We start from the raw sequence: 115343 nt of genomic DNA, 5'->3' as shown, positions 1-115343 counted from the left end.
TCTTCAGGCTATGGGCTATGACGAAGTCATTACTCTGGAACGCATGCAAATGCTGAAGGCTAAAGTACTGGAGCATAAGAGTACCAACCGAATTCGCTTCCCGGGTTTGAAGCCGGATCGACAGAGTATATTCCCTGCAGGGCTGGCCATTCTTATGGCCTGTTTTGATGCTTTTGGTATCAAACAGATGCGTTATTCAGACGGTGCTCTTAGAGAAGGTGTTCTGTACGATTTATTAGGTCGTGATCGTCATGAGGACGTTCGTGGCAGAACAATTTCCGCATTGATGCAGAGAAATCATGTCGATAAGAAAAATGCGGATGGTATTACCCGACATGCTCTGGCCTGCTTTGATCAGGTTCATGAGTCCTGGGGATTGAATTCTGCTGACCGTGAACTGCTCAACTGGGCAGCACAGGTGTGTGAGATAGGACTGGATATTTCCCATACTCACTACAACAAGCATGGCGCCTATCTGATACAGCATTCGGACCTTCTGGGTTTCAGTAAAGAACAGCAACGACAGCTGTCACTTCTGGTTCAGGGGCATCGTCGTGGTTTTCCAAAAGTGTTGCTGGAAGTGGACAGCCATTGGAAGTTACTGCGATTGGTGATTCTGTTAAGAGCGGCCATTGTCTTGAACCACATCAATGATCAGAGTACGGCTTACCAGCTGGAAGTTTCTGATGGTGAGTTTTGTGTGTCCTTTCCGGAAGGCTGGTTATCTGAACATGCGCTGACGGCTGCAGACTTTGAGCGAGAACGTATGTATCTCAATAAAGCCGGTTTTAAGTTGTTGGTTAGCTAACGATTAGGCGTTTTCCCTGGTAGAACGGTCAAACTCGTTATACTCCTGCCTGTCCCGAGTCAGCATGATGACTGCACCATCGATCAAACTGGTGCAGGCATCATGGACATGGGCACTGTCATTCAACAGTGAGCTGGCCATATACGCATCCACCTGTCCCGAGCGAATCAACTCGTTCAACGTTTCATTGGTTTGTCGGTTCCACTCACTGAGCTCCTGTTTCAACTGATCCGTGTGCTCGCGAATATGACTGTAATTTCGTTTTACGCCCAGTACGTCAATCAATTTCAGTACTGATGCCAGACAAAGACGCAGCTGGTTGTACTGTTCCCGAATTTTGTCATTTTCAGACACCGTGTACTGACCCATGTTTTTATAAAGGTGTTTGATGTGTTTGATGGCTTGAACAAAGTCGCGACAGGCTACTTTCAAGGCAAACATTTCCTGTGCCTGTTGCTTTGGCAGCCGCCCTTCGAGTGATCCACAGTAGTGAATAATGTCGGCGTAAATGCCTTTGATGTGCCGAATGTAGAGTTCTTTGATAGACCATGGCTGGTCTTCACTGCGACAGGTGTTGACCAATTCTTCGATGTTGTCTGTCTTTCTGAGTTTCTCACCGGGTAAATAAATGCCGTAACAGATCAGTTCCAGAGTGTTTCTGTAGAGATGGGCACACTCTTTTGTTATGGCTCTAAGCGCTGTATCCGGATAACTGAGAGTGACCGGATTCAGGTGAACCGCTCGCTCTACAGGCAGTGATTTATCACCGGATAAGTTAAAGGGCTGATGAGTCACAGATTTGGTAAACAGACCATCCAACCATTTCACCAGCAATTTTAAGAAAGGCAGCAGGGCAAGAATACCAATAACATTGAAGAGACTGTGGAATATGGCCAGCTTAATGGTGTAATCGCTCTGGGCAACATTGAAAAATCCTGCAATCTGTTCAACCAGAGTTATCAATGGGTCCAGCAATAAAATGGCAATCGTGGCTGTGACTATGTTGAAGGCAAGGTGTGCCGCTGCCAGTCGCTTGCCCTCAGCGTTTGCACTAAGGGCGCCAAGAATAGCGGTAACAGTTGTTCCTATGTTTGAGCCGATGGCCAGAGCCAGAGCGTTTTCATAGCTCAATTGTCCGATGGCCAAAGCAGAAAATGTCAGAACAAGAACAGCGTTTGTGGACTGCATAATCACTGTTGCCAGCATGCCGGCAGCGGTATAGATAAGAAGCCCGAGAAAACCTTCAACAGCGTATTCAGTGAGATTGATGGAGCTCTGGAAAGCATCAAAGCCATCTTTCATATAGTGGATGCCCAGCAGCAGAAAGCCGACACCGAGCAAAATAAATCCCAGACCATTCAGGTTTTTTTGACTCTGGGTCTTAAGGATTAAACCTATCACCAGCATGGGCATGGCGTAGGCTGAAAGTTTTATCTTCAGGCCGTACAAAGCAACCAGCCAGGCACCTGCAGTACTGCCCAGGTTGGCGCCAAAAATAATGCCGACACCAGCAGTAAGACCAATCAAACCTGCACTCAGAAATGAAATAACAATGACAGAAACCAGAGAGCTGGATTGCAAAAAAGCGGTTGTTATCAAACCAAAAGAGAGGCTTTTCCAGACTCTGTCAGTGGTCTTTTTCAACAGTGACTCGAGCAGGCCGCCGGTAAAAACCTTAAAGCCTTGCTCCAGATAAACCATACCGAAAAGAAATATGGCAACACCGGCAGCAATGAACCGAAATTCGGGACTGACCCAGAAGCCATACCCTAATAAAAGAATGATTGAGGGCAGAAAAAGACGGCCCAGCATGCCTGATTGGAAGCCCATGGCAACACCCTGTTAAGGCAACAATAACGGAGTTATCGGCGCTGCATAGGGTTCTTCAGTCACTCCTTAGAGGAGTTTGGAATTAATTAAATTGAAGTGAAACTGTCATTAAAGAGTCAGCAACCCCACCCGATAATATGGATTCCTGTCAGCAGGCACATGTTTATTTTTCTACTTTTATTGGTGATTTACAGGAGAGCGCGGCGATGGCCGGTAATTTAATCGTCAAGGATCGAGCGACCAGAGAGAGAGGGCGACTATTTCAGTGTCTGAAAAATGGCAGGGTAAAAGTTCTGATGGAAAGTGGCGAAGTCAGGGAGTATTTGGCTCGTGATCTGGTGGGAACTCTGGAATCCGCACAGACGGCTGTTTCGTATAATCGCAGAGCGACGAAATAACGAAGCTACATTACAGTCAGTTCATCTAAAGCATTCAGCTCTGAATTAATAACCAGATATAAGAAAATATCATTTCTCAAATGGCACCTTTACTATTTAACTGAACCCTCGAATCCAGTAATTAGTGTTAGACGATAATGTCTTTCTGGTCTTTGATTTTTTGAGCTTCCATGACTCGTGAAAATTTACTAGTGTTTTATCAAAGGCTTTTTGCTCTCTTAGAAGCTGTTCATGATCATCACACAAAGGCGAGAGCGCTAAGATTGTGAGCAGTTTCTTAACAGAAATGCATCTCTAACACTTTCTGGAGAATGACCGAACTGTATATTTCAGAGGTTTTAATATGAATGTATTTGAAGAACTTATACACAGACTTGGAAGTAAGACCAGAATCCGCTCGTTGCTTAAGGATGTCGGCATCGATGAGATGGAGCGTATCGTTAAGAGAATGAATGAAGTCTGCGAAGAAAAACAACAGGAAAAGCAGGCCGCAGAAGAAAAAAGAAAAGAGAAACAGCAAAACATAGACGAAATAAAGAAAGTTATTGAGTCCAAGGGACTGTCACTGGCTGACCTTGGATTGCAGGACAAAGGCATCGAAGGGAAGCGGAAGAGAAATGTCTCCAAGCACAACTTTGAATACCAGACAGCCTCTGGTGATACCGTGCGTTGGTATGGTTCTACAACAGGTCGTTTGCCAAAAGATTTTCAGGATTACTTGAATAAGACCGGCAAAAAGCGGATTGATTGTATCGCTGATGACTGATTGAAAACGGCTCGATAGAAGTAAGAGTCAGATTTTCTGATGCTCAAGCAGGCTTTTCATCCAGAAAGAAAGGTCAATGATGTCGTCCAGAATAAGGCATAACAGGGCGACATCGACAGGCTCAATATCCCTCTGAAACTGACACACATCATCTCTGAGATCCTGACATATCATTCTTAAGCGCTCGACACTTTGTGTAAGACCTTTGTTTTGTGTCTGCAGGGAGTGACTTTGATGCTTTTTAAACACACCTGAGTTTAACTCATCCTGTTTGATGATTGTTTCTCGAAACTGGCAGATGGTTTTGCCAAACCGGCTGGTGAGCAGGTTAATCGGCACGATCATTTCAACGGGCAGCTTCAACGGTCTTACAGCCAGTCTTTCAGACAGCCTGAAAATCTGAAGGGCTAAATGACTCTGGTTTTGCAACACATCAAGAATGGAAGTTTTAGGCAGCGAAGTGAGTGAAGGCTTATTCAACCGACTAATAACGGCCTGTTCGAGCTTTTTGAGTTGTCTTGGGCGTTCTTTGATCCATGAGGGCGAAGGGTGGGATGCAGGCGTTTCAGCACTCAGACAGAGCACCTGTCTGTTCACTGCAAGAAGAGCGTCCAGCGCACAGGCACGGTGCTGTTGTAAAAGTTTGTAGGGTGAGCCTGAGAACAGGCTGGTGAACGCTTCAAGATCCATAAAGATCTGTATCGGCGGTGCTGCTCAGTCCAGAAGAGCCAGACAGCAATACCCGCTCACTGCATTAGCAGGAGTGAGTATTGAAGAGGCAGAAAATGCTTTAAGGAAGGTTGCGAACCAGCAGAGACATTTCGTCTGGCTCAATACCTTCAGGAACAGGAATCTTCACAACGTGACCTGAACCGGGAGCAGCTGATACAGACTCGCCGTGCTTGTTCTCAATATTATCCAGCGTGAAAGCGATGTTGCCCTTGGGCGTCATCAGTTCCATTACATCACCGGTTTCAAAACGGTTCTTCACATCAATGGTAATTTGCTTACCATCATTGTCGAGAATATCGCCAACAAACTGCTGTTTAGTGCCTCGGGAATTCCCGTTTTCGTAATTCTGGTACTCATCATGAACATGGCGACGGTAAAAGCCTTCGGTGTATCCACGATTAGCCAGATTTTCCAGAGTATCCATGGCGCTCATATCGAATGGACGACCAGCTGCTGCATCATCAATGGTTTTGCGGTAAACCTGTGCGGTACGGGCAACATAGTAGAAAGACTTGGTCCGACCCTCGATCTTCAGGGAATGAATACCCATGTTGGTCAGGCGGTGCACATGTTGCACTGCACGCAGGTCTTTGGAGTTCATGATGTAAGTGCCATGCTCATCTTCAAAGGCAGGCATGTACTGGTCAGGGCGACCCTCTTCCTGAAGCAGAACGATCTGGTCGGAAGGTTTGCCTTCGCCCAGAGTTGGCTTCACGGATTCCGGTGTGATGATCTGCGGCTGTGCATTCACAGGGACTACATCACCACTGTCAGTTTCCTTGGCTTCATGAGCCTGATAGTTCCAACGGCAGGCGTTAGTGCAAGAACCCTGATTCGGGTCACGCTTGTTGATATAACCGGACAGCAGGCATCGACCTGAGTAAGCGATGCACAGTGAACCATGAACGAATACTTCCAGCTCCACTTCCGGAGCCAGCTCATGGATTTCCTGAATCTCTTCCAAAGACAGTTCTCGGGACAGGATGATGCGTTCCACACCTTGCTTGGCCCAGAACTTGGCGGTAGCAAAGTTGACTACGTTAGCCTGAACGGACAGGTGTACCGGCATATCGGGGAATTTTTCACGAACCAGCATGATCAGGCCCGGATCGGACATGATCAAAGCGTCTGGCTTCATGGCAATCACGGATTCCATGTCACGGAGGTAGGTTTTTACCTTGGTGTTATGAGGTGCGATGTTGCTGGCGAGATAGAACTTCTTACCCAGCGCATGGGCTTCATTAATGCCCTTCTGCAGGTTCTCGTCTTTAAAGTCGTTGTTACGCACTCTCAGGCTGTAACGAGGCTGGCCGGCATACACCGCGTCTGCACCGTACGCAAAGGCGTAGCGCATGTTTTTTATGGTTCCGGCAGGAGAGAGTAGTTCCGGTTTCATGGTGTCAGCTGATGCTCTGTTGTAATGCAAGGCGCGCATTATAACAGCGACTGGGAAAGGGAGAATAAGCAGATGTCGATCATATTGAATTTGGTCTGCACGATAGCTCTGTCAGCGTTGCAATTATACAGAAATCAGAGTGTACGGCATTCTTGAAGTGTTAATTCAGTCTTATGGTTGGGCCAGAGTGTGCTTTCCTGAAGCACTGTCGAATCCGAATTATTCTGATGGTAGGTGAAGTAATGCCAGAGACAGGTATTTTTGGCAGTATTCGAGATGCGCTTTTTGGACACACTCAGTCCAATGCTGTGGGTGTACAGCTCGCTGAAATGGCTGATGCACGACAAGGCGCTCTTTATTTTCTGGGTAATACCGAGTTCGTGCCTTACCCAAAACCATTCTCTGTAACGTCCTCTGTTTTGACTGGGATGTTTGGCAGTACCGTGTTTCTGGAAGATATATCAACTCTGTCTTCTAAATTGACAGCCAAAGCAGGCGAACTCGGCAGTGGTTTTGCTCAGGGGCTTGCAAGTGCTGGAGGTGCTCTGGGAGAGTTTGCGCACAAGATTGATGAGCAGATTTCAACCTTGTTTATGAATGTGCTTAACAAGCTGGCCTCTGTCTTTGGGCGCTACAGTGAAACCATTCGGGAAAAACTGCGTTCGCTTTCTCCTTCCATTCTGGGAGCTATAGCAGGAAAAATTATTGGCCTGATACCTGGCTGGAGCTATGTGAAATCTGCCTCCGCTATTTATCAGGGAGCCCGGCAGGCGGTATCCAGTGTTTATACGTTCTTCTCGCAAGTCTGGAGTGGTTATGATGTAGAGCTGTTAGGTGGTCATCCTTCCATTATTGCTAATGCTATGGCTCGTCATTCACTGGCCAGTGCGGCCTGTGGAGCAAAAAATGCAGCTATAGAAACGACTACAACGGCTCTGACCATTACCGGCGATCTGGCTGGCATGGCAGGAACTATTGTCAGTGTACTTAAAACGGTTCTGACTGCTGTTATTAATTTTATTGAAGGTGCTGTTCAGAAGTATCTGGTGAAGAAAACTCTGAAAGAGGCAGAAGAAGACTGGAAGATTCGAGAGTCCTCCCGTTCAATGATTTACAATCATGAAGCTTTTTCCAGATGGTTTCAGAAGGCCGTAATCCCCTGCCCTGTGCTGGCAGCAATCACTCTTAACTCAGGTTTTGTGGCGCACCCCTATCGGTTTCTTAAACTGTTAGATGCAGATAACACCCTTAAGTCCGAGGCTGACTTTGCTAAAGGAACACAGCATATCAACAAGCTGAAAAAGATCAGCAAAGACTACATCACTTCTTACGTGAAAGAGTATGAGATGAGATTTAGCGGCAAGGATGCTTTGGTCAGTGCCCGGCTGAATGATGTGATATTAGGAAAAGCCTATCCGACACCACCACCGGTATTTGCCACTAAGCCTGTTCAGTTAACAAAAACAGGAAATGAAGGCACTGCGGATGACTGGGAAAATCTGGAAGACTGACAAATTGTCTGGAAGGGAAGAAAGGAAAAGCTGGCCCGATAGAACATCGGGCCTGAGTAGAACACAAGATCTTACTTGATCTTGTATTCCTTGTACTCAACGTGCTTGCGTACAACTGGATCGTATTTCTTGAATACCATCTTGTCTGGAGTGTTACGCTTGTTCTTGGTAGTGGTGTAGAAGTGACCAGTACCAGCGCTGGAAACCAGCTTGATCTTTTCGCGAATACCTTTAGCCATTTTCGTATGCTCCCGCTATTTAGACTTTTTGACCGTTAGCACGCAGATCAACCAGAATGGCGTCGATGCCTTTCTTGTCGATGATACGCATGCCTTTAGCGGATACACGCAGACGAACGAAACGCTTTTCGCTCTCTACCCAGAAACGCTTGTGGTGCAGGTTTGGCACGAAACGACGCTTGGTCTTGTTGTGCGCGTGGGAAACGTTGTTCCCGGAAACCGGGCGCTTGCCGGTAACCTGACAAACTTTGGACATAGTGGTGGCCTCTCAAACCAAAAATCCAGCCATGAGGCCGGAGGATTCCGTTGTTCGTTATCGGGCAGGGCTGCCCCATTGGTTACAGAGCAAAAACTCTCAGCAGCTACCCATATACAAAGACCGCGCTTTATACCAAAGTCAAGGCGAAGGCGCAAGTTTCCCCCCACGGGCAAAACTCCGTAGTTAAGCGCAAAGCCTTATGCATCAAAGCCTTCAGTAAATAGTGCGGATCTTCCGAAATCGCGGATCAGGAGCAGGACTCCTGAATAAAACGCTCTAAATTAAACCAAGTTCTGCCAAAGATACAACCTCGCCTTTACCGATAACCATATGGTCGAGAAGACGTATGTCGAGCAATTTTAACGCATCACGGATTTCATGAGTGATGCGAACGTCAGCTTCACTGGGCTCGGGATCACCTGAAGGGTGGTTGTGACTGATGATCACCGCCGCTGCATTGAGCTCCAGAGCTCGCTTCACTACTTCCCTCGGATAGATGACAGCACTGTCGAGTGTTCCTTGAAACAGGGTCTCCAGTGCCAGCACTCTATGACGAGCGTCCAGAAACAGGCAGGCAAACTCTTCTCTCTGTAATCCTCGGAAGTGCAGTTGCAGGTACTGTCGTGTTGCCGTTGGACTGTTAATGACATTCTTTTCTGCCATGCGTTGAGAAAGCACCCGCTGACAGATTTCCAGAATAGCGCTAAGTTCAGCAACCTTGGCTTGCCCTAACCCTTTTATCCTGGAGAGTTGCTGCTGACTGGCGGAGAGCAAACCGTCCAGAGAATCAAAGTGGTGAAGTAGCTGTCTGGATAGGGTCAGTACGTGTGTACCTCGATACCCTGTCCTTAGCAGAATAGCTAACAGCTCTGCATCGGACAGTACTTGCGCCCCCTGCCCCAGCAACTTTTCTCTTGGGCGTTCATTTTTTGGAATCTCATGTAGGGAGTTTGGCGTATCTAAATGAGAACTGGCAGTCTGGTATTGAGCGTCGTTGCTCATGCTTTATTCGCCCGGCTGTTATCCTGATGGCATTTCAGACACAATAAATGCCATAAAATTCCCAATGATGTTCAGGACAATCCATGCAACGTTTGAACAATAAGCGCGTCCTGCTCGGCGTATCCGGTGGCATAGCTGCCTATAAAAGCGCAGAGCTGATCCGTTTGCTCAGCAAGCAGGGTGCGGACGTTCGTGTCGTTATGACCAAAGGCGCCTGTGAATTTATTACTCCACTGACATTACAGGCACTATCCGGTAATCCGGTTCACCTTGACCTGCTGGATGCAAAAGCCGAAGCAGGCATGGGGCATATTGAGCTGGCCCGCTGGGCGGATGTCATTCTTGTCGCACCGGCAACGGCCAATATTATTGCCCAGATGGCCAATGGTCAGGCAGGAGACCTGCTGACTACTCTCTGTCTGGCAACCAGCGCGCCAACCTGTATCGCGCCTGCGATGAATCAGGGCATGTATCTGGATGAAGCGACCCAGACAAACATTGAACTGCTGAGAGAAAAAGACGTTCGTGTTTTTGGTCCTGCCGACGGTACGCAGGCCTGCGGTGATGTTGGCCCGGGCAGAATGCTGGAGCCGGAACAACTGGCTGAACACGTTGCTGATGTTTTCAGCCGTGAACTGCTTACCGGTCGTAAGGTTCTTATTACGGGTGGACCGACTCAGGAAGCCATTGACCCGGTTCGTTATATCTCTAACCACAGTTCCGGCAAGATGGCCTTTGCTCTCGCTACAGCAGCTGTAGAAGCGGGTGCCAGCGTGACGCTGGTGAGTGGGCCGGTAAACCTGCCAACACCTGACAGAATTAATCGTGTGGACATACTGAGCGCCCGTGAGATGCATCAGGCAGTACACGACAACATGAAAGGTACGGATATCTTTATTGGTTGTGCGGCAGTGTGCGACTATCGTCCGGCTGAGATCATGAAAGACAAGATCAAGAAGAATCCGGATGATCCTTCAGAGACTCTGGAAATTAAACTGGTAAAGAACCCTGATATTGTCTCTTCTGTTGCAGACTTAAAGGAACGACCTTTTGTCGTAGGTTTTGCCGCTGAAACTCAGAATGTACTGGGTTACGCCGCAGACAAACTTCGTCGTAAAAAACTCGATTTGATTGTTGCCAACGATGTCTCTGATGACGAAATTGGTTTCAGCAGCGACAATAACGAAATCACTGTGCTGGGTGACGATTTTGAAGAGCCTATGTCGCGGGCATCCAAAACGGTTCTGGCTCGGAAGATTGTCAAAGTTGTGGCTCAACGTTTCGAGTCCGAGAACGGAACAGGGAAAGAATAAGGAAACTCTATGAAAGCCATTAAAACCAAAATCCTCGATAGTCGCCTGGGCGGTGAATTTCCTTTGCCAGCGTACGCTACTGAAGGTTCAGCAGGTATTGACCTGAGAGCTATGCTGGATGAGCCGTTAACCCTCGAACCTAGCCAGACACAACTGCTGCCAACAGGTATGGCCATTCATATTGCGGATCCGTCTCTGGCAGCCATGATTCTTCCCCGTTCAGGTCTTGGCCACAAGCACGGTATTGTTCTGGGTAATCTGGTAGGACTGATCGACTCCGATTATCAGGGGCAGTTAATGGTCTCCTGCTGGAATCGTGGTAATACTACTTTCACCGTTGAGCCTGGCGAGCGTATTGCGCAGCTGGTTCTGGTTCCCGTGATTCAAGGTAAGCTGGAAATCGTTGAGAGCTTTGAAGAGACTGACCGCGGTGCCGGTGGTTTCGGCCACTCTGGAACTAAATAACAGTCGTTTTCAGGCTGTTTGATACCAGTGAATGTCTTTTGTAATCCGTTTGAAGGACATTCACTCGCTTTACCTGATCTGCTAACCTGCACTTTCGCACAGCCACCACCAACAATAAGAGCGCAATTTTCAGCCAAAAAGATATGAACTGCTTTTTATCGAAATGAAAATTCGATGAGAGAGTAGCTTTGGCAAGAATGCGTAATATTGCTGTGCATGACAGACGTCGGAGGAGTAATGGAGAACACTGTTCAGCTGCCACTGCAGGATCGAGCTCAGGTCTTAACCGAGGCTTTGCCTTATCTGCAGCGATACGCCGGTAAAACCATCGTCATCAAGTACGGTGGCAATGCTATGGAGAGCGAAGAGCTTAAGAAAACCTTCGCTGTTGGCGTAGTTATGCTGAAAGCTGTGGGTATTAACCCTGTCGTTGTTCATGGCGGCGGCCCCCAGATAGGCTCCATGCTCGAACGCCTGAATCTGAAAACCGAATTTGTTCAGGGGATGCGTGTAACCGATTCCAGTACCATGGACGTGGTTCAGATGGTGCTCGGTGGCCTGGTGAACAAGGAAATCGTTACCCTGATTAATGGTCACGGTGGTCGTGCTGTGGGTATTACCGGTAAAGATGGCCGTTTTATCAAGGCGAAGAAGCTTAAGGTTTCCCGCAAGACGCCTGAAATGTCAGCGCCTGAAATCATTGATATTGGCCATGTCGGTGAAGTCGAGAAAATAGACACCAGCATTATTGAAATGTTGCAGAACTCTGACTTTATTCCTGTTATTGCCCCTATCGGGGTGGACGACACTGGCGCTTCATATAACATTAATGCCGATCTGGTTGCCGGTTGTCTGGCAGAAGCTCTGGATGCAGAGAAGTTGCTACTGTTGACGAATACGGTGGGTCTGCTCGACAAGGAAGGTGAGCTGCTGACGGGCCTTGATGCCGGGCAGGTAGAAACCCTGATTGCCGATGGCACCATCTATGGCGGTATGCTGCCAAAGATACAATGTGCGCTCAGCGCAGTGAATAACGGGGTTAATAGAGCCCATATCATCGATGGCCGGGTTCCCCACGCCCTGCTACTGGAACTTTTGACTGATCAGGGGGTTGGAACCCTTATTACCAGTGATCAGTCGTAAATGGTATTGAGAAGTAATGGATAAACCCAGGAAAATTTCCCGCAAGGATCAGATTCTGCAGGCACTGGCCCATATGCTGGAGAATGCGCCTGGAGAAAGGATAACAACGTCTTCTTTGGCGAAGGAAGTTGGGGTATCAGAAGCTGCTCTGTACAGGCACTTCCCCAGCAAAGCCAAGATGTTTGAGGGCTTGATTGAGTTTATCGAAGAAGCGCTATTTTCCCGAATCGGTATGATTCTGGAAAGTGAATCAACGGCTCTGGCTCGTTGTGAAAAGATTTTGACGCTGCTGGTGGGCTTTTGTGAGAAGAACCCGGGTTTGACTCGTATTCTTACTGGTGATGCTCTGGCGGGTGAACCGAACCGCCTGAGGCAGCGGGTGGCCAAACTCTTTGAGCGTCTGGAAACCCAGATCAAACAGATTCTGAGAGAAGCGGAGCTGAATGAAGGTTTGCGTACACGCTCTACACTGAACACAACAGCAAACCTTCTGCTGTCGACAGCAGAAGGTCGAATTTGCCAGTACGTGCGCAGTGAATTCAAGAGAAAGCCAACGGAAAACTGGCAGCTTCAGTGGGAGTGTCTGTCGGAAGTCGTATTCAGATAACCATTGCCACAATAGCCACAAGTAAAAAAGGCCGGAGTTTCTAGAAAACTTCCGGCCTTTTTGTTTAACGCTGAAACAGATACTGCTTAAGGACGTGTAAGTGTCATCAGATTGCCATTAAAGACGACCTGCAATTTTCTTTTGTCTGCTTCCAGTACTGTAGCCAGTTTTTCCTCTGAAACCCGATATTCGTCGGTTGAGCCTCGTGAGGTAGTGACTTTACGCTGGTTTATCAGGAAAACAATCTGACTGCCTTTTAGTTTCCAGGTGCCGAAGCTTTCAGTGCGTTCAGAAGTTCCAAGAACCTGACTTCTGATCAGAGCTCTGCCATTTTCTTCCAGGTCCCAGTCGAGCCAGAAATTGTCTCTATTGCGCCATTCGCCTTGCAAGAGGGTATCGGACAAGTCAGATATGTGCTTTGTATCAGTTGTGATTTTCTTATGTTTCAGGAGCACAGCAAGACGTTTGATGTCTTTCTCTACAGAGTAACGAGTATGCTCTATATCTTTATCGAGTTTGTTTTTTTCCCGCAGTATTTTAGCGATACCTTGTTCGGATGCAGAAATTTCACCCGCTAATTGGTCATTAACTTCCCGGCCAGCGGCTTTGATTCGATCAGCGTGCTCATTTTTCTTATCAAGGCTCTTTTGAGCTCTGAGCGCGGCACCATCAAGCAGCTCTATCTGAACCTTGATCTCATCAATTCGACGCTCCATTTCATTGCGAGCTTCATCTGTGGATGAATATTGCTGAAGGAGTTCGAAATCACGTGTCCGTCGAGCTTCAATCTGCTTAAGTTTGGCCTCTTCTTTTCTTAAAGAGGCTTTCCCTTCATCGGAAAGTTTGGGAGAAAAAACCTCTAATATGCGTCCGTGCCTGTCTATTATTTCATAGCCACTATCTACACTGCCTGGAGGCAAGTTCGTCGCAATTACCGTTACACCTTCGCTATTGGTATAACGGTAGAGGTTCTGTGTTTTTTTAGCCCCAGAGGCTTTCTGTGCCTGAACAGGCACAGAAAGCGCTAAAGAAAAGAGTGTGAAAATAATAGCAAGCTTCATGAGATCCCGTATTCTTCCCTGTATTTCCTGATATCTGGAGCATACTCTTTTATAGCTTCATTTTCTTCTGCGTATTTCAACAGGTCATTCAGGCTGACAATACTGATCACAGGTATGCCGAACTCTTTTTCAACTTCCTGAATAGCAGACAGTTCTCCCTTACCTCGCTCCTGACGGTCCAGAGCGATCATAACGGCAGCTGGTTTGGCTTCTGTGCCATCCATGATCTGCATGACTTCGCGAATTGCGGTTCCAGCAGTAATCACATCGTCGACAATGACCGCTTTTCCTGCCAGAGGTGCGCCAACGATATTACCACCTTCGCCATGGTCTTTAGCTTCCTTGCGGTTAAAGCACCAGGGGGTGTTCAGCTGGTGATGTTGGGAAAGAGCCATGGCAGTGGCAGTAGCGAGAGGAATACCTTTGTAGGCGGGTCCAAATAGAATGTCGAAATCTACGCCTGAGTTAACCAGAGCCTGAGCATAAAAGCGTCCCAGCTTGTCCATGGCTTCGCCGGTGTTGAAAAGGCCGGCGTTAAAGAAGTAAGGAGATTTGCGCCCGGATTTCAGGGTGAATTCGCCAAAACGGATAACATTCTGGCTGAGGGCAAAATCAAGAAACTCTTTCTGGTAGTTGAGCATTGAACGGGTGCCTGTTCTTGTGGTTTTGCAGCTATTCTAACGTGAAAAAAATTATTTGCTTTTCAAAGACGAAAAAAATGCACAAACTCCTTGCTCATCATGGAACCCGTCTACAGTTAAGGGCGGATCGAGAAAGCTTCCTGGTTGTGCGCACTGTCCGATTAAGATAATGATCTGCACTTCCTGAGTATGGGTAGCCTGAAGGCTTGAGTAAAAAAAGAACGGGACACTGTATGTTGTGACAGCATTTACACGGATAAACATCGTGGCGGTGACCCTGTATCATTTCTTGTTACAATTCCCCCTTTACTGAGCTCTGCCGTTATTTGCCATAAAAATGCCAATGTCAGGCAGGCGTTCTTTTATGGTGTGCCATAAGCCAGCAGACTGGTTTGTGGTTGTTTGTTTCAGTCGAATTTGACTGAGTATGGCTGTATTTTTCAGCTTTAATATTCGGCAGTGGCCGGTTATACCTGATGAAAGCGACTTCTGACCTATATTCACAGGAGAACGTCTGGCAGGTATTTTGCTTAATGCCCAGCTGATCAGGTTGTGGCAAGGTGTAGTCAATAATGAGAGTTATCAGTTTTAATTGCGAAGGCATCAAAAACGCACAAGAAAAAGGTCTGTTTGACTGGCTGGCCGAGCAGGATGCAGACGTTATTTGCCTTCAGGATATCCGCGAAGATGAAATGGCCATGGAGCGTGACCGCTTCCAGTTAGACGGCTATTTCTGCTATTCCTATGGCGGCTATAACAGAGAAGAAAAAGGCGGTGTGGCGATTTATACACGTCAGGCGCCTAAAGCAATCATCAGTGGTCTTGGCTTCCCTGAAGCGGATGAAACGGGTCGTTATCTACAGGCTGATTTTGACAAGATCAGCATTGCCAGCATGTATGTTCCGGAAGGACATGATGAAGAGAGTCAGGATTTCAAATACCGTTTCCTGGACAACTACTCATACCATCTGAACAAGCAGCGTCGTAAGCGTCGTGAGTTCATCATGGCAGGTACCTGGAACATTGCTCACCGCAAGGTCGATGTAAACAGCTGGCGTGAGTCTGAAGAACTGTCCGGCTTTAAACCTGCTGAACGTGCATGGATGGAAGGTCTGCTGGGTGATATGGGCTTTGTCGATGCATACCGTGAAGTGGATCGTGAGTCCGGCAAGTACAGCTGGTGGGCAGATGAGCATCTGCGTCACGACAATCTGGGCATGAGAATCGACTATCAGGTGATTACAGCCGGTATGCGTAGTCGTGTTCTGAATGGCGGTATCTACAGTAACCAGCCGTTCTCCAACCATGCTCCGGTTATTATCGACTATGACTGGGAACTGGGTATCTGATGCTTTTCAGTTAAAGCTTTCCAGATCAAAAGAAAAAGGCTGCAATATTTGCAGCCTTTTTTGTATGCAGCTTTTTTATGAGAGAGTTCTTACTCGTCTACGCTGCCCAGCGCTTTCTTCTGCAGCTCTACCAGTTCATCAATACCTGACTTGGCCAGTGCCAGCATGGCCGTCATTTCATTGTGGCTGAACGGAGCTGCTTCAGCGGTGCCCTGAACTTCGATAAAGCCGCCTTCTTCGTTCATTACCACATTCATGTCGGTATCGGCCTTGGAATCTTCCGGGTAGTCCAGATCAAGCACTGGAATGCCCTGATAAATACCCACGGAAACAGAAGCGATCATCTGGTTCAGAGGGTCGGTCTTGATCATCTTCTTGCGCTGCATGTAGCGAATAGCATCTACCAGAGCAACACAGGCACCGGTGATGGACGCAGTACGAGTGCCGCCATCAGCCTGAATAACGTCACAGTCGATGGTGATAGAATGTTCACCAAGCTGCTTAAGATCAACAGCCGCACGCAGGGAGCGGCCGATCAGACGCTGGATTTCCAGAGTACGTCCGCCCTGCTTACCACGGGATGCTTCACGGCCCATACGATCTGTCGTGGAACGAGGCAGCATGCCGTATTCTGCTGTCACCCAGCCCTGTCCCTTACCTTTCAGGAACCTTGGTACTGAACGCTCAACAGAAGCCGTGCAGATAACCTTGGTGTTGCCAAACTCGACCAGTACAGAGCCTTCGGCGTGCATGGTGTATTCACGAGTGATTTTAACTTCGCGTAACTGATCTGCAGTTCTTCCGCTTGGACGGCGCATTGGCTTACCTTTTTGACGGCAATAAAAAGCGGAATTATAACCAAGGCAGACTTACGAATGCAGCGTTAATCGACGGATAGCAATTTTATTTGCAGCCAAACTGCCGGATAATTACAGAATTCACTCCTGATGGCTTGCTGATGTTGCTGTAAAACAGCTATTGAAGCAGATCATGAGGACGGCCGCTTTCTGCTCAAGGCTGTTTTCACGAGCATACAAAAGAGATCATTATGACTGCCAGCATGACTGCATTTGCCAGAGTTCAGGTCCAGGAAGACTGGGGCAATCTGGTGTGGGAGATCCGTTCAGTCAACCATCGGTATCTGGAGCCACACTTCAGGCTGCCGGAACAGATGCGGGAAATAGAGCCTGCCTTGCGTGATTCCCTGAAAAAGTTTCTGCAACGTGGCAAGGTCGAGTGCTCTTTGAAGCTGCAGTTGGCAGAAGGCCAGCAGGGTTTTGGAGTTAATGAAGAAACCCTTGAAGAGTTGCAGTCAGCTGTCAATAAAGTGGAAAGCTGGTTTATCAACGCTTCCCGGGTCAACCCTCTGGAAGTACTGCGCTGGCCTGGTGTGATGGTCAATGAAGAAACCAGTCTTGTGCCTATCCACGAAGCCGCTAAAAAGGGCTTTGAAAAAGCGCTGGAACAACTGGCTGAAATGCGTCGTGGTGAAGGTCTGGAGTTGGATAAGTTTATTCAGCAGCGTCTGGACGGCATCAGTGAAGAAGCGGAAAAGGTGCGTGAGGTTCTGCCAGAGCTGCTGGCCCACCAACGTCAGAAGTTGCTCGATCGACTGGAGGAAGCAAAAGCCGAGTTGGATCCGGACCGTCTGGAGCAGGAAATGGTAATGCTGGCTCAGAAGATGGATGTGGATGAAGAGCTGGACCGTTTGGTAACTCATGTTGCTGAAGTCAAAAGAACGCTCGCCAAGAAAGGTGCAGTGGGTCGTAGACTGGACTTCCTGATGCAGGAACTGAATCGTGAAGCCAATACCTTGTCTTCCAAATCGAACAATGCGGGGCTGACTCAAACGGCCGTGAACCTGAAAGTTCTTATTGAGCAGATGCGCGAGCAAATCCAGAATATCGAATAAGAAACACTTCTTTTATTTCGACGGATTAACCTTATCTAAAGGTTAATCCGTCGAAGTCGACCAGCTGCCGGTTCCGGCAGATCAACCGTCTCTTCAATTCCATCCGATAGCCGCTTTAAAACTCAGCGGATAACTCTATGTACCTGGGTATACGAATTTTGGGGTTATTTGCCTGCGTAAGCGGGTCAATAACCGATTCAACATTCGACTATATCCAGACACTAATACGGATGGATTTATGTGGTCGTTCTCTTCAAGGAGTGAGGAGTTAGTAGGTCGGCTTAAAAGCGGTACTGCCTGCCTTGCAGCTTCGGTGTTTATTGGTTCTGCGTCATTCTCAGCTCAGGTCTTTTCCAAGCAAGCGTCAGATGTGGTGATTCAGCCAGGCGGCCTATCTAAGGAAACAGTACCTGAGGGAGAGGTAGAAGGACCCAAAGAACCAGAATCTCCGCAAGCGGAGGCTCCTTCAACAGGTGTGTCAACAGGTACAGCCAGTTCTATCATCGCAGGTAACAGCAAATGGTATGTGTTGCTCGGTGTCGCTGGCGCAGCTGCTGCCGGGGGCGGTGGCGGAGGAAGTAACGGCTCTTCTGATAATGGAACTAATAATTTGTTGGGCAATCCAAACCCAACACCTCTTTCCCCACAAGATCCACAGTACTTCAACACGACTGAATACCGCACTCGCTACGATTTGAACATGATCAACGCCAAAGAGGCTTACGCGAATATTTCAAGCTTGCCTGTTGGTGCACGGCAGGCAGGTGATGGAGTCACTATTGCGATACTGGATACCGGTGTCGACACCGACCATATCAACCTCAACGAAAGTATTGATCTGCCTAATTGCGGCACACAAACCTGTGACAACAACTATGGCGAGGAAGACTCCGGCAGCCACGGAACCCATGTAGCCGGTATAGCTGCTGCAGACAGAGACAGCACAGGGATGCACGGTGTCGCCTATAACGCAGATATTCTTTCCGGTTGTGCCAATATCAGTGGTGGCTGTGGAACGGCTTCGACAGCGTCTCTACTGAAGTGGTCAGCGGATCAGAATGCCAGAGTCGCCAATATGAGTTACGCCTACACCTACTCGTACGGCAGTAATCAGAAGCGAGTAGTCGTAAGGTCAGACTGGAGTCAGAGTGCTGTCCGTAATGTCAGCTTTGGTGAGCCTGGCAGCAGTAGGTATCAGGGTGTGCAAAGCGCACTCGAAAGAGGACTAGTTGGTGTCGTAGCGGCAGGTAACCACAATGTGGGTGGCTCATATCCAACAAAAACAGCCAACGTTGGTGTTTTGGCAGCCGCTCCTCTGGATTATTCCGGAACATCTATTGCCGAAGATTTGAACCTGCAATGGATTGCTGTTGTTAATGTAACTTCTAACAAACAACTCAGTAGCAGATCCCATGGTTGTGGCGAAGCAGCTCTATTCTGTTTGGCAGCGCCAGGAACGGGCATCTACTCAACAATACCCAATGACGGACATGGCTATAAATCCGGCACATCAATGGCTGCTCCACAGGTCAGTGGTGCCGTTGCGTTAGTAGCTGCCGCATTTCCTACCCTGCAATTGCCATCAAGCCATTCCTCTTCATACCTCTGTGACAGCAGTGATGCCAGAGCCAATAATGCCCAGTGTCACAGCAAGGCGGTGGTGAACAGAATTTTTGTGACCGCAGAGGATTTGGGTGAATCGGGAACAGACTCTGTTTATGGTCAGGGTCTTCTCGATCTGGAAGCCGCAACTGAGGTAATTGGGATTGCACAGCTTCGGTCGTCCAATGGACAGCAGGTGAACCTTGGTAACTCTGCGCTGACAGCATCCAAAGCTATGGGAGATTCTCTGAATGACCAGTTAGCTGACGTGCAGTTTATTGCCACTGACTCCTACGATAAGGCGGGTTTCGTTTATTCAGGTACTGCCTTGCTGGATGCTCAATCAGTAAGGAGTAACAAAACAGAAGACTATCTTGTAGCTTCAAGGCAACAGAAACTGACGAAAGTTGAGCTGACAGACCAACTAACCTATTCGTTCAGTCAGTCTGCTTCAGTGGATGATACAAGCTCTCCTGCTACAGTATTCAGCTATTCCTTTAGCGATGAGCAATCAGTTACCTTCAGTCGTGGATTGAATGCTGCGAACCAGTTTGGCTTGCTGGCTGATGACAGCCTATCTATTCAGTCTTTGACGTCTACAGAGGCTTTTGCCAACCCTTTCCAGAGCTTCAACAGTGCTGCGACGGGTGTCAGTCACGCAATGAAATTGAACGATGACTGGCAATTAAAGACAGGTGCGTTTCAATCTGTCAGAGAAAAAAGTAACGGTCGTTCGGGCAGCATGAGTGTTGAGTTCACCGGTTCGTTGAGCAAGAACCTTGAGCTGTCAGTAATGGCTGGTTATTTGAAAGAGAGCAAATCTTTGCTCGAAGCCAGAGGCGCTGGCTTATGGAACTTTGAACGTGGCAGTAGCACTCAATTTTATGGCATCAACCTGAGCTATCAGCTGCAGGGCAGCACCTACCTTCTGGCAGGTTATAACCAGGGAAACACTGAAGCTAGAGGTCTTTCTGATAGTTCATTCACTCATCAGCAAGGTGGTCTGATCAGTGATTCACTCAGTTTTGGTATGAAAACCAGTTTGGACATTGATACTAGTTTTGCGGCGTTCGTTACTCAGCCGATGGCCATCAGACAGGGAAGCTTGAGCCTGAACTTGCCAACAGGTTATCAGGGTAATCAACTCAGTTATGAAACAGTAGATCTCGACCTTTCTCCAGCGAGCAGGCAGACAGATTTTGAGCTGGTGATCAGAAGAGAGTTCAGGCAACACAATGCTTTCGGTAAGCTCAACCTTCTCAGAATCCATAACTCAGGCAATATTCGTGGTGCAAACGATACCGCGGCTATCCTGAATTTTGGTATTCGATTCTGATGCAGTGATGTTCTTCAGACCGGGTAAATTAATCGGGTCTGAAGACTTAGCTACTTGCCTCGATTGGTATCAGGTTATTATGTGTGTAAAGTAGCGCCCATTTTTCCACTGACGAATCCACACTCTTATGGCTAACAAAGGCAAGCTCTACATCATCGCAGCTCCCTCCGGTGCTGGTAAAACCAGTCTGGTAAAGGCAATGGTGGCTTCAACTCCTCACGTTAAAGTTTCTGTTTCTCACACCACACGCCCTATCCGTCCGGGTGAGGAAGATGGTGTGAACTACCACTTTGTCAGCAAGGATGAGTTCACTTCTGTGATGGGTCAGGGACATTTTCTGGAGCACGCTGAAGTTTTCGGTAACTTCTACGGCACTTCAGAAGTCTGGGTTCGTGAACAGATGGAACAGGGTGTTGACGTTATTCTTGAAATTGACTGGCAGGGTGCTGAGCAGGTGCGTCGTCTGATGCCGGAAGCGGTCAGTATCTTTATTCTACCACCTTCCAAGGAAGCTTTGCGTGAGCGCCTGATTGGTCGTCAGACTGATGATATGGAAGTGATTGAACGTCGTATGAGTGAAGCAGTGAGTGAAATGTCTCACTATGCCGAGTTTGACTATATCGTGATCAACGATGAATTCGATCTGGCTTTGAGAGACCTGCAAACCATCATTCGCAGCCGTCGTCTTTCTATTGGCTGGGTACAGCATTACAGAAATGACATGATTCAGGGGCTATTGAACTGATTTTTTGAGATTGCTTTCCTGAAACAAGCGTCAGCACAGAGCTATAAGTATCCAGATATACGAAACCATAAAATTTTTGCCCGCCTGAGGCGGGCAAAAAGTAATTTAAAATTTGACTGAGTATATCAACATGCTTGGTACTGTGATGACATCTGATCATAATCAAATGTGAATACCATCTTATTTAATTTGTTCTATTTTAAGGGCAATTACTTAAGAGATAATCACAATGAAACGTCTTATCCCACTACTGTTGTTGTCTTACATTTTTTCAATTTCTGCCTTTGCAAATCAACTGGGTATCGATTCGATATTCAATCATGTCAGTTGTGATGACATTACTTTCAGCAAAGGTGAAGAAATTGAATCTGATGCTCTGTGCGATGATGACCGAGCCAGTATTATTAGACAAGGAGAATGTGATCTGTTTCATAAGGCTTACTGGGATGTGGAGCGTGCTTGTGCGGATCTTCAAAGTGGGCTTTTACTGAGAGTTGTAGAAAACATATTGCCTGACTTGAGCCGATATATGCCTGTACTGATGAATGAGGTTGGGGCTCTTTCAAATCACTATTACACGCTGAAGCACACATGGCAGGATAGAAGAGTTACAGTAAATACTGCCGATTTTTTTAAAGCGGTGCGTGTTGATGATAATGAAGTGGTACAGCTTGCCAAAAAGCTAGTCGAGGCTTTGGAACTTTATAGTGCTGTTGAGTCCGTAGGAAGTCTGAGGTTTCAGGATCTGTTGAAACTCTTTCATGGGAGAGTAACCAGAGAAAGAAATTCTGAAAAAAGCTGCTCTGAATACTCTGACCGAGAATCAAAGGATCGTTGTGATGCATATCTGGCAAGTGTAGATCGTTTAGTATTGGAAGTTGAGCTACGCAAAGACTTTAAAGATGCTCTGGATCATTTGATATCTTTCCTGAAAGAACAATCTGTTGAAAAGCCTATACCTTATCCGAAAGGGGCAGCTTTATAAGTCCCAGTCATACGAACGCGAGGACAAATCGCAACTTAATGTTCGACTTAGTATGTCTACACACTAAAGCAGTCTTGAATCCAGAGCGCATTTTTTCATGTGCTCTGGACTTAACTCGATCCTTCGGAAATTGTTGCTTAGATAGCCACAGTCGCTTTCTTCAGCCACTCAAGATCATCACCTTTAAGTTCTCCAGACAGCTCTTTCAGAACCTTGGCGTGATAGTCATTCAGCCACTGAACTTCTTCAGCATTCAGCATACCCATAACCAGCGGGCGGGTATCGACAGGTGCCAGAGTCAGGTCGCGAAGACGGTAGAATTCACCAAAGTCTGAAGTAATGTCCTCTTCAACCAGCATGATATTTTCGATACGGATGCCATGCTTGCCATTACGGTACATGCCCGGCTCGTTGGTGATCAGCATACCTGGTTTCAAAGGCTCGTCGGTCCAGCGTGGGCTGACACTCTGTGGGCCTTCGTGAACATTCAGGAAGTAACCAACACCATGGCCTGTGCCGTGGTTGTAATTTTGCGCTTCCTGCCATGCAGGCTGGCGAGCCAGCATATCCAGCTGAAGACCACGGGTACCTTTGAGAAAGCGTGCGCGAGCCATGTTGATATGGCATTTCAGAACCAGTGTGTAGTCCTTCATTTCCTCGTCGGTCATCTCGCCGCAGGCAAACGTACGAGTGATGTCAGTGGTACCATCAGGGTACTGGGCACCGGAATCAACCAGCAGTAGACCTTTCTGTTTAACCGTAAAAGCAGATTCTTCACTGGCACGATAATGAATAATCGCACCGTGAGCAGCGTAGCCAGCAATGGTTGGAAAGCTTGGGCCTTTAAACTCTGGAGACTCGGCTCTGAACGCTTCAAGTTTCAGGTCAAGGTTTACTTCATCCACCTTGCCGATTCCAATGTTCTCTTCCAGCCAACGCATAAAGCGAACAATAGCGGCACCATCACGACGATGACAGTCTGCCATGCGGCTGATCTCAACACTGTTTTTAACCGCTTTCAGGTGTTTGGTTGGGCAGGCTTTTTCAATAGTATTAACGCTGGCAGGAATCGCTTCAATCAGCCAATTGTTGGTAGTTTGTGGATCAATCAGCAGTGACGTCTGGTCCAGAGTTTTCAGATGATCTGCAATAGCATCGTACGGCATCAGTTCAATGTTGGATGAATTTAATGCAGCCAGTGCGGGTGCTTCAATACGACTACTGTCTACAAACAGTTGAACCTTGTTGGCTGAAACCAGGCCGTAAGCCAGAAATACCGGATTACACTCAATGTCTGCACCGCGCAGGTTGAACAACCAGGCAATGGAGTCCAGGGCAGTGACCAGTGTGTGTGCTGCACCTGTTTCGGTCATCTTCTCACGAACTTCTGCCAGCTTCTCTTCACGGGTTTTACCGGCCATTTCGTCGGTGTGAAGGAATACCGGCGCAGCAGGCATGGCTGGTCTGTCAGTCCAGGCTGCATTCAACAGGTCCTGATCCGTTTTCAGCTGCAGCTTCTTGGCAGAAAGCTTGTTGGATAGGTCGCGGGTTTTTGCCAGCGTCATCACCTTACCGTCAAAACCTACTGTCTGGCCTTCTTCCAGAGACTCAACCAGCCATTTGCTGATAGAGGGAACGCCGGATTCACCGTCTTTCATCAGTTCAATGCCGGTGCCAGCCAGTTCCTGCTCTGCCTGAAGGAAGTAACGGCCATCGGTCCAGAGTGCAGCCTGTTCCTGAAGGATAACAACGGTGCCCGCAGAGCCGCTGAAGCCTGATAACCAGCCGCGGCCAGACCAGTGTTCAGCTGTGTACTCGCTTTCATGAGGGTCTGAGCCTGGAATAATCCAGGCATGAATGTCCTGACTTTTCATGGCGGACTGAAGAGCTGTGAGCTTTTCTGTGGTGGTCATCATAGAGAAGGAATTCCAGGGTACTTCGTGATTTATTCTTCAACTATAACCTTGATGCGGATCAATTCAAAAGATGGGGGTATAAGCCCGTTAATGAAACTGTCACTTTTCTGAAAACGAATTGATATGTCCCTGCAATAAACTGCCCGAGATATAAAAAATTACAACGGTTTAGGGTCTATCCATGCATATCAAAAAGCTTACTCTGGCAGTCTCTCTTATTACTGCAACTGTGATGACAGGTTGTGGAAGTAGCAGTAGCTCATCGACTCCTGTTCAATCTCAGCCTCAGAACCAGATAAAAACCGGGCAGTTTATTGATTCTGCCGTGGCGGGCTTGAGCTATAAAACAGAGACTCAGTCTGGTACTACAGATACAGAGGGCCGTTTTTCTTATCTGGATGAGGAAACGGTTGTCTTTTCTATTGGAGAACTTGATCTGCCTGAAGTAAAAGCAGGCCAGACGGTTACGCCATTGAATATTATGCAAACAACCAGCCTTCACGATGGCAGAGTTCAAAATCTGGCCAGACTGTTGCAAACTCTTGATGAAGACGAAAACCCTGACAATGGCATTACTATCCAATCTGATTTGTTAAGTGGTGGTAGTACGTTTGAGAACTGGGGGGATGAAACCGCTGTTTCTGATCTGATCGGTAAAGAACTGGTATCCAGAGGAAAGGCTTTCGAACATTTATCTGCTTCCATGCAGGCTTTGGAGAATCATGCCTCGATGACACTGGTTGGGCGTTATTCTGCGGGGCAGGCATTTGAAGAAGATGTATCAAGAGCTGAAATCGTAGACTTCCACAAGACTAGTAAAAGTATTCTGGTTATTAATGCTGAAGATAATACTGTGGATATTTTGAATGCTTCCGGCCTTACAGAAGAAGTTTTGATAAACCCGAAATCCAGCAGCAACCTTTTACGACGTTCACAGCTTAATGTGGGTGCTGATGTTCAGACTATCACTGCTGGAGGGGTTAATAGTGTTGCTGTCAGCGGTGGCCTGATGGCAGTAGCCGTTGAGAATAATGTGAAAACAGATCCGGGAGTCATCGCCTTCTATACCCTGAGCGAAACGGGTGAAGCCAGTTTCCTGAAAGAAGTAGCAGCCGGTGCGTTGCCCGATAACGTAGTGTTCAGCCCTGATGGAAAGTACGCTATTGCAGCTAATGAAGGTGAACCTACCAAGGATTACACCATTGATCCGGAAGGCAGTGTAACTATTATTCCTGTAGTAGAAGGAGTTCCTGCAAACTCTGGTATTCAGGTGAGTTTTGCAGAGTTTAACAAAGGCGAAGGTCGTAACAATGAACTTTCTTCAGATGTTCGTATTTCACACCCTGAAGCTTCTGTAGCTCAGGACCTTGAGCCTGAATATGTAACGGTTTCTGAAGACAGCAAAACGGCTTTTGTTTCCATGCAGGAAAATAATGCTATTGCCAGTATTGATCTGGATACACAGTATGTAAAAGCCATCTGGGGACTGGGAGCCAAGGATCACGGGCTGGACGGAAATGGTTTTGATGCCAGTAATAAAGACGACGTAACCAATATTGTTCCTCACGCGAATGTCTTTGGACTTTATATGCCCGACACTATTGCTGCTGTGAGTATTAATGGCACGGATTATATTTTGACGGCGAATGAGGGCGATTCAAGAGAATATGAGGGTGGAGATGCCAAGTATGTCGATGAAGAAAGAGTAGAGAAGCTCACCCTTGATGCCAATGTTTTTTCTAACCCAGATGAGTTGCAACAGGACGAAGCTCTTGGACGTTTAAAAGTCTTAACAACTCAAGGTGATACGGATAATAACGGTGAATTTGAGCAACTCTATTCATTCGGAGCCCGTTCTTTCTCTATCTTTAATGGACAAAGTGGTGAACTGGTTTTTGATTCTGGTGACGACTTTGAACAGATTACTGCTCTGACTCTAGGTGAAAACTTCAACAGTAATAATGATGAAAACAGTTCAGGTGACAGCCGTTCTGATGATAAAGGTCCGGAGCCGGAAGCATTGGCGGTGGGTCAGGTAAACGACAAAACTTATGCGTTTATCGGCCTGGAGCGTACAGGAGGCATCATGATGTACGACATCACTGACCCGACTGAACCAGATTTTGTTGAGTACACCATCAATCGTGACTTCAGTGTTGATCTGGAAAACGATCTGCAAAGTGCTGGTGATCTGGCACCTGAAGGTATGAAGTTTGTTGCTGCTGCTGATAGCCCTAGCGGAAATGCTTTGCTGATTGTGGGTAATGAAGTATCAGGGTCTACTACGGTTTATCAGATTAAGTGATCAGGCTTTCATTAATTTATATCAGGGGTGAGTTCTTCACCCCTTTTCAATAAGCCTATTACACGACCTCTGCAAATTCATCGAAGCTCTTCTTCGTGATATTCGGCACAGTCACACCCTCTGCAGGTTTACCGGCCACAATAATCATATAAGGTTTCTCATGTACCGGGCGATCAAGAATTTCATTCAGAAATTTCATCGGGCTTGGTGTATGTGTGAGCGTTGCCAGACCACAGTTATGCAGAGCGGTAATCAGCATACCCGTTGAAATGCCCACTGATTCAGGCACATAGTAATGCTTCTTCTTTTCGCCTTCTGGCGTCATGGTGTGCTTGCTGGCAAACACCACAATCAGCCATGGCGCTGTTTCCAGAAAAGGTTTATTTGCATCGGTTCCAAGAGGAGCCAGAGCGTCGAGCCACTCTTCTGATGCACGGCGCTGATAGAACTCTCTTTCCTCAGCTTCCGCACCTTCACGAATCTGTTTTTTTACGGCTGGATTCTGCACTGCCACATAATGCCATGGCTGCATATTGGCACCGCTGGGCGCACTGCCTGCAGCCAGAATGCAGTTTTTGATGACATCTTCATGGATCGCTTCGTCACTGAAATCACGGACTGTTCTTCGACGTTTGATGTGTTCCAGAAAAGTTTTGGAGTGGTTCTGCATTTCATCGCTGGAAAGGTTCTCAAAACCTTCCAGCGGAATATGGTCGTATGCGGTCATTACTGCTTTCTTTAGCCTTGTTGTGTCTGTTCATATTACGAACTTTGGCTGATTCAGCAAGGCTTTCTCAATACCCTTCTGTGTAGAGCAGGTGCATGATTTTATGCACCTCTTCTATCTCTCCCAGAATGATATAGGCACGGAAAGTGTTCTGTCCGGCATAGAGAGGGCCTGCATATCTTAGAGACCAGTGACCGTGTACTCCTTTTTTATGCAAGTGACCGTAAAACTCGCCTTCTTTCCCCTGCTGAGATCTACGACTGTAGACAGCTATTGCATGTTCTTCTCTGCCAGTTGCAATGGCTATGCCGCCTCCAGCCTGGAAGAGATACTTATAATCGTCTGACTCTCCCTCGTATTGAAAATCAGAGTTGAAGATTTCTCTAACTGATTTCGTGGGGTCAGAATATAAGGCGTCTACCGTATAAAAGTGAGATGGCCATTTGCTTTTAGTCGGGATAGAGCCACCCGGTACTTCCAGTATTACTAATTTTGTTCCAGACCAGTCCGTAGGCATGGTTACCTGAGCATCATAAACAATGATCTGACTAGCATAGAGTGAGAGAGCTTCATTTTGCTTGAATTCTTCTGCATCAATCTGAAGGTTTTTACCAATTTTCAAATCGGGGTAAATGACACCAGTGACACCACGAGCAAGCCTTGGTCTGCGCGATGTTCTATCGATAGGAATAGCAGAACTCGATTGTCTGTTGTTATTACTGATAAGACTGATCAGAGGCGCTCCATTCCATGCTACTTTTTCACTTTCGTCTTTATTGAAAGTACTGCCACCTTCTGTTGGTTTTGCATGATCACCAAGGATTGAAGACTGGATATTATGGCTGTAGCCATCGTCCTTGATGAAATTGTAATTGTTCCAAACAAGTTCGGCGATGCTACCGCCTGCGGCTTTATCCGAACACAGCTTGATACTGCTGCCACTGATGCACTCAAGGGTCTTTTCCTGATAGCCATAGCGGGGGTAAGCGTATAAACCTGTCAAAGGTACTTTTTCTTCAAATCCTGCCGCAGGTGCTTTTGGTACTGCGATGGCCGAAAGCTGATTGAGGTCCCTGAGCTGATACATTTCTTCAGTACCTCCGGGAGCAGATACCTGAGGCCATGCCACTCCCAGAATACTTTCCTTTTTGCTTCCGGGCAGGTGGCCTTGAGAGGATTCAGTATGCTGAACGCCATCGCTGTCATAAAAGCGATATAGACGAATACCATTAACAGGTGACCGTAACCGGTAGGGGATGTAGTAAAGCTGCTCGACAGGTGGATACTGTCTGGCTTCTTCGTAATGATTACTGGCGAAGTAATCGTTGCCATTATGAAGAGCACGCCAGATAGTTTTGAAAGTTACTCCCATGGAGTGAATGGATTGGGAAGCCTGAGAATAAACTCCCGGAAGCAGTGTTATAAAAGCTAGTGCGGGCAAAAGCTTTGGGGTAGAGGATTTTGAGCGACGGATATTGTCCACTTCTGCACTCCTTTGCATACGCTGACTGTTAAATAGTCAGTATAGGAGCGCAGTGACAAAACCATTGGGAGATCAGTTTATTTGATACCAGCTCTCATAAACGATTGCACAAACTGCTTCTGGAAAATCAGGAAAGCGGCCAGCAAAGGCGAAATGGCTATTATAGTACCGGCACAGATAATTGGCCACTCAACCCCCGACTCTGGCGCTCCAAAAATGGCCATACCCACTGTCAGAGGTCGGCTTGCCTCGGTATTGGTGACAACCAGCGGCCAGAGGAAGTTGTTCCAGTGATAGCTGATGGAAACCAGTGCATAGGCAAGGTAGACAGGCTTGGCCTGAGGCACATAAACCTTCCAGAGCACCTGCAGAAGATTACAGCCTTCTATTCTGGCAGCATCATCCAGAGCCTGTGGTACGGTGGCAAAGGTTTGCCGAAGCAGAAAAATACCAAAGGCGCTGGCCATGTAGGGAAGCCCGACACCTGTCCAACTATCGATAAGCTCCAGTCCGGCCAGTGTTTGGTAATTCTCCACGATCAGTACTTCCGGCATCACCATTAACTGCATCATCACCAGAGCCATCACCACCCCTTTACCTCTGAATGGCATTCGGGCAAGAGCAAACCCGGCAAGAGTACACAGCACCAGTTGGCTGGCCAGAATGATTCCGGTAATCGCAAAGGTATTCAGCATATAGCGGGCGAAGGGAGCCTGATCCCACGCGGTAATAAAATGCTCGAAGGTCAGTGGCGCCAGAAGATCAAAGCTGGTCGTGTATTCACTGGAATGGAAAGCCGCCCAGAAAGCAAAAAGCAGCGGCATGATCCAGAGAAAACCCAGAATCCAGGCTGCAACCTTTTCAGCCATTGATATCTGCCTGAAGTCGTCTGTGCGAAGCAGTGAGCGAGCCATCATCGATAATGTACCTTCTTATCAAGAACACCAAACTGTACCCAGGCCAGCAGTGCCAGAATGATCAGTAGAATTGTGGTGAGTGTTGCTGCGTAGGCCGTATCAAAGAAGCTGAAGGCATTTTCGTAAATGTAATAGAGCAACAGATTGCTGGCGTTATTCGGGCCACCTTTAGTGAGAATAAACAGGTGGTCAACCAGCTTGAAGGCATTGATCAGAGCGTTGATTAAAATAAACAGGGTGGTTGGCATCAACAGAGGCCAGGTAATTCGGCGAAAGGTCTGCCAGCGACTGCTATTTTCTACGGCAGCGGCTTCATAAAGTGACTGGTCCAGACTTTGAAGTGCAGCCAGATAGAAAATCATAAAGAAACCGGCTTCTTTCCAGATCGTCATAACCATCAGGCTTGGCAGGGCAAGGTCGGGATCACCCAGCCAGTTTTGTCCTTCGAACCCCAGCTTTTCGAGCAGGTTATTGATCAGCCCTATTTCCGGTGTGTAAAAGAACAGCCAGATATTAGCCACTGCAATCATCGGAAGAACGGTTGGCGTAAAGTAAGCCAGTCGGACAATGGCACGTCCACTCATTTGGCTGTTAACCCATATAGCCATGACCAGCGCCAGAACAATACTGGTGGGCACAGTCACAACGGCGTACCAGAAGTTATTCCAGAGTACCTGCCAGAAAATGTCATCTTCCAGTGCAAACTCAAAGTTATCCAAACCAACGAAACTGCCGGTTTTTCCTGCTATCGGAGATTCAAAAAAACTGTGCAGAAGCGTTGAGATTGCAGGTATATGGGTAAATGCAGCCAGCATAGCCATCGCTGGCAGAAGTAAAAGCCAGGCGTGCAGGTGTCGATTTGGGCTCATTATTCAGATATCCAGAACATCGCATGACCTGAGATTCAGGCCATGCAGATAAGAAGTCAGCGATAGCGTCTGAGGATTCGATCAGCTTGTTGCTGGGCTTTTGAGAGCGCCTGGTCAGCTTCTTTTTCGCCAGTCAGGACTGATTGAATGGCATCGTCCAGCAGCTTGCGAACCCTGCCTGCCTGATGAGTAGAAAGCTCGGCGGTGGCGTGCTGTAACTGATCTCGTGCTACAGCTGCAGCGGGGAAGCTTTTAACATAGCGATTCAGCTCGTCGGTCTGATAAGCCTCTTCGCTGACTGCCATATAACCTGTCGCTTTGCTCCATGCAGCCGCCTGCTGCGGTGCTGTCATATAGCGAACAAGCTTTAGAGCAGCCGCTTTTTCTTCTGCAGAGGATTTCTTGAAAATGTAGAAATTACCGCCACCGGTGGGGGAACCGAACTCTTTCTGAGCCGGGAGCATGGCAACTCCGAAATCAAATTTTGCATTCTTTTTAACGGTGGTCAGGTTACCCGTGGAGTGCCACATCATGGCTGTCTTACCTTCAAGGAAGTTTTGACGCAGTGTGCCCCACTCAATGGTGCCTTGTGGCATGATCTGGTGCTTGCTGCCAAGGTCTTTCCAGAAGCCCAATGCTTCGACGACTGCAGGCTTGTTGAAGTAGGTTTCAGTGCCGTCCTGATTCATCAGTACTTCACCGTTTTGTTTGGTCAGTGCGCCAAACATCCAGTAAGGGTAACCAGTTGATGGAATCATTGTTCCCCACTGCTGAACCTTGCCATCACCGTTACGCAGAGTCAGTTTTTTGCCTGCCGCAACCAGTTCATCCCAGCTTTTTGGCGGCTTTTCCGGGTTCAAACCTGCGGCACGAAATGCGTCCTTGTTGTAATACATGACAATGGTTGAACGCTGGAAAGGAATACCCCAGGTTTTGCCTTTTGCTTTACCATTCTGCATCAGAGTTGGGTAGAAACTGTTCAACCATTGACGTTCTTCAGCGGTTTTTGTCAGTTCATCAAAAGGAACAATAGCGTCCTGGTCCATCAGCTCATGAACGTCAATGGAGAACATCACGGAGAGCTGAGCAGGTTTGCCACTGTTCAGAGCCGCCAGTGCTTTCACTCTTGCATCGTTATAGTTGCCGGCATAAATGGCATTGACATCGATATCCGGGTTTTGCTTTTCAAATCCCTCAATCATGTTGTCCACAACCTTGGTCAGGGAGCCACCCACAGCGACCGGGTAGTACATGGTCAGTTCGGTTTTTGCCTGTACTGAGGCAGAGAGACCAAAAGCGGCAATAGATAGAGCTATAGCCTGCCCGACCTTAGGTAGTTTATGCAGCATATTCAGATTCCTTTGCTTTATGGTTGTTATTCACAGCAGAGTTATTTTGGCGTTCAATGCGTTGCTGGCGGGTTTTACAGAAATAGTGTTCGTGTTGTTGCTGCCAGCTTATACCCAGAACCGTTCCCGCAGAGATAGGCTGGTGGCCGGAGAGTCTGATCTGAAGCTTGGCATCATTGAAGCTGGCATTGACCAGAGTGTCAGCTCCGAGATAATCACAACTGACGACAATGGCGGATTGTAGGCTATTCGATAATTCTGCGGGTGCCAGAGAAACATGCTCTGGCCTGATGCCCAGAATATGCTCATCCTGACCGATCAGATTCATGGGCGGACTGCCAACAAACCCTGCCACAAAAGTACTGGCTGGAGCGTTATACAGTTCTTCCGGGCGACCCGTCTGTTCAATGCGGCCTGCATTCATCAGAATAATTCTGTCAGCCATGCTCATGGCTTCGGTCTGGTCGTGAGTGACGTACAGAACCGTCATTCCAAGTTTTTGCTGTAGGGCTCGCAGCTCGGTTCTCATCTGGCCACGAAGCTTTGCATCAAGGTTTGAGAGCGGCTCATCCATCAGGCAGAGTGGTGCCTCAGAAACAATAGAGCGTGCAAGTGCCACCCGTTGGCACTGGCCTCCGGAGAGTTGTGACGGTTTTTTATCCAGATGCGGGCCAAGGTCAACCAGTTCGACTGCAAAACTCAGTCGGCGCTTTCTCTCTTCAGGAGAAACCTTTCTGACCTGCAGGCCAAACAGAATATTGTCTTTAACGGAAAGGTGAGGAAACAGGGCGTAGGACTGAAACACCATGGTCAGCCCACGTTGGCCGGGCGATGTTTGGGTAATATCACTGCCATTCAGGAATACACGACCATCACTGGGTGTTTCCAGTCCGGCAATCATTCGCAGTGTGGTTGATTTACCGCACCCTGAGGGGCCGAGGAGCGCGACAAATTCTCCGGAATTAACAGAGAAATTAATACCGTCAACAGCTGTGCTGTCTGCCCAGCTTTTTGTCAGGTGCGTAACATCCAGTTGCCCCATCGATAACTACCTTGTCATCAAATGATCCTATCTTGCGGCCATTTGATGACAACTGGATGTTGTTTTTATTTCAGTTCTGTTTCATAGGTTGTTTCTTGGTCGCTATATAAATAATTCTAAAGCTTCAAGGCATCCAGCGCTGTTCCAGCTCACCGAAGAAACCTTGAGCCTTACGGAAAGTAATCCAGTGATTGATGTAGTTAATCCACACCTGATCATCTTGTGGTAACAGGATCGCCAAAGGCTTGGCTTTACGAGGTGGAACGGACAGTACAGCCAGTTGCGGGTATTTCTTGATCAGTTTTGACGCTTCAAGGTTTGAAGTCAGAGCTACACTGGCTCGTCTCGAAAGCAGCTCCTGGAAGTCACGGGCTGGCGCTTCTACCGCTTTCAGTTTTGCCTTTGGTAAGTAATCTTTGGCTTCCTGTTCAAAAACAGTGCCCAGAGTGACAGCCACTTTCACATCAGCCTTGTTAATGTCTTCCCAGCTTTTGAACTTGCTCAAATCACTCTTTCGAACTAGTGGCACTGTGCCAACGGCAAAATAAGATTGAGAGTAACCCGCCACTTTGGCTCGCCCCATATTAATGGAGGCGCTGGTGGACATGTCGTATTTATTGGCCACTACACCATTAACCAGTGTCTTCCAATCTGCAGGAACCAATTCAAGCTCAACGCCCATATCCTTAGCCAGTGCTTTAGCCAGATCGATATCGAAGCCCTGATATTCGTTCGTTGCAGGGTTACGAAGGGTCATTGGGTCCCAGTCACCGGTTGTTCCAACTCTTAATACGCCCGATTCCAGAATGCTCTGAAGCCTGGATGTTTCTGCGTACGACGAGGAAATAGTAAGAAGGCTTAATAGTGAGCCAATAACAATGCGAGACAGGTTTTTTATCATTTTCATTTTTTTAAGTGGGCTGGCTGATTTAAAAGGACTAAGGCAACCATACCAGAATTTCTGCTTACAGCCACAAGGGGGTATGATGTCAGGACACCAAGAAAAACGTTGTTCTCATGCCTTCTTCTCTATTACGTATAGTTTTGCTTCTTGGAGCATCTTTGCTTCTTACTGGCTGCTCTTCTGATTATCAGTGGGGCTGGTATGTTGTTTCACCTTTTACAGAGTCAGGCCTGATAAACCTTAAGTTTCTGGCCATGGGGGCCGTTTATACGCTTGGGATAAGCCTGCTGGCTTTCTCAATAGCCATGGTTGCTGGTCTGCTAATCGCCCTGCCCGGCTTGTCCAGTTACAAGCCACTGCAATATCTGAACCGAACCTACGTGGAAGTGTTCCGATCTATTCCGGTGTTGGTCATGATTCTCTGGATTTATTACGGATTGCCGCTTGTTGCAGGAATAGAGCTTTCAGCGTTTGCTGCTGCCGTTATCGCTTTAGCCATTTGTGAAAGTGCTTTTCACGCGGAAATATTCCGTGGCGGCGTTAACGCGATTGATAGAGGCCAATTTGAGGCGGCAGAAGCACTTGGTTTGAAGTATCTGCAGAAGATGCGCTTTGTAATCTTGCCTCAGGCGATTCGACGAATGATTCCGCCACTGGCCAATCAGTTTGTTTATATGCTGAAAATGTCGTCTCTGGCTTCGGTGGTTGGTGTTCAGGAGCTGACCAGACGAGCGAATGAATTACAGATCAGCGAATACCGAGCCATGGAAATCTATTCCGTGCTGGTAGTGGAATATCTTGTCATTGTTCTGATATTTTCCTGGTTGGCCAGAAAGCTTGAGAAACCAGTGAAATAAATATGTTCCTGAACCTTAGAGAACAAAGCCCAGCACTAGTGGAATAAACAACAGACTACCTATGTTTCCAAGTAATACGATGGAAGCAACCTGGTGAGGCTCCTGGTTATAACGCTCTGCGATCATGTAGTTCAGTACTGCGGGTGGCAGAGCACCAAACACAACCAGATAGGCAAACTGAGTCGCATCCAGCTGAAGAAACTGCTGACAAATCAGTGCAATCACAACGCCACTGATAGGACAAAGCACAGCACTACTCACTCCAATCTTCCAGTTGCTGAAATCAACACTGGTCATTCGTACACCTAAAGCAAACAGCATTAATGGGATGGCGATCTGTCCCAGCATTTCGATAAACGTATGAATAGCCTTATAGATAGGCAGGTCAAAACCGCTCCAGATCAATCCAAGAATCGTTGCCAGAATCATAGGCATTCTTAGTAGATTAAGAAGACGAGTCTTGTGATCAAGAATATAAATGCCAACGGTGAAGTGAAGAACATTTTCTACAAGGAAGAGAATGACCGCCGCCTGCAGTGCGTGTTCACCAAACGCCAGCACAATAAGTGGAATGCCCAGATTGCCGCTGTTGCTGAACATCATGGGTGGAATAAACGTTTTCGGATGCACCTTGAGCAGTTTGCAGAAAGGCAGCAGCAAAACACCTGAGCCAAGCACAACAATGGCTGCCCCAATGGCCAGAGACTGATATTTCACAAGATCAAATGATTCTGCAGAAAGCGCAGCGAAGATCAGAGCCGGGACAAAAACATCAATATTGACCTGGTTGGCTACAGTCATATCAGGGTTATGACGACGGGCATAAAAGAACCCTGTGGAGACAATGGCCACCAGTGGAAAAACGGTCAGAAAAATCCTTTCAAGCAACAGGCTGAGTGCTTCCATTCGCTAATACTCTAAGGCTGGTCACGGCTAGGATAACTGAGACAAGAGAAAAGAAGATACTACGGATTTTAGATGTTTGATTTACCAGCTGCTTTCTATATCTTGAAAGAAGCTGTCTTGAAAAAAACAACAGAACACAAGGAACGTGTAAATGAAGCAAGCGATAGCGTGTGCTGTTCTGCTTGTGCCTATGGCTGTTCAGGCTGAGCAAATAGGGTCTTTCTATCTGGGAGTAACGGGTGGAGCGGGCAAATTTAATGGCAAGCCAGACTACGACGCTTTAACTCTTGATCTGGGTGACAGCGGAAAAGTCGCGGGCGGTTACCTTGGTTACAGTGCCACTAATGGACGGCTTAAGTTTTCATTTGAGTTGGACTACCTCAAATACAGCGGTGAGCTTGAAGGAAAAATAAACGCTCTGGATATTGGTGTAGGCAATAAATTTGATCATTCCTATTCTGGCAGCATTCTTATGGGAATGATGGCTGCACCGGATATAGAACTCTATGCTCGGGCAGGCTATGGAAAGCTTAAAGTAAAAACCACTTCAGGCACATTAGCTTCCCCTGTAGAAAGAGATGAGAAACTGGATAGCACTCACGCAGGATTAGGCATTCGTTTTACCAATCATACCCAGATGGGGTTCAGGGTTGAGTACAGACATATGATGATTGAAGATTACAAAATGTCTGATGGGAAGAACTTTGAGTCTAATGGGGATGTTTTACTGGCGGGGTTTGATTATTCGTTTTGAAGTATCTTCACTGCCGTAGGCTGGAAATACCAAGTGTAAAAGGAAACAGAAATGAAAAAACTGGAACTGTCTCTTGAACAGGGAACCTTTGAAAAGCTTCAGAAGTTGTGCCGTGGCAGTGAGCTATCTGTATCTGATCTCTGTAATTTTGCGATTGAAGAATTTCTTCGAGAGGCTGTCATAACAGAAGATGACAGGGATAAGATGATGATTGCCCTGCATACACGAATTCAGTCTGGCGAGTTGCCTATACCTGAGGGGGAGTCATACAACCCGCCTGCAAAATACGCAAACCTTGTGAAGCCGGAGTGATCTGGCTATCAAAAGTAAGGCTATGTTGATTGGATTATTTAACGACACTGCTCGTAATTAGAGCTTCAGACTTGAAACCCAGTCAGCAAATAGCCAAGACCATTACAGGGACCAAATTGGAAAAACAAGCAGATACAAAAAAGCCCCAACAATGTTGAGGCTTCTAAGTGCCTGAATTAACAGGGCTTTTGTATGGTGCCGGCACCAAGAGTCGAACTCGGGACCCACTGATTACAAGTCAGTTGCTCTACCAACTGAGCTATACCGGCGAGGAACGAGATGCATATTATGTATGCTCGGGGTTTTTGTCAACAGGTCTCGTTCAAATTCTGTTGATCCCGCATACAAAAAACAGACCATCTGGTCTGCTTTTTGCTTCATCCTTGATATAGGGCGCTTCCTGCTTCTCGGAACTCCATGTTCCGAACTGCTTCCTGCATCTATTTGGCCTTCATGACCACCCGGGCATCCTGCCTGGTTCCTTATCCCTGTCAGCTTTTAGTTCTTCCTGAACTTCAGACTTCCTGTCCCCCGCTGACGAAATCTATTATCCACTTTCCGCTTTCAGGAAAAACAGGAAGTTATCCTTTTGCCTTGTGAGACATTTGCCATAGTAATGACCGCAATCGCTTAGGAGGTCATTCTCTTTCCGTTATTTCATGGTGGCCGACATATATAGAATCACCACTTGGTTGGATCAAAAAATGCCTAGAATCTCGACCCCCTCTCCGCTGCCAGAAAATTTGTCCTATGCAAAAAAGGCCGCGAAAGCACTAGTGCGCTTTGGCCGTTGGTGTGTAAGTCCACTAAGGTGGGTTGGTAAGAGGGTCGGGCTGATCAAAACTATCAAGCCAGTCATAAGGGCGATGGATATCCCGTTGGGGGCAGGAAGTTTTGGGTCTGTCAGCGAAGTAGAGTTTGAGGGGACACGCCTGGCTCGCAAAAAACCTATAAGCTCATATGAGACTGAGGAGTTGATAAAAGAGCAGAAGATACTGAGTACGCTTAATCACCCGCATATTATTAAATCCCGCTTTGGTGTAGAAGAAAGTGAGGTCGTAGTCGTAAGAAGTGAAGACTTAAATGACTCATTGGAGAAAACCGGTTCATCGGATGAAGCGGAATACGTCAACATTCTGGATGTTAATGAAGAACCAACAGGTTTGGTGATGGAGAAAGGCAGCTCCAGTTTAACCAGCTCAATAGAGAAAAAGTGGCGAGGAGGGATGAATGCTTCCGAGAGGCATAAGCATGCATATAATCTTCTGAGTGCGATCGCATACCTTCATAAACAGAAGCTGAGTCATCTGGATCTGAAACCGGATAATATTCTGCTTGTGGAGGGAGAGGTCAAGATAAGTGATTTTGGTTCCGCCATCAAAGTTCCTACAGAGCACTCCTATAGTCTTACCTACAAGAGCCCTGAAGGTATGACTCGAAGGTATATGGCACCTGAAATGCTGGGGTTGTCTTATCAGATGAGTGATACAAAGGTGTATGAGTCAGCGGACCCATATCAACAGGACGTTCACTCAATGGGAATGGTTCTGGCTGAATTATTAACCGGTGTGCCTATTGCTTCCCATAGGGAGCAAGTGTTTGAAGGTGAAATAACAGAGGATGGTACACAGGTGTGGGTTGATAAGTATCTGAAGAGATATGCAGGAGGCCTGGATCCAAAAATCACTGAAATTTTACACGATATGCTGAAAGGTGATCCTAACCAGCGAATTTCAAGTAGTGAAGCTCTTTCAAGATTTCCAAAGAATCCTCCCAGGGTAAGTGGGCTCAGAACTATTTCTGGCTGGCTGCCAGCAGCCCTCCGCAGGCGATAAACATTGAACCAAAAACTCTGCTCTGCAATTTTTCATGCCTTGATAAAGCAGGTGTAATTCTTAACGCCAAAGATGAATAACCCAGCATTACCAGAATATCTATGACGATCATTGTTACGCCCATAATCAGATACTGTGGCCATAAAGGTAGATCAGGTTGTACAAACTGAGGCAGAAATGCAGCGAGAAAAACGATAGCTTTAGGGTTAGTCAGGTTTACAACAACAGCACTGGCAAATGATTTTCTTTTACTCTGATTACGGCACGAGCCTTTGGACAACTCAGACTCTTTCCATTTCATTATTCCCAGATAAACCAGATATCCGACACCAAACCATTTGATGACATTAAACAGTTGTTCTGATGCGGCAAGAATAGCCCCTAGCCCTGCAGCCACAATAAGCAGATAAATAATCAACCCAACCTGCAAGCCCATGATTGATGGCAGGGTTTTCACAAAGCCAAATTTAATGGCGGTCGACATAGTGTTCACTGCACCAGCACCAGGAGTGATACTGATTAATGCGGTTGCAGCCAGAAAAGCCAGCCAAGTATTGAATTCCATGATGTAAAAGCAATATTTATAGTTGTGATGAGCAGGAGAATAGCTTGGAGAAAGGGGAATGCAAAGATGTTACTGAGTGAGAAATTATTTTTGGGGAATAAAAACGAAAAAAGCCGATCAAAAGATCAGCTTTTAACTATATGATTTGGTGCCCAGAAGAAGACTCGAACTTCCACGCCCTAACGGACACTAGCACCTGAAGCTAGCGCGTCTACCAATTCCGCCACCTGGGCAAATCATATATATTTTATGGGTTAAAAACCCGACCAGTCATCGCCATATGAAAGCTAAATGATTGGTGCCCAGGAGAAGACTCGAACTTCCACGCCCTTTCGGACACTAGCACCTGAAGCTAGCGCGTCTACCAATTCCGCCACCTGGGCCCTGTTAAGCTGCAAAGTGCTGCTCAGCAAGTGCGGCGAATATTATGGATATCAGGCGAAACTGTCAACACTTTGGATTGAAATTATGATTTCGGCTTCTACGAATAAGGGCTATTCAGAAGAGATACAGGGGAATTTGTAGCTAAATGGAAGGCAGAACCAAAAAGAGGCTACTCATTGAATAGCCTCAAGACGGGTTGCATAACAGGTTGTTGGACAAACAGTTACTTCTACCGCAAATCTGATTGTAGGTTTGAAAAATAATTAACCGTTTACAGCATCTTTCAGAGCTTTGCCTGGTTTAAAGGCAACAGTATTGCTTGCAGCAATTTGAATGGGTTCACCGGTTTGTGGGTTTTTGCCGGTGCGGGCAGCACGGCTTCTTTGCAGGAACGTTCCGAAACCTACCAGGCTGACAGTGTCTTCTTCTTTTAAGGCAGCGGTAATGGTTTCGAGTAATGCGTTCAGAGCTTGATTGGCCTGATCTTTGGTCAGGTCAGCCTGGTCGGCAATAGCGTTTACTAGGTCTGGCTTACGCATGATGTCATGCACTCCTTTTATTTTTTTTATCTTCCGTAGTTTGGATAGGTCGTTGGGTAGGCAACCTTCAACAGACTAAAACACTGGAGCAGTCAGGGCAATAGAAATTGCCCTGAAAACCTTGCAGGCCGTAGGTTTTTTGCTTTTTAGCGGTTGGTTTAGTCGATTTCAACCATCTCAAAGTCTTCTTTAGTAACGCCGCAATCCGGGCATAACCACTCTTCAGGAACGTCTTCCCAGCGTGTTCCCGGCTCAATACCTTCTTCAGGCCAGCCTAAAGCTTCATCGTAAATAAAACCGCAGACTACACAATGCCACTTCTTCATAGTTATCTCCGTAAGTGTGTAGACATACAAATTCGAACAACCACCAGCTCTTACGTGCTTTCAGCAGATAAAGAGGCTTCGAATTTGCGTGCCCGAGTACTTAACTCTGTGACTCACATTATTGATTCTATTTATTGTTTTCAGTGCTGGTCTGGAGTTTACCAATTCGGTTGCTTTTGTATGTAATTAGGCAGGACTATTTTAAGCACCCAGATATACGAATCCATAAGCTGTTTACCCGCCTGAAGCGGGCAGACAGCAATTTAGTACTCCAATGTGTGCCTACACACTTTTAACCGTCGGACTAATCACTTTTCTGTAATGCCAGACCAATACCCAGAGACACCAGTAGAGAGCCTGTTACGCCATTAAATCCACGATTAACTATTGGGCGTGATAACCAGACTCTGGCTTTGTTAACCATCAGCACCAGAGAAATCTGCCAAATCATGGCGATGGTGAAATGCAGGGCGGCCAGTGTCATTGATTGCACAAGAGCTGAGCCTTCCGGATTAATAAACTGTGGCAGAAAGGCCATGTAGAAGATCACGGTCTTCGGGTTCAAGACATTAGAGAGAAACCCTTCCTGAAAAGACTTAACAGCAGAGAAAAAGTGCTCTTTGCTTTGAACATCAAACATGGCTGTGTTCGATCGAAAGGCCTGTTTCAGGCTACCAACACCCAACCAGACAAGATACGCCGCACCCGCAAGCTTCAGTACACTGAAAGCTGTTGCAGATTGTAGAAGAATGACAGAAATGCCCGCTGCAGAAACCAAAGCATGAATAAACAGGCCGGAGCAGATGCCGAGACTTGTGATACTTCCGTCCATCAAACCACCGCGACTGGTATTCTTCATGATGATAAGAGTGTCAGCCCCTGGTGTCATTGTGAGCAGGGTTAAGGCGACCAGTGCAGGCCAGAAATCCAACAGCATAGGAGTTCTCTTTATTTGAGCTGTGACAATCAGACACTATAGCCGATGATCGCGACGATTTTTACCCGCTATTGAGTCCGCATCCTCTGAGAACGATATCGCAGATAGTCTCAGCGGCCTGCTGGTAATGTGCCCTGGATATTTTTTTACGGTTAATAACGGTTTTCACCTGTGTTTCATAGTCAGCGTAAAACTGAGAGGAACCCCAAATCATGAACAGCAGGTGGGTAGGGTCGACAGGAGTCATTTTTCCTTCATCAACCCATTGCTGAAAAACTGTCGTGGATCTGTTGGCCCACTTTCTCATAGCCTGCTTCATATTTGGTGATAGGTTCTGGCCACCATGAACGATCTCGCTGGCAAAGATACGACAGGCTGCCGGATAGTCTCTCGCTAGAGAAACCTTCGAATGGATGTAGGTTTTTAAAACCTGTGCAGGGTCATCTTCTGCTGTAATCGGACTGAGCCGTTCCTGAAACAGTTTCAGGATGTTTAATAAGACTTTGTCGTAAACAGCCTGTTTATTATTGAAGTAATAGATAATGTTGGGCTTTGGCAGTTCTGCCCTGTCTGCAATACCCTGAACGGTGGCACCGGCATAACCATAATGGGCAAACTCTTTCATTGCCGCCTCTAAAATGATGCGGCTTCGTTCAGTTCTTATTCGCCCTGTGCTACTGATCATTGTGTTGTCATCCCTTCCCTGGAAATGATGCGTTCATATGGTTCCAAAAACCTGTTGAACTTAAGCCCGACAGATTCCTGGTAAATTTTTCAATTCTCAATTGAACCATTTTGACCAATAATACGAATCACCCGAAGGGCTTATATACGATGTAAGTTTAATGAGACCTTCGCTTTGGAGAGCACATAGGCTCTGGTGTATAAGCAACCGTGCATATCGATTCGCAGGATCTTTATCGATCATTTTTGTGTAAAGAATGATCAGATATTCGTGCGTATATGTCTACACACTTAAGTAGACTGTTTTGACTGTAAGAAATGGAGTAGTAGTGCCCTTTTTTGATTTCACCGGATTACCCTGGAACCCGAAACCGTATTCGCCAGATCAGATACCTGAGCAGTGGCGGAACTGGTTGCTGGACAGTGGTTCGTTAACTCAACGATTAAAGCAGGAGTGTCAAAACAGCTTTAAGGTTCGAGTGGTGAAACATGAATGTGAAATGCCCACGGACTCCGAACAGAATTTTCTGAATCAGCCAGCAATTGAGGCAAACATACGAGAAGTTCTGCTCATTTGTGATGATAAGCCAAGAGTGTTTGCCAGAAGTGTATTGCCGCTGACCAGTCTGGAAGGTGCAAACAGAGAACTACTTGAATTAGGAAACAGGCCTCTGGGAGAGTTTCTGTTTACCCATCCGGCTATGAAGCGAGGCCCTTTTGAAATCGCTGCACTGCCCGCCAGACAATTCAATGCTCATCTTGATCAGAGCTATGAAAATGAAACAGCATGGGGACGTCGCTCGCTGTTTTACTTGAACGATAAGCCTATTTCAGTGTGCGAAATATTCTTGCCAGATTACTCAAATCACGATGAAGAAAACCTTCATGATAAAGAAGTTACCCATGTAACCTGATAAACTGACCGCATCATTCTGCCGTACATAAGTACTCAGACATACGAATTCATAAGCTCTTTGCCCGGCGGAGCCGGGCAAAGAGCAATTTAATATTCGATTACGTGTGTCCACACACTTAATAGGCCCGAAATGGGCGAGCAGCTCTTATGCTTTCAAAAAAAACGATGCTTTTCAGAAAACCGGCGGGAAGCACTTTAGAACCAACTCTTTTTGATAAACGCTTTCCCCGTTTTAATGATTTTTTACAACTTGCCAGGCTTGATCGCCCCATTGGCATCTACCTGTTACTGTGGCCAACCTTCTGGGCTCTTTGGCTTTCTGCAGAAGGTATTCCTTCGCTTGCCAATATTGCTATTTTTTCTCTCGGTGTCGTACTGATGAGAAGCGCTGGTTGTGTCATTAACGACTTTGCTGACCGAAATGTTGACGGTGCCGTTAAGCGAACCAAAGCACGCCCTCTGGTGACAGGAAAAGTGACCGTCAAAGAGGCGTTATCCTTTTTTATGGCGATGGTTTCTACGGCATTTTTGCTGGTTTTATTTACTAATACTTTCACCATCATGCTGTCATTTGGCGGTGTAGTGCTGGCAGCAGCTTATCCTTTTGCCAAACGTTATACACATCTTCCTCAAGTGGTTCTCGGGGCTGCTTTTGGCTGGTCTATTCCCATGGCTTTTGCCGCAGAAAGTGGTGAGCTGACACAGGTAACCTGGCTGCTCTTTCTGGCGAATCTGTTCTGGACGGTAGCCTATGATACTCAATATGCCATGGTGGATAGAGATGACGATTTAAAGATCGGCATTAAGTCCACTGCTATTCTGTTTGGTGAAATGGATAACCTGATTATTGGCTGTTTGCAGGCTTTGACTGTTGTGACACTGTTCTTTGTCGGTCAGCAGTTGTCCATGGAACTGCCTTTTTATCTGTCTCTCGCAGGTGTTTCAGCGTTGTTTGTTTTTCAACAAAAACTGACCAGCAAGCGTGAGAGAGACCCCTGCTTCAAGGCGTTTCTCAACAATCACTGGGCAGGCGCTATTGTCTTTGCCGGGATTGTTGGCAGCTATCTGATGAGTTGAGTTTCATAAGTGTGTAGACACATGTAGTCGAATATCAGGTTGTTCTATCCTCGGCGGTGGAGGAGGTAGAACATATGCGACTGTCATGTGTCTGTAACAATTAAAGCTGAGAATGCAATCAGATAAGAGGGACAGTAAGTCTGTAGACACAGGTTATAGAATATCAGTTTGTCATTTGGTTGCCATGAGCATACAAGTGACTTGTGATTTCAAATGTCTTGGTGCTTACGCTGTCGAGAAAAAGAACGGACACAGGTAGAGAGCAATGTCGGGAAAAAAGATCCTCATTGTTGATGATGAAGCCCCCATTAGAGAGATGGTCACCGTAGCTCTGGAAATGGCAGGCTACGACTGCATGGAAGCAGCTGACGCCAGAGAAGCTCATTCATTAATCGTGGACCACAAGCCTGATTTGATCCTGCTTGACTGGATGATGCCGGACATTTCCGGAATTGAACTGGCGCGACGCTTGAAGCGCAGTGAACTTACGTCTGAAATACCCATCGTCATGCTCACAGCCAAAGGTGAGGAAGACCATAAAATTCAGGGCCTGGAAACCGGCGCTGATGATTACATCACCAAACCATTTTCACCCCGTGAACTGGCTGCCAGACTGAAAGCGGTTCTGAGAAGAACCGGTGGTTTTGATAGTCAGGGGCCGATTGTGATTCAAGGATTGGAGCTTGATCCTATCAGTCACCGGGTTTCTATTGATGGTGATCCCGCTGATATAGGACCCACAGAATATCGTTTGCTGCAGTTCTTCCTCACTCACCAGGAACGGGCCTATACCCGTGGGCAGTTGCTTGACCAGGTCTGGGGTGGCAATGTGTATGTAGAAGAGAGAACAGTAGACGTACATATTCGTCGTCTTCGAAAAGCGCTTGGCGGTAGCTATGAAGGTTATGTTCAGACGGTTCGTGGAACAGGTTATCGTTTCTCTACAAAAGTCTGAAGTTCGGGCTATTGATTGTCAGGACAATAAGTAGCCAGACATACGAATTCAGGAGCTGTTTACCTGCTGCAGGCGATCAAACAGCAACTTAATATTCGGTTACGTCTGTTTATACACTTAGTTCTGTCTTCTGATCGGTACAGGCAGTTTGACCGGGAGAGTTATGACGACATTTTCCAAATCCAGCATTATCAGGCAGCTGTTGCTTCTGCTTGGTGCTGGTTTGCTTCTTGGCTCGCTGTTTGGCAAACCTTTTCTGGGGTTGTCCATTGCCATGGGCAGCTATTTTATCTGGAGCATTCGGCAGCTGATTAAGCTGCTGGATTGGCTGAACGACCCTAAAACATCATCTAAAGAACCACCGGAAAGTACTGGTCTTTGGGGTGAAGTGTTCGACAGCATTTATCGAATGCAGAAGAACCATGGTCGTTCCCGTCAAAAGCTGACCATGGTGATTCAACGAATTCAAGAATCAACTTCTGCGCTCAGTGATGGTGTGGTGTTGATTGACCATAACCACAGCCTTGAATGGTGGAACCCATCTGCTGCAGCACTGCTGGGTTTACAGTCACCAGATGACCAGGGGCAAAATATAACCAACCTGTTGCGCGATCCTCGCTTTGCTGATTATTTTGAGCTGGGGCGATATCAAAAGGCATTGGAAATACCGTCACCGGTTAATGACGATGCTCAGCTTCAGTTCAATATTACTATTTACGGTAAAGGCAATCGGTTGATGATTGTTCGGGATGTAACCCGGTTGAATCAACTGGAAGTCATGCGAAAAGATTTTGTTGCCAATGTGTCCCATGAGCTGAGAACACCACTTACCGTGGTAGCGGGTTATCTGGAAACCATGCTGGACAACCTGGGGCCGGATTCTGACCTGCCTCCTGTCTGGGAAAAAGCACTGAATCGTATGCAGGAGCAGTCGCTGCGAATGCAGAACCTGGTGGCAGATTTATTATTACTGTCGAAACTGGAGTCTGCAGAAGCGAATGTTGATCCAAACGGTATTCATTTGTCTTCCATGCTCCAGAGTATTGTTGAGGATGGACGTGCGCTGAGTGGTGAAAATCAGCATCAGATTTCACTCAAGTGTGATGACGATATTGTACTTTCTGGCAGTGGTCATGAATTAAGAAGTGCATTTTCTAACCTTGTATTCAATGCAGTTCGTTACACTCCGTTGGGTGGAAAGGTAAAGATTCGCTGGAAACAGAGTAAGGAAGGCGGACGTTTGATCGTTGAAGATAATGGTGTCGGTATTGATCCTCAGCATATCCCTCGACTGACTGAACGGTTTTACAGGATTGATAAAAGCCGGAGCCAGAATACCGGTGGTACAGGGCTGGGCTTGGCTATTGTGAAACACGTTATGCTGCGACACGGTGGCCGGCTAACCATCAGTAGTCATCCAGGCAAGGGCAGTAAATTTGTTTGTCATTTTCCGGACAGGTGCCTTGAATTAGTTGTTGCAGAATAACCTGTGGATAATAAATGAGAGAATTTAAAAAGGGGCAGAAAGCCCCTTTTTAAAACACTAAGTCATTTATTACTCAGTCTTCTACAACTCAGTCTTCTACAACGCAGTCCAGACGCTTCTTGCCAGAGCGTTCCAGGTAAGCCTGGAAGTCACGTGGCAGACGGCCAGTAGTAGAGCCATCCCACTGAACAGAGTCGCCAGCTTCAGTCTGGTATTCAAAAGTGAATTTCTGAACGTTGCGTTTACGCTTAGGAGCAATCAGTTCCAGAGCGTCCAGATCGTCCATGGAAACGCCTTTTTCAGCCATGATCTGTTTGATAGCTTCGATGTTATCAAACTTGGCTTTACGCTTTTCTTCGTCTTTGCTGCGTGCTGCAATTTTTTCTTCACGCACTTCATTCATGCGTTTGATGATGCGTTCCAGATCTTCAACGTGAACATCTTTAAACAGAGAACGGATACGAGTTTTACTGCTCAGGCGGTGATGGATTTCGTCAAAAACGTTCATTCAATTACTCCCGAAGGTGGTAAATATAAAAATATTATTATGAAACTAATAAAAGCGTAATGCTGGAGCATGACGTTAATTGATGATAATCGTGGTGATCGATATATGATGAGAGAGAAGTCATTTGGACATCTACTCAAAATCAGATTGATCATACCGAATCAATCAAACACAGCTTGAAATTTCGCTTAGTTAGTCAGGCAATACAAATTTTATTACCTTATTCATGGCAAGTGTATAACTCTTCTGTTTTTTTGCAAAGTATTAATCTGTATCGTTAATTTTTATTTATAGATATTAGATGATGGCTTTGTAAGTTTTACGCAAAAATTTTCAGGGAATAGCGAGTAATCGAGCAGATTGATTTTGAATAGAGTACATTCAGCACCCGGACATATGAATTCATATGTCATTTCCCCGCCCGGCGGGGAAATGACAATCTAACATTCGATTACGTTTGGCTACACAATTACTGGGTATTTTATTGAAGTCAGTAAAATTCAAAAAGCACATCGAAGAAAACTCTTGATGTGCTTTTTAAATGCCCAGATAACAGCAGTTTGAACTAACAAGGGTTAGCCTTTACTTTGCCTCAGGGCAGCAAAAACTTTTACCTATTTTGTCATCAGCAACTGAGTCCAGCTTCACGTCGAACTGCCACAATCTGTGAATGTGCCTTAATAGCTCATCGGTTGAAGGGGCTTCCAGAGGCCGACTCTCATGCTGATAGTGGCGAAGTGTTAAGGTACGGTCGCCCCTGACATCAACATCATAAACCTGGATATTAGGCTCACGGTTGCCAAGGTTATATTGAGCAGCTAATGATTCCCTGACTTCTTTATACCCCGGATCATCATGAATGGCATTTACTTCCAGGTAAGACTTGGTTTCGTCATCAAATATCGAAAACAGACGCAGATCTCGCATAACTTTTGGTGAAAGGAACTGCAGAATAAAACTCTCGTCCTTAAAGTTCTTCATAGCGAAGTGTAATGTTTCCAGCCAGTCGCTTCCGGCAATATCGGGAAACCATTCTTTATCTTCGTCTGTTGGGTCTTCACAGATTCTCTTGATATCAGTAAACATGCTGAAGCCAAGAGTATAAGGATTAATGCCACTGTAATTAGGGCTGTCGAAAGGAGGCTGATAAATAACACTGGAATGTGAATGCAGGAACTCCAGCATAAAGCCTTCAGTTACTTTACCTTCATCATAAAGTTCGTGAAGCAGAGTGTAATGCCAGAAAGTTGCCCAGCCTTCATTCATTACCTGAGTTTGACGTTGTGGATAGTAATATTGAGCAACTTTACGAACGATTCTTAATAACTCGCGCTGCCATGTTTCAAGCAGAGGGGCATTTTTTTCCAGAAAATAAAGAATATTTTCCTCCGGATCTTCGGGGAAGCGTTTCACTTTTGTCTCTTCGATTTCCTCTGCTTTTGGAATAGTGCTCCAGATATCATTCAGGGTACGTTGAATGTATTCAGCACGCTCTTCCTGTCGTTCTCTTTCTTTGGCGGCTGAAAGTGGTCTAGGACGCTTGTATCTGTTCACGCCCTGATTCATTAAGGCGTGACAGGCATCCATAACATCTTCCACGGCTTCAACACCGTATTTCTCTTCACACTCGGCCACGTATTTTTTTGCAAACATCAGGTAATCGATAATGGAGTCAGCATCGGTCCAGGTTTGGAACAGGTAATTACCTTTAAAGAAAGAGTTATGACCATAACTGGCATGGGCAAGCACAAGTGCCTGCATGGTCATGGTGTTCTCTTCCATCAGGTAGGCAATACAGGGATTGGAGTTGATTACGATTTCATAAGCCAGTCCCATTCTGCCTCGTTCGTAATTCTGTTGTGTGTGCAGAAACTGTTTACCAAAGCTCCAGTGGCTGTACATTAACGGCATGCCAGTGGACGAATAGGCATCCATCATCTGTTCGGAGCTGATGACTTCAATCTGGTTGGGGAAGGTATCAAGCCGGAATTTATCTGCCAGACGAGCCAGTTCCTGGTCATACTCCTGAATCAGTTCAAACGTCCATTCCGGGCCAGTGGATATTGGCTGTCGTTCTTCACTCATGCTGTTTCCTTTTTCTTAAGCCGTTTCTTTTTTCTCAAAGAGGCGTCGGAAAACCTGATAAATGTCGTTGGGGGTTTTGATTTGTTCCATGGCGAACTGATCAGGGAACTGTTCGTTCAGTGATTCATATTCACGCCAGAGGTTTTGATGTGCGCGGTCAGTAATTTCTACATAAGAGAAATACTGAACTTTGGAAAGAATCTGTTCGGTAAGAATTTTGGAGCAGACGCTGGAATCGCCTTCCCAGTTATCACCGTCAGAAGCCTGAGCGACATAAATGTTCCAGTCGTTAGGGCTGTAGCGGTCGTCGATAATATCCCGGGTCATTTCTAATGCGCTGGAAACAATGGTGCCGCCAGTTTCCCGTGAATAGAAGAAATCGTCTTCGTCCACTTCTTTGGCAGCGGTGTGGTGACGGATAAATACCACTTCGATTTCTTTGTAGTTTCTCTGCAGGAAGAGATAAAGCAGGATAAAGAAGCGCTTGGCCATATCCTTTATTTCCTGAGTCATGGAACCGGAAACATCCATAACACAGAACATCACAGCCTTGTTGCTTGGGCTGGGGACTTTAATCAGGTTGTTGTACTTGAGATCGAAGTCATCAATAAAAGGAAGCTTCTTTAACTTGTTGTTCAGCTCTTTAATCTGGATTCTGAGCTGTTCGACTTCTTCCATATTCGTGGTGTCTGCACTGACTTCCAGTTCTCTCAGTTTCCTTCTCAACGCTCTCACTTCTCTACGGGCACCACCGCCCAGAGCAATGCGGCGAGCGTGGGCTGATTTCAGAGAGCGAACAATGTTCAAACGGTCGGGAGAACCTTCACTGGTGTAACCCGCGTTCTTCATTTTGTATTCGGTGGAATCTTGCAGTTGCTTGCGAACCAGATTGGGGAGCTCAAGGTCGTCAAACATATGGTTCAGGAATTCTTCATGGTTGATCTGAAAACTGAACTCATCCATGCCTTCGCCAGAGTTACCGGCTTTACCTTTACCAGAGCCCTGTCCCTGACCACCATTAGGGCGTTTGATGCGGTCTCCTGAAATAAACTCTTTATTTCCAGGATGAACCTGCTTGTAACGTCCACCCTGCCCGTGTCGGAAAAACGGTTCTGATAAGTCTTTGGTGGGAATGGTGACCTGGCTACCGGATTCGACATCAGTAATGGAGCGTTTGTTGACTGCTTCAGACACCGCTTTTTTTATATGCTTGCGGTATCTGTCGAGAAAACGCTGACGGTTTACTGTACTTTTGTTTTTACCGTTCAGACGTCTATCAATAATGATGCTCATCAACACGCTCCCTGTGGTTACTGATACGAAACAAGAATTGCCTGAGTTTCGTATCCAGGGTTTTGAACACTCCTTGTTCAAAACCTTGTCATTCCTTTGCCCTTAAACGGGTTATCGGAATGCGGTGACATTCTTCCACCGTTTTTTATTGTTATTGTTATTTTCTGCGCTGAGAAATCATTTTTTGATCATGCTGTTTTGTGCATGACAACTGAACCATGATCAAAGAATAATTCCTTACTACGTTCTCACTAAAGGAATCAGCCCACAGACTATCTCACTTATAAAATTCAGAGTTGTTTCCCCAGCGAAGGCGGGGAAACAACCAGTGAAATAATCTCAGCAGACAGCGGGCTGATATTTACCGTTTTACTGAGACTTACGAACCCTGATGTACCACTCGGCCAGCAGGCGAACCTGTTTCTCGGTATAACCTCTTCCTACCATGCGTTTCACAAACTCATTATGTTTTTTCTGGTCGTCATTACTGCTTTTGGCGTTAAAGGAAATAACCGGTAACAGATCTTCAGTGTTGGAGAACATTTTTTTCTCAATCACTGTTCTCATCTTCTCGTAGCTGTTCCAGGCTGGATTAGAACCATTATTATTGGCTCTAGCTCTGAGTACAAAGTTCACCACCTCGTTACGGAAGTCTTTCGGATTGGCAATACTGGCGGCCTTCTCGATTTTTTCCAGCTCTTCGTTAATGGAAGAACGATCAAGGATGTCGCCTGTTTCCGGATCACGGTATTCCTGATCCTGAATCCAGAAGTCAGCGTAGGTGATGTAACGGTCAAAGATGTTTTGGCCGTATTCGGAGTAAGACTCGAGGTAGGCTGTCTGAATTTCCTTGCCGAGGAACTCAATGTACTTGGGCGCCAGGAATTCCTTAACGTACCTCAGATATCGTTCATGCACTTCTTTCGGGAACTGCTGTTGTTCAATCTGCTGTTCCAGAACATAAAGCATATGAACCGGGTTAGCTGCGATTTCAGTTGGGTCGAAGTTGAAGACCTTGGAAAGAATCTTGAACGCGAAACGAGTTGAAAGACCTTCCATACCTTCATCAACACCTGCCGCATCCTTGTATTCCTGCAGAGGCTTGGCATTAGGATCGGTATCTTTCAGACTTTCACCGTCATACACCCGCATCTTAGAATAGACGTTGGAGTTTTCCGGTTCTTTCACTCGAGAAAGTGTGGTGAACTGAGCCAGCATTTTCAGAGTATCAGGTGCGCAAGGGGCATCCTTCAATGAACTGTGGGCCAGTAATTTTTCATAGATAAAGATTTCTTCGGTTACCCGTGTGCAATAAGGCACCTTGACGATGTTAACCCGGTCAATAAAGGCTTCGTTGGTCTTGTTGTTTCTGAAGGTCTGCCACTCTGATTCGTTGGAGTGCGCCAGAATCACACCATTAAAAGGAATCGCTCCCATGCCTTCAGTCGGGTTGTAGTTACCTTCCTGAGTAGCGGTCAAAAGAGGGTGCAGTACTTTAATGGGCGCCTTGAACATCTCGACGAATTCCATCAAACCCTGGTTGGCATTACAGAGTGCGCCGGAGAAACTGTAAGCATCCGGATCGTCCTGTGAATATTCTTCCAGCTGACGAATATCAACCTTACCGACAAGGCTGGAGATATCCTGGTTGTTTTCATCTCCGGGTTCAGTTTTGGCAATGGCCACCTGATTAAGAATGCTTGGGTAGAGTTTAACGATTTTGAACTTGGTGATATCACCACCGTACTCGTTCAAACGTTTCACGGCCCAGGGAGACATGATGTTTCCCAGATAGCGACCGGGAATACCGTATTCCTGGGTAAGAATGTCGCCGTCTTCTGATGCGTTAAACAGGTTCAGTGGGGATTCAAAAACAGGAGAGCCTTTAATGGCATAAAAAGGCTGCTGTTCCATCAGGGCTTTCAAGCGTTCAGCGAGAGATGACTTACCGCCACCAACCGGACCTAACAAATAGAGAATCTGTTTCTTTTCTTCCAGCCCTTGAGCTGCGTGTTTGAAATAGGAAACTATCTGTTCGATAGCTTCTTCCATTCCGTAGAATTCTTTGAAAGCGGGATAACGTTTAATGAGTTTGTTAGAAAATATTCGGCTTTGTCTCGGGTCCCGGGAAGTATCGATCATTTCCGGTTTGCCAATGGCTAGCAGCATTCGTTCTGCTGCGTTGGCGTAAGCACCTGAGTCATCCTTACAGAGGTTCAGATACTCCTGAATCGTCAGCTCTTCCTCTTGATAGGATTTATACCTTTCCTGGTAATGGTCAAAGATATCCATGTCGTCACCCTGCCCTGTCTGCTGTTCTGATTTGACGCGTCGTGAGTTTGCACTCTTCATTTACGACTATCGGCACTATCAGTTTTTTGGCCATATCTTTTTTGCTTTGCTCTTTTTCAGCGACACTGTCAAAGAAAGCTGACAGTAAAAATTGTCGGTGAAAAATTACTGCGCAAAAAAGCCTTTGTTCTTTTCTTTTTTTGGCCGGAGCTGGCAGTCATCCATTGGCTGACTTCATGGAAATCTCAACTAAGACTTATCTGTTGACTCAAACAGAATGGAGCAAAAATTCAGCCCCTTTAAAGTTATAATGTGGCGAATCATTTTTTACTTCAATAGCTTTTTCCGGATTATTTACTATTAATTGCTAGTTTATCTTTCTTTCTGGCTATAGAAGTTAAGTTGTGCAGAGATTGTGACAAGGCTGTAACGATAGAGTTGACGCGGAGAATACGGCTTTAGTCTTGTAGAAGTAATTTATAAAGAGAAAGCTGCTTCACTCTGATTAACGAAGCAGCTTTTGGTTTACTCCAGCCTCACTTACTCAGTTGCTCAAGTACAGTCTGAAGAAAACGTGTTGCTTCACCACCAGTAACGGCTCGATGGTCAAAGGACATTGAAATCGGCATGATTCGACGACTGACTATCGAACCTTCAACACTCACCGCTTTTTCTTTCAGCCGCCCGGTACCGAGAATACAAACCATCGGTGGAACAACTACTGGTGTCGCAAATTGTCCGGCAAAGACACCGAAATTACTGAGAGTAATAGTGGCTCCCTGCATGGTGTCTGGAGCCAGTGAACGGTTGGCGACAGCTTCCCGATAACCATTGATGGAATCTCTCAGAGAGGCGGTGTCCAGTTGTTCTGCATTTCTGATAACAGGAACAAATAAACCTTCAGCACTGTCCACTGCCAGCCCAAGGTGAACGTTCTCAAATACTTCCCGACTTAAACTTGCACCATCAAACCATGCGTTGAGAGCAGGCTCTTTTTTGCAAGCGGCGATGATGGCTTTTATCAGACGAACAGTGATGTCTTCTCCTTGTTGCCAGTGATCGATATCCACTTCATCGAACAAAGTCACAGGTACAACTTCTGCGTGGGACTGAGCCATGGTTCGAGCCATATGTTTGCGAACACCTTTTAATGGTTCAGGTTTTTTTAATAGAGAGTTTAGTGGATAGCTGACCGACTGATGTCCTCTGTTCACATTCTGACTTTCCATGGAAAGGCCAAGGTTTGCAGCAAGGTCAGACAAAGAACCTTTCGCTGCAACAGTTTGATCACTGCCTTCAGAAGAAGCGTTATCTGATGGTGGAGTGCCAATAAAGAAAGAGTCATCAGTATCACTTGAGCTACTTGCAGTGGCCAGCTCACCAACGACAGTTCCTGTATCTTCCTGATCAGAAACAAACTCCAGCAGAGGTGCGCCAGTAAGAATGGTATCTCCGGGCTGACCATAAAGTTTGGCAATCACTCCGGTGACAGGAGATGGTACTTCCACAACAGCCTTGGCTGTTTCTACAGAAACGATGACTTGGTCTTCTGTAACATTATCTCCTTCAGCAATGTGCCATTCGACAATGTCTGCTTCGGGTATGCCTTCACCCAGGTCGGGCAGATTAAAGAATTTCATTGTTATTATTCCTGTTCTTTAAAATACGAACCTAATGCCTCTTTCCCGCCGTAGGCGGGAAAGAGGCTAAATTAAACATTCGATCAGGTGTGTCTAAACACTCAATGGAATGACAATGTTTTCAATGCCGCTTTGATAATGTCATCAGGCTTTGGAAGGTAGTGATCTTCCATGCGGTAGTAAGGCATGGTGATGTCGTATCCGGTGACCCGTTCGACTGGCGCTTTCAGATCGGTCAGGGCTTCTTCAGCAAGTGCAGCACTGATCTCAGCACCAACACCGAAACTCTTGCAGGCTTCATGAATAATCACACAGCGGCCAGTTTTGCGAACAGAAGTCAGAATGGTTTCCATATCCAGAGGTTTGATGGTGGCCACATCAATCACTTCCACCGAAGCTCCATACTCCTGAAGTGTGTTGGCGGCTTCCATGGTTTCCTTAACTGCCGCACCCCAACTGATCAGGGTGACATCATTGCCCTGCTTCAGAGTGAAGCACTTATCCAGAGGCAGAATAGCGGTGTCGTAACTGACATCCTGTTTTACTGCTCTGTAGATTCGTTTGGGTTCCAGAAAAATGACTGGGTCAGGGTCGTTGATAGCCGCTCTTAATAATCCATAGGCTCGAACTGGAGAAGAAGGCATCACAACTCTCAAGCCCGGAATATGGGCCAGAAGTGCTTCAGTGCTTTCGGAATGATGTTCTGGTGCGTGAATGCCACCACCAAAAGGAGCACGCAAAACCATCGGGCAGGTTAAGCGTCCACGAGTGCGGTTTCGCATACGGGCAGCGTGGCAGATCAGCTGTTCCATGGCGGGAAAAATAAAGCCCATAAACTGAATCTCAGCCACAGGTTTTAAACCCTGAGTCGCCATGCCGACACTTATACCTGCGATTAATGTTTCAGCCAGTGGTGTATCCATCACTCGCTTCAAACCGTACTTATCTCTTAAACCTTGAGTGGCACGGAATACACCGCCATTGACGCCGATATCTTCTCCCAGCAGAACTACGTCCTGATCGTCTGCCATAGCGTGATCAAGAGCCAGGTTTACTGCTTCAACCATGGTCAGCTTTTCGGACACTTCTTTGGGAATGGACTGGTCGACGGTTTCGGAAACAGAACTGTTCATGAATGCACCCCTCCCATGTTCATGGCTTCAGCTTTTGCTATTGCGTGTTGTTTTTGTTTTTCCAGCTGGGCGGGCATTTGAGCGTAGTGGTGATCAAAGAGGTCACTGATTTCAGGGAGTGGTGTGTTCAGGTAGCGCTTAACTTCTTTGTCGATAAGGGCTGCGGCTTCCTTCTGCAGTGCCTGTTCTTTTTCTTCGTTCCATAAACCTCGTTGATAAAGAAAGTTTCGCAGTCGTTTGATCGGTTCCCTGCCCCATGCTTCCTGTAACTCTTCACTCTCTCGGTAACGGCTGGCATCGTCTGCCGTTGTATGATCGCCCAGTCGATAAGTGATGGCTTCAATGACTGTTGCCCCCTTACCACTTCTGGCCTGTTTGATCGCTGCGTTGACCGCTTCGTGCAGAGCAATGACGTCATTGCCGTCTACCTGAATAGAGGTTAAGCCAGCAGAGACACCTTTTTGGGCAAGGGTTGGAGCGCCGGACTGAATCTTGCGGGGAACAGAAATCGCCCACTGGTTGTTGTTAATAATAAAGACGATGGGCAGTTGCCAGACCCCGGCAAGGTTAAGAGCCTCTGTAAAATCACCTTTAGAAGTTGCACCATCTCCCATGGAAACCATGGCGACCTGATGCTGGTGGCGAACCTTTAAGGCTGTTGCCACACCGGCAGCATGACCAGCCTGAGTAGCAATAGGTACACAGTTTGGGAAGTCTTTTCCCCAGGCTTCGCTGGCACTGCCTCTTTCATCGCCGCCCCAGTAGAGCAGTACATCGGACAGAGGAATTCCCCGTTTCATAAGGCCGGGAAGATCACGGTAGTAAGGAATCAGTACATCTTCTTTTTCCAGCAGTGAGCAGCAGACTGTGCTGATAGCCTCCTGTCCTAGGGCCGATGGATAGGTTCCCATCTGCCCTGTTCTCTGAAGAGCGACAGCTTTGGCATCACCGGCACGGGCAATCACCATGCTGCGGTAGTAATCAACAAGAACATCAGAGTTTTCAGTCCAGGCGGGCAGTCGATGCAGCGCTTCTCCTTCATCGCTCAGGTAGCGAATATAAGGAATATGGCAGTATTCTTTAGCTTTCATAGTTTGCTCCCATATTGTGCTCTCGTATTGTGCTCTTGTAATGTTATTTGCTACTGCTCAGGCGCTTAGGCGTCTGTGCTCGTCACCGTAAAGCAGAACTTCTGCCATATGGTCAGCAATCAGGCTGCTGGGAGCCTTGCGTTGTTGCTGGTGACGGAATACCTGTAGAAGAGTGTCTTCAATAGCATCAATACGACGATCAATTTCCACCTGCCCTTGCTTCATGTGATTCATCGCCACAAAGATCAGGCCGCCGGAATTAATCAGGTAGTCGGGAGCGTACATAATGTCCCGGTCGAACAGTTGCTGTCCGCATTCAGGAGTAAGCAGTTGGTTGTTGGCAGAGCCTGCTATGGCACTACACTGCAGCTGGCTGATATGGTCAGGGTCAAGAACTCCACCAAGACCACAGGGGCTGAAAATATCGCAGGGAACGGAATAGATTTCATTGCTGCTGACCGCCGTTGCACCAAAATCAGCAACGCATTGTTCTATCTTCTTTTCATCAATGTCAGTCACAAGGAGCCTGGCTCCGTCACTGTGCAGTAACTGGCAAAGCGCAAAGCCGACATTGCCTAACCCTTGAACGGCAACAGCCATACCTTTCAGCGAGTTACCTAAGTTTTTGTTTGCTTTCAGCGTGGCAAGAATACCTTTGTAGACTCCGAGAGCCGTTGAAGGTGCAGGATTTCCACTGATAGAAGTACAGGACACATGGCGGGTTTGAGTTGCAATGGTGTCCATATCGGAGACTCGGGAACCGCTGTCCATGGCGGTGATATAGCGACCACCCAGCTCCTCAATAAAACCACCAAAGGCTTTAAACAGCTTTTCTCTGTCGTAAGGCTCAGAGGGTTCCATGATGACGGACTTGCCGCCGCCCAGATCAAGCCCGGCCAAAGCAGCTTTGTAACTCATGCCTTTGGCAAGTCTTATGGCGTCGGTAACGGCTTCATCGGTTGAGGCGTAAGGAATGATTCGACAACCCCCGAGAGCAGGACCTCTGCGAGTGCTGTGAATGGCAACGATTGCTTTCAGGCCTGATGCTTCATCGTATTTAAAATGAAGATCGTTTACCCCGGCCTCTTCTATCGACTGAAACATAACGGGATCCTCCGTATGTATCAGAGCTGATAAGGCTCTGTCTTTGTTTATTATTATTCTTATTTTAGTTATGCCCGGTTTCAGATATGCCCCAAAGCATTATGTGGGGGAATTGTTATCCCCTTTAGCCATTAAAAACATCGGCCAGTGTATTGTCAATTGAAGACGCACGACTCATCTTAAGGGCTACAGCGTTTAGAGGTTTCCAGGCGAATACCTTATTTTTCATGGGGTTTAGCGTTTGCAGTAACTAACATGCAGGTTTTGTCATGCTCGAAAAAAACAGGTATGTTCAAGAATACTCCGCCTGAAACAGAGGACGTGTTATGACGGATGACATTCTTGAGAAAGAAAGAGCTGAGAAAGAGCTGACTGAGAAAAGACGCTCACCCCGGAAGACTCTCGCTGAGCCTGCGCAGGTGCTCGACAGCGACACTGGCCAACTGATGGGCGTGCTTGAGGATGTGTCTAGAAATGGTTTCAGCGTTCTCACTGGACAGCAGGTTCGGCTGTCGGAATTAAGAAAAGTGACCATCATTCTGCCTGGCCCTCTGGAAAGTACCCACAGAATAAATATGCTGGCAGAGTGTGTCTGGTGTCAGTCTGGTAATAAGCAGGGCGACCACAATCGGGATTATGCGGCGGGTTTTCAGCTCAAGGAAATTGAAGAACAGGATGCCGTTGCTCTCAATTACTTTATGAGGGACTACTGAGTTTTATCAGGGATTTTTTTTATTCGGTAGACGAACAGAGTTGATTATCTATACGTCATTTGCCCGTTTATGGCTGGCAAATGACGTATGAATCTGAAGTTCAAACTCACTCAGGGATTGGCAGGTTCAGAGTTTCTTTCAGCTCTTCCATGACGATATAGCTTTTGGACTCACGAACACCCGGCAGTTTGAGCAGAATATCGCCCAGCAGCTCGCGGTAGGAAGCCATTTCAGAAATACGAGCTTTCACCAGGTAGTCGAAGTTACCTGATACCAGGTGGCATTCCAGAACGTTTGGCAGAGCAATGACTGAACGACGGAACTCGTCAAAAACATCCGCTGATTTGGAATAGAGACTGATCTCCACATACACCAGCAGTCCAGCCTGAAGATATTGTGGGTTCAGGCGAGCACTGTAGCCCTGAATAATGCCTTCACGCTCAAGACGCTTCACACGCTCCATGCATGGCGTAGTACTCAGCCCTACACGATCGGCAAGATCTACATAGGAAATACGACCATTTTCCTGGAGAGTTCGAAGGATATTTCGATCAATCCTGTCCAGCTGGCGGACAACTTCTTTTCGGCTTCTCATGGCTTCAGCAATCGTCTGATAAAGTTAGCCTGGTAAGGCTGAAATAGAGCTAAGGCTGGTGGGTAAATCAGTCAGCCAATACGGCGGCGAAGATTAGGGGAGCAGCAGAAAATATTCAAGTGTGGATAACCCTAACCTATGTAAATACTCTGCCATGAAGTCCTGCAGTAATAAATATTCTGGTTTGAAACGAAGTTGAAGGAATATTAAGCCATCATGAAATAATGATTTTTTAGGCTATATTCGTTTTTTAGCTGGAATATAAATATGAACAAAAAATACATATTCATTTTTCTGGCAAGTGTATCGATTATAGGCGGATGTCATTTTCTGCCGGTTGACTCTGATAACAGTCAGTGTCCGCCTGGATATGTGCTGATATGCGAATCAATGCCTTGCTATTGCTCAAACAAATGTCCTGTAGGGACTGAGCTGACTTGTGATAACCGTGGTATGTGTAAGTGTACATCCAACAGCTTGCAGGGTATTAATGGTGGTGGGTCTTCATCCGCTCGGGACATTGAGAACCGCCGCAACGATAACAAAAAGCATGGTGTTAATAGCAGCAGCGATCGAATCAGAGTTCATTGGTGAGTGGATTCAAGGTTTTTCACTGTTTCGTGATAACTGACCGGAACTCTGTTGAAGTTGCAGAACAATTGGTACGGAATGGTATTGGCGTGTTGAGCTACTTCACTGACTGAAAGACTTTCACCCCACAGCAGAGCAGGATCACCTATTTTTACATCATCCAGCCCCGTCAGATCGACAGTCAGCATATCCATGGAAACACGGCCAATGAGTGGTACCCGCTGACCATTCACCAAAATAGGTGTGCCATTGCTGGCGTGCAACGGATAACCATCGGCATAGCCCATAGCGATAACACCAAGACGAGATACCTGAGAAGTCACGCCTTTACCGGCGTACCCCACGGAGCTTCCTGCCGGTACTTCCTTGATACTGATAATTGCAGAGTGCAGCTCCATTACAGGTCTGAGTTGATCAGCAATAGGGTGTGGGTGTGGAAAAGGCGATGCTCCATAAAGCATCAACCCCGGACGACTCCAGTCACTGCGTGCCTGTGGAAACTCGACCAGACCTGCTGAGTTGGCAATGCTGCGCTCACCCGGCAGACCAAGCGTATATTTCTCAAAGGTTTCCAGCTGGCTCAGTGTGTAATCATGATCTTCATCATCAGCACAAGACAGATGACTCATTAATACAATGTCGTTTACCCAGGCCAGATTATTAAGGCGTTCCCAAGCGTCACGGTATTGATCTGGAAGAAAACCGACACGGTGCATACCCGAGTCCATTTTTAGCCAGGCTCTTATGGGTTGCGATAATGGGGTTTGTTCCAGCATAGCCAGCTGGTCAGAATTCTGGATCACAATATCCAGCCGCAGTCGTGCGATATCTGTGAGCTCTGACACCTCGAAGAAACCTTCAAGGATAAGAATGCTTTGTTCAATGCCTGCTTCCCTGAGTTCAAGGGCTTCTTCTATACAGGCAACAGCGAAACCATCGGCTTCATCAGCCAAGGCTCTGGAACAGGCGATGGCGCCATGACGATAGGCATCTGCTTTTACTACAGCCATAACTTTCCCGTTACCGGCAAGTTGTTTTGCCAGTCGGTAGTTATGCTTGAGTGCGTCTAGATTGAAGACAGCTCTGGCCGGACGACTCATAAGGTCGAAAATCCCCCGCGGTGCAACAAAGAGCAGATTGAACTGTAATGCTAACAGTTAATAATCCTTTGCTCTTTAGGTATTTTTATAAGTTCTTTTTGCGATTTAATATTACCTCTAGTAGCTAGATATACCTATCACTTGTTTCTTATTGTTCTAAACGATATGAACTGTTGAGTATCTAAACTGTTTCACTTGGTCAAAACAGGAAACAGGTATGATATTTGCGGAAGGTCTTGAGTATCCGGAAGCGCCATTGCTGCTAAGTAATAATGACTGGCTGGTGGCTGAAATGGCTATGGGATCTGGCCGCCTGACCCAGTTGTCAGCCTGTGGTGAACACCGAAAGACCTTCACTGACTGCTCGCGGCCAAATGGTTTACTGCTGGATAAAGATGGAAAAAGTATCTGGGCTGCAGAAACCTGGCAACCGTCGTTAATTAAGTTTGATGAGTTGGGAGCAGAAGTATTAAGAATCACTTCCTGTGGCGATTTGTCGTTTATGTGGCCGAATGATCTGGTCTATGGACCGGACGGTTATATCTACCTGACTGATTCCGGCATTCTGGTCAGGGATTTGATCAAGGATGGCCGACTTGATCCTGATGTCTGGAACTCTCCCATGAGAGGAAGGTTGTTCCGAATTGATCCCGTTACCCACAGTGTTGAGTGTCTGGATGAGGGGCTGTTGTTTGCTAATGGCCTAGCGTTTGGCCCTGATGGCAATCTGTATCTGGCAGAAACGGTGACAGGACTGATCTATCGTTACGTTTTTTCTAGTCACCTTGAGCTTGAATCAAAAGAGATATTTACCAGTGTGACTGATCCATCGGGACCTTCAAGAGTGGTTGGACCCGACGGTATTACATTTGATCAGGCAGGTAATCTCTACGCTGCCATCTTTGGACAAGGGCATGTTGCCTGTGTAAGTCCTGAGGGCGTTGTCAGCAGGAGTCTGGTCACCAGGGGTTCCTGTCCAACCAATGTTTCTTTTGGACCTGAAGACAGCAAACAGCTGTATGTCACTGAGTACCAGCGAGGCAGAGTAGAAGTTTTTGATCTCTCTGCAGATGGCTTTGCCGGTTACTGATTAACCGGCACGGCTATAGGCTGCCTGGGAGGAAGAGGTTGAATAATAGGTTCATCAGCTATTTTTCTCTGCAGGTGCCGAAGTGCGGCATCCAGCTGGGTATCTTCGCCATGGAATGTCGCGTAAGGCAGATTATCAATTCGGATATCGGGCTCGACACCCCAGTTTTCCGGAGACCAGCGATTGCTGTCAAAGTAGTGTCCGAAGAAAGGTAAAGAAACGGCACCGTTATCGGTAAAGGCTTCTTCGGTACTGAAGATTCTTCCGCCCCATGTACGCGTGCCTATTATGGTTCCAAGTTCAAGGCTTCTGAAACCATCCGCCAGTTCTTCTGCATCGGATGCAGTATGTTCATTAACCAGCAACACAATGTGTCCACGGAACGCATACTGCATGTTCCAACTCTCGTTTTTACCTCTGGCAGACGCGTAAACAAAGGCTTTTCGAATGAGCCGATTGAGAATCCAGCTGCTGATATTACCGCCGGTATTGTGTCTGATATCCAGTATCAGGCCGTCGCGATTAAAGACTGGATAGTACTGTTTGACCCAGTCAGCAAAACTGTCTTTCTCCATATTCGGTAGGTGAACATAGCCAATTTTACCTTCGCCTTTCTCGTCCACTGTCTGACGACGTTGTAACAGCCATTCCTGATAACGTAATGCGTTGGTTTCTTCTATGGATAAAGGCGTAACAATTTCCTGCCAGGTACTTTTGTTAGTGCTGCTTTCAATGGTCAACAATGTTTGCGTGTCATGTTGAAAGGTGAGCTTTTGTTGCAGGTCTATATCCTGATTTAGAGGCTGCTGGTTGATATGGGTGATCGTATCTCCTTCCTGAATCCTGCTGTAAGGTCTGGCAAGCGGCGATGCTAAAGAAGGAGTTTCATAGTCTGTCTTATGTATATGTTTAACTAGAAAGCCATGCTTGGTCTTCTCGAATTCAGCACCTAACGAACCTTCAAAAGACCAGTTCAAGCCTGTGCGCTGGTCACCGGGATAGGTATATACATGAAGAACACCAAGACTGCCGAGCATATTAGCCAGAAGTTGATCAAGCTCCCGGCGATCCGTAATTCTTGGCAACAGTTTTAACTGGTTATCCAGTTCCTGCTGCCAGACATTCTGGTCCATGGTCGTATCAGCAAAGTAGTTTTTATACAGAGACCAGGTTTGGTAAAGAATCTCCTGCCATTCAGCTGTGGGGTCAATGTGAAGACGCCAGTTCTTTAGTTCAAGCAGCTCAACCTGAACCGATATATCGGCACCTGTGGGCTTGATAGAAAACCCCTGAGTATCACTGATCAGTACATTCTGTTCGTCTGATGAAACCCGGTAGGAGCTTATATTCTCTGCAACTGTATAAGGCTTTGGACCATCATGAGTTATAGGCATTGCCTTAAGCATTGCGCCAGAGGATTCATTTGACTGCCAGTAGAGGTAGTCTCCTGCCAGTTTGAGACGGCGATAATCACCAGGTGTTACGGGTACCTGATACAGTCTTTTGGCCAGCCCCTTTCGATCCACCTGCATAAAGGATTCAGACTGTTCTTCACCATCAACAACTGCAGGCGTGTTTTGTCCCGACAGTTCATTAGGTTCTCTGAACGGCCATTCATGATTTTCATTAACTGCCAGCATGTAGATGCCGGTATTTTGTTCAGAGTATGGCTCTGGCTGATTTAAGCCGTATGGGTCTTCAACCCTGGATGAATAATGACGGTTGGAGAGAAAATATATCCAGTCTCCATCAGTGCTCCAGGCCGGAGAAAAACTGTGATGGCGGTCTGTGGTGATGGCTTCTGGAGCACCCTCGGAAATATTGTAGAGATAAAGCTGCGTGTTCAGGTTAGAGGCTTTTTTGGTGTAGATCAGCCAGTTACTGTCAGGTGACCAATTAACGAAATCAGATGGCCAGTTGAAGCTGCCCTGATCGACAGTGCGGGTATCGCCAGAGGGAAGATCGGTTATCTTCAGCTGGTAGTCAGAGTTAAACCAGGCGAAGCGACTGCCGTCTGGTGAGGGATAAGGCCCACTATAAAGTGCTCTGTCTGTCTCAAGGATTTTCTGGTATCTGGCTTCGCCATTAGGCGGAAGCAACCAGAATGCCAGCTTTCCTCTCTGAGAGCTTGATGCAAGGACAGACTCCAGAGCAGGTACGAACTGAGCTGTCTCAAAGAACAGGTCTTTTGACGGTCTGGGAAGAGTAATGGTTCGGCCATGAATTAACGGGTTAATAACCACCTGACCTCTGGCGGTCAGCATCAACTCCTGATTGTCAGGAGAAAGGCTGAAATCCCTCAAAAATCTGGCTGGAAATTCTACCCAGCGTTGGCGTTTTTGATCCAGGTCTGAAGGAAGAGTGATATCAAGCTTCCGGGTAGCATTCGTTTTCGTTTCGTAGATAAACAGATCGGCATTGGCATGAAATATTATTCGTCCCTGATTCAGAGACGGCGTCTGAATATCCTTGTCTTTAAAGAAGGTATGTTGCTTCAGAGCTTTGCCTTCAAAATCCATAGACCAGATGTTCATTCGCCCGGAACGGTCGCTGATAAAATAGACCCTTTCCCGCCAGACCATTGGTGATTTACTGGTGCCAGGGTAACCATGGGTGAGAGGTATCGCTTCTTTGTTTTCTGAATAGCGCCAGAGGTTTTCAGCGGTACCGCCCTGATAGTTACGGATATTGTCATTGGAGCCGGTAAATCGAGTGAAATAGAGGTCGCCATTGTCAGAGAACGAGCCATCGGAAGCCTGTGCCAGAGGAATACGTGTCTGATAACCAGACTCTGCATCGACCAGTACCAGTTGCAGACTTTCCCAGAAAGACGAATGACGATTGGTGGCCAGAATGATCTGATTATCCTGAGTCCAGCCACGAACTCTGCTCAAACTGTTAGAGAAAGTCAGCCTTTTTGGCGTGCCACCAGTTACAGGTAAGGTATAGAGCTCTCTGGGACCGTCGTAGTTACCAATAAAGGCAATGGTGCTGCCATCCGGTGAGATATGAGCATGACTTTCAAAACCGTAGTCAGAGGTCAGCCTGCTTGCTTCACCTCCTTTAACAGAGACCTTCCATAGGTCCCCTTCTGCAGTAAAGACAACCGTATCGTTATGGAGGTCAGGGAAGCGATAAAAGCCTTCACTGGCAAAGATAAAGCTGCTGAGGGTAGATAAAAACAGATAGAGAGCCAGCTTCATGGTGAATCCCTGAATATTTGATTATTCATTTAAAGTTAGCAAGAGGCTGGTGTCAGCGAGCGGTATCGTTTGATGAAAACGGGAGTACTGCACTCTCAAAGATGAGAGTCCCCCCGAAGATGATGAGTATCGGCCCTTCAGATTGAATTCTAAACTTTTAGTTATTTTTTCTGTTGGAATGAAGCTGCGTATTTCGCTGCTGTCAGAATGGCTTCAATCATACTGACAGCACTGGCTTTGCCTGTTCCGGCAATGTCGAAGGCTGTGCCATGGTCAACAGAGGTTCTTAGAAAAGGCAGTCCACAGGTAATGGAAACGGTACGTTCAAAGTCGACCATCTTCGTCGCGATATGTCCCTGATCGTGATAGAGGGACAGCACTGCGTCGAACTTTCCATTCAGCGCCTGATGAAAGACCGCATCGGCAGGCACAGGTCCGGTTACTTTATAGCCTTCTGCCTTCAGTTTGCTGATAGCGGGTAAAACTTCCCTGTCCTCCTCATCACCAAATAATGCTTGTTCACCTCCGTGAGGGTTAAGTGCTGCAATCGCCAGATGTGGGTCTCTCAGTCCCAGTGAACTCATTGCTTCATAGATTCTAGTGGCGCAGCCATAAACATTATCTGCTGTGACAAAGTCGCAGGCTTTTCTGAGAGACAAGTGCCGCGAAAGAAAAAATACTCGAAGATTGTGAACCTGAAACAGCGTCAGAGGTGAAGCACTTCCAGAGAGAGCTGCGAGAATTTCTGTATGACCGATGTGATTGATGCCAGCCGCTTTCAAAGACAACTTGTTAATAGGCGTAGTTGCGATGGCATCAACTCTTTTTGTTAGAGCTAGCTTCACAGAGTTCTCGATACAGTCGTAGGCTGCCTGCCCGCCCAAGGCTGAAACATTACCTACTCTTGTTTCCACGGCGTATTCGGCACAGGCATGCAAGTTTATTTGTTTCCGGTTTGAGACGGTTTCAAGAGTGTCTGTATTGATTATGGGAAGGTGGGTTTTGCAGGTAGAAAGAGCTTGCGATAAAACTGATTTGGAACCAATAACGAGAATACGACAAATGTCTGTAAAGTTATATTCAGATAAGGCTTTAACAAGAATTTCCGGACCAATGCCGGCGGGATCACCCATGGGAACAGCGATCAGCGGGAGCATCAAATCAAACTCACAGCCTGCTACAGGCTGTGAGTTTAGTCGACAACTGAAGCTTAGGCGCGAATTACCTGTGTGCCTGACTCTTCGATAGTTGCCAGACTTTCATTGTCAAAGCGGCTGTCGGTAATGATAGTGTCCAGCTCGGACAGCTCGCAGATGGTCTTCATGCTGGAAGCGCCAAACTTGCTGGAGTCAGCCAGCAGAATCTTGCGATTAGCTCGGTCCAGCATTTTACGACGGATAAAGTAGTGATCAGTAGATGCGGTGGTTACACCGTGATCCATACTCCAGCTGTTGGTCGCCAGGAATGCGACGTCAGCATTAATGCTGTCCAGAAATGCCAAAGCAGACGTATCGTTGTGAGCCTTGGTAATAGCACTGACCAGACCGCCTGTGGTGTACACCTTGGCAGTAGAAGAGTCAGACAATTGCAGGGCAATCTTCAGGTCAGGCGTGATAATAGTGACCTTCATACGCATCAGCTGCTTGGCCAGAGCCATGGTGCTGGTGCCAGCATCGAGGAGTACGATCTGACCTTCTCTCACCAGCTTCAGGGCTTCGAAAGCAATCGATTTTTTCTCTTCAATATTTACCGCATTTTTCTTCTCGTATGGAATATCTTCCATCAGGAAACTCTTGGATACGGCACCACCATAGGTAACACGTAACTTGTCTTCCTGCTCAAGAGTGCGGATGTCACGGCGAATGGTCATCTGTGAAACATCGAACTTTTCAGCCATTTCTTCGATGTTTGCGCAACCTTTTTCCTCTACATAAGCCAGAATGTGCTCGCGGCGCTCAACGGGAAGCATACCTAAACCTCTTGAATCATTACTTGTCTTGAACACCCGGACTGACTGGTGAAATTCCGGCCAGACTACAGCGGGCGCAGTACTGATCAGTCCTGCCGATAGAAAGACAGAGCAACAGAACAGTAATGGCTTGATTGAAGGCCCCTTGAGCAAGAGTCCTGACAGCATTGACAGTACAGGAATCAATTGCGAAGGTTTGTCACCCTCATTCAGCCTTGAAAACTCTGAGATGGGATTATATGGCAGATTGCGTTCAGATTCTTCCCAAGAAATACCTATATGGACCTCAGGTTTGAAAAATAGCAGCCTAGTAAGCCTAAGACTCTGTCGGGATTGTGACCTTCTGGTAAGGATTCCATCGTTTGAGAATCATCCGGGCTGGAAGCAGCAGGCAGTGTGTCCCCGTTGTGGTTGTTGCCTGGAATTGCATCAGCCATCGAGTGTGTTGATCTGTCTGGCACTGGTTTTGACCGGCCTGCTGTTGTTTCTACCTGCCAATATGTTGCCTGTGCTGAGCATGGAAATAATGGGGAATGTTCAACAAAGTACTGTACTCGAAGGTGCTATAGCGCTTCATAGTGAAGGACTTGAGGCTGTCGCCTGGCTGGTGATTGCTACCGCTATTGTTATTCCCCTGTTCAGGTTGCTGATTCTGTTTCAGGTTTTACTGTCTGTGATAACAGCTTCCATGCACCAAACGGCTGCGAGAATGTTTCGCTGGTATGCTCACCTTGGTGAGTGGGGAATGATGGAGATCTATGTGCTTGGCGTGCTGATCTCTGTGATCAAGCTGGCGGACATGGCGAGTGTCAATGTTGGTTATGGACTTTATTGCTTTGCCGGACTGATGCTGGTTGAACTGGTGATTTCAATTTATCTGAACCCCCACGCCCTTTGGGAGCAACTGGAGAGGCTGTCATGATCTCAGGTCTCAGTCGGGGAGCTGATAACGGACTGATACTGTGTCTGGACTGCCAGAAAATCAGCCATGAACCGAAATCGGATAGTGTCAGTTATTGTCCCCGGTGTGGCAGCAAACTCAGTCGTCGCAAGCCAAACAGTCTGGCACGAAGCTGGGCTCTGACGCTTACAGGTATGATGCTCTATATCCCTGCCAACCTGTTACCGATAATGACGGTAAGCAAGCTGGACGTTGGTCAGCCTGAAACTATTATGTCCGGCATTTTTACCTTGATCGACAAGGAGATGCTGTTCATTGCCGGGTTGGTGTTTGCAGCAAGTATTCTGGTTCCGCTGCTAAAGCTACTGATCATGTTCTGGTTGCTGATTACTCTTCAGTTGAGAGGCATGGCTATGAATAGCCCTATGCGCTTTAACCAGAAGCGCTATCAGATGAAAATGTACCGTCTGATTGTCTGGATTGGTCGCTGGTCCATGTTGGACATTTTTATTATTTCCCTGCTAGCCGGGCTGGTGCAGTACGGACGACTGGGAACAGTAACAGCAGGTCCTGCGGCTTATGCTTTTGCCAGTGTAGTCATTATTACCATGTGGGCAGCAAAGAGCTTTGATCCCCGGTTACTGTGGGATGCAGCGGTTTCAGAAAATAAACAGCCATGAACGGAACGTTTTCTTGTCACCGTCGGTGATAAACAAGTTTCATGGTAAAAACGACACTATCACGGAGCCGAGCTATGGCTGAACAATTTCCCGCAGCTGATGCCAGAGTCGTCAGACGCCGAAATGTTTCTATTGTCTGGTTATTGCCGCTTATAGCGCTCTGTGTAGTGGGCTATCTTGTCTGGTCTGCCGCCTATGCTCGGCATATAGAAGTTCATGTATTTTTCAACTCCGCAGAAGGCATAAAAAAGGGTACGACAGAAGTTCGTTATAACGGCCTTGCTATTGGTCGAGTTGCCAGCATGCAGATGACGGATGATCTGAAAGCAGTCGATGTGACTCTTGAGATCGATCGCAATATGGATAAATTTCTACTGGAGAAAAGTCGCTTCTGGCTGGTGAGGCCACAGGTGACGGTTGCTGGTGTTTCAGGGTTGGAAACGCTGGTTTCCGGTAATTACATTGCTTTTAGTCCGGAACAAAAAGGTAAGAAAAGTCGCTTATTTGAAGCATTAAAGTTCCCACCCCGTTCTGCTATTGGCGGTCTTAATCTTACGTTGAAAACCAGCGAATTGTCGTCCATCCAGAATGGCAGCCCTGTTTACTATCGGCGTTTGAAAGTGGGAGAGGTGACTGGCTATAAGCTAACGAAAGACGACGAACACGTTGCTGTTCAAATCAATATCAAACCTCAGTTCGGTCATCTGGTTCGAAAAAATACTCGTTTCTGGAATGCCGGTGGCGTGGATGTTTCTGGTAGCTTTCCCAACCTGAAGATCAGAACACAATCATTGTTGTCCATTGTTCAGGGAGGTATTGCTTTCTATACTCCGGACTGGGAACCTGGGACAGACGTCGCTGAAGAAGGCAGTGGCTACCAGCTCTATTCTGACTATGATGCTGCAGAAGCTGGCTTTAAGGTGTCTATCGAGTTTCCACTGGATGTTGCTTTCAGCCAGGAAAAGACTCGAATTTTGTTTCATGGTAAGGAAGTGGGGCTGATTCGAGAGACTCGGTTCAACGAAGACTATTCAGCCATTATTACAGAAGCAGTCATCCGTCCTGAAGCCCGTTCACTGATGGTGGAAGGTGCTCGGTTCTGGAGAGTAAAACCTCAGATTGGACTGAAAGGTGTGACTGGTCTGGAGACACTGCTGGGTGGCCAGTACATTGCTCTGGATATCAACCACAGCGATGTTAAAAACGCTAAATTTAAAGACCGTTTTAAAGGGCTTGCCAGTAAGCCTCCTGCTGCACTCTCTACTCCCGGCTTACACCTGACGCTTATTGCCAGATCTCTGTCTGGTATCTCCCATGGCAGTCCTGTTTTGTATCGCAAGATGCCTGTGGGTTCTGTTCAGTCCCATGAATTGAACGACGACGGTGTAACCATTCAGGTATTGATAGACCCTCAATACAGTCATCTGGTTAACAGCAGTACCGTATTCTGGAATGCCAGTGGCATTACTCTGGAAGGCGATTTCCAGGGGTTGAAAGTAAAAACCGGAACACTGGGAAGTATTCTTGCCGGTGGTATTGAGTTTATGACGCCCGAACCCGATGTAAAAGCAGTTGCTAATAAGGAAGTATTTTCGATTTATGACGATGCCGATCAAGCTCTGGAAAATGGCACAGTTATAGATGTCTGGTTTGAAAGTGCGGTTGGTCTCAAACAAGGCACACTACTCAAATACCGTGGGCTGGAAATGGGGCGGGTAACCAGACTGGAGCTGGATAAGAAGCGGGAAGGCGTTCAGGCAACGATTCTGTTAAAAGAAAGTGCAGGCTGGATTGCCCGTTCCGGTACTCGTTTCTGGCTGGTTAAACCCAAACTCGGATTGACCAGCACCACCAACCTTGAAACGTTGATTACCGGTTTTTACATCGGAATGTCCCCGGCTAAAAAAGCCAATTCGAAGGAGATTTCGTTTTTTCATGCTGATCGAAGTCCTCCTGATGATATGGCTCTTGCCAGTGGTCTTAGGCTTGAGCTTGTGTCACCAAAGCTGGGTTCTGTACGGAAGGACAATCCTGTTTATTATCGAGAAATTCCAGTGGGTAAGGTCACAGGTTACCGACTGGATAATCCTGCCAGCCAGGTGGTAATTTATATAAATATCGAAGATCGTTTTGCTTCTCTTGTGACCGCGGAAAGTCAGTTCTGGAATGCCAGTGGTGTCGATATTAATGTCGGGCTCTTCAGTGGAGCGAGAATCAGAACAGAGTCTCTGGAATCCTTGCTGGCTGGCGGTATTTCTTTCGCGACGCCTGAGGTTGCTGACGGTGTAGGGCAGAATTCTCGCTTCAAATTACACGAAAAGTCGGTAAATGAGTGGTTAAAGTGGGCTCCGCCTATTGAGTTGTAACTTTTAAAAATACAGGCATTATTGCGGTATAGACTGGATTCTATTATTCGCATTTCACTCACTGAAGGGTGGGTGAAAAATGCCTGGATACATGAGTCTGGTAACAACTTTACTATAAGAAAAAGATATCACTCATGCTTCAGGAAACGATTACTCCCCGCTTTTGCGAGACCGATGCGCTTGGGCATATTAACAATACCGTTGTGCCCGAGTGGTTTGAGCACGCTCGTACGCCCATCTTTAAAATGTTTACCCCCGATTTGGACACTAATAACTGGAAGTTGATCATTGCACGTATCGAAGTGGAATATACGGCACAGTTGCAATACAACAGCGATGTGATTCTTAAAACCTGTCTGGAAAAGGTCGGTAACTCTTCCATGTATATCCACCATGAGGCATGGCAGAATGATGTGCTTGCTGCACGGGGAAAGGCGGTATTGATTCATTACGATTACGAGAATGAATGCTCATCTCCTATTCCCGACTCTATTCGTCAGAAACTCATGGAACACCTGCAGAGATAATCGTTTTTAATGACTGATGTGCTGGAAATAAGGGCCGGAGAATATGCCCTGCAACAAATTCGAGACAACGGCCTGAAAGCTGATGATATCAACGTCATGCTGGGCGCATCTGGCGGCCCTAAATGGTTTGTCCTCAGTGGTCTGGACAAGGTTCTGATCAGTGAATTCTTCAAAGGCAGAGAAAAACCTTTGCACCTGCTAGGCACTTCCGCTGGCAGCTGGCGATTCAGTACTTATGCGATGAAGGACCCACTTGAAGCCCACAGACGATTTGAGCAGGGTTATCTGCTGACCAGTTATTCGGAACAGCCGGATGCAGCAGAGATCAGCATGAAAAGCCGCATTCTGGTCAGAGAGATGTTGGGCGATACTGGTGTCAGGGATATCATTGAGAACCCTGTTTTCAAGTTCAACTCTATTGCTGTCAGAAGTCATGGTTTAGGAACCAGTGAGAAAAAATGGCCATTGATGGCTGGTATGGGATTGGCGGCTACAGCCAATCTGTTCAGTCGAAAAACATTGAGCAACTTCTTTACCCGTACCCTGTTTCATCATCCGGACTCTTCAGCGCCTTTTTTGGACATGAACGATTTGCCAACTGAGACAGTGCCTTTCTCTGAACAGAATGTCAGTGATGCGATTCTGTCATCAGGCTCTATCCCCATGGTGATGGAAGGTATTCGGGATATCGCCGGTGCTCCAAAAGGTATGTATCGGGATGGTGGTGTAACGGACTATCACTTTGACCTGAATTTTGACCTTGGTGATGGGCTTGTGCTTTATCCACACTTCTACAACCGTATGATCCCCGGCTGGTTTGATAAGGCTTTGAAATGGCGTAAGCCTGCTGTGGATAAGTGTAAGAATCTGATACTGGTATCGCCATCAGAGGAGTTTGTCAGCAAGCTGCCTTTTGGAAAAATTCCGGACCGTAATGATTTTGTTAAGTTGTCGTACGATGACCGGGTTGAGTACTGGCAAACCGTGATTGCCGAGAGTGACCGTCTTGGTTCTGTATTTATGGAGTGGGTGGATTCAGGTCGAATCTCAAAGAAGGTTAAGCCTTTGTTCTGAGCAGTTTTAACTCGGCTTCCTTAAACGAGTTGAATGTACCTGCCAGTTGATTTCGATGACCATCAATTCTCCAGACTTCGAGATTTCCTTTTTCCTGAAGGTGCAGCATGTACTGCCGAGGTGGTGTTTCAGAAGTAGACAACTGGTAACTGGTGTTTGAAGGTAAATTTCCGGTAGCTTTCAGAGTGTAATTTTTCTTCCAGCCAGGCTGAGTAGAATCCTTACTCACCTGGTCAAGTTGCCTGCGTTGCTGCATTCTCAAGCCCTGGCGAACTTTCAGGGGTTGTAATGGTGTGAGGTAAGCTTTGCCTTTATCCAGAACATACTTTTTGCTGTTATCAAAGCGCTCCTGCATGGCTTCAAGGTGCGCTGACTGTTTTTCAGGAGTCTGTTGAAAGTTTTTGAGGTACTCAACCAGAATATTCTGGCTTTCCCTGCCTCCGGTTAGACCACTGGCACTCATGAAGTGTGGAGAAGTGGCTGCATCGCCGATAGGGACAACCAGCAAACTTCCATCCTTAGGGTTACTTTTGGTTCCAGGAATAACCTGAAACGATTGAGCAAGAGCTGACTGGGCAACAGGGAACGTAGCAGTAAATTTCGAGCTCATCTTATCCATGGTGGTTCCTGTCTGAGCAGTAATACCTTTTACGTCCGCTACAGCCTGAAACCATGATTGTTTTGCTGCGGCCACCACTTCTTTTCTTTCACCGTCCGACAGTCCCTCTGTTTGCGCTGCTTGATCCAGGCTCTCCAGCCATCTTTTGGTCCCGTGAGGGATTTCCATTCCCACATAGATCATTCCACGGTTTTCAAAGGTTCTGAGCTGAACAACTTTGTCTTTGGTTTCGAGCATCATCTTGCTCAGAGGAGAGTTATTTCCCAGGGAAGTATATTTTATCGCCAGCTTTTCAGCTTTCTCTGAAAGACCACCACTGTAATCAGTTCGTTGTTGAAGATTAGTAATCAGGTTTGCTCGGAAATCACCATCGAATTGCAGGACCCCCTGAATGGCAGGAAACGTCTTCATACCGTCATTATTTATATTGTTCCAGGAGGCAACCCCGTACTCGGCTTCATCTGTCACCGGCGCATGAGTGAAAAACATGTCTCTGGTTGGACTGTTCTTGCCGCCTGCACAAACCAGGAGGTCGGCCTCAACAATCTCTGTACCTTTCGCAGAGCCCGGTCCGCTCTTCTGACTGTCGTATCGGTTTTCATAGACAGCCTTGATACGGTAAGGGCCGCCATCTTTTACAGGTGGGAGAACATCATCAATAGAGTGGGCCGCAAGACGTTTCAGACGGGGGCTGTCAGCCCTGCTTTTTTCTTCCTTGCTGACCAGTTCAGAAAATCTTCTGTGTAAAACCTTTTCCAGCTCATGGGTGACAATGGAGCCGGAACCGTCGGTAGACTTGGTACCCATCCCGGTCTTCGGGTCAAACAGGTCATCAAATTTGGAGCCCAATACAAAACGAAGATCATTCATCCACTGTGAATCAAGCCTGAGTATCTGCGAGCGGTTATAGTCTGTTCCTCTCTTTTCAAAAACCGTGACGTCTGCACCCTCCATATAGAGTTTCAGCGCAGCCATCAGGCCATTGGGGCCGGCACCCTCAACGACGGCTCTGGGGTGAGCTTTTGCTTGCAGGTTTTGCTGTTGCATCCAGCTGAGTTGTTCAAGATCCAGTGCAGGTGATGTGAGTGCTGCCAGTTGTTCAAGCTTCCTGATTTTGGTGCTGAATTCAGAAGAGGTACATAAAGGGTTTTGTAATACATCCTGTCCCCATTTTCTGCCAACTCCGGCATTAAGATCCAGCCAGAGCTTTTTCGCCTGAATGACTTTCTTTGCTGCGTCCTGAGCCTGAATCCTTGCTTCTGGTGGTAAAGCATCAGGTTTCTCAAGCGCTTTCAGCTGGTTTTGTAAAACTGGTAGATCGAGTTTTTTCAGGTAAGGCTCAAGGGCTTTTATATCAGTTCTTTGCTCAAAGAGTTTTGTGGCGCTCTTCAACTCGTAGAGCTGGCTTTTCAGTAACGTATTAGCTTCTTTACTACCGAAGAAGGGTAATAGTTCAATTTCGTTATCTTTTACCTGGTCAGGCCTGTCACCGGTAACTGAGTATTCCCGACTAAGATTACCTTTGATAGTTTCCAGAGCCGCACTGGCTACCCGGAATTCTGGAGAAGGAGAGTTGCTCATAGCTTCGGAAATTATGTTTTTTGCTCTGCCTCTTGGGAAAGTATCTGTCAGATCCTGCACCGCTCGAACGGACGCAAAATTGATGGTTCGGTCGTACAAACCCTGCTGTCGGGTATCCCGAAACTGTTTTTGTATCTCGCTCTCCAGAGAGTTGGCATTGTAATCCGGAATACCTGACAGCAGTGTTAAGAAACAATACTTTTCCAGGAAACCCCAGGTATCTGCTATGCCGATGTTTGGCATCTTCTCTCTTAGAGCCAGTTCCTCCGCTTTTAACTGATATTTAGCCTGAAGTAATTGCAGACGCAGAGCTGGTGGTTCTTTTTTCAAACGGCTGATTTCGCTCCCGGAAAGCTCCATTCCTTTCACAGTCAGGCTTTCCATTTCGGAAGAAGCTTTTCCGGGTGAAGCTTTCTCAACAACCCTGCTCAATAGATAGCTGACGGTGCCTGCGCCCTGAGTCTTTTGCAAACTCTCGAGTTCTTCAACGAGAGCTTTAGTGATGGCCTCTTGATAGCTTTCAGAGGATTGACCGCCGAAAACCTTCTGCACTTTACCTATCACCTTTTCCAAATTCATAGCCTGCAAAGACAGTGGATCCAGCAGCTCGGCTTTCTGGCAAAGCTTAAGAAATCGGCTTGCATCGGCCTTAGAAATACCTGCAGGTTCTTGATTTTTGAGACTGGAAGCAAGCTGACGAAGTTCTGCTGTATCTGATAAATGCTTAAACTCACGCTGGTGGGACAGAGAGCTGATAGCCGTTGCAGAGCTGAGAAATGGAATGGTTTTACTGCCCAGGTCCCTGATTACCCGTTCTTGTAGCCTTTTGGGAGCATCAGTATTGTGAAGGGCTTGCTTTATTTCCTGGGTAAGTTGGGACTTTGCCTGCTTGTGTCCAAACTTATTGGCCAGCCAGCGAAAAGGAGACCAGTGTTTGGCAACTTTAACTTCAACTTCACCCGTATCACGGCGCATACGATAGGTGACCTGTGCGCCTTTTCGGTGGGCATGTTCCAGCTCATCCAGATTTTTTTCAAACTGGGTAGTCGATACCGATGGCTTCAATGGATCCATGCCTTCTTCCTTGCGTCCCTGCAATCAGAATATATGGGCATGGTATCGGCAAAATACAGAGTGGTTGGAGAGTCGTTGTCAGAGAAGTCTTATACCAGCTTTGCTTTTTAAACAGGTTTATAAAACGAAACGGGCATTACGTGTTTTTAAGAATTTTCTGGATATCAGGCCAGACATTATCCAGCAGCTTTGGCTGAGCTTTCTCAACCGGATGGATACCATCAGGCTGATTCAATTCAGGATGACCAGCGACGCCATCAAGAAAGAAAGGCACTACAGGAATGTTGTAGTTTTTGCCGAGGTCATGAAAAGTTTGTGTAAAACGTTTGGTGTAGATCGGTCCATAATTGGGTGGAATTCTCATCTCAAAAAGTGCCATTGGAGTGTCTTTTGACTGCACGGTTTCAATGATTTTCCCGAGATTATTTTTCAGGATTTTAAGAGAAGTGCCCCGCAGGCCGTCATTTGCACCCAGTTCCACCAGAACAAGGTCTGGTGTGTGTTGTTCCAGAGTGACCTTTAGACGACTCAGTCCACCGGAAGTGGTTTCACCACTGACACTGGCATTGACCACTTTCCAGCCCGGGTTGGTTTGCTTCATTTTTTCCTGTAATAAAGTAACCCATCCCTTTTTTATATCGATGCCATAGGCAGCACTCAGGCTGTCGCCGTAAACCAGTAAGGTTTTCTGCTGTGCAGCAGATGCATACGGGGCTGAGACCAGAAATACACAACTTAAAACTAAGGCTGAAAACAAGTAACGACTTATGACTAAAGGCACAGATTCCTCCATTGCCGTTTCGGCTGACTCCCTTGAAAAAACAGTATCAGCCCGAGATGGTTCGCTGACCATCTTGTCGGGACTTTCGCTCCAAATCAAGTCAGGCGAATCTGTTGCTATCATCGGGACTTCCGGTTCCGGTAAATCAACACTGCTGGGAATTCTCGCTGGCCTTGATCTACCAACTGCTGGTGAAGTTCACCTCTCTGGCAAACGTATAGATCACCTGGATGAAGATGGCCGAGCCAGAGTGCGAGCAGATCACACAGGTTTCGTATTTCAGTCTTTTCATCTTCTGCCAAACCTGACTGCACTTGAGAATGTCATGCTTTCTCTGGAGCTGGCTGGTGTGTCTGATGCCAGAGATCGTTCCACCAGACTGCTTGAACGTGTGGGGCTGTCGGAGCGTCTGACTCATTATCCAAAGCAGCTTTCTGGTGGTGAGCAGCAACGTGTTGCCATTGCTCGAGCATTTGCCGGACAACCGGATATTCTCTTTGCTGATGAACCTACCGGAAACCTGGACGAGAAAACCGGCGACAAGATTGTCGACCTGCTGTTCGAAGTGAACCGTGAACAGAGTACGACACTGGTTCTGGTGACCCACGACCCTGCTCTGGCAAAGCGTTGTGACCGAGCCTTGCGACTGGTCAGTGGCAAGCTGGTGGAAGAAGTAAAAGACGTTGCCGAGGTAAGCCAATGATCGGAAACCTGAAACAGTCATGGCGCTTTATGCTCAGGGACTGGCGATCCGGTGAACTCTGGTTATTGGTGTTGTCGTTGCTGTTGGCAGTGAGTGTCAGCACAGCTATCGCAATTTTCAGTGAGAGATTGCAGTTGGCGCTTGGTCGTCAGGTGGCAGAAGTGATGGGCGCTGACATGGTGATCAGCAGTCCCCGAAAGTTGAATGAACAGGTTCAACAAGCCATCAGTAATCAGACGGTTGAAACCGCCACCATTCTTGAGTTTCCGTCGGTGGTGATAGCTGGCGATGAGATGCAGCTTATTTCTGCCAAAGCGGTCACTGATAACTATCCGTTACGTGGCCATATTCGTGTATCGGAGCAACCTTTTACCGAAGATAAAGTTACCAGGGAGACACCCTTACCGGGTGAGGTCTGGCTGGAGCCACGACTCTTTCCACTGCTGAATGTCAAAATTGGTGACACGCTTCAGCTGGGTGAAGCTGAGTTTAAAATCAGCAAGGTCATTACTCTGGAAACCGATCGTGGCAGCAGCTTTTACAGCCTTTCTCCACGACTGATGTTCAGTATTCAGGATCTGGATAAAACCAACATCATTCAACCTGGCAGCAGAGTCAGCTGGAAGAAGCTGATTGCTGGTGAACAAAGCAACTTGCAACAGTTTCAGAATCAGATAAAGCCGATGCTGGTGGCCAGTGAAAAGCTGAGCATGGCCGAAGCGAATCGTGAAGACCTGCGTAATTCTGTCAGCCTGCTGAAGCAATTCCTTGGCCTTGGCAGTATGGCTGCCATGTTGTTGGCAGGTATAGCTGTTGCCATGTCCAGCCGTCGCTTTGCTGAACGACGCTTTGATGGTATTGCCGTGATGCGTTGCATGGGCGCCCAGCAGAATCAGGTGGTGCAGATTTTTGTTAGTGAGCTGATGCTGGTGGCCGTGCTGGTTGCGCTTCCTGGTGTGGCTATAGGCTGGCTATTACAGTCTGGTGTCGTAAAACTGCTGACCGGTGTTCTGCCTGCATGGTTACCGGAAGCAGGCTTTATGCCGCTGCTGGTGGGTGGTTTGACGGGTATTATTACTCTGGCTGGTTTTGGTCTTGCGCCACTCCTGAGGCTAAAAGAGGTCACACCACTGCGTGTACTCCGCCGGGAACTGATGCCTGCCGCTGCCGGAACCTGGCTGGTTTATGGTTTCTCCTTTGCGGCTATGCTGCTGTTGCTCTGGTATCACACCGGACAGCTGATGATGACAGTAGGTCTGACCTTGGGAATGGTTGCTGCATTACTATTGGTTTCTTCAGGTGTACGCTTCCTGCTGGGCAGAATTCAAAAACGTATTACGAATAAGCCGGTTTCCCTGACATGGCGGCTAGGTTTGAATCGTTTGCTGCAGGAACAGGGGCAGACTTCCGCTCAGCTTACTGCCTTCACTCTGACGTTTATGGCCATGGCACTGGTGCTTCTGGTTCGTACCGATTTGCTGGATCGCTGGCAGCAACAGTTGCCGGAAGAAACCCCTAACTACTTCGCCATCAATATTCAGCCCCATGAAGTGGATAACTTCAGAAGTTTCCTTGAAGGCAATGACATTGATGCGACCGGACTGTTCCCAATGGTCCGTGGCCGTCTGGTTGAGATCAATGGTATTCCTGCCAAGGATGCTGTGGATAAAGAAGACAGAAAGCACAACTCTCTCAACCGTGAACTGAATATGACCTGGTCGGATAAGCTGCCGGCAGAAGGCATTATTCAGGAAGGTGAATGGTGGCAACCGGGAGAAGATAATGAAGTCTCTATTGAAGACTCACTGGTCGAGCATCTTGGTTTGAAGCTGGGCGATGAACTGGGCTTCAATATTGCCGGTACAAAAGTAACGGCCAAAGTAACCAGTATTCGTGATGTACAGTGGGAATCTTTCCAGCCTAACTTCTATATGGTGTTGTCCAAAGCAACACTGGAATCATTGCCTTCAACCTGGTTGAACAGTTTCTATCTGGACAGTGATAACCAGATGGTGCTGAACGATCTGGTCAGACAGTTTCCAACAGTGAGTTTGCTCGATCTGGATGCAGTGATCAGTCAGGTTCAGAAGATGCTGGCGCAATCCATTCTGGCGGTTGAAGCTATGTTGTTTGCCCTGCTGGTTGCTGGCCTGCTTGTTTTGGCTGCTGCTATTGAAGCAACACTGGACAGCCGTCTGCGCGAAGGTGCCTTGATTCGTTCGCTGGGTGGAACCCGTAAACAGTTGATGGTGATGCAGGTGGGTGAGTTTGTGTTGATAGGCGCGCTGTCAGGATTGATTGCCGCCATTGTCACCGAGTTCTGCAGCTGGTGGCTGAACATTCAGGTGTTCGAACTACCTTGGCAGCCGGTGATCTGGTTGTGGATTGCTTTGCCCGTATTCAGTTCGCTGTTGATTGGTTTTGCCGGATGGTTGGGTGTTCGTCGTGTATTAAAAGAATCTCCTGGTAATGTCCTGAAAGAGGTTTGATCAAAAAATGACCAATCCGAAAAAGGCTGTAAATATGCAGCCTTTTTCACTTATCCACAATTCATTCAACAGGTTGATCAGTGATAATGTGAATAAGTGAATAACTTTTTCCACAGGGTGAATTTCTTTATCTTCTGCCGACTCATGTTAGAGTGGAAATTGAAGCAGTAAAAACCTGCGAGCTGACCGCAGTAGTGTTCAGAAATGATGTAGGCACAGGTGGCTCTCTACGGAATGAGGAGACACTGAATGACTCATCAGGAAGAAGCTTATCTCTCCCTGCTCTGCCTTAGAGACAGTACTCAACGCATCGCTAATCTCTACTGGACCTATATTGAGTTGCGAGCATTGACCGGTCAGGCACCTCCTATCCTATTGATAATGCTCAGTAAACTCTGTGAAAAGCAGCAAGGGCTGCAGGACAAGCTGGTCAACAGTTTTCCTGAAGATATGGCTGCAGAGAAATGGCACGACCAGAATGAGCAAGTCAGTAATCTGTCCCATCTGAGTGAAGAAACCCAGCAGGATCTTCAGAAAATTTGCGCAACAGAAATGCAGATGATGCTATTGGTTTCCGCCATGATGCAGCGGTAAACCCTTCTATCCACAGGTTGGGTAATGTGTATTAACCTGTGGATATCTTGTTGGATAACTGTGATTTAGATGTGGTTATTACGGTATAAATCCAGACCACTGGAAAAAGTTATTCAATATCGCAATGTAATCGAATGTTTACCTTTTCTTTGCCGCTGTGCTAGTTTCCCAAAACGATAAAAATAATAAAGCGGTCGTCTAATGCTCTCCAGATTCCTTGCCATACCGTTTTTGGCATTACTTACTTTATATTCGTCAAATCATATAAAAGCTGATGCTGATAAAGAGGCCGTGGCCAGGCTTGATAAATCCTGGTCAGGATTTATGGCAGGCCTTGAGCAGGCAAAAGAAAGTCTGGTGAACCCAAAGTACTTCCCTCCTGAATCTACTGACCGCAATTTGGCTGAAGGTTATCGATACATGCTCGGTCATATCAGCCGCATGATTGAACTGGAAATGCGCCAGGATCCTGAATTTCCCGAGTTTCATCGTGCTGTGGATATGTTGCGAAAGTGGACAGCTGAAAACCCTGACACCATGTATATCTCTGCCGCTCTCGATGCTGATGCCTATTATCGAGTGACTGGCCAGGCTGCAAACACTCTCGAGTGGAAAACCTCCGAACGAGGTGTTGTCGGACCCAAAGCACCAAGGCTGGTTACCTTTCAAACCACAACAGACTATCCCGGCAGAACCGGTGACCTGAAAGAGATGGCTCTGTGCAACAGCCAGACTTTGGATTTCGCAAACTCCTTCTCTCTGCAACTGGATAAAGATAATCGTTTTGAAATATTGATTGGTCCGGAGCGCCCGAAAGACTATCAGGGCAATTTTATTCTGAGTCAGAAAGAGATGCTCTGCCCTGCTACAGGAAAAACAGAGCTAAGAAAAGCGACCGGTCTGACCGTAAGAAAAATTTTCTCTGACTGGGAAAATGAAAAGACGCTGGAACTGGATATTGTGAGGCTGGATAAGGAAGGCCACAGCAGGCCACCTATCACATCAGAATTTGTCAGCCAGAAACTGGATAAGATAGCCAAAGAACTGCCTAATCAGATTCGCTTCTGGAATTATCTTCAGGAATACGCCATGGAGTTAAGAGCGGACGTGAACGGTGATGGTGTACGACCGATGCCTGTTAATGACATTAATCAGCCTGCACTACCTTTTACTGCAGGAGGAGCGGCAGGGGCAAAACAGTATTACGCAGCAGGCAAGTTTGAACTGAAAGAAGACGAAGCGCTGGTAATAAAAGTCACAGCGCCGGTTGAACCACACTATGTTGGCTTTCAGCTTGGAACTCTCTGGTTTGAGGGGCCAGATCAACAGAATTACGTCAGTAGTCTTTCTGGTCATCAGCTGCCAGTCAGCAGTGATGGTTCGAGATACTATATTGTTGCTGCAAAAGATCCAGGGTATCAGGGGTGGGTATCGACAACCGGTTTACTGGAAGGCACTCATTCCATGCGTTTTGTTTTCCGTAATGACACGGAAAAGAAGCAATTACCTGAAACCAGCGCATTTCTGGTTAACCTCGAAGATATTGAGACATTCCTTCCTTCGGATACACCGAAAATAACGACGAAACAAAGAGCAGAGGAAATTGCTGTTCGTCAAAAACACATAAAATATCGCTGGCGTGGCTATTAAATAGCTTTCAGAGTCTATTATACGACCAATTACAGTGAATATTCTGGCTTTTTTGCGAGCAGTATAAAAAAGCATCACAAGAATATTCTCTAATATTGGGCTATTTGCCCAAAAAATAATCTGGCATGTTATGTGAACTACAGTGCTTATTAGTTATTTGTACTTATAACTATTGCCTGAAATAAGGTTGGCAAATAATAACATTTCGCGACATCAACCATCGTTTGTAGGAATTATTACCGAATACTGTGTTCCAATAGGTGAATGCTCCTGAAAACGAGTGTTTTATAAAGGCTTGTTTCTATATAACCGTTCCATTAAATTCGCTACCGATAATTACAAGAAAGCCATATGCAGTAATTAACCTGGCTTGGAGTACTTGAGTTTTATGAATAACAACTTAGCAACACGCATTATGACAGCCCTGGCTGTCGGCCTTATTCTCGGTGGCTCTATTCAGATTTTTGCCAGCCCTGAAGGATTTTTCCAGTCTTACCTTGTAGATGGTTTGTTCCATGCCGGTGGCAGCATTTTTGTCGGCATGATCAAGTTGCTGGTCGTTCCACTGATCTTTATCTCTATTGTTAACGCGGTTTGTAGTCTTGAAGATATTGGCCAGTTTGGTCGATTTGGTTTTAAAACTTTTGGCCTTTATCTGGTTAACACCGTTATCGCCATCTCTGCTGCGATTGGCTTGGCCATGATCGTTCAGCCAGGTGTTGGCGCTAACCTGGGCCTAGTGGATGAAACACTGACCCTGAGCCGTACAAACCTGCCTAACCTGTTAGATATGGTGATCGGCGTTGTGCCAACCAATCCGTTCCAGGCATTTGCTGAAGGCAATATCCTGCAGATTCTGTTCATGGCCATCATCACTGGTGTTGCCGTTAAGAAGCTGGAAAATCACGAAACTCACAGCGTAAGTAATGCTTTTGCTCTGGCTAACAGCGTAATGATGAAGTTGATCACTATGGTAATGAGCCTGGCTCCTTACGGTGTATTCTTCCTGACTGCCAAGCTGGGTGCTACGCTCGACGGTAACAGCATTATCAGTGTACTGACGTACGTTGCGACAGCTCTGGCGGTAATGGCTGTGTGGGTATTTGTGTTCTACCCTCTGGTAATTGGTGCTACCACCAGTGTTTCTCCTAAAGAGTTCCTGCGCGCTACTCGTGAACAGATGCTGTTCTCCATCTCTACAGCGAGCTCTAACGCGACTATCCCTGTAACCTTCCGTACCTTGACTGAAAAACTGGGTGTGTCAGAGAAAGTAGCGGGCTTCTCCGTTCCTCTGGGCGCCACCATGAACATGTCAGGTGCTGCTATCTATATGGTTGTAGCGACTATCTTTGTTGCCAATGCCTACGGCATCGACCTGAACGGTACAGCTCTGTTCACTCTTGGCTTCACTGCTTTCCTGCTGGCTATTGCTACTGGCGGTATTCCTGGCGGCGCGGTTGTGACTACTGGTGTTCTGCTTCACACTTTGGGTCTGCCAATTGAAGCTCTGGGCATCATCGTTGCTACTGACCGTATTCTGGATGCGGCTTGCACAGTAACAAACGTAGTCGGTGATACAGCGGTAAGTACAATCGTCGCCAAGACTGAAGGTCAGATTGGTGAAGGCACTGAAACTAAAGTGTCTGGTGAAGTTCAGTACAGCTGATTAAGAAAACGCAAAAAGCTCTTAAAAATCCCTGCACTTAACGGTGCGGGGATTTTTTTATGCCTTAAAATAGCCTGCAACTACTTTATTCAACAGGCATTGGAATGCATAAGACCTTACTCTCCGTTATTGGCTTATCTTTATTGTTAACTGGTTGCAGTAACGACGAGGTTGGCGACGTCTCTCTGGGTATGTTCACCACCAAAGACATAAAATTGAACGTTCTGTCCGACCCAAAAGTGCCGGGCGTAACCTGTCATGTTGCCAGCGTTGAAGCCAACCTGAGTCTCTCGGACCCTTCTGATTCATCTATCTCCTGCCGTCAAACCGGTGAGATTACTCAGCAAATGCTGACTGATATTGATCGTTCAGAATCGGGTGAAGTGGTTTTTAAAAAATCCAAAAGCATCTTTTTCAAGACCATGAAAATTCGTCGTATATTCGATGCGAAAAACCAGACTCTGCTTTACCTGTCGTATTCCACCAAGGAAACATCAGGCAGTTATAAGCACAGTTTGTCGACCGTTCCACTATGGGGAACAAAAGCATATGTGAAGAGTGGTGGGAGTGAGACTGCAGAGTAGCTGACATAATGCAGGCAATTGCTCCTGCATTGCCTGCATACAGTTTATCTATGGACATAAAGCCCCGAGTAAGGTTACTCAGGGCTTTTCAGTATCAGACTATCACTTGGCAGTAGATGGCTTGATACCCATAAAGAGACTGTAGAACAGCGGCACTACGATTAATGTCAGGGCTGTGGCAAACGCCAAGCCAAACATGATGGCAATGGTCATACTCTTGAAGAACGGGTCAGCCAGTAGAGGTGCAACACCCATGATGGTGGTTACTGCACCGAGAATTACCGGACGGGCACGACTCTGTGCTGCCGCGAGAATAGCCTGGTAAGGTTCCAGCCCATCACGGATATCCGCATCCGCCTGATCTACCAGTACGATCGCGTTTTTGACCAACATACCCACCAGACTCAGTATGCCCAGTAAGGCCATGAATTCCAGAGGTGTTCTGAACAGACTGAGACCAATAGCGACACCGATAATAGCCAGTGGAGCCGTCAGCCAGATCACCAGAGGTTGTCTCCATGCGTTGAACATAAACACAACGGCCAGAATCATGGCAGAGAAGCCCCATGGTATAGCATCTGCTACTGCGCCATTATTCTTCTTCAGGTTGTCGTATTCACCTTTCCATTCCAGCTTGTAACCCGGTGGCAATTGAATGTCTTCAACCAGTGGACGGATCTTATCGAAGGCTTCACTGGTTAGAATACCCGATGTCGGATCGGACTGTGCTTTCAACGTAGGTGAACGATCCAGACGACGGATCATGGCGTCCTGCCACACCAGCTGAACATTGTTGATCAGTTCGCTGATAGGCACAACGGAGCCGGTTACCTGGCTGGATACCATTACGTCGTTGATCTGGCTGGCACGATCACGTTCGTCAGCCGGAGCACGCATGATGATAGGAATCAGGTCATTGCCTTCACGGAAAGCACCGATGGAGCGGCCTGTGAAGTTCTGGTTCAGAGCCAGGTTCAGTTCTGATTGAGACAAACCCAGCTGTTGCGCCAGATCCATGCGGTAGTCAGGCTTAAGCACTGGAATCTGCTCACGCCAGTCGTCCTGAACAGCAATCAGGTAGGGCTGATCAGCCATGACCTTTTTAGCCTGTTCAGCAAGGTTACGCAGGACAACAGGGTCAGGACCAATAAAGGCTGCCTCAATTTTCTTGCCGCCACCCGGACCGAGCATGAATTTCCAGGCTTTAAACTGGGCTGCAGGGTGTCTGTCGCTCAGTTCAGTCTGAAGCTCTTTGACCAGGCCCGGAATAACAGTGAAGTCTTCCACATCAATCAGCAGCTGTGCATAACCACTGTCGCCTGAGTTCGGGGCATAAGTCAGCATAAAGCGCAGACCGCCGGCACCGACCAGAGAGGTAACATTGGTTACGCCTTCTTTCTTCTGAACATAGGCCAGAACATCCTTGGCCAGTTTGTCAGTACGCTTGATATCAGTGCCTTGAGGCAGGTACATATCAACGACAAACTGAGGACGCTGAGAGTCAGGTGCAAAACCGGAAGGCACGGTGCTCAGAGCGACCAGTCCGCCAAACAGCATTGCAATGACAACACCGACAGAAAGCAGACGGTGATGGAGAACCCAGCCAAGCAGTGCCTTATAGCCACGCAGCATTGCAGACGGCTTGGCATCTTTCTCAAGGGTTTTGACCTGCAGGAAGAAATAGCAGAACAGAGGAGTCAGAGTTACCGCAAACACCCAACTCATCAGCATGGAGTAGCAGATAACCCAGAACAGGGAGCCGGCATACTCACCCATGTCGGACGGTGACAAACCAATGGCACTGAAGGCTAGAATACCTACAACAGTACCGCCGAGCAGAGGCCAGATGGTAGCTTTTACCGTAGTGCTGATCGCACTCAGGCGCTCTTCACCTTTCTGCAGCCGGACCAGAATACCGTCGGTGACAACAATCGCGTTATCTACCAGCATACCCAGAGCAATGATCAGAGCACCCAGCGAGATACGCTGCATGGCGATGCCATCGGTGAGCATGATGATCAGGGTAGCTGCAACAATCAGCAGCAGAACCAGACCGATGATTACACCGGAACGAACGCCCATAAACAGCAGCAAAACCAGGAATACAATCGCTACGGCTGCGGCCAGGTTATTAACAAAACCGGCAACGGACTCCTTAACAGAGTCTGACTGCAGGGAAACCGGATGCAGTTCCATACCAACAGGGCGAAGGCTTTCCAGCTCAGCCAGGCGGGCTTTTACAGCCGCACCCATCTTGACGATGTTACCGCCGGACTCATTGGCAATACCAAAGCCGATGGCTGGCTGACCGTTGTAGTACATAAACATGCGAGACGGAGTCTGGTAGTCACGGTAGACATTGGCCAGATCCTTGATGCGAATCAGTTGCTGGTTGTTACCAACGGAAACCGTCAGGTTCTTGATGTCTTCGACACTGGTCGTATACAGGTTGGGCAGAATAGGAATACGAATTTCATCGGCTTCCAGAGTACCGGCTGCGGACAGCGTATTCTGCTTGTTCAGAACATCCAGCACCATGTTAACGCTGACACCCAGCTGGGTTGCACGTTCACGGGAGATTTCCACGAAAATGGCTTCACTCTGCTCAGCCTGTTTGGCAGTGCGAGCAACGCCATCAACCTTGGATACTTCCTGCATCAGCATATCCACATAGTTCTGGATCTGCTTGTTGGTGTAGCCTTCACCGGTAACGGCATAGTACTGGCCGTATACATCACCAAAGTCATCCTGAACCATGGGCTCCAGTGCGTCAGGCGGCAGCTGGATTTTTACGTCAGCAATTTTTCGGCGAAGCTTGTCCCAGATGTTGGCCAGGTCTTCCTTTCCTGGCGCGTATTCCCGCTTAATACTAACGGTTATCTTGGACAGACCGGTTTCGGAAACAGATTCAATCTTCTCTACTTCCTGCATGGTCTGGAAGGCTTCTTCCAGTTTGTCTGTCACCTCTTCTGCCACCATTTTCGGATCAGCCCCCGGATACTGGGTAATGACCATGGCGGCACGGATAACAAATTCAGGGTCTTCAAAGCGAGCCAGTTGCTGGTAAGACATATAGCCTCCCAACAGCACCAGCAGGGCAATCACCCAGGCGCTGAAGCCTTTTTTAATCGTGTATTCAGCAATGTTCACTGGTGCTTACTCCTGATCCAGTGGACGTACTTTCATACCGTCTTTCAAGCTGCTGACACCGGCAGTAACAACCCTGTCGCCAGTCATCAAACCACTGAGAACAGTAACTCTGTCGCCCAGCAACGCCCCTGTTTCGACAAATACCTGATAGACAGAGCCGTCTTCTCTTACTTTCCAGATGTACTTACGGCCAGCGTTGTCTGATACCACTGCTCTCAGAGGAACCATTACATCGGCATCCTTACTGGTATCAAACATGGATTCATCAGGAATAACGGTGACAGACATACCTGGCAGAATATTCGCCTTGGTGGTTTTTGGCAGAGAGAGAACGACTTTATAGGTCTGGGTCTTGGCATCACCTTCGGTGGCAATGTACTTGAATTCCGCTGGCAGCTTGAGGTCAGGCAGCTGATCAAAAACGACCAGTGTTCTGGCTGTTTCAGGGTTAGTCAGTACGACAGAACCCGGGATGTAAACTTCGACTTCCAGCTCTTCCAGGTTTTGCAGGCCGAAAATAGTTTCCTTGGCCTGAACAAAGCTGAATTCTTCGGTAGCTTTGCGGGAGATCACGCCCGGGAAAGGAGCGCGTAACGTTGCGTGTTCCAACTGCTGGCGCTGATTTTCCAGACGAGCCTTGAGGATGTCTTTCTGTGTGCGAGAGTTTTCCAGATCGCTCAGGGAAATCGCACGGTTAGCTTCGTAGATGGCTTCAAGACGTTCAGTGTCTTTTTCTGCTTTGCGGTATTCAGCGAGGCTGGACTGATAGTTGTTGTTCAGGGTTTTCTTGTCGAGCTCTGCAACCACCTGCCCCTTCTGAACATAGTCGCCTTCTTCAACCAGCATGGAAATGATTTTGCCGGACAGTTCAAAAGAAAGGTCTGCTCTCTGCGCTGCCTGAACAGTGCCCACGTAGGCAAAATCAAACGCTGCTGCTTCAGAGGTTACTGTCTCAATCAAGGCAGGGCGAACAATCTCAATAGCTGCCTGTGCAGGCTGCTCCGTTGAAGCTTCCTTTGACTCTCCACACCCTATCAGGCTGAGTGTAGTTACCAGCATTATGGCGCTGGCCAGTGATTTTTTGGTGAACAAGGTTTTAACCCCCAAAACGGCGATGAATTCTGTATATAGTGTCTGTTTTAAACCAAGCGACTGAACTTGATCAATTATGGTTTATCCTGATTTACGCTTTGCCATGACAAGAGTCGTTGGAATTGATTTTTTTGGCTGGGCGATCAAGTAATAATACTTAAAATATATTGTTTAAGCACTGATCTTAATTGACCGAATAAGTATCCGAACATATGAATACATATGTCATTTCTCCGGCTGTGGTGGAGAAATGACAATCCAATATTCCCCTACGCGTGTAGATACGCTTACGTCTATTTCTACAGAAAGCCATACGGTAATAAAAGTATCTGAATGACGCTGAAACTACGTGCTACCTGATGTTAAGGCCATACCAAATTTGATTGTAATTATGTCAAATTAAAGCAATTGCTTGTAGTAATGACATGGGTTGGGTATTGAGTTTCCCGTATTTGGGAAACACTGTTTATTAGCTGTTAAATGGTGCTGTTTAAAAGTCTCTGTTTGACTTATTTTGTTTTGTATTGGTATTTAATTTGATGCTGTTCAAGATGTGTCGTGGGTCACTTATAACCTTAATGCTGTCGGCTTCTTCCCTTACGGCAGCGACAGTGTTTTAGCCACAGCTGCTGGATGATGAATGTATTTTGACGACGGCCAGGCTCAGGATGACGTATTCGTCTATGGCTCGTTCGAACAGAGCAAAAATGATTACGCTGTAGCGCTCAACTCCACCGGTGAAAACGAAAGAGCAGTAAAAACTCTGACGGACGCTGTGACCAGGTTTCCCTATAATCGCGAGATGACGAATGCATTGATGCAGTTCAGTCAGCAGTCTTATATGTTGGCTAAAAAATGATCTTGATTAAAACAAAAGGCTGATACTTAAGGTAAAATGCCAACCTCTGTTAAATATGGATATGTGATGAGTAGCCTTAGAATAGATATTGTCTCTGATGTTGTCTGTCCATGGTGTGTTATCGGTTTTAAAAGACTGGAGCATGTCCTCAAGCAGTATCAGGGAGATATTCATGCAGAAATATGTTGGCGTCCCTTCGAGCTGAACCCTGATATGTCCGCCGAAGGACAGGAACTGAGGGAACATCTGCAGGAAAAGTACGGCTCAACACCTGAGCAGAGTCGTATGATAAGACAGCGAATTTCTGATCTGGGTACAGAGCTGGGTTTTGATTTCCAATTTTCTGATGAGATGAAAATATACAATACTTTTAAGGCTCATCAGCTTCTCAGCTTCTCAGAGCTGTATGGTAAGCAGACAGAGTTAAAGATGGCTCTGTTTGAGTCCTATTTTTCTGAAGGCGGTAATATTTCCGATACTCAGGTATTAATGGATGTTGTGGCCAAAACGGGTCTTGATGTTGAGTTAGCACGGCAGGCTCTGGAAGATAACCGTTTTGTCAGTGAGGTCAGAGAACAGGAAGCCTTTTGGCAGCAACAGGGTATTCATTCGGTTCCGGCCATCATCTTTAACCAAAAAGATCTGATTTCCGGAGCTCAGGACGAGTCGGTATTTATGGATTATCTGAAGCAGCATCTGGTCTGACTGAATACGGCAGGGCTTTCCTCTTGCCGTACCCGCTTCTCTGACTCGGCCTCTTAACACTATCTGCTCTACTTTATTCCATATTCTCTAAAGCCACTGTTTCAAGCTGCCTTAATGGGATAAATTTCGAGCAGATTTCTCGTACTTGGATATTCACGAAAATGAGCAATATTTCTGACTGGTTTGATTACAAACTGATTCGTCTGAGCAACAGCAATGGCGTAAAAGTTGATATCTCCGACCTTGGTGCAACGATTGTTAACTATCTGGTGCCTGCCGGAGACAAAGAAATCAATATTGTTCTGGGCTATGACACTCCTGAAGAGTATCTGAGCGGTGGTTGCTATTTCAGTGCTGTAGTAGGCCCATGGGCGAACCGTATTGCTGAAGGACGCTTTGAATTGAATGGTGAAACCATTCAGGTTCATCAGAATGAAGGTTCAAACCATCTGCACGGTGGCAAAGGTGCTATCGACACGCAGAAATGGGTGGTTGAAGCATCAACGGCAAACAGTGTGATCCTGTCTATCAAGGTTCCTGAAGGGTTTAACGGTTATCCAGCAAACAGCGAACTGGCCGTCAGCTACACCCTGACTGACGACAATGAGCTGGTGATTGATTACAAGGCACGTGTTGATAAGCCAATGCCCATCAACCTGACTCAGCATGCCTACTTCAACCTGACAGGTGCTGAAGCCACTCACCTGAATCATGAAATGCAGATTCATGCAGAACATTTCCTAGCGGTTGATGAGAAACTGATTCCCTGTGAAAAGCGCCCTGTAGCAGGCACATCAATGGACTTTCGTACCGCTAAAAAGCTGGGGCAGGATATTCAGGCTGACGAAGAACAGGTCACTCTGAGCAAAGGCTTTGACCACTGCTGGTGTCTGGACTTTGACATGAATGAAGAGCCAAAACTGGCGGTAACGGTGACTTCTCCAGAATCCGGTATGACATTGGAAACCTACACCAACCAGATCGGCATTCAGCTCTATTCCGGTAACTACATCGACAATGAAAAAGGTCGTGATGGTCAGGTATATCAACAATACGACGGTTTCTGTCTGGAAACCCAGTTGTATCCGGATCAGGTGAATATGAACACTGCCGAGCAGGCCATTCTGAAGCCTGGGCAGGAGTACCGCCATACCACGATCTATAAGACTAAGGTCAAATAACTCCTGTCATTGTTATAACTCAGTCCTGTGAGTAATCATTCTCAGGGCTGATATCTTATTATCATTTGCTTTTATATAAATTCACTACTAGATATTCATGATTGGAAATTTCGGATATTTGGTATGAAATGCTCCTCCGGTTATCTTCTGCTTTTTGCTATTTCTCAGGTAAATGCTCAGCCATTTACAGGTCAACCTGATTTGACATCAGAAGCTCAGGTTTATGACTTAATTCAGCAATTTATTCCTACTTTTTCCTTACCATTGCAGAATCAACTGTCTGATGAGTACTTCCTGGCACTGTCAGGAGCCATAAAGCATGTTGTTCTGTGTACTGGGCACCCTGTCACTGGCTATGAAGTTCTTTCTAGAGAAGACTCCCCTTTGGGTCCTCAGTATTTAATAAAAGCCGAGGCAGCATTAAATCGAATTCCTTTAGCTCTTTCAGAAACCAAAGCGAACTGTAGCTATTTTCAGATGGAAAATGGACAGAGAGTGAAATTCTCGGAGCTATATTCCGGAAACGTTTGTTCACCGACACAGAATGAGAGTTCGGTCTTAACTGTGATGCATGGAGGTTATTCCTTCGAGCAGAGCGGTGAATTAAACGTATTGCCAGGCAGTTATATTTGCTACCAGCGAGGGGGCGGCGGTACTGATACAAATGGTGGCTCTCAAAGTGCCGGGAACTCTGGTGGTGGAAAGTGGAAATTCTTATGCTGCTGGTGTGGTTCTGATACAACGACTCCAGATCAGGCTGGCACTTCTACAGCAGGTGCTTCACCACCGCCACCACCTCATCCATGGCAGTCAGGACAATTTGGTGGCTTTCAAGAAGCGACAATGAAAAGTTTGTATGATTTGTTAAAGGTCATTAATGGTAAAGGAAAAATAGCTGATCTTGCTGCTCGCTTGCAACAGATTCCAATGCCTGAAGTAGGCACTAGTTTAGTTCCAGCAGCAAATGTTGGAGGAGAGCAGGGCTGGAATAACTTACTGACTGCTTTACTTGGAAATGATGACAATTTACGTCAGTTCATTCACGAGTGCCCTAGTGGTGTAAGGAGACAAATTAATTCCAACGGGCAAATTGTGAACAGAGGTGGAACCTTCAGGGAAAACAGGAGAGGTCAATAGTTCGTTAATAGGTTGAGGGAAACCATATAAGTTTCCCTCAATTTTATACTTAAACGACAGCTTCCCTTTGCTGCAACTCATCCACAATCTTCGCATGGCTCTTACTGTCCAGATCATAGCGGGTAAAGATCAACACAAAGATGGACATGACAATCAGAGGAATAGTCGCCGCCAGAGTGGTAATACCAAAGGTAGCCAGCTCGGTTTGCTCTACGTTAGGTACATAACCTGTGTAGTTTAAAACCAGTCCTGGAATCATGGCGCCGATAGCACCACCAAACTTCAGGAAGAAACCGAATACGGCGTAAGTCATGCCTTCTTCACGCTTACCGGTTTTGTGCTGGCCGTATTCAATAGTGTCAGCCACAAATGCCCATATCAGAGCCACAGCCAGACCCTGACCAAAGCCGCCTATTATCGTTGCACCCAGAATGATGTTCAGATCCGGGAAGTACATAGCGGCAGGCTTCACCATACCCAGCAGAGTACCGACAATCAGAATCTGCTTCTTTTCAAACTTCTTCAGAGCAATCTGGGAAGCAATAATACCGATGAATATCACCACCAGCTGAGTCAGCATCATCAGCGGGAACTTCTCAGGCATACCCAGATTGTAAGTGAAGTAGTAAGTACCTGTGGCTGTTGCAACGCCCATGTTAAGGGAGTTGGCAACAAAGGCGAGGCAGAGAACAGTCAGAGGTTTATTGGCTTTCAGCAGGGCAACAATGTCCTTCACACTGAAACGGGTATCCTGAGGTGGTGCAGAGTAGCGTTCCTTTGTCGTAGCAAATGAGACCAGAAAGCAGATGGCTGCCAAACCGCAGAGAATGGACATGGTGATCTTATAGCCCTGAGCGGTATCGCCATCTCCAAACGCAGTGACCAGGAAAGGAATGATGGCAACGACCATGCCGCCCACCATGCCGAACATCATACGAATACCGGAAATACTGCCACGCTCTTTAGAATCCATGGACAGGGAAGACGCCAGTGCACCGTAAGGGATGGTGACCATGGTATAGAGCATGCCGAAGCCAATAAAGGTGGCATAGGCATAAATCAGCTTGCCGGTTTCTGACAGGTCAACCGTGGTAAAGCAGAGTGCGGTTACTATGCCCAGTGGCACGGCACCAAACAGCATATAAGGGCGAAACTTGCCCCAGCGGGTTTTTGTTCGGTCAACAATAGCGCCCATCAACGGGTCGTTGATGGCATCCCAGATACGGGCAATCAGAAACAGGGTGGAAGCCGCTACGACCGAAATGCCAAACACGTCGGTGTAGAAAATCATCAGGTAAACACTGGTGGACTGCAGGAGAATACCTGACCCCAGTTCGGCCAAACCATAACCGGCTTTGGCACCACCGGACAGAGGGGCATCAGTGGACATAAGACAACAACCTTGAAAGTTTTATAACGTCGCCACTATCTTTCAAGGCCGTTGCTTTGAGTATGCCTCAGATTCGCAGATTTATATGAATTATTCGAAAGTTTCTGTCTGGCAGTGCTTTCTGCGGTATTCAGAAGGTGTCATATTTATGTATCGACGAAAACAGCGGGCAAAATACATCTGATTCAAATACCCCAGCTCGTCTGAAATCTGTGAGATACGTTTACTGGTATGAACCAGCTTGTGGCAGGCCGCCGCCATCCGTTTTTCTTCACGCCACTGCATAACCGTTACACCACAATGTTTTTTAAACAGTAACGCCAGAGCAGACGGCGACAGGCAGGCGACATCGGCAACCTGTTCCAGAGTGAAATCCCTGAACAGGCTGTCCTCAATAAAGTGTATGGCGTCCTGAATTCTTCTGTCTGTCTGCTGATAGCCCTGCTCTTCTATAATCTCGTGGCAACGAAGCATCAGCAGCTCGATACAGACTTCTCTGGCTTTAACCTGCGCCGGTTCCAGCGACCAGCCCTGCTCCCTGATAAAACCTGTGACAGAACGAACCCTTTCCAGTTGCTGGTTGTTGCCTGCTTTAATGTGATAAATGCCCGATGCCACTTCCGGCCAGCTCAATAGCTCGGTAATGCGAGGGGTGTTCTGAAACATTATCCATTCATAATGCCAGTGCTCGCTCTCTTCCGCTCTTCTCCCATCCAGATAAGCTGTTGGGCTGAACAACATAATATCTCCGGGCTCCGTCCTGATCTGTGTACGCACACAGTCGTAGAACCCGGACCCCGAAGTTGTTACATGCATGGTCCAGCCAGCTTTTCGTTGTGGTCTGAAGATAGCGTGATCGCGCCAGGAGTCCTTGCTGATAGCTGAAGGCACAGCGACATTCTGGTAATGAAGAAACTGCAGGTCCGATTCAATAGTGCTGAATAACTGGTTTAAAAAACGGTTGGCTTCCTTATCCGTCAACGGATAATCAATATGCATCCGCTGATGCCAGTCTTCGGAAATAGAAACGGCTCTTATAACGGACAGAAGGCCTTCAAGGTAGGAATCCAGAGGCGTATCACTGGTTTTAATCGGGGTTCTGCTTTTAATAAACAGGTATTTCAGACTGGCTCTTACTTCAGGAATAGTTGCTTGCCCCAGTGCATATCGATAGAGGCATCGAGCCGTTGTATCAAGTGTCAGGGAGGAGTCAGCAATTATCATTCAGTAGCATCAATCTAATGGAAATACCGGTTTGCAGTGGCATCTATTCTGACACTGATGAACTCTGTTCTCTATGCGTTTAAAGCGATCGACCTATTCATTAACTGTCTAATAACTCTGTCATTGTCTGTTTTTTCGTGATCAGAATCAGACATAACCTTTCAAGGTTTGTGCATAGCTCTAAATATCCCTCGCCGGTAATTTACTGACCAGATTATTTAATAGGTTAGTTCTGTGGTTCAGCCACTGAATGAATTGACCCTTTCTGGTTTTTCGCTGGGGGTGCTATGAAGAAGTATATCGCGCTGGCCATACTGGCCGCGATTCTTGGTGGAGGTTATGCCGCATTTGGCTGGGCTTTCCCCATCGGATTCGTATCTGTGATTGTTGGCCTGTTTTTGGCCTGGGGTCTGTCGGTTCGTTACATTCCTCGAAAAGTGGGTGTTCTGGTTAACAACATCATCAAGCGTATCCCTAAAGGCGAAGATGGCTGGATGTTCAAGGATGAAGCACAGTCCAAAGACTGGGCTGACTGGTTCAAACAACAACAGAAAGATGGCTGGAAGCAGAAAGAAGCGCAGCTGCCTACACGCTGGAGCAAGGACATTGATCCTGAAGCACCGCTGCCAGAATACCCTCGTCCACAGTTGAGCCGAGATAAGTGGGTCAACCTGAACGGTCTCTGGTCCTTTAACGTTGTTGCCAAAGAAGCAACCAGCGTCGGTGAATTCCCAGGTCAGATTATGGTGCCATTTGCCATTGAATCTGCTTTATCCGGTGTTCAGCGTCCATTACTGCCTGGTGAAAAACTCTGGTACAACCGCAAGTTTGATGTTCCGGCCAACTGGAATGCTGAAGAACGTATTGTGCTGAACTTCGGCGCTGTTGACTGGGAAACCACCGTACTAGTGAACGGTGTGGAACAGGGCAGTCACCAAGGCGGTTATACGCCGTTCTCATTTGATATTACCGACGCTGTTAAGCGTGGTGAAGCAAACGAGCTGGTTGTTGTCGTTTGGGACCCAACCAATGCTGAAACTTCCAGCCAGCAGCGCGGCAAACAGACGCTCAAACCAGCTTTTATCAGTTACACAGCATCGTCCGGTATCTGGCAGACAGTATGGATGGAATCAGTTGCCGATCGTCGTATTGAACGTACTCTGACCCATGCCAATATCACCAAGGGTACAGCCCTTGTAGACGTGACGACCACAGATAACTGCGATGGCCTGACCGTTGAAGTGATACTGAAAGACGATAACAGTTCCTTCAAGGCAGAAGTTGGTCAGCCAGTACTGGTGAAACCTGCTGAGTTGAAGCTGTGGACACCGGAAACCCCTAACCTGTACGACATCAAGGTTCGCCTTCTGGATGGTGACAAGGTCATTGATGAAGCAGACAGCTACTTCGCTATGCGAGAGCTGGGAGTCATCAAACAAGACGGCACTCCATTGCTGACCCTGAACAACAAACCTGTATTCCACAATGGTCCACTGGATCAGGGTTACTGGCCTGACGGTATTTACACGGCGCCAACGGATGCTGCCCTGAAATACGATATCGAACTGGCTAAGTCTTACGGCTACAACATGCTGCGTAAGCACATTAAAATAGAGCCAGCCCGTTGGTATCACCACTGTGACAAACTGGGTATTCTGGTTTGGCAGGACATGATCAGTGGCGGAGCACCAATACCACCGAAAGATGGCTGGGTTGATTACCTGCAGCATGTGGCACCTCTGGGTATCGATCATCATCACGACATTCCTGACCGTGACTATGAAGGCTGGGGCCGTACTGAAGATAACAAGACTCAGTTTATTAACGAATACACCGAGATGGTTCAGAGCCTGCAGATGTTCCCGTCTCTGGCTGTGTGGATTCCATTCAACGAATACTGGGGTCAGTTCGACACTGTTCGTGTGACTGAAATGACTCGTAAGCTGGACCCAACCCGTCTGATCAACTCTGCTTCCGGTTTCTTTGATCAGGGCAGTGGTGATATCTACGATATGCACATTTACCGTCGTAAGATTGAACGAGTTGAAGACCCTCGTCAGTTCCGTGCTGGTGTGCTGGGTGAATACGGCGGTCAGACCTGGGCAGTAGAAGGACACCTGTGGTCTGACAAGACCTTTGGTTACGGTAAAACTGAAGGGCAGGCCGCCTATCAGGAAGCCTATACCAACATGATGTTAAACGAGACCAAAGTTGCAATCACAAATGGTCTGGCGGGTGCTGTTTATACTCAGCTGACTGATGTTGAGATTGAGATCAATGGTGTTGCCACCTACGACCGTGAAGTCTCCAAGGTTGCACCGGAAGAGCTGACCCGCATTCATAACGAGCTCTATGAAGCGTTTGAAAAGCGTAACGGTTAATCTGTACTGAATCAGTGAACAGCTGACTTCCTGAAGCCTGCGTATTCCCCTGATTACGCAGGCTTTTTTATGAGGAGTGCTTTGGATCTATAGTCACAAGATGAACCACTTCATGTTCATCGGTGCGAGAAGTAAGCTTTCTTTCTGCAGGATGAGCTATTCCAAGGGCTTGTCCCATTGCTTGAATATCACGAGAAAGAACTATGGTTCTCTGGCTGAGCCTTCTTTCTGCCTCGCTTAATTCTGCAATGATTCTCTTTGTCATGAATGCGTGGTCACCAATCTGCTCCATGACTAACTGAACCTTTTTTTTCATCTCATCATCTTGAATGCGTTCAACTAATTCAGGTTCCTTCCTGAATAGATTAAATCGATCCAGTGCATCGGAATCTGAATCACCAGGCTTGCGCATTACGCTCATTATTAAGTCATTTTCCTGTTCAGGAGAGAGCGGCTGTTTAATGGTTGGCTGTTCTGTCTTCACAGTACAACCGAGGCTGGCCAGTTGCGTAAAGTGAGGCTTCAAACTGTCAGAGCTGTAACCTTCTTTTTTCAGAAGATTTTTTATTGTCTTAATCTTTTCCATCACTGCCACACAACGATAATAGTGGTTTTGAGCGACTATCATGGGTGCATCTGCAGAGTTTATCCGGCGCATAGTGTGCCAATGCCCAGCTGTTAAAAGGGCGCTGCCTGCAGCAGTCATTAACAGAGCGGTTTTAGCACTGATAATTTCTCTCGTGCACAAAGCAAGGTTCATTCCCCCAATCACAGATGCACTCATGGCTGCTGTTGATATTGAGTCAGTCAGTGAAGGAGCCGTTGCCCAGCGGTCGAGCCCTGTAACACGGTACTTGCGCCACATTGTCTCGGGAATGGGAGAACTTTCATTTTTGACCGGAACGGGTATGTCTGCACTGTAAGAAAAAGCAGCGCTGAATGCGGGGTCGTTTGGCGATAACATCGGGCATTCCTCCATGAAAACTGTTCTTTCGACTTCACAATGAAGTAAAAGTTCAATAATCGAGGAACGCGAATGCGTTTGATTGAAGGCTACAGGCGGGTAAATAGCTGAAAAATTGGATTGTGTGTCTACACACTCATCAGTTTGCTATTTTAGAAGGCTGGCAGGCCCAGCCCTCTAAAATGTCACAATCAGGCAGCAGCTTTCTTATTCTTGGTGAATGACTTATGGATCATCTCGGCAACATTGTTCGGGCAACCAAAGTCATCCCAGTTCAGGTCAGCCAGTTCGATTTCATGATCCTTGCAGATATGCGGCAGCATGCAGTCGTGGAAATCGGAAATCAGGCGGATATACTCTTCCGGAGTGCCTGCTTCTGATTCACGGGCACGATCCAGCATACGTTCATAGCATACCTTCGGTGTCGTCTTCAGGTAGATAACCATGTCGATCTTCGGGTAGTCTTCCAGGCGATCATGGATGTCGTAGTAGTAGCAGATGTCATCGCCGTCAGGGCGTGGCATGTTGGACAGGTTAGCCTGAGAGAAAATCAGGTCGCTGACCAGAGAACGCTCGATGATGTAGTTGATGGACTCATCAACGCCTTCCAGCAGCTTGGCACGATGGTTTGTGATGAAGCGCTGGAAACGGATACGGGCAGACGGATCCTGGGTGAACTCGGCCAGCAGCTTCTGAAACTCGGGGTTCTCGTCTACGTCTTCCTTGATCAGCTGCCAGCGTTCGCCGGTCACTGTGTTCAGGGCGTCAACCAGAGGGCCTAGCAGAGTGGATTTGCCGGCACCGATATTGCCTTCAATAGCAACGAGTTTAAAAGCTTTATCTTTCATAATTCTCCGGAAGAGGGCGCAAAAACGAGGCGGCAACCTTACTGAGATTCCCTCGAAAACTCAATCATGATTTTCCGGTTATTTAGGTGAAAAACAGCCCCTATGACACAAGATGTTGTAGTTATGATTTTTATGTCAATAGTGTCGTTTTTTAAGGACAGAACGTATTTCCATGTACAGAACTCAGACAACTCTCTTCGAATAAACTTCGATAGTCGGCTCTCTTTGTGTGTAGACACACTAATCGAATATTAACTTACAGCCCGCCCTGCATAGGCGGGTAAACAGCTTATTAGGTCGTATGCTGGGTGCTCAACGCAGGTTTTGGTATTGCTGAAGAATAGCGGCTGTTTTTTCACAGCCACTTTTCAGGCGGCGCTGGTAGTGAGAGACCGTTTGCTGCAGATAGAGACAATGGTCTTCATCACTGAAATCCCACATCTTTGAACCGACACAGGTCAACTCTTCCCTGCCTTTTCGGGCTACATGAATGATTTCGTAGAACAGCCGGTTTTCATAGACAATAGATTCATTGATCAGTTTCATTCCCATGTTTATCAGGCTTTCCCGCACATGAAAGTGCTGCCGAACAGGGCAGAGTAGAAATTCGATATTGGTTTCAGGATTTGCCTTATGAATAGCTTCAACCAGTTCAAATAACAGGTCACCGCCCACTCCGGCGATAATGACCAGGTGTGAATCACCTTTATGGGTGCTTGCTTCACTGACAGGAAGCCGAGCAACATCCATGCAGAGTGTCTGCCATTGGTCAGCAGGGTATAGCTCGGGATTGCCAGAAAGAGCCTGGTTTACACCATTAACCAGTGACTCAACGACATCGACAAAGTGCACTTTTTCCGCAGCCTGCTTCTCCAGCAGGCGCATGCCAAGCAGGCCATGATCGCAACAGCAATCCCAGATATTGTCATAGTGGCGGGTGACCATTTGTTCAATGGCCAGCAGGCGAAGACCGAGTTTGACTGACTGATTCAAAAATAAGCTCTGATGAGTTACTGGGCTGAGCACTCTAGCAAACAGCTTATGACTAATAAATTGCGTGTGTCTACACATTCACTGTTGCTTGCCGCTGCTCCAGCTCACAGACAATCCTGTCATGAGTTTTCTTATCCAGCGGGTAGCGAGACATCACCAGGGCAAAACAGCCGTAGAGAAGCAGTGGAATGGTGGCACAAAGCATCGTAATGCCAGACAGTGTCAGTTCTGTCTGCTCGACATTGGGTACATAACCGGTGTAGTTCAATACAAAACCGGGAATCATGGCGCCAAGGGCTCCACCCATTTTCATAAAGAAGCCAACCAGCGCATAGGTCATGCCCTCATTACGCTGACCGGTTTTGTACTGTCCGTATTCAATGGTATCTGCGACAAAAGCCCAGATAACCGCGACGGCAAAACCCTGACCTATTCCGCCAATAACACTGCCGGTAAGAATGATATTGATATCAGGGAAGTACATGGACAGTGGGCGGATCATACCGATCAGGGTGCCCAGAATAATAATCTGCTTCTTCTCAAGCTTCTTCTGAACCAGTTGACAGATAAGGATGCCCACGAAAACAGTGGAAACATTGATCAGCATAAATACAGGGATAAGATCTGGTCGCCCCAGATTGTAGGTAAAGAAATAAGTGCCTACAGACCCAGCGATAGACATATTGCCAAAGCTGACGACAAAGGCCAGGCAGACAATCTGCAGTGGTCGGTTGGTTTTCAGTATTGAAATGATTTCAGCAAGACTTATGGCCTGTTTCTGCGGAGGTGCTGAATAACGTTCTTTGGTCGTATAAAAAGTAACAAACAGACAGGCAACCATCAGGGCGCTGAACAGCATTATGCTTTTCTGATAGCCGCCAGCTGTATCTTCACCACCAAACGCTGTTACCAGCAGAGGCAAACTTGCAACCAGCATTCCGGCCATCAGTGTAAACATGGCTCTGAGGCCAGAAAGGGCGCCTCTTTCAGCGGAATCCATGGTAATGGATGACGTCAGTGCGCTATAGGGAACGGCTACCAGAGTGTAAATCATGCCGAAGGTAATGTAGGTCACATAGGCGTATATCAGCTTGCCTACATCTGAGAGGTCAGGGACAGTAAAGCAAAGTACTCCGGCAATACCTAAAGGAATCGGGCCAAACAAAAGATAGGGTCGAAACTTACCCCAGCTGCTCCGGGTACGGTCAACAATGCCGCCGACAATAGGGTCATTGATAGCATCCCAAAGTCGCGCAACAAGGAAAAGAGTGGAAGCGGCAATGGCTGAAATGCCGAAGACATCAGTATAAAAAATCAGCAGATAAATACTGGTGGTGTGAAACAGCAGGCCGATCCCGAAATCGCCAAGTCCATATCCTGTTTTCTCACCTAGAGACAATGGGAGGTTTTTGGACATTATTATTTATCCTGAAGACTACAGCCTTATCAGAGCATGAGACTATAAGGCGTTCAGTAGCGGTTTAATATGTACTATTCCTTTGAATTGATGTCTTATTTTGATGTAAAGGGTCAACTCATAATGCAGTTCTTACAGTTGTGAAGGCAGTATTGGTATGCTGTTCAGGAAGTTTTACTTTATCTTCTTATGTTGTCGTTCTGCCTCAGCAAATCTGGGTAAATCTTTTTCTATCTCTTTATTAAAATCCAAAATGTCCTGCTTTAAAGCTTCTCTGTCTACAGGAATACTTTTCAGTAACGTCTGAATCTCCTGATATCGTGCTGAACCTTTATCGTGATCCAATAATTCTTGCTTGAGCTCTCTCACTTTCTCCTTTAAATCTGCCAAAGTAGAAAGCATTGAATTTCTCTGAGTCAGAGCGCCCTGCATCTTTGGGTCATAGGAAATACGCCCCAGTAATGACTGGGGTAATGGTTTTAGTTTTTGTCCAAGAACCCAGCGTTTCAGGTCTCCATAGGTTTTTGATTTTAACTTTCGAGCAGCAGAGGAGAGTTTCTTTTTGAAAGACCTGGAAACCTTTTGCTGAGCGACCTCCCGCTCTGAAGAAGCCGCCTTATTCTGCTGCTCTGAATCAGGGCGGACAGAGGGTAATGACGCGCCTGTAGAAGGCAGAGATGTCCTTCGGGACCTGAGTTTTGTCGTCGGAGTCGTCGAGGCCATTTCTCTGGGAATTTGAGATTCTATAGACCGAAGGCTGGAAATAGCCTTGCCATTAAGCCCTCTGCCAACTTTTTCTGGTATTGAAGTAGGCGAGCTGGTTGAAGGAGGGCTGGTAGTAGCAATGCCTGATGTTATTCCAGTGGAAGGCATGAATATCTCCGTTCAAATCAGCTTTTATCTGAAAAAGGGGATTAAGATAAATATCTGCCTTAAGTATGAGATATTGATGAAAACCTTTTAATTGCTGGTTTCATTCCACTAGAGATACCCTATTTTTTCTGCTTTGGAGCTATCTGATAAATATGCTGTGGATCTGCAGTGTCAGTTCCATACTGGTAACCTTTCTCACTGACATGTTCTGTATAAATTGTGCCCAAACCGGGCACCTTGAGCTGCTGTTGCACAAACTCTGTTGTTTCTCTTATACGAATCCTGCCTTTGGTATCTACCCAGCTATAAAGAGTCTCACTGCCATAGCAGGACTCATAATGGTATCGATTATCTGACGTGTGGAAGAGCCTGCACCCCCAGGGGCAGCTTTCCAGAATGCTGTCGTCCGGGTAACAGGTATAGGGATAGTCAAGTCTATAGAAATTACTGGATATAGAGTCGTCCGGGTCATCTGTCAGTGGGTCTGTATCAATAAAATCAAATGACTTTTGGGACTTATACTGCTTATTAGCCCAGGCCATTGAAGCATTATAAGCACCATAAACGGCTACGCCGAAAGACAATTTCAGTGGCGCGGTGCCGTTATGGGAATAGCTGGCAGAGTAAGACATCCATTGTGGAATCTGCAGGGCGCCGGATACGTAGTAGCTGTCCCCTGTGTCTTCAGTGGTTCCGGCGTAATTAAACCTGGAGTAAACAGAATCAACCTTTGGGGGCTGTCTCAGTTTGGGGCTGCTGTATTTTTGGTAGGGAACATCTGCCTGCCAAAATATTTGCGCATACGGGCCTTTTTCCCATTGGTTATAGTCAAAGACGACACCAATAATGGTGGTTCCGGCACCAACGGCTTTGCCCTTTTTTATAATCTCTATAGGAATGGACACAAGTGTTCTGCCAGAGTTGTCTTTGTATGCTTCCAGTGCTGTGCAGCCAGAATTCTTTTTAGAAGGGCTGGCTTGATTAAGAAGGCAAAAAGCGGGAGTCATGGAGTTGTCTTTATGGGTAAAAGCAACAGGAACAGCATTTTCGTCTCCTGCATAAATATGAGCTTTTGGCAGATCTGTGGTGACACTCTGGCCTTCCAGGAACAGTGGGTAAAAATCCTTGGTGGATATTTCGAGTATGCCGGCGACGTTAGTGGCATCGTTATCATCGCCGCTTTCACTGTACAGAAGGTTGAGCAACAGAAACTGATCGTCTATATCACCGGCTACTGTTCTGGTTCCTGGTTGATAGACAAAGGGAGGTGGATTGTAGTTTTGAGGGAAAAGCGTACCTGGAAATGCATGACCGAGTAAGAATTTTATATGAAAGTCCGAAGGAGACAACAGAATGTAATCAAATGTTTCACTAACAGGCAATGCTTTCAGGGTCAGAGAGTAAAAGACAATTAATAAACTTGGAAAGGCTTTACTCAGATTCATTTTGAGAACCTCATACATTCTTTATGTCAGGAGCATAGCTCATGAAAAATTAGCGGATGCTTATGTTTTATCCATTTGAAAAAGGAGCTGACTTAAAAGTATCTAGCATGCTTGCCAGAGGATTCTCGACTCTCTACAGAGAAAAAAACGGAGTTCAATCCAAAAAGATGGATAAGGCATTAAACGATTAGTGTCGTTGATGATAAAATTAAGACATTAACAAGAAAAAATAATCAGGGAATCATGAACAACTCATCATTCGTTATTGCACTCATTGCAACACTTGGGATTTTCTTACTGGTCACAGCAGATAGTAAGGAACAGAAGCAGGCTGAAGCTATTCTGGAGGAACGAAAGCTGGCTCAGGAAGCAATGGAGGAAATGAAAAGTCACTATACGGGTAAAGCCCTTCAAACTCAGGTGCTAACACAGCTGATGCCTTATAAAATGGCTATGAAAGAATACGCCATGATCCATGGTACTCCGCCAAGGCGTATGGATGATCTCGAACAACTTCGAGGTCTAAACTACAGGTCGGATGTTATTTCAAAAGTGGCTCTCAAGGATGGTGTTGTTGTTGCCCGTATGATTGATGATCACTGGATAGCATTAAGAATGTCTATGGATGGTTTGAGCAGCAGTCCGCGTATTAACTGGTCTTGTGAGAGTGATGTTGAAGATTTTGCAGGTTATCAACCAGCCTGTCGACAGAGAAAAGCCAGTGCGTACGATAAGGTATTATCGAGAGCTTCATAGTTCTGAGATAAGACTGTCCAGAAGAGCATATAAAATGCCCCGGCTACGTCACTGTCCTGCTGGCTTCAGATCACAGGGTGAGTGTACTCTGAACAAAAACACGTTCTCATGTTACTGAGAACGTGTGAATAGCAGGGTATTTCGATTAAGCTAGAAAACAACATCCATATCACTGATCATGTGACAAAAATCATGCATACCAGCCACTTCATTTTTATGAGTAGAAAGATTTGATGTGATGCATTTGAAAACGGTATCTCTTGTCAGAGAAATACCATTTTTAATCAGATACTGTGAATAACTAAGACCGAGATCTGAATAAAGCGATGAAGGTAAATCAGCTAGAACATCTGTTCCGCTTAAAGTCTTAAGCACTGACCAAGGCAGCAAAAAATCTGCTGATGCACCTGATTCAATCGATTTAGCGGCTACAGCAATTGCTTCATCAACAGGTTTTGGGCTGGATAGTCTGCTATAGATAATCCCCAGTAGCTTACTTCTAGCTGAGTCATTTTTCATGATATCACTGACACTGAGACTATTCGATTGTTTATCAATTCTTGAAGTGCTCAATTTATTTCTGTAAATAATGTATCCATCAGAAAGTTGTTGAGTTGTTTTTTTAATGAATTCAGATTTTTGTTCTCTATCCATTGATAAGAAAAGCCCTATTACATTATGGTGCTGTAATAAAAATCCGTCTGAATATTTTGAGACAATTGACACTTGTTCCGAGCTTAACGGAGTGGCAAACCCTGCATCGAGTAAATCACCATAGCCGGCTATGTAAGCATATCCAGTCCAACTCTCATGGTATTCAGGTCCGTTTGGAAACTTTTCCCCTGTCAAAGCATGAAATGAACGTTCAATAAGATACTGAGAAAATTTCTTAGCCATAGGCTCTACAGTTTTTCTCTGGTTCTCATCCATTTCTTTAATCATATAAGACAGCACTACAACGGCATCACCATTTCTAGGAAGGCAGTTCTGCAGGTGGTTTATTTTCTCGACAGGAAAAGTATTAGAGTACTTTTCAAATAGGTTATAGAGTTCTGAAATAGATTTGTACTCACTGTTTTTATTTTTATGAATAGTCATTGCATCATAATCAGACATCTCTGAAGTGCACAGTGATTCGATCAGAACGCCAACCCTTTGTTCCAGTTCTTGAGGCATTCCAAATGTGATAACAGGAAAAACTGCAATCAAAATAATTAAACTTCTAAGTTTCATTTCCAGTACTCTTATAAAAAATGAAAACTTATATTAGTAAGATATTTAAATTTATGTTTGTGCGTTTTTGTTTTTCATCAAATATGATTGTTAATCCATTTTATTTTAATTGTGGATATATATTGTTATCCATAATTTTCTAAAATAAAAAAGTTACTATCTTACAGATATTAAACGTCGGGCAGTCTGTAATTGCGGTTGGAAATAATAGTTAGGTGTAATGGCAAACTGAGCCGTTTCCGTGCAGAAAATATTTTACAGTAAGTGCTCTTTACTATTTAATTACTCATCTGAGTAGTTAAATGGGTAAAGCGTACCATGTCCAATGAAGCACCTGTAATCTCAGCCCGGGGCCGGCCTGCAGACGAAGCCAGACAGGAAGAGCAAAAGCGTAAATTGATGATGGCTACTCAGGAGCTGATGGAAGAGAAAAGCTACAAAAGCATTACCATTCGTGAGCTGGGTGATAAGGCGGGGGTTAACTCAGCCATGATTCGCTATTACTTTGGCAGCAAGGAAGGGCTGGTACAGGCAAGCCTGCAGAACTTTATGTCTTCACATTTCGCTGAGCTGCAGCCGCTGCTGGAGATGGAGCGCCCTGTAAAACCTTTCATTCAGTTTGTCTCAAAAATATTGAATCAGAATGCCATTCTTGCCCGTTTGATACACGACGAAATACTGAATGATGAATCACCTTTAAGAGAAGTTATTATCAGTGGCTTTCCCTCTAGAATTGCTCAAACGCTGCCAGGTCTTATTCAACGAGAAGTTCATCAGCAACAGCCTGATATTGAAATTAACTGGAAGTATGCAGCCTTTAACCTGATGTCGATGCTGATCCTGCCCTATATGGGGGCTCCGGTTCGCAAGATGGCATGGGGAATAACAGATGAGGAGTTGGTAGCACCCGAATGGACTGATCATGTCTACCAGCAATTTATGTCTGGATGTCTGAACAGGGAGCATTAAATGGAACTTCTCAAACGGAAATGGATGCTGCCCCTGATAGCAGTGCTTGGGCTGCTATGTCTGGTTCTGATTATTAAACTGAAACCGGCAACAGAACATAACCAGCAGGTAAGGCCAGCAACACCCGTTAATGTCATTGCTATCGAGAACCACAGTGTTCGCCCCACGATTACCGGCTTTGGGGTCGTTAAGCCGGACTTGCTGCTGCAGGCTAAAGCCGAAGTTTCTGGCCGCATTACCTGGGTTCACCCTGCTCTGAAGAAAGGTGAGATTCTGCCCAAAGATACGCTGGTCATGATGATAGACGACAAAGACTATCAGCTGGCACTCAAGCAGGCAGAGGCAGACCTTCTGGTTTCCAGAACCAATCTGAAAGAGAAACAACTGACGATTAAAAATAACCAGCTGGAACTGAAGCTGGCCAATGAAAAATTGAAAGTGCGTCAGGCAGAACTGAAGCGCTTCAGCAGTCTGAATAAAAGCGGGTCGGTTTCTCAGTCCCGTCTTGATCAGGAGCGTCAGACCCTGTTACAGCAGCAACAGGAAGTTCAAAAACTGGAAAACCAGCGCACAACATTGCCATCTGAACTGGAAGTGATGAAGGCAAAGATTCAGATAGCGGAAGCAAAGGTAGAACAAAGTAAAAGAGACCTTGAGCGCACCAGAGTGGTGTTGCCATTTGCAGCGAGAATCTCGGCAGTTCACGTTGAACAGGATCAATACATAGGGAAAGGCAACAGTGTCTTCGATGCCGCAGGCATTCAGAAAGTCATGATCAATGCCCAGTTTTCCATGGACCAGTTTGCCCGTTTTGCCAGAGGCTTTGGCAAAAGTGAAGTCAGCTTTGGTAATGGGGCTGATTTTCCGGTGATGAGCCAGGTTCTGGATAAGCTTGGTCTGACAGCTACGGTAGAAGTCGCTGGCAGCAGCTTTAAACCCTGGCAGGCGAAAGTTGAACGGTTCAGTGACAGTCTCGACCTGCAGAGTCGTACAGTAGGTGTGATCGTTTCAGTAGAAGGCAGTTATCGTCAGGCTGAACCGGGTGTAAAACCACCGTTAATTGAAGGAATGTATATGCAGATAAGCCTGCAGAGTAAGCCTTCCGAATTTCTGGTTTTGCCACGGTTTGCACTCCATGAAGGAGAGGTTTTCAAGGTTTCTGAAGACAATTCACTGGTACGTCAGAAGCTTGATGATCTTTTGCTTCAGGGTGACCTTGCCCTTTTAAAGAGTACTAATAGTCAGGGCTTGAAGGCTGATGAAAAACTGATTGTGTCTGACGTGTTTCCTGCTGTTAATGGCATGAGAGTGGAAGCTATTGAAGACCAATCAACAGCAGAGCAAGTGAATAGGTGGCTGGAGGCAATGCAATGATTCGTTTCTTTGCAGCCCACCCGACAGCCGCAAACCTGTTGATGGTTCTGTTCTTGATACTGGGTGTGGTCAGCCTGCCTGATATCAAAAGGGAAACCTTTCCCGAGATAAAAAAATACACCGTAGAGATTAAAGTACCCTACCCTGGCGCTGCCCCGCTGGATGTCGAGCAGGGTATTTGTCTGCCTCTGGAGGATGCGCTGGATGGCATCAGCTTTATCGAAGAAAAGGTCTGCAGTGCGCAACAGAATATGGGCGTCATGGCAGTAAAAATGCTGGAGAAAAGTGACTTCGGTAAATTCCTTAACGACGTGAAGTCAGCAGTGGATGGCATCAACGATTTCCCTAAAGAAGCTGAACTGGCAACGGTGATGGAAACAGGCAGAACGCAGAAAGTCAGCTCTGTTGCTCTCACTGCTGATCTGCCCAGAGCTGAATTAAAAAACCTTGCTGAATCCCTGAAACAGAAACTGTTACAGCACCCTGATATTCCACTGGTAGAGGTACAAGGTTTTTCAGAGCGCCAGCTGCTGATTGAAGTGCCGGACCGATCTCTGAGAAGTTTGGGAATGAGCCTTCAGGAGCTGGTTCAAACACTGCAAAAGCAGGACCTTGATCTGCCCCTTGGTTCTATTGAAACCGTTGGCCAGGAAGTTCAACTCAGATTTAACGATGAACGTCGTACGGCTGATGCACTGGCGAATCTGATTGTATTCACAGGTAAACAGGGCAATGAAGTCAGGCTGGGTGATATCGCTACCATCAGAGACACCTTTGAGCTGGCAGAGGACAAGGTGTCCTTCAATGGTAAGAGTACAGCCCTCCTCAACATCAAGAAGAATACGATCAACGACAGTCTTGTTGTGCTTTCTGCCGTAGAAACTGTGATCGCTGAACAGTCACAAAAACTGCCTGAAGGTGTGAATCTGGAACTGACTCAGGACGCCACCAGTATTGTTAAGGACCGTATCACCCTGTTAGCGACGAACGCCTGGCAGGGCTTACTGCTGGTGTTCGCCGTGATGTGGCTGTTCTTTACCTTTCGCTATGCTTTCTGGGTGGTGATGGGCTTGCCTGTTGCTTTTATGGCCAGTTTTTTTGTTCTGGGTCACCTTGGTGTCACTATCAATATGATCTCTATGGTCGCTTTGCTGCTGGCTCTGGGTATCCTGATGGACGACGCTATTGTTATATCTGAATCCATTGCCAGTCAGATTCGCAAAGGACTCAAGCCGTTGGAAGCAGCGGTTGAAGGAACAAAAATAGTCGCTCGTGGGGTTCTTTCATCCTTTGCTACAACCCTTTGTATTTTTGTCGGGTTGATCTTTCTGGAAGGGAATATTGGTCAGGTGCTGAAAGTCATACCTGTTGTTCTGATCACGGTTATTACGGTCTCACTGGTAGAAGCTTTTCTGATTCTTCCTGCACACCTTTATCACTCACTGAACCATGCAGGTCAATCGGAACCAACGCCTCTCAGGTTGGCGTTTGAACAGAAATTTGAAGCCTTCAGGCAGCATGTCTTCAATACGGTTGAGACGCTGATTAAGTATCGCTATGCCTTTATTGGCAGCGTTATTGCGGTCTTTTTTCTATCGGTCAGCCTGTTGGCATCGGGTGTGCTGAAGTTCTCTGCTTTTCCCAGTATTGAAGGCGATTTGCTGGAAGCCAGAATCATGATGCCCGCTGGTACTCCTTTGGCCAAGACGGAAGAAGTCGTTCAGCGGTTATTAACGGCATTAGATCAATCCGGTCAGACACTGAATGCCAATGAAAAAGAAAATTTGGTTAAAGCGGTAACAGTCACCTACAACACCAATGCGGATGCGGGCGAATCAGGCCCTCATATGGCCACTATCAGTGTGGATTTGCTGACCGCGGAGCAACGGCATACCAAAATACGGCAGTTGATAAATGAATGGCGAGCTAATGCTGGAACCATTGCCAGTGCGCAGACTATTACTTTCAAGGAACCAGCCATTGGCCCCAGTGGCAGAGCTATAGAAATAAGGCTGTCCGGCCATGATCTGGAAGAGCTGTCCGAAGCCGCAGAAGAGCTACAAAACTGGCTACGAGGCTATCCGGGTGTTGAAAACCTGATGACAGACCTCAGGCCGGGCAAGCCGGAATACTCTCTGTCTCTCAAACCCGGTGCACTGAACCTAGGCATTGATGCCCAGACCATTGCCAACCAGACCCGTGCTGCCTTTCAGGGAGTAAAGGCTCTGGAAACCAATGTAGGGCTGGAGACGTTTGAAGTTACAGTTAAATTGTCGCCTGAATCCAGAGATGAGTTTCAGGACTTTGATAGTTTTCCTATCATCCATCCTCAAACCAGAGCTCAGGTTCCTCTCTCGACTGTGGCTGATATTGAACAGACTCGTGGCTATTCAAAAGTAACCCGGGTGAACAATCTCAGAACAGTGACTGTCTACGGTGATATAGACAGTAAAATAGGCAACACTTCGGCCATTCTCAGTGATGTTCAAAAGCGCTGGTTGAAAGGTTTTAAACAGCGTAACCCGGATGTTTCTGTCAGCTTTGAAGGGGAAGTGAAGAGCGGTGGTACAACTCAGAAATCTATGATGAGTGCTTTTGCTCTTGGCTTAATCGGTGTTTTTATTCTGCTCTCTTTCCAGTTCAGAAGTTATGTCGAACCTGTGATTGTTATGGCGGCTATACCGCTGGCATTAATCGGCGTGATCTGGGGACATTTCATTATGGGTCTGGCTTTCACCATGCCATCGATGCTGGGGTTTGTATCCCTGGCAGGCATAGTAGTGAATGACTCTATTCTGCTGGTGGAGTTCGTTAAAAAGCTTGTGGCAGAAGGGTTAACGGTTCATGATGCTGCAGCCAAAGCCAGTTATGATCGCTTTCGTGCTGTGTTCCTGACTTCAGTGACAACCATAGCGGGAATGACTCCGTTATTGTTCGAAACCAGCCTGCAGGCTCAGGTGTTGATTCCACTGGCGACCAGTATTGTGTTTGGTATTGCCATGTCGACACTGTTGGTGCTATTTGTGATTCCTTGCCTCTACTCCATTCTTGAGGACTTTGGCTGGGCAACTACACAAGATTAACTGGCGGGCAATAACTTAACTCATTAACTATATTGAAGCGTTTATAGAAACAACCATTAAAAGCTGTATGGCAATTTATAGACTTCAGTTCCAAGAGCAGAACTATGAATGGGGAAGTGTTCATGGCATCAGTGATCTGCTGGGCATTAAAAACCCCGACAATAAAAAAATCGCAGAGCTTTGGCTTGGTGACCATCACCGGGCCCCGTCCCTGATTGAATTGCCTGAAGGAGTTGTACTGCTGGACCAGTTTCTGGCAGAGCATCCCAAGCATCTTGGAGAGGATTCAAGAGCCGCTTTTGGTGACCACCTGCCTTTTCTCTTCAAGGTTCTCTCTGCGGAAAAACCTCTCTCCCTTCAGGTTCATCCGAATCGAAGGCAGGCAGCTGTGGGCTTTTTGAGAGAGCAGAAAGACGGTATTGAGCTGACTGCATTTAACAGAAGCTATCCCGATGATAATCACAAGCCTGAGCTGCTCTATGCACTTACACCCTTTCGAGCGCTTTGTGGCTTCAGGCCTGTTGAAGAGATAGAAGACAATCTTAAGCAAATAAACTCTGAACTGGCTGATCGTTTGCTACAGGCATTGAATTCAGCAGCTCCGCAGGAAAAGTTGAAAGAGTTCTACTCTGTACTGATGAGCATGCCTCAGTCTCAGCAACAGCAGTTAATCAGCCAGTGTCTTTTATGCAGTTTTACAGATGTAGTAATCGAGCAGGAAATCAAAAGGCTGAATACATTCTTTCCCCAAGACATAGGCGTCCTTAGCCCTTTGTTTTTGAACCTTATTCAATTGCAGCCGGGTGAAGCTATATTTATGGCTCCGGGAACGCTTCATACTTATCTGGAAGGTACCGGGCTGGAGGTCATGGCCTGCTCGGACAATGTAATTCGGGGTGGGTTAACAGAAAAGCATCAAAATGTGGAAGAACTTCTGGAAGTAGTTAACTGGTCAACTTCAGGGTCTTCAGAAAGCTTTGTTTTATCAGGAGTTACCAAATCTGAGAGGCAGGTGTTGGAAGCGCCTGTCAGCGATTTCTGTCTTTCAGTGTTAACGCTGAAGGAAATAAAAGTCAGTCACCGAGTATATACGGCCACCATTATTCTTTGTCTTGAAGGTGAAGCCGAGGTTTCTGATCAAGCTGGCTCAACCATGAAACTTATTCAGGGGCAGTCCTGTTTTGTCAGTGCGTTAGGTGGGCAGATAAGTCTCTCAGGAAAAGGCAGGTTGGCGAAGGTGAGTAGTAATATTGGCAAGGAAGGCTGACCATCTTGAAGTTGTGGTTTTCAGCTTATTGCTGTCGTTCAGGCCAAATGTTGTCGACCAGTCGGCGTTCCTTAACATTCTCAACATCTGCGCCATAAGCCCAGATACCAATATTCTGCTCGGCCAGATAGAGAATTGCTGTGGCGAATTTATTATGGGATAGAGAGTTATTTCAGCTTAAAGAATCATATTGGTGAAAGCAGTCCATAACTTACCGTCGATAAATAATCTTTTTCCGATTATGAACCCTCGCACTTCCCTTAACGCTTTATTGCCGTCCCTTCCGTGTTTTGGCTGTGCACGGATTTTCTGACATTTTGTTATAAGCGCACGAATAACCTGTTCTATCCTGCTTTGGTCATGTACTGATTTTTTTAATTCAGTCACTAGTTGGCTAGGTGTCATCTCTTCCAGAGTTATATGTGGAGCAGCATCAGCTGGAAGCGGTCGTTTATAGGTAAACTCTTTCCTGGGCGGTTTGTCTCCCCCTGCTCCTGCTCCCATACCTTGCGATTGTTTACTTTTTCCGGCAATAGAGGAAGCTTCGGTGTCACTTTCGTCTGAACTGGAATCAAACCAGTTCTCTTTCTCTTTTTTACCATTACCACTGTCTGATGGTGGTTCCTGACCGGGTACGGAAAGGCTGATTTTTCCGCTGGAACTGGAGGTTAGCTGAATATGAGAAACTTCAGATAAGTCGTTATGTGATTTCTCAGGAGGAAATGCTACCTGCAAAATGTCGTTTGATTCCAGAGTGTATGCATATTCAAGGCAGGATATCTCTGATTCATGGAGCGCTGAATCAATAACCAGCCAGTGATAAACAGGACTGTTTAATAACACCCATGTCTCGGAAGAACTACTGATCACGAGAACTGGCGATAGAGTTAGAGGCTTATATGAATCGTATCTAATACTATTTGGAAAAGCAGTCCCTTTGATAAGAGAGTGAGTTTGCTGGCTGGCAGCAAGATGAATTTCTGGGCGATGAATAAGAATTGAATGGCCACTATCCATACCAGTAGCGGATCTTAAAATTTTAATAAATGGGCGGCTGGTTCTATGCATAGAGAGCTGGCAGTCAACGTCTGTGCAGACCATTGCTGCGGAGCCTTCGTGAAAATCAGGAATGCTTCCTGCCGGCAATTCTATATTCCAGTTTGATAGGAGTGCAGAATCAAATACCTCAAAAGAGTGTGAGTGAACCTCGACAGAGAGACTGGCTGCTACCAGAAGAACCGCCGACGTTTTCATACTTATTCTCCACTTGATATTTGAGGCATTCAGAATAGTTCAAAAAATTGACACTATGGGCACCTTAATTGGCAGGATACGGCTCACCTATATTTAAAAAGTAATATTTAACAGGTGTGTACACCGCATCTCAATGGAAGAGATTTTATGTCCTGGCCTCCTGTGCGTGGTTCCGTAGGAACCCCACCGACATCTACACAGAGTCATACATCTCCGCCTGTTCCCCATGGAAAAACTTCCAACCTGCGTTCTATTTCCATATCTCCGCACATTGTTTCTTTGTATAGCAATGATCTGGATACCCTCATTGGCCAGGTAGCCAAACGGTTTAATCAAAGAACAGCAAATACTCTGCAAACATTAGGCTTATACAAGGAGAGAAAGGCTCAGCCTCTTTCTCTGGAACAAAAGGCTGCAGTCATCAGTCTGGCTGAATACATCTATACCGGTCCTGAAGGTGGTCGAACCAAACGAGATCTCAAGAGCTATATAGTTCGGGAAGCCTTAAACCAGACAATAGAAGATGATTCAGGCTACAGCTCATCAGACAGTACTGATTCTATAAACTCGGTGGCCCCACCACTGTCTCCCGATCAGGAAAGAGAGTTCTACGAGGTATGCTGGGATCAGGGTGAGGAGCTAGCTCAAAGACGTCTGAGGTTTCTAAAAAATGATCCGTTGATCATCAGAATGAACGAGCTTGTCAAAAATCAGGAAGCTATGGTCAGGCTCATGAACTCTAAACAGGCTGCTCCCTTGATCGACAAGTTGTTACAAAGGCAGAAGCTTACGGATACTGAAGCCGCTGCCCTCCTCTCTCAGGTTTCTCATCTGGATGCCATTTTACAGAAGGAGCGTGGCAAGTCTTATCAGTCTGCTGAAGCAGCCATGCCTTACAGCTCTTCTGTCGATATAACTCAACCGGAAACGACCTGCGACATTCTGGAGTTGCTTGGTGGCGCTACTGAATCCAATAGCTTAAAGAGAGAAATTCAGCTGTCAGAACTCGGTCAACTGGGCTTAAAGTCGTTAGCGCATGTCGATGCAACCGAGAAAAAGCATGAATCTGGCAGATCTTATCCACATCTTCGAAAAAGTGCGGCAGAGAAAGGCATGCGACTGGAAGGTGAAGCTGCAGACCTGGAAAAGTTTCGTGCAAAAATGCTATCTGATTATGCTTATCAGTCCCGTGCGACAGTGAACGATTTTTCTTCTGCGTCGAAGCTGAAAGTATTGGTTGAATCGGTTCAGCAGGATGCGGTTAAGACTGCTGAGCACAATGCTCGTATGTCAGAAGTTTTGTTCCTTATGAAGGAGCGTGCCGAAACATGGAAACGAACAAGCAGTATGGTTGCGCTCTCTCAGTTATGTAGTAGTTTGCGAGATCTTGCAGAACTTAATGATGACCCTCACCTCTCGGAGACACTTGAATTACTCGCTGACCACTTAAGCGATCAGGTGCTCAGCCATACCCGTGCAGAATTTGAAGCAGAATTAAGAAGGCAGTTGCGGGATCTTGAAAAAGGCGGTGCTGCCCGAAGTATTATGGTTTCAGTGAATCTTGGAGCCAGTCTGGCAGCTTACGGAATTAAAGGTGTGTCACTTGACCTTGGTATGGATTTCACCTTCAAGGTAACCGGCAATGATGATACTCGTGTTCGAGAATTCAAGGTGATCAACAGCACCTGCAAAGTCACGGGAGGTGATGAAAAAATTATTACTGGCTCGGCAGAGTTAGGTATAAAAGTCTCAAAGGGTAAAGTTTTCAGAAACCTGGATGACTTTGTCAGCTTTCATGCTAACGATATAGCGCCTCTATTACTTACCAGGGTTGAAAAGCTGGCAGGCAATGCAAAGGGAGTTGTTCAGGTTAGAAGACAGCAAGCACTGAAACAAAAAGTTGTAGC

The 115343-nt window shown here is 46.7% G+C and carries 96 protein-coding genes and 3 tRNA genes (2 of these 99 running past the window's edge); 46 read left to right on the top strand and 53 right to left on the bottom strand.

Going from position 1 to position 115343, the window contains the following annotated elements; translation table 11 throughout:
• On the top strand, window positions 1-808 hold the 3' portion of the coding sequence (ppx, locus tag EOPP23_RS09720) for an exopolyphosphatase (RefSeq protein ID WP_153765745.1). The gene continues 686 nt to the left of window position 1, outside the view; 808 of the gene's 1494 nt are visible here — the last part of the coding sequence; its start codon lies off the left edge, out of view; its stop codon occupies window positions 806-808.
• A 3-nt stretch (window positions 809-811) separates the two neighbouring features.
• Here ppx and EOPP23_RS09715 read toward each other — a convergent pair whose 3' ends face one another.
• Window positions 812-2638: a Na/Pi cotransporter family protein gene (locus EOPP23_RS09715; RefSeq protein WP_153765744.1), complete on the bottom strand. Its 1827-nt coding sequence runs from the start codon at window positions 2636-2638 to the stop codon at window positions 812-814.
• Between the two features lie 206 nt (window positions 2639-2844).
• Here EOPP23_RS09715 and EOPP23_RS09710 point away from each other — a divergent pair, with 206 nt between their 5' ends.
• Both EOPP23_RS09710 and EOPP23_RS09705 read left to right on the top strand, forming a co-directional pair.
• Entirely contained in the window at window positions 2845-3036 is a 192-nt protein-coding gene (locus EOPP23_RS09710) for a hypothetical protein (protein WP_153765743.1), read from the top strand.
• 343 nt (window positions 3037-3379) lie between these two features.
• Window positions 3380-3802 (top strand): H-NS family nucleoid-associated regulatory protein, encoded by a 423-nt coding sequence (locus EOPP23_RS09705; RefSeq protein WP_153765742.1) that lies wholly within the window; start codon window positions 3380-3382, stop codon window positions 3800-3802.
• A gap of 27 nt (window positions 3803-3829) precedes the next feature.
• Here EOPP23_RS09705 and EOPP23_RS09700 read toward each other — a convergent pair whose 3' ends face one another.
• Together EOPP23_RS09700 and yegQ are read right to left on the bottom strand one after the other, a co-directional pair.
• Window positions 3830-4492: a hypothetical protein gene (locus tag EOPP23_RS09700; protein ID WP_153765741.1), complete on the bottom strand. Its 663-nt coding sequence runs from the start codon at window positions 4490-4492 to the stop codon at window positions 3830-3832.
• Between the two features lie 100 nt (window positions 4493-4592).
• Complete coding sequence (gene yegQ / locus EOPP23_RS09695; protein WP_153765740.1) at window positions 4593-5930, bottom strand: tRNA 5-hydroxyuridine modification protein YegQ; 1338 nt, start codon at window positions 5928-5930, stop codon at window positions 4593-4595.
• Window positions 5931-6172: 242 nt separating this feature from the next.
• Here yegQ and EOPP23_RS09690 point away from each other — a divergent pair, with 242 nt between their 5' ends.
• Complete coding sequence (locus EOPP23_RS09690) at window positions 6173-7441, top strand: hypothetical protein (RefSeq protein WP_194842559.1); 1269 nt, start codon at window positions 6173-6175, stop codon at window positions 7439-7441.
• Between the two features lie 71 nt (window positions 7442-7512).
• On the opposite strand, the gene rpmG is transcribed toward EOPP23_RS09690, so the two are convergent.
• From rpmG to radC, 3 genes are all read right to left on the bottom strand, one after another.
• Entirely contained in the window at window positions 7513-7680 is a 168-nt protein-coding gene (gene rpmG / locus EOPP23_RS09685; RefSeq protein WP_153765738.1) for a 50S ribosomal protein L33, read from the bottom strand.
• A gap of 19 nt (window positions 7681-7699) precedes the next feature.
• The gene (rpmB, locus tag EOPP23_RS09680) at window positions 7700-7936 is read right to left on the bottom strand and encodes a 50S ribosomal protein L28 (RefSeq protein WP_153765737.1); all 237 of its coding nucleotides are present in this window, start codon (window positions 7934-7936) and stop codon (window positions 7700-7702) included.
• 279 nt (window positions 7937-8215) lie between these two features.
• On the bottom strand, window positions 8216-8941 hold the full coding sequence (gene radC, locus EOPP23_RS09675; RefSeq protein ID WP_153765736.1) for a DNA repair protein RadC: 726 nt from the start codon (window positions 8939-8941) through the stop codon (window positions 8216-8218).
• Window positions 8942-9024: 83 nt separating this feature from the next.
• Here radC and coaBC point away from each other — a divergent pair, with 83 nt between their 5' ends.
• From coaBC to slmA, 4 genes are all read left to right on the top strand, one after another.
• Window positions 9025-10254, top strand: coding sequence for a bifunctional phosphopantothenoylcysteine decarboxylase/phosphopantothenate--cysteine ligase CoaBC (gene coaBC / locus EOPP23_RS09670; protein WP_153765735.1), 1230 nt, complete (start codon window positions 9025-9027; stop codon window positions 10252-10254).
• Window positions 10255-10263: 9 nt separating this feature from the next.
• Complete coding sequence (gene dut / locus EOPP23_RS09665; RefSeq protein ID WP_153765734.1) at window positions 10264-10719, top strand: dUTP diphosphatase; 456 nt, start codon at window positions 10264-10266, stop codon at window positions 10717-10719.
• A gap of 237 nt (window positions 10720-10956) precedes the next feature.
• On the top strand, window positions 10957-11862 hold the full coding sequence (gene argB, locus EOPP23_RS09660) for an acetylglutamate kinase (protein ID WP_153765733.1): 906 nt from the start codon (window positions 10957-10959) through the stop codon (window positions 11860-11862).
• A gap of 16 nt (window positions 11863-11878) precedes the next feature.
• On the top strand, window positions 11879-12469 hold the full coding sequence (gene slmA / locus EOPP23_RS09655) for a nucleoid occlusion factor SlmA (protein WP_153765732.1): 591 nt from the start codon (window positions 11879-11881) through the stop codon (window positions 12467-12469).
• Between the two features lie 86 nt (window positions 12470-12555).
• Here slmA and EOPP23_RS09650 read toward each other — a convergent pair whose 3' ends face one another.
• On the bottom strand, window positions 12556-13530 hold the full coding sequence (locus EOPP23_RS09650; protein WP_153765731.1) for a hypothetical protein: 975 nt from the start codon (window positions 13528-13530) through the stop codon (window positions 12556-12558).
• The gene (pyrE, locus tag EOPP23_RS09645; protein WP_153765730.1) at window positions 13527-14171 is read right to left on the bottom strand and encodes an orotate phosphoribosyltransferase; all 645 of its coding nucleotides are present in this window, start codon (window positions 14169-14171) and stop codon (window positions 13527-13529) included. Before pyrE ends, EOPP23_RS09650 begins: the two co-directional genes overlap by 4 nt.
• 572 nt (window positions 14172-14743) lie before the next feature.
• On the opposite strand from pyrE, the gene EOPP23_RS09640 reads away from it, so the two are divergent.
• Entirely contained in the window at window positions 14744-15520 is a 777-nt protein-coding gene (locus tag EOPP23_RS09640; protein WP_153765729.1) for an exodeoxyribonuclease III, read from the top strand.
• 89 nt (window positions 15521-15609) lie between these two features.
• On the opposite strand, the gene rph is transcribed toward EOPP23_RS09640, so the two are convergent.
• The gene (gene rph / locus EOPP23_RS09635) at window positions 15610-16338 is read right to left on the bottom strand and encodes a ribonuclease PH (RefSeq protein WP_153765728.1); all 729 of its coding nucleotides are present in this window, start codon (window positions 16336-16338) and stop codon (window positions 15610-15612) included.
• 230 nt (window positions 16339-16568) lie between these two features.
• On the opposite strand from rph, the gene EOPP23_RS09630 reads away from it, so the two are divergent.
• The 4 genes from EOPP23_RS09630 to EOPP23_RS09615 all read left to right on the top strand — a co-directional run bounded on the left by EOPP23_RS09630 (window position 16569) and on the right by EOPP23_RS09615 (window position 22100).
• Window positions 16569-17432 carry a YicC/YloC family endoribonuclease gene (locus EOPP23_RS09630; RefSeq protein ID WP_153765727.1) on the top strand — a complete coding sequence of 288 codons (864 nt, stop codon included), beginning with the start codon at window positions 16569-16571 and terminating at the stop codon, window positions 17430-17432.
• Window positions 17433-17670: 238 nt separating this feature from the next.
• Window positions 17671-20370: a S8 family peptidase gene (locus tag EOPP23_RS09625; RefSeq protein WP_153765726.1), complete on the top strand. Its 2700-nt coding sequence runs from the start codon at window positions 17671-17673 to the stop codon at window positions 20368-20370.
• A gap of 127 nt (window positions 20371-20497) precedes the next feature.
• Window positions 20498-21115 (top strand): guanylate kinase, encoded by a 618-nt coding sequence (gmk, locus tag EOPP23_RS09620; protein ID WP_153765725.1) that lies wholly within the window; start codon window positions 20498-20500, stop codon window positions 21113-21115.
• 229 nt (window positions 21116-21344) lie between these two features.
• On the top strand, window positions 21345-22100 hold the full coding sequence (locus EOPP23_RS09615) for a hypothetical protein (RefSeq protein WP_153765724.1): 756 nt from the start codon (window positions 21345-21347) through the stop codon (window positions 22098-22100).
• A 137-nt stretch (window positions 22101-22237) separates the two neighbouring features.
• On the opposite strand, the gene EOPP23_RS09610 is transcribed toward EOPP23_RS09615, so the two are convergent.
• Entirely contained in the window at window positions 22238-24016 is a 1779-nt protein-coding gene (locus EOPP23_RS09610; RefSeq protein WP_153765723.1) for an aminopeptidase P family protein, read from the bottom strand.
• A 181-nt stretch (window positions 24017-24197) separates the two neighbouring features.
• Here EOPP23_RS09610 and EOPP23_RS09605 point away from each other — a divergent pair, with 181 nt between their 5' ends.
• The gene (locus tag EOPP23_RS09605) at window positions 24198-26321 is read left to right on the top strand and encodes a choice-of-anchor I family protein (protein ID WP_153765722.1); all 2124 of its coding nucleotides are present in this window, start codon (window positions 24198-24200) and stop codon (window positions 26319-26321) included.
• Window positions 26322-26379: 58 nt separating this feature from the next.
• Here the strand turns inward: EOPP23_RS09605 and EOPP23_RS09600 are convergent, their stop codons facing one another.
• The 7 genes from EOPP23_RS09600 to EOPP23_RS09570 form a co-directional block, all read right to left on the bottom strand.
• Entirely contained in the window at window positions 26380-27048 is a 669-nt protein-coding gene (locus EOPP23_RS09600; RefSeq protein WP_153765721.1) for a nitroreductase family protein, read from the bottom strand.
• Between the two features lie 67 nt (window positions 27049-27115).
• On the bottom strand, window positions 27116-28549 hold the full coding sequence (locus EOPP23_RS09595; RefSeq protein ID WP_194842558.1) for a hypothetical protein: 1434 nt from the start codon (window positions 28547-28549) through the stop codon (window positions 27116-27118).
• Window positions 28550-28608: 59 nt separating this feature from the next.
• Complete coding sequence (locus tag EOPP23_RS09590; RefSeq protein ID WP_370514736.1) at window positions 28609-29448, bottom strand: carbohydrate ABC transporter permease; 840 nt, start codon at window positions 29446-29448, stop codon at window positions 28609-28611.
• Window positions 29445-30317, bottom strand: a complete 873-nt coding sequence (locus tag EOPP23_RS09585; protein WP_153765719.1) for a carbohydrate ABC transporter permease — start codon at window positions 30315-30317, stop codon at window positions 29445-29447. The genes EOPP23_RS09590 and EOPP23_RS09585 overlap by 4 nt, the downstream gene beginning before the upstream one ends.
• Window positions 30318-30373: 56 nt before the next feature.
• A complete protein-coding gene (locus tag EOPP23_RS09580; protein WP_153765718.1) occupies window positions 30374-31666 on the bottom strand; it encodes an ABC transporter substrate-binding protein in 1293 nt (430 codons plus the stop codon).
• Window positions 31656-32708 (bottom strand): ABC transporter ATP-binding protein, encoded by a 1053-nt coding sequence (locus EOPP23_RS09575; RefSeq protein ID WP_153765717.1) that lies wholly within the window; start codon window positions 32706-32708, stop codon window positions 31656-31658. The genes EOPP23_RS09580 and EOPP23_RS09575 overlap by 11 nt, the downstream gene beginning before the upstream one ends.
• Before the next feature lie 124 nt (window positions 32709-32832).
• Window positions 32833-33615 carry a transporter substrate-binding domain-containing protein gene (locus EOPP23_RS09570; protein WP_228550642.1) on the bottom strand — a complete coding sequence of 261 codons (783 nt, stop codon included), beginning with the start codon at window positions 33613-33615 and terminating at the stop codon, window positions 32833-32835.
• Between the two features lie 155 nt (window positions 33616-33770).
• Here EOPP23_RS09570 and EOPP23_RS09565 point away from each other — a divergent pair, with 155 nt between their 5' ends.
• Window positions 33771-34469: an amino acid ABC transporter permease gene (locus tag EOPP23_RS09565; protein ID WP_228550641.1), complete on the top strand. Its 699-nt coding sequence runs from the start codon at window positions 33771-33773 to the stop codon at window positions 34467-34469.
• Window positions 34470-34484: 15 nt separating this feature from the next.
• Here the strand turns inward: EOPP23_RS09565 and EOPP23_RS09560 are convergent, their stop codons facing one another.
• Window positions 34485-35375: an AEC family transporter gene (locus EOPP23_RS09560; RefSeq protein ID WP_153765715.1), complete on the bottom strand. Its 891-nt coding sequence runs from the start codon at window positions 35373-35375 to the stop codon at window positions 34485-34487.
• Window positions 35376-35526: 151 nt separating this feature from the next.
• Between EOPP23_RS09560 and EOPP23_RS09555 the strand changes: the two genes are divergently transcribed.
• Both EOPP23_RS09555 and EOPP23_RS09550 read left to right on the top strand, forming a co-directional pair.
• Entirely contained in the window at window positions 35527-36129 is a 603-nt protein-coding gene (locus EOPP23_RS09555) for an outer membrane beta-barrel protein (protein WP_153765714.1), read from the top strand.
• Window positions 36130-36180: 51 nt separating this feature from the next.
• Entirely contained in the window at window positions 36181-36441 is a 261-nt protein-coding gene (locus EOPP23_RS09550) for a hypothetical protein (RefSeq protein ID WP_153765713.1), read from the top strand.
• A 193-nt stretch (window positions 36442-36634) separates the two neighbouring features.
• Here the strand turns inward: EOPP23_RS09550 and EOPP23_RS09545 are convergent.
• A tRNA-Thr gene (locus tag EOPP23_RS09545) sits at window positions 36635-36710 on the bottom strand.
• 435 nt (window positions 36711-37145) lie between these two features.
• Here EOPP23_RS09545 and EOPP23_RS09540 point away from each other — a divergent pair.
• Window positions 37146-38276, top strand: coding sequence for a protein kinase (locus EOPP23_RS09540; RefSeq protein WP_194842557.1), 1131 nt, complete (start codon window positions 37146-37148; stop codon window positions 38274-38276).
• Here the strand turns inward: EOPP23_RS09540 and rhtB are convergent.
• From rhtB to EOPP23_RS09505, 7 genes are all read right to left on the bottom strand, one after another.
• Window positions 38236-38841, bottom strand: coding sequence for a homoserine/homoserine lactone efflux protein (gene rhtB / locus EOPP23_RS09535; RefSeq protein ID WP_153765711.1), 606 nt, complete (start codon window positions 38839-38841; stop codon window positions 38236-38238). The genes EOPP23_RS09540 and rhtB overlap by 41 nt on opposite strands.
• A 146-nt stretch (window positions 38842-38987) precedes the next feature.
• A tRNA-Leu gene (locus EOPP23_RS09530) sits at window positions 38988-39074 on the bottom strand.
• Window positions 39075-39137: 63 nt separating this feature from the next.
• Window positions 39138-39224: transfer RNA gene (locus EOPP23_RS09525), tRNA-Leu, on the bottom strand.
• 264 nt (window positions 39225-39488) lie between these two features.
• Window positions 39489-39764 (bottom strand): HU family DNA-binding protein, encoded by a 276-nt coding sequence (locus EOPP23_RS09520; protein ID WP_153765710.1) that lies wholly within the window; start codon window positions 39762-39764, stop codon window positions 39489-39491.
• A gap of 158 nt (window positions 39765-39922) precedes the next feature.
• Window positions 39923-40090: a rubredoxin gene (locus EOPP23_RS09515; RefSeq protein WP_153765709.1), complete on the bottom strand. Its 168-nt coding sequence runs from the start codon at window positions 40088-40090 to the stop codon at window positions 39923-39925.
• Window positions 40091-40394: 304 nt separating this feature from the next.
• Window positions 40395-41027, bottom strand: coding sequence for a LysE family translocator (locus tag EOPP23_RS09510; protein WP_153765708.1), 633 nt, complete (start codon window positions 41025-41027; stop codon window positions 40395-40397).
• 61 nt (window positions 41028-41088) lie between these two features.
• Window positions 41089-41712: a TetR/AcrR family transcriptional regulator gene (locus EOPP23_RS09505; protein ID WP_153765707.1), complete on the bottom strand. Its 624-nt coding sequence runs from the start codon at window positions 41710-41712 to the stop codon at window positions 41089-41091.
• A gap of 328 nt (window positions 41713-42040) precedes the next feature.
• Here EOPP23_RS09505 and EOPP23_RS09500 point away from each other — a divergent pair, with 328 nt between their 5' ends.
• From EOPP23_RS09500 to phoR, 4 genes are all read left to right on the top strand, one after another.
• Window positions 42041-42625, top strand: a complete 585-nt coding sequence (locus tag EOPP23_RS09500; RefSeq protein ID WP_194842556.1) for a chorismate lyase — start codon at window positions 42041-42043, stop codon at window positions 42623-42625.
• Between the two features lie 149 nt (window positions 42626-42774).
• Window positions 42775-43704: a 4-hydroxybenzoate octaprenyltransferase gene (gene ubiA / locus EOPP23_RS09495; protein ID WP_228550639.1), complete on the top strand. Its 930-nt coding sequence runs from the start codon at window positions 42775-42777 to the stop codon at window positions 43702-43704.
• Between the two features lie 265 nt (window positions 43705-43969).
• On the top strand, window positions 43970-44659 hold the full coding sequence (gene phoB, locus EOPP23_RS09490) for a phosphate regulon transcriptional regulator PhoB (RefSeq protein WP_153765705.1): 690 nt from the start codon (window positions 43970-43972) through the stop codon (window positions 44657-44659).
• Between the two features lie 163 nt (window positions 44660-44822).
• Window positions 44823-46145: a phosphate regulon sensor histidine kinase PhoR gene (gene phoR / locus EOPP23_RS09485; RefSeq protein WP_153765704.1), complete on the top strand. Its 1323-nt coding sequence runs from the start codon at window positions 44823-44825 to the stop codon at window positions 46143-46145.
• 88 nt (window positions 46146-46233) lie between these two features.
• Here phoR and EOPP23_RS09480 read toward each other — a convergent pair whose 3' ends face one another.
• The 8 genes from EOPP23_RS09480 to EOPP23_RS09445 form a co-directional block, all read right to left on the bottom strand.
• Entirely contained in the window at window positions 46234-46653 is a 420-nt protein-coding gene (locus EOPP23_RS09480; RefSeq protein WP_153765703.1) for an H-NS family nucleoid-associated regulatory protein, read from the bottom strand.
• Between the two features lie 582 nt (window positions 46654-47235).
• Entirely contained in the window at window positions 47236-48738 is a 1503-nt protein-coding gene (locus EOPP23_RS09475) for a SpoVR family protein (RefSeq protein ID WP_153765702.1), read from the bottom strand.
• Between the two features lie 15 nt (window positions 48739-48753).
• Window positions 48754-50031 carry a YeaH/YhbH family protein gene (locus EOPP23_RS09470; protein ID WP_153765701.1) on the bottom strand — a complete coding sequence of 426 codons (1278 nt, stop codon included), beginning with the start codon at window positions 50029-50031 and terminating at the stop codon, window positions 48754-48756.
• 369 nt (window positions 50032-50400) lie between these two features.
• Window positions 50401-52323, bottom strand: coding sequence for a PrkA family serine protein kinase (locus tag EOPP23_RS09465; protein WP_153765927.1), 1923 nt, complete (start codon window positions 52321-52323; stop codon window positions 50401-50403).
• Between the two features lie 536 nt (window positions 52324-52859).
• Entirely contained in the window at window positions 52860-53963 is a 1104-nt protein-coding gene (locus tag EOPP23_RS09460) for a dihydrolipoamide acetyltransferase family protein (RefSeq protein ID WP_153765700.1), read from the bottom strand.
• Window positions 53964-54064: 101 nt separating this feature from the next.
• Window positions 54065-55096 carry an alpha-ketoacid dehydrogenase subunit beta gene (locus EOPP23_RS09455; RefSeq protein WP_153765699.1) on the bottom strand — a complete coding sequence of 344 codons (1032 nt, stop codon included), beginning with the start codon at window positions 55094-55096 and terminating at the stop codon, window positions 54065-54067.
• Window positions 55093-56187: a pyruvate dehydrogenase (acetyl-transferring) E1 component subunit alpha gene (gene pdhA, locus EOPP23_RS09450; protein WP_153765698.1), complete on the bottom strand. Its 1095-nt coding sequence runs from the start codon at window positions 56185-56187 to the stop codon at window positions 55093-55095. The genes EOPP23_RS09455 and pdhA overlap by 4 nt, the downstream gene beginning before the upstream one ends.
• Window positions 56188-56244: 57 nt before the next feature.
• On the bottom strand, window positions 56245-57291 hold the full coding sequence (locus EOPP23_RS09445) for a Glu/Leu/Phe/Val dehydrogenase dimerization domain-containing protein (RefSeq protein WP_153765697.1): 1047 nt from the start codon (window positions 57289-57291) through the stop codon (window positions 56245-56247).
• 326 nt (window positions 57292-57617) lie between these two features.
• Between EOPP23_RS09445 and EOPP23_RS09440 the strand changes: the two genes are divergently transcribed.
• Entirely contained in the window at window positions 57618-58004 is a 387-nt protein-coding gene (locus tag EOPP23_RS09440) for a PilZ domain-containing protein (protein ID WP_153765696.1), read from the top strand.
• 106 nt (window positions 58005-58110) lie between these two features.
• Here EOPP23_RS09440 and EOPP23_RS09435 read toward each other — a convergent pair whose 3' ends face one another.
• Entirely contained in the window at window positions 58111-58599 is a 489-nt protein-coding gene (locus tag EOPP23_RS09435; protein WP_153765695.1) for a winged helix-turn-helix transcriptional regulator, read from the bottom strand.
• A 584-nt stretch (window positions 58600-59183) separates the two neighbouring features.
• Window positions 59184-60290 carry an alanine racemase gene (alr, locus tag EOPP23_RS09430; protein ID WP_153765694.1) on the bottom strand — a complete coding sequence of 369 codons (1107 nt, stop codon included), beginning with the start codon at window positions 60288-60290 and terminating at the stop codon, window positions 59184-59186.
• 217 nt (window positions 60291-60507) lie between these two features.
• Between alr and EOPP23_RS09425 the strand changes: the two genes are divergently transcribed.
• Window positions 60508-61380 (top strand): SMP-30/gluconolactonase/LRE family protein, encoded by an 873-nt coding sequence (locus tag EOPP23_RS09425; protein WP_153765693.1) that lies wholly within the window; start codon window positions 60508-60510, stop codon window positions 61378-61380.
• Here the strand turns inward: EOPP23_RS09425 and EOPP23_RS09420 are convergent.
• The 3 genes from EOPP23_RS09420 to EOPP23_RS09410 form a co-directional block, all read right to left on the bottom strand.
• A complete protein-coding gene (locus EOPP23_RS09420) occupies window positions 61374-64583 on the bottom strand; it encodes a S41 family peptidase (RefSeq protein WP_153765692.1) in 3210 nt (1069 codons plus the stop codon). The genes EOPP23_RS09425 and EOPP23_RS09420 overlap by 7 nt on opposite strands.
• A gap of 161 nt (window positions 64584-64744) precedes the next feature.
• Window positions 64745-65740, bottom strand: coding sequence for a 4-hydroxythreonine-4-phosphate dehydrogenase PdxA (gene pdxA, locus EOPP23_RS09415; RefSeq protein WP_228550638.1), 996 nt, complete (start codon window positions 65738-65740; stop codon window positions 64745-64747).
• 53 nt (window positions 65741-65793) lie between these two features.
• Window positions 65794-66720: a DeoR/GlpR family DNA-binding transcription regulator gene (locus EOPP23_RS09410; protein WP_153765690.1), complete on the bottom strand. Its 927-nt coding sequence runs from the start codon at window positions 66718-66720 to the stop codon at window positions 65794-65796.
• A 124-nt stretch (window positions 66721-66844) separates the two neighbouring features.
• Here EOPP23_RS09410 and EOPP23_RS09405 point away from each other — a divergent pair, with 124 nt between their 5' ends.
• The 5 genes from EOPP23_RS09405 (at window position 66845) to EOPP23_RS09385 (ending at window position 72100) form a co-directional block, all read left to right on the top strand.
• Window positions 66845-67474, top strand: coding sequence for a paraquat-inducible protein A (locus EOPP23_RS09405; RefSeq protein ID WP_194842555.1), 630 nt, complete (start codon window positions 66845-66847; stop codon window positions 67472-67474).
• On the top strand, window positions 67471-68133 hold the full coding sequence (locus EOPP23_RS09400) for a paraquat-inducible protein A (protein ID WP_153765688.1): 663 nt from the start codon (window positions 67471-67473) through the stop codon (window positions 68131-68133). Before EOPP23_RS09405 ends, EOPP23_RS09400 begins: the two co-directional genes overlap by 4 nt.
• 74 nt (window positions 68134-68207) lie before the next feature.
• Complete coding sequence (locus EOPP23_RS09395; RefSeq protein WP_194842554.1) at window positions 68208-70499, top strand: PqiB family protein; 2292 nt, start codon at window positions 68208-68210, stop codon at window positions 70497-70499.
• Window positions 70500-70633: 134 nt separating this feature from the next.
• Entirely contained in the window at window positions 70634-71026 is a 393-nt protein-coding gene (locus EOPP23_RS09390) for a thioesterase family protein (protein ID WP_153765686.1), read from the top strand.
• Between the two features lie 9 nt (window positions 71027-71035).
• Window positions 71036-72100 carry a patatin-like phospholipase family protein gene (locus EOPP23_RS09385; RefSeq protein ID WP_153765685.1) on the top strand — a complete coding sequence of 355 codons (1065 nt, stop codon included), beginning with the start codon at window positions 71036-71038 and terminating at the stop codon, window positions 72098-72100.
• On the opposite strand, the gene EOPP23_RS09380 is transcribed toward EOPP23_RS09385, so the two are convergent.
• On the bottom strand, window positions 72084-75374 hold the full coding sequence (locus tag EOPP23_RS09380; RefSeq protein WP_153765684.1) for an FAD-dependent monooxygenase: 3291 nt from the start codon (window positions 75372-75374) through the stop codon (window positions 72084-72086). The two genes, EOPP23_RS09385 and EOPP23_RS09380, sit on opposite strands and share 17 nt — an antisense overlap.
• A gap of 136 nt (window positions 75375-75510) precedes the next feature.
• Window positions 75511-76155, bottom strand: coding sequence for an arylesterase (locus EOPP23_RS09375; RefSeq protein WP_370514735.1), 645 nt, complete (start codon window positions 76153-76155; stop codon window positions 75511-75513).
• Between EOPP23_RS09375 and EOPP23_RS09370 the strand changes: the two genes are divergently transcribed.
• From EOPP23_RS09370 to EOPP23_RS09345, 6 genes are all read left to right on the top strand, one after another.
• Complete coding sequence (locus EOPP23_RS09370; RefSeq protein WP_153765682.1) at window positions 76142-76858, top strand: ABC transporter ATP-binding protein; 717 nt, start codon at window positions 76142-76144, stop codon at window positions 76856-76858. The genes EOPP23_RS09375 and EOPP23_RS09370 overlap by 14 nt on opposite strands.
• Window positions 76855-79347, top strand: coding sequence for an ABC transporter permease (locus EOPP23_RS09365; protein WP_153765681.1), 2493 nt, complete (start codon window positions 76855-76857; stop codon window positions 79345-79347). The genes EOPP23_RS09370 and EOPP23_RS09365 overlap by 4 nt, the downstream gene beginning before the upstream one ends.
• Before the next feature lie 249 nt (window positions 79348-79596).
• Window positions 79597-79941 carry a hypothetical protein gene (locus EOPP23_RS09360; protein WP_153765680.1) on the top strand — a complete coding sequence of 115 codons (345 nt, stop codon included), beginning with the start codon at window positions 79597-79599 and terminating at the stop codon, window positions 79939-79941.
• 291 nt (window positions 79942-80232) lie between these two features.
• Window positions 80233-81591 (top strand): hypothetical protein, encoded by a 1359-nt coding sequence (locus EOPP23_RS09355; protein WP_153765679.1) that lies wholly within the window; start codon window positions 80233-80235, stop codon window positions 81589-81591.
• Window positions 81592-81979: 388 nt separating this feature from the next.
• The gene (locus EOPP23_RS09350; RefSeq protein ID WP_153765678.1) at window positions 81980-83257 is read left to right on the top strand and encodes a dicarboxylate/amino acid:cation symporter; all 1278 of its coding nucleotides are present in this window, start codon (window positions 81980-81982) and stop codon (window positions 83255-83257) included.
• 104 nt (window positions 83258-83361) lie between these two features.
• Entirely contained in the window at window positions 83362-83841 is a 480-nt protein-coding gene (locus EOPP23_RS09345) for a CreA family protein (RefSeq protein WP_153765677.1), read from the top strand.
• Between the two features lie 102 nt (window positions 83842-83943).
• Here EOPP23_RS09345 and EOPP23_RS09340 read toward each other — a convergent pair whose 3' ends face one another.
• Complete coding sequence (locus tag EOPP23_RS09340; protein ID WP_370514734.1) at window positions 83944-86991, bottom strand: efflux RND transporter permease subunit; 3048 nt, start codon at window positions 86989-86991, stop codon at window positions 83944-83946.
• 6 nt (window positions 86992-86997) lie between these two features.
• A complete protein-coding gene (locus tag EOPP23_RS09335) occupies window positions 86998-88083 on the bottom strand; it encodes an efflux RND transporter periplasmic adaptor subunit (protein WP_153765676.1) in 1086 nt (361 codons plus the stop codon).
• Window positions 88084-88723: 640 nt separating this feature from the next.
• On the opposite strand from EOPP23_RS09335, the gene EOPP23_RS09330 reads away from it, so the two are divergent.
• The 4 genes from EOPP23_RS09330 to EOPP23_RS09315 all read left to right on the top strand — a co-directional run bounded on the left by EOPP23_RS09330 (window position 88724) and on the right by EOPP23_RS09315 (window position 91965).
• On the top strand, window positions 88724-88942 hold the full coding sequence (locus tag EOPP23_RS09330; RefSeq protein ID WP_153765675.1) for a hypothetical protein: 219 nt from the start codon (window positions 88724-88726) through the stop codon (window positions 88940-88942).
• A gap of 36 nt (window positions 88943-88978) precedes the next feature.
• The gene (locus tag EOPP23_RS09325) at window positions 88979-89647 is read left to right on the top strand and encodes a DsbA family oxidoreductase (protein ID WP_153765674.1); all 669 of its coding nucleotides are present in this window, start codon (window positions 88979-88981) and stop codon (window positions 89645-89647) included.
• 161 nt (window positions 89648-89808) lie between these two features.
• On the top strand, window positions 89809-90828 hold the full coding sequence (locus EOPP23_RS09320; RefSeq protein ID WP_153765673.1) for an aldose epimerase family protein: 1020 nt from the start codon (window positions 89809-89811) through the stop codon (window positions 90826-90828).
• A gap of 123 nt (window positions 90829-90951) precedes the next feature.
• Window positions 90952-91965: a hypothetical protein gene (locus tag EOPP23_RS09315; protein ID WP_153765672.1), complete on the top strand. Its 1014-nt coding sequence runs from the start codon at window positions 90952-90954 to the stop codon at window positions 91963-91965.
• 49 nt (window positions 91966-92014) lie between these two features.
• On the opposite strand, the gene EOPP23_RS09310 is transcribed toward EOPP23_RS09315, so the two are convergent.
• Both EOPP23_RS09310 and EOPP23_RS09305 read right to left on the bottom strand, forming a co-directional pair.
• The gene (locus tag EOPP23_RS09310) at window positions 92015-93355 is read right to left on the bottom strand and encodes a glycoside-pentoside-hexuronide (GPH):cation symporter (RefSeq protein WP_153765671.1); all 1341 of its coding nucleotides are present in this window, start codon (window positions 93353-93355) and stop codon (window positions 92015-92017) included.
• A 90-nt stretch (window positions 93356-93445) separates the two neighbouring features.
• Window positions 93446-94579, bottom strand: coding sequence for an AraC family transcriptional regulator (locus EOPP23_RS09305; protein WP_153765670.1), 1134 nt, complete (start codon window positions 94577-94579; stop codon window positions 93446-93448).
• 287 nt (window positions 94580-94866) lie between these two features.
• On the opposite strand from EOPP23_RS09305, the gene EOPP23_RS09300 reads away from it, so the two are divergent.
• A complete protein-coding gene (locus EOPP23_RS09300; protein ID WP_153765669.1) occupies window positions 94867-96960 on the top strand; it encodes a glycoside hydrolase family 2 protein in 2094 nt (697 codons plus the stop codon).
• 67 nt (window positions 96961-97027) lie between these two features.
• Here the strand turns inward: EOPP23_RS09300 and EOPP23_RS09295 are convergent, their stop codons facing one another.
• From EOPP23_RS09295 to EOPP23_RS09270, 6 genes are all read right to left on the bottom strand, one after another.
• Window positions 97028-97924 carry a hypothetical protein gene (locus EOPP23_RS09295; protein WP_153765668.1) on the bottom strand — a complete coding sequence of 299 codons (897 nt, stop codon included), beginning with the start codon at window positions 97922-97924 and terminating at the stop codon, window positions 97028-97030.
• 191 nt (window positions 97925-98115) lie between these two features.
• On the bottom strand, window positions 98116-98772 hold the full coding sequence (locus tag EOPP23_RS09290; protein ID WP_153765667.1) for a deoxynucleoside kinase: 657 nt from the start codon (window positions 98770-98772) through the stop codon (window positions 98116-98118).
• A gap of 312 nt (window positions 98773-99084) precedes the next feature.
• Window positions 99085-99765: a tRNA (adenine(22)-N(1))-methyltransferase TrmK gene (locus EOPP23_RS09285; RefSeq protein WP_194842553.1), complete on the bottom strand. Its 681-nt coding sequence runs from the start codon at window positions 99763-99765 to the stop codon at window positions 99085-99087.
• A 70-nt stretch (window positions 99766-99835) separates the two neighbouring features.
• Window positions 99836-101182 carry an MFS transporter gene (locus tag EOPP23_RS09280; RefSeq protein WP_153765665.1) on the bottom strand — a complete coding sequence of 449 codons (1347 nt, stop codon included), beginning with the start codon at window positions 101180-101182 and terminating at the stop codon, window positions 99836-99838.
• Between the two features lie 174 nt (window positions 101183-101356).
• Window positions 101357-102055, bottom strand: coding sequence for a hypothetical protein (locus EOPP23_RS09275; RefSeq protein WP_153765664.1), 699 nt, complete (start codon window positions 102053-102055; stop codon window positions 101357-101359).
• A gap of 119 nt (window positions 102056-102174) precedes the next feature.
• The gene (locus tag EOPP23_RS09270; protein WP_153765663.1) at window positions 102175-103500 is read right to left on the bottom strand and encodes a hypothetical protein; all 1326 of its coding nucleotides are present in this window, start codon (window positions 103498-103500) and stop codon (window positions 102175-102177) included.
• Between the two features lie 243 nt (window positions 103501-103743).
• On the opposite strand from EOPP23_RS09270, the gene EOPP23_RS09265 reads away from it, so the two are divergent.
• Complete coding sequence (locus tag EOPP23_RS09265; RefSeq protein WP_153765662.1) at window positions 103744-104256, top strand: hypothetical protein; 513 nt, start codon at window positions 103744-103746, stop codon at window positions 104254-104256.
• A gap of 150 nt (window positions 104257-104406) precedes the next feature.
• Here EOPP23_RS09265 and EOPP23_RS09260 read toward each other — a convergent pair whose 3' ends face one another.
• A complete protein-coding gene (locus EOPP23_RS09260) occupies window positions 104407-105489 on the bottom strand; it encodes a hypothetical protein (RefSeq protein ID WP_153765661.1) in 1083 nt (360 codons plus the stop codon).
• A gap of 318 nt (window positions 105490-105807) precedes the next feature.
• Here EOPP23_RS09260 and EOPP23_RS09255 point away from each other — a divergent pair, with 318 nt between their 5' ends.
• From EOPP23_RS09255 to manA, 4 genes are all read left to right on the top strand, one after another.
• Complete coding sequence (locus EOPP23_RS09255) at window positions 105808-106458, top strand: TetR/AcrR family transcriptional regulator (protein WP_153765660.1); 651 nt, start codon at window positions 105808-105810, stop codon at window positions 106456-106458.
• On the top strand, window positions 106459-107832 hold the full coding sequence (locus tag EOPP23_RS09250; protein ID WP_153765659.1) for an efflux RND transporter periplasmic adaptor subunit: 1374 nt from the start codon (window positions 106459-106461) through the stop codon (window positions 107830-107832).
• The gene (locus tag EOPP23_RS09245) at window positions 107829-110915 is read left to right on the top strand and encodes an efflux RND transporter permease subunit (RefSeq protein ID WP_153765658.1); all 3087 of its coding nucleotides are present in this window, start codon (window positions 107829-107831) and stop codon (window positions 110913-110915) included. Before EOPP23_RS09250 ends, EOPP23_RS09245 begins: the two co-directional genes overlap by 4 nt.
• A gap of 67 nt (window positions 110916-110982) precedes the next feature.
• Window positions 110983-112182 (top strand): mannose-6-phosphate isomerase, class I, encoded by a 1200-nt coding sequence (gene manA, locus EOPP23_RS09240; RefSeq protein ID WP_153765657.1) that lies wholly within the window; start codon window positions 110983-110985, stop codon window positions 112180-112182.
• A 177-nt stretch (window positions 112183-112359) separates the two neighbouring features.
• On the opposite strand, the gene EOPP23_RS09235 is transcribed toward manA, so the two are convergent.
• On the bottom strand, window positions 112360-113436 hold the full coding sequence (locus EOPP23_RS09235) for a hypothetical protein (protein ID WP_153765656.1): 1077 nt from the start codon (window positions 113434-113436) through the stop codon (window positions 112360-112362).
• Between the two features lie 147 nt (window positions 113437-113583).
• Between EOPP23_RS09235 and EOPP23_RS09230 the strand changes: the two genes are divergently transcribed.
• Window positions 113584-115343, top strand: the 5' portion of a protein-coding gene (locus EOPP23_RS09230) for a hypothetical protein (protein ID WP_153765655.1). The gene runs 2068 nt beyond the window's last position; only the first 1760 of its 3828 coding nucleotides appear in the window; it begins with the start codon at window positions 113584-113586; the stop codon falls past the right edge of the window.

The sequence above is a fragment of the Endozoicomonas sp. OPT23 genome, from assembly GCF_009653635.1.
GTDB lineage: Bacteria > Pseudomonadota > Gammaproteobacteria > Pseudomonadales > Endozoicomonadaceae > Endozoicomonas_A.
The sequence above is the reverse complement of the archived record's forward strand: the minus strand, read 5'-3'. Positions and strand labels throughout refer to the sequence as shown.

Excerpts from the sequence above, each read along its gene's own strand:
- EOPP23_RS09580 (WP_153765718.1), bottom strand. The coding sequence starts at position 31,666 with ATGCTGCATAAACTACCTAAGGTCGGGCAGGCTATAGCTCTATCTATT.
- EOPP23_RS09365 (WP_153765681.1), top strand. The coding sequence starts at position 76,855 with ATGATCGGAAACCTGAAACAGTCATGGCGCTTTATGCTCAGGGACTGG.
- EOPP23_RS09510 (WP_153765708.1), bottom strand. The coding sequence starts at position 41,027 with ATGCTGTTGGATTTCTGGCCTGCACTGGTCGCCTTAACCCTGCTCACA.
- yegQ (WP_153765740.1), bottom strand. The coding sequence starts at position 5,930 with ATGAAACCGGAACTACTCTCTCCTGCCGGAACCATAAAAAACATGCGC.
- pdhA (WP_153765698.1), bottom strand. The coding sequence starts at position 56,187 with ATGAAAGCTAAAGAATACTGCCATATTCCTTATATTCGCTACCTGAGC.
- EOPP23_RS09650 (WP_153765731.1), bottom strand. The coding sequence starts at position 13,530 with ATGAAGCTTGCTATTATTTTCACACTCTTTTCTTTAGCGCTTTCTGTG.
- EOPP23_RS09370 (WP_153765682.1), top strand. The coding sequence starts at position 76,142 with ATGACTAAAGGCACAGATTCCTCCATTGCCGTTTCGGCTGACTCCCTT.
- EOPP23_RS09300 (WP_153765669.1), top strand. The coding sequence starts at position 94,867 with ATGAAGAAGTATATCGCGCTGGCCATACTGGCCGCGATTCTTGGTGGA.
- EOPP23_RS09610 (WP_153765723.1), bottom strand. The coding sequence starts at position 24,016 with ATGATGACCACCACAGAAAAGCTCACAGCTCTTCAGTCCGCCATGAAA.
- EOPP23_RS09440 (WP_153765696.1), top strand. The coding sequence starts at position 57,618 with ATGACGGATGACATTCTTGAGAAAGAAAGAGCTGAGAAAGAGCTGACT.
- EOPP23_RS09410 (WP_153765690.1), bottom strand. The coding sequence starts at position 66,720 with ATGCTGTCAGGACTCTTGCTCAAGGGGCCTTCAATCAAGCCATTACTG.
- EOPP23_RS09250 (WP_153765659.1), top strand. The coding sequence starts at position 106,459 with ATGGAACTTCTCAAACGGAAATGGATGCTGCCCCTGATAGCAGTGCTT.
- EOPP23_RS09615 (WP_153765724.1), top strand. The coding sequence starts at position 21,345 with ATGAAACGTCTTATCCCACTACTGTTGTTGTCTTACATTTTTTCAATT.
- EOPP23_RS09555 (WP_153765714.1), top strand. The coding sequence starts at position 35,527 with ATGAAGCAAGCGATAGCGTGTGCTGTTCTGCTTGTGCCTATGGCTGTT.
- rph (WP_153765728.1), bottom strand. The coding sequence starts at position 16,338 with ATGCGCCGTCCAAGCGGAAGAACTGCAGATCAGTTACGCGAAGTTAAA.
- EOPP23_RS09260 (WP_153765661.1), bottom strand. The coding sequence starts at position 105,489 with ATGAAACTTAGAAGTTTAATTATTTTGATTGCAGTTTTTCCTGTTATC.
- phoB (WP_153765705.1), top strand. The coding sequence starts at position 43,970 with ATGTCGGGAAAAAAGATCCTCATTGTTGATGATGAAGCCCCCATTAGA.
- EOPP23_RS09330 (WP_153765675.1), top strand. The coding sequence starts at position 88,724 with ATGTATTTTGACGACGGCCAGGCTCAGGATGACGTATTCGTCTATGGC.
- EOPP23_RS09700 (WP_153765741.1), bottom strand. The coding sequence starts at position 4,492 with ATGGATCTTGAAGCGTTCACCAGCCTGTTCTCAGGCTCACCCTACAAA.
- EOPP23_RS09570 (WP_228550642.1), bottom strand. The coding sequence starts at position 33,615 with ATGAAAATGATAAAAAACCTGTCTCGCATTGTTATTGGCTCACTATTA.
- EOPP23_RS09715 (WP_153765744.1), bottom strand. The coding sequence starts at position 2,638 with ATGGGCTTCCAATCAGGCATGCTGGGCCGTCTTTTTCTGCCCTCAATC.
- dut (WP_153765734.1), top strand. The coding sequence starts at position 10,264 with ATGAAAGCCATTAAAACCAAAATCCTCGATAGTCGCCTGGGCGGTGAA.
- EOPP23_RS09425 (WP_153765693.1), top strand. The coding sequence starts at position 60,508 with ATGATATTTGCGGAAGGTCTTGAGTATCCGGAAGCGCCATTGCTGCTA.
- EOPP23_RS09345 (WP_153765677.1), top strand. The coding sequence starts at position 83,362 with ATGCATAAGACCTTACTCTCCGTTATTGGCTTATCTTTATTGTTAACT.
- EOPP23_RS09290 (WP_153765667.1), bottom strand. The coding sequence starts at position 98,772 with ATGAAAGATAAAGCTTTTAAACTCGTTGCTATTGAAGGCAATATCGGT.
- EOPP23_RS09605 (WP_153765722.1), top strand. The coding sequence starts at position 24,198 with ATGCATATCAAAAAGCTTACTCTGGCAGTCTCTCTTATTACTGCAACT.
- rpmB (WP_153765737.1), bottom strand. The coding sequence starts at position 7,936 with ATGTCCAAAGTTTGTCAGGTTACCGGCAAGCGCCCGGTTTCCGGGAAC.
- EOPP23_RS09235 (WP_153765656.1), bottom strand. The coding sequence starts at position 113,436 with ATGAAAACGTCGGCGGTTCTTCTGGTAGCAGCCAGTCTCTCTGTCGAG.
- manA (WP_153765657.1), top strand. The coding sequence starts at position 110,983 with ATGGCAATTTATAGACTTCAGTTCCAAGAGCAGAACTATGAATGGGGA.
- EOPP23_RS09360 (WP_153765680.1), top strand. The coding sequence starts at position 79,597 with ATGACTCATCAGGAAGAAGCTTATCTCTCCCTGCTCTGCCTTAGAGAC.
- EOPP23_RS09560 (WP_153765715.1), bottom strand. The coding sequence starts at position 35,375 with ATGGAAGCACTCAGCCTGTTGCTTGAAAGGATTTTTCTGACCGTTTTT.
- EOPP23_RS09455 (WP_153765699.1), bottom strand. The coding sequence starts at position 55,096 with ATGAACAGTTCTGTTTCCGAAACCGTCGACCAGTCCATTCCCAAAGAA.
- EOPP23_RS09640 (WP_153765729.1), top strand. The coding sequence starts at position 14,744 with ATGAGAGTTATCAGTTTTAATTGCGAAGGCATCAAAAACGCACAAGAA.
- phoR (WP_153765704.1), top strand. The coding sequence starts at position 44,823 with ATGACGACATTTTCCAAATCCAGCATTATCAGGCAGCTGTTGCTTCTG.
- EOPP23_RS09420 (WP_153765692.1), bottom strand. The coding sequence starts at position 64,583 with ATGAAGCTGGCTCTCTATCTGTTTTTATCTACCCTCAGCAGCTTTATC.
- EOPP23_RS09435 (WP_153765695.1), bottom strand. The coding sequence starts at position 58,599 with ATGAGAAGCCGAAAAGAAGTTGTCCGCCAGCTGGACAGGATTGATCGA.
- EOPP23_RS09395 (WP_194842554.1), top strand. The coding sequence starts at position 68,208 with ATGGCTGAACAATTTCCCGCAGCTGATGCCAGAGTCGTCAGACGCCGA.
- EOPP23_RS09575 (WP_153765717.1), bottom strand. The coding sequence starts at position 32,708 with ATGGGGCAACTGGATGTTACGCACCTGACAAAAAGCTGGGCAGACAGC.
- EOPP23_RS09550 (WP_153765713.1), top strand. The coding sequence starts at position 36,181 with ATGAAAAAACTGGAACTGTCTCTTGAACAGGGAACCTTTGAAAAGCTT.
- EOPP23_RS09710 (WP_153765743.1), top strand. The coding sequence starts at position 2,845 with ATGGCCGGTAATTTAATCGTCAAGGATCGAGCGACCAGAGAGAGAGGG.
- EOPP23_RS09385 (WP_153765685.1), top strand. The coding sequence starts at position 71,036 with ATGACTGATGTGCTGGAAATAAGGGCCGGAGAATATGCCCTGCAACAA.
- EOPP23_RS09325 (WP_153765674.1), top strand. The coding sequence starts at position 88,979 with ATGCCAACCTCTGTTAAATATGGATATGTGATGAGTAGCCTTAGAATA.
- EOPP23_RS09705 (WP_153765742.1), top strand. The coding sequence starts at position 3,380 with ATGAATGTATTTGAAGAACTTATACACAGACTTGGAAGTAAGACCAGA.
- pyrE (WP_153765730.1), bottom strand. The coding sequence starts at position 14,171 with ATGCTCAACTACCAGAAAGAGTTTCTTGATTTTGCCCTCAGCCAGAAT.
- EOPP23_RS09265 (WP_153765662.1), top strand. The coding sequence starts at position 103,744 with ATGAACAACTCATCATTCGTTATTGCACTCATTGCAACACTTGGGATT.
- EOPP23_RS09390 (WP_153765686.1), top strand. The coding sequence starts at position 70,634 with ATGCTTCAGGAAACGATTACTCCCCGCTTTTGCGAGACCGATGCGCTT.
- rhtB (WP_153765711.1), bottom strand. The coding sequence starts at position 38,841 with ATGGAATTCAATACTTGGCTGGCTTTTCTGGCTGCAACCGCATTAATC.
- EOPP23_RS09460 (WP_153765700.1), bottom strand. The coding sequence starts at position 53,963 with ATGAAATTCTTTAATCTGCCCGACCTGGGTGAAGGCATACCCGAAGCA.
- coaBC (WP_153765735.1), top strand. The coding sequence starts at position 9,025 with ATGCAACGTTTGAACAATAAGCGCGTCCTGCTCGGCGTATCCGGTGGC.
- gmk (WP_153765725.1), top strand. The coding sequence starts at position 20,498 with ATGGCTAACAAAGGCAAGCTCTACATCATCGCAGCTCCCTCCGGTGCT.
- rpmG (WP_153765738.1), bottom strand. The coding sequence starts at position 7,680 with ATGGCTAAAGGTATTCGCGAAAAGATCAAGCTGGTTTCCAGCGCTGGT.
- EOPP23_RS09315 (WP_153765672.1), top strand. The coding sequence starts at position 90,952 with ATGAAATGCTCCTCCGGTTATCTTCTGCTTTTTGCTATTTCTCAGGTA.
- alr (WP_153765694.1), bottom strand. The coding sequence starts at position 60,290 with ATGAGTCGTCCGGCCAGAGCTGTCTTCAATCTAGACGCACTCAAGCAT.
- EOPP23_RS09400 (WP_153765688.1), top strand. The coding sequence starts at position 67,471 with ATGATCTCAGGTCTCAGTCGGGGAGCTGATAACGGACTGATACTGTGT.
- EOPP23_RS09470 (WP_153765701.1), bottom strand. The coding sequence starts at position 50,031 with ATGAGCATCATTATTGATAGACGTCTGAACGGTAAAAACAAAAGTACA.
- EOPP23_RS09475 (WP_153765702.1), bottom strand. The coding sequence starts at position 48,738 with ATGAGTGAAGAACGACAGCCAATATCCACTGGCCCGGAATGGACGTTT.
- EOPP23_RS09280 (WP_153765665.1), bottom strand. The coding sequence starts at position 101,182 with ATGTCCAAAAACCTCCCATTGTCTCTAGGTGAGAAAACAGGATATGGA.
- EOPP23_RS09585 (WP_153765719.1), bottom strand. The coding sequence starts at position 30,317 with ATGAGCCCAAATCGACACCTGCACGCCTGGCTTTTACTTCTGCCAGCG.
- EOPP23_RS09255 (WP_153765660.1), top strand. The coding sequence starts at position 105,808 with ATGTCCAATGAAGCACCTGTAATCTCAGCCCGGGGCCGGCCTGCAGAC.
- pdxA (WP_228550638.1), bottom strand. The coding sequence starts at position 65,740 with ATGCTCCCGCTGATCGCTGTTCCCATGGGTGATCCCGCCGGCATTGGT.
- EOPP23_RS09245 (WP_153765658.1), top strand. The coding sequence starts at position 107,829 with ATGATTCGTTTCTTTGCAGCCCACCCGACAGCCGCAAACCTGTTGATG.
- EOPP23_RS09630 (WP_153765727.1), top strand. The coding sequence starts at position 16,569 with ATGACTGCCAGCATGACTGCATTTGCCAGAGTTCAGGTCCAGGAAGAC.
- EOPP23_RS09305 (WP_153765670.1), bottom strand. The coding sequence starts at position 94,579 with ATGATAATTGCTGACTCCTCCCTGACACTTGATACAACGGCTCGATGC.
- EOPP23_RS09505 (WP_153765707.1), bottom strand. The coding sequence starts at position 41,712 with ATGATCAGTAGCACAGGGCGAATAAGAACTGAACGAAGCCGCATCATT.
- ubiA (WP_228550639.1), top strand. The coding sequence starts at position 42,775 with ATGCTTTCAAAAAAAACGATGCTTTTCAGAAAACCGGCGGGAAGCACT.
- EOPP23_RS09600 (WP_153765721.1), bottom strand. The coding sequence starts at position 27,048 with ATGACCGCATACGACCATATTCCGCTGGAAGGTTTTGAGAACCTTTCC.
- argB (WP_153765733.1), top strand. The coding sequence starts at position 10,957 with ATGGAGAACACTGTTCAGCTGCCACTGCAGGATCGAGCTCAGGTCTTA.
- EOPP23_RS09540 (WP_194842557.1), top strand. The coding sequence starts at position 37,146 with ATGCCTAGAATCTCGACCCCCTCTCCGCTGCCAGAAAATTTGTCCTAT.
- EOPP23_RS09320 (WP_153765673.1), top strand. The coding sequence starts at position 89,809 with ATGAGCAATATTTCTGACTGGTTTGATTACAAACTGATTCGTCTGAGC.
- EOPP23_RS09310 (WP_153765671.1), bottom strand. The coding sequence starts at position 93,355 with ATGTCCACTGATGCCCCTCTGTCCGGTGGTGCCAAAGCCGGTTATGGT.
- EOPP23_RS09275 (WP_153765664.1), bottom strand. The coding sequence starts at position 102,055 with ATGCCTTCCACTGGAATAACATCAGGCATTGCTACTACCAGCCCTCCT.
- EOPP23_RS09295 (WP_153765668.1), bottom strand. The coding sequence starts at position 97,924 with ATGTTATCGCCAAACGACCCCGCATTCAGCGCTGCTTTTTCTTACAGT.
- slmA (WP_153765732.1), top strand. The coding sequence starts at position 11,879 with ATGGATAAACCCAGGAAAATTTCCCGCAAGGATCAGATTCTGCAGGCA.
- EOPP23_RS09595 (WP_194842558.1), bottom strand. The coding sequence starts at position 28,549 with ATGCAAAGGAGTGCAGAAGTGGACAATATCCGTCGCTCAAAATCCTCT.
- EOPP23_RS09350 (WP_153765678.1), top strand. The coding sequence starts at position 81,980 with ATGAATAACAACTTAGCAACACGCATTATGACAGCCCTGGCTGTCGGC.
- EOPP23_RS09445 (WP_153765697.1), bottom strand. The coding sequence starts at position 57,291 with ATGTTTCAGTCGATAGAAGAGGCCGGGGTAAACGATCTTCATTTTAAA.
- EOPP23_RS09480 (WP_153765703.1), bottom strand. The coding sequence starts at position 46,653 with ATGAACGTTTTTGACGAAATCCATCACCGCCTGAGCAGTAAAACTCGT.
- EOPP23_RS09515 (WP_153765709.1), bottom strand. The coding sequence starts at position 40,090 with ATGAAGAAGTGGCATTGTGTAGTCTGCGGTTTTATTTACGATGAAGCT.
- EOPP23_RS09380 (WP_153765684.1), bottom strand. The coding sequence starts at position 75,374 with ATGGATCCATTGAAGCCATCGGTATCGACTACCCAGTTTGAAAAAAAT.
- EOPP23_RS09270 (WP_153765663.1), bottom strand. The coding sequence starts at position 103,500 with ATGAATCTGAGTAAAGCCTTTCCAAGTTTATTAATTGTCTTTTACTCT.
- EOPP23_RS09520 (WP_153765710.1), bottom strand. The coding sequence starts at position 39,764 with ATGCGTAAGCCAGACCTAGTAAACGCTATTGCCGACCAGGCTGACCTG.
- EOPP23_RS09625 (WP_153765726.1), top strand. The coding sequence starts at position 17,671 with ATGTGGTCGTTCTCTTCAAGGAGTGAGGAGTTAGTAGGTCGGCTTAAA.
- EOPP23_RS09590 (WP_370514736.1), bottom strand. The coding sequence starts at position 29,448 with ATGATGGCTCGCTCACTGCTTCGCACAGACGACTTCAGGCAGATATCA.
- EOPP23_RS09690 (WP_194842559.1), top strand. The coding sequence starts at position 6,173 with ATGCCAGAGACAGGTATTTTTGGCAGTATTCGAGATGCGCTTTTTGGA.
- radC (WP_153765736.1), bottom strand. The coding sequence starts at position 8,941 with ATGAGCAACGACGCTCAATACCAGACTGCCAGTTCTCATTTAGATACG.
- EOPP23_RS09465 (WP_153765927.1), bottom strand. The coding sequence starts at position 52,323 with ATGGATATCTTTGACCATTACCAGGAAAGGTATAAATCCTATCAAGAG.